Here is a 109,507-nt window from a genome sequence, read left to right as displayed (position 1 = left end):
TGGTCGGGGTGTTCCCCGTACGCGCCGGTCGCGTCCGGCGCGACGGCCGGATGGGAGAAGGCCGAGGCGGCCTCGGCGGCGTCCCGTTCCACGGCGGCGGGGTCCGTCATCGGCTCAACCTCTCGGTAACGCGTGGGACAGCGGGGACAGATGTTCCGGTGTTCCGGCAGAGCGGGACCGTATCAGTCTGGAACGAGAGGTTCCGTGCAGGGTCCGGGATGTGACCGGGCGGACGGAGCCGTAGCCCCGCCCGCCCGGTGATGTGACGTTTCGCTACCGAGTCACCCGAAAATGTGACCCAGTGTGCGTGCGGCGCGCTCGGCGTCGGCGAAACCGACGTAGAGCGGGGTGAAGCCGAAGCGCAGGACGTCGGGCGCGCGGAAGTCGCCGATGACCCCGCGGGAGACGAGTTCCCGCATGACCTCGCGGGCGTTCTCGGTGCGCAGCGAGATCTGGCTGCCGCGGTGCCCGTGCTCGTCCGGGGTGACCGACTCGACCCGGCCCTGCGGGACGTACGCCGCCACGCATTCGAGGAAGAAGTCGGTCAGGGCGAGCGACTTGGCCCGTACGGCCTCGACGCTGACGCCTTCCCAGGCGTCGAGCGCCGATTCCAGCGCCAGCATGGACAGGATGTCCGGGGTGCCGACGCGGCCGCGGGTCGCGCCCTCGGCCGCCTCGAAGGCCGGGGTCATCGCGAAGGGATCCGCGTGCCCGTTCCAGCCCGGGAGCGGGGAGTCGAAGCCGGCCTGGTGGCGCGCGGCGATGTACAGGTACGCCGGGGAACCCGGACCGCCGTTGAGGTACTTGTACGTGCAGCCGACCGCGAGGTCGACGGCGTGCGCGTCGAGGCCGACGGGGAGGGCCCCGGCGGAGTGGCAGAGGTCCCAGACCGTGACCGCCCCGGCGTCGCGGGCCGCCGCGGTGAGGCCGGGCAGGTCGTGGAGGCGCCCGGTGCGGTAGTCGACGTGGTTGAGGAGGACCACGGCGGTGTCCGCGTCCATCGCCCCGGCTGCGTGCGAGGGGTCCACCGGGCTGACGATCAGGCCCGTCAGCCGGGCCGCCGACTGCGCTATGTAGCCGTCGGTCGGGAAGGTGGCCGCGTCGACCAGCATCCGGGTCCGGCCGGGGGCGGCGAGACGGGCCGCGCCGACCAGGGCCTTGAAGAGGTTGACGCTGGTGGAGTCGCCGACGACGACCTGGCCGGGGGCCGCGCCGACGAGCGGGGCGATCTTGTCGCCGATCCGCTCGGGGGCGGTCCACCAGCCGCTCTCGTCCCAGGACCGGATGAGGAGCTCGCCCCACTGCCGGGAGACGACGTCGGCGGTGGTGTCGGCGACACCGGCCGGGAGCGCGCCGAGGGAGTTGCCGTCCAGGTAGACGACTCCGTCGGGGAGGGTGAAGCGCCCGCGGAGCTTGGCCAGCTCGTCGGCGGTGTCCAGGGAAGCCGCGCGGGCCGCCAGGTCGGCGGGGCCGGAGGTCTCAGACATGGCTGCGGGCCGTCCAGAGCTCCGGGAAGACGTTCTTCGTGGCGCGCTTCTCCAGCCAGGTCACGCCGGCCGAGCCGCCCGTGCCCGTCTTCGCGCCCATCGCGCGGCGGGTGGCGACCAGGTGGTCGTTGCGCCAGCGCCAGACGAGCTCGGCGACGTCGGTGAGGACCTCGCCGAGGCGGTGCAGGTCCAGGTGCTCGTCCGGGGTGGCGTAGAGGGCCGTCCAGACGGCCTCGACCTCGGCCGAGGGCTCGTAGCGCAGCGAGAGGTCGCGGTCGAGGACGGCAGCCGGGACCGGCAGGCCGCGGCGGGCGAGCAGGCGCAGGACCTCGTCGTAGAGGCTCGGCTCGTGGAGGGCCTTCTCCAGCTCCGCGTGGACGCGCGGCGCGCCGCGGTGCGGGACCAGCATGGAGGAGGACTTCTCGCCGAGCAGGAACTCCATCCGGCGGTACATCGCCGACTGGAAACCGGAACCTTCGCCGAGCGCGGAGCGGTAGGCGTTGAACTGGCCCGGGGTGAGCTGGGCGAGCGGGCGCCAGGAGGCGTTGAGGGCTTCGAGTTCACGGAGGGAACGTTTCAGCGCATCCATCGCGACCGGGATGCGGTCCTCGCGCAGGGCCTTCGCGGCGGTTTCCCACTCGTGGACGATGACCGTGAACCACAGCTCCATGACCTGGGTCGTGACCAGGAAGACCATCTCGCCCGGGTCGTCCGAGCGCAGGTGCTGGAGGTGGGTGAGAACGTCCGCCTGGACGTAGTCCTCGTACGGGGTGGTGCCGTCGAAGTCGAGGTTCGGGGTGTCCGACCCGCCGACTCCGGAGGCATCAAGGGTGTTCGACATTTCTGTCTCCTCGACACGTGCTTCCGGGTAGCGGTCCGCTCCTTCCGTGAGGTGAGTGGAGCCCCGGTCCCCTGCCCGCAGCATAGGACAACCTCGCGCCGGCGCTCCAGCGGGGAGTGACGCAGACCACACAAATGGTGGGCGCGTCACTCCCCGCCGTACGGGATCAGGCGCTCAGCGTGTCCGCCGCCGTCGGGGACGAGTCGCGCAGGAAGGTCGAGCAGCGCTCGTACTCCTCCTTCTCGCCGATGGCCTCGGCCGCGCGGGCCAGGGCGTGCAGGGCCCGCAGGAAACCGCGGTTCGGCTCGTGCTCCCACGGCACCGGGCCGTGGCCCTTCCAGCCGGCGCGGCGCAGGGCGTCGAGGCCGCGGTGGTAGCCCGTACGGGCGTAGGCGTACGACTCGACCGTGCTGCCGGCGGCGAAGGCCTCGTCGGCGAGGACCGCCCAGGCGAGGGAGGACGTCGGGTGTGCGGCGGCCACCTCGACGGCGGGGGTGCCGGCGGCGATGGCCTCGCGGCCCGGCTCGTCGGGGAGGTGGGTGGGGGCGGGGCCCCCGAGCAGGTTCTGGTGAATGGACATGCCCCCAGTCTGCCGGGCCGCTGCCGCCGGGCCGCGCAGTGGTGGTCGTGCTCCGCTGCGGGAGTTGTGGATCGGCGTCCCCGGGCCGGCGCCTCCCGGCGCGTCCTCGAACCCTCGCCCGGGTCCGCCCCGTTCGAGTCGTGCGGCACACCGGCACGTGCGCGAAGGGCCCGGCCCCCGTCGCGGACGGGGACCGGGCCCTTCGGTGGTGCGGGGTGGCCGCTGGGGCCGCCGACTACTTCAGCTTGGTGCCGGTGGAGCGCAGGTTCGCGCACGCCTCGGTGACACGCGCGGCCATGCCGGCCTCGGCGGCCTTGCCCCAGGTGCGCGGGTCGTACTTCGACTTGACGCCGACCTCGCCGTCGACCTTCAGGACACCGGCGTAGTTGGTGAACATGTGGTCCACGACCGGCCGGGTGAAGGCGTACTGGGTGTCGGTGTCGAGGTTCATCTTCACGACGCCGTTCTCCAGCGCGGTGGCGATCTCCTCGGGCGTGGAGCCCGAACCGCCGTGGAAGACGAAGTCGAACGGCGAGGGCTTCCCGAACTTCTCGCCGACACCGGCCTGGAGGTCCTTGAGGAGCTCGGGGCGCAGGACGACGTTGCCCGGCTTGTAGACGCCGTGGACGTTGCCGAAGGACGCGGCCAGCAGGTAGCGGCCCTTCTCGCCCAGGCCCAGGGCCTCGGCGGTGCGGATGGCGTCGTCGACGGTCGTGTACAGCTCGTCGTTGATCTCGTGGCTGACGCCGTCCTCCTCGCCACCGGTCGGGGTGATCTCGACCTCAAGGATGATCTTCGCGGCGGCGGCCTTGGCGAGCAGCTCCTGGGCGATGGCCAGGTTGTCGGCCAGGGTCTCGGCGGAGCCGTCCCACATGTGCGACTGGAAGAGCGGGTTCAGACCGCGGGCCACGCGCTCGGCGGAGATGTCGAGCAGCGGGCGGACATAGCCGTCCAGCTTGTCCTTGGGGCAGTGGTCCGTGTGCAGCGCGACGGTGATGTCGTACTTGGCGGCCACGACGTGGGCGAACTCGGCCAGGGCTACCGCACCGGTGACCATGTCCTTCTTGTACTGGCCACCCAGGAACTCCGCACCACCGGTGGAGATCTGGATGATGCCGTCGCTCTCGGCCTCCGCGAAGCCGCGCAGCGCAGCGTGCAGGGTCTGGGAGGAGGTCACATTGATGGCCGGGTAGGCGAACTTGCCTGCCTTCGCCCGGTCGAGCATCTCGTTGTAGACCTCGGGGGTTGCGATGGGCATCTGCCGGCTCCTTGGATGTGCGGGGAGTGTGCTTATTGCGGGCCCTGACCTGGGGGCGACGTCATCGTCGCGCCTATCTTTCCAGACTCAGCGCGGGGGTCCAGCCTGCCGGTCTCACGTGCTGGGCGAACGGCCCGGGATGTTTCACGTGAAACATCCCGGGCCGTTACGAAAGCGCAGGTCAGGGCCGCCAGAAGCGTCGGCGCGGTGCTTCGTCGCCGGTTCTCCCGGTGGCCGGTCCGGCGCCCCCGGTCCCCGAAAGGAGACCCGGAAGGGGACCGGAAGGAGGCCCTGCCTAGGACAGGCCGAGGTCCTCGAGGCGGTAGCCGGTGAGGTAGGGGAGACCGGCCTCGGCGATGGCGTCGGCCGCGCCGCGGTCGACGATCGTGGCGACGGCGACGACCTCGCCGCCGGCCTCACGGACCGCCTCGACGGCGGTCAGCGGGGAACCGCCGGTGGTCGAGGTGTCCTCGACGACGAGGCAGCGCTTGCCCTTCACATCGGTGCCCTCGATGCGGCGCTGCATGCCGTGGGCCTTCTGCGCCTTGCGGACGACGAAGGCGTCCAGGCGCTGTCCGCGCGCGGCGGAGGCGTGCAGCATCGAGGTCGCGACCGGGTCGGCGCCCAGGGTCAGACCGCCGACGCAGTCGAAGTCGAGCTCGGCCGTCAGGTCGAGCATGACCTGACCGACCAGCGGGGCCGCCTCGCCGTCGAGGGTGATCCGCCGGAGGTCGATGTAGTAGTCGGCCTCCCGGCCGGAGGAGAGGGTCACCTTGCCGTGCACGACGGCCTTGTCCTTGATCTGCTGCAGAAGCGCATCGCGTACGTCACTCATGGCCCCGAGCTTAGTTGCGCCCTAGCGCAGCCGCCGCCACGTCCACGTCGTGGAGATCTCCAGCGGATCCACGGGGGTGACCAGGCGCGGCAGGGTGTTCAGCCCGTTCGGCGGACCGGACTGCGGCTCCACGCAGACGGCCTCGGACTCCTCGTCGTAGACGACCACCCATTCGGCCCGGCTGGTGAGCCGCAGCTCCAGGGCGCCGGGCCAGGTGAGGGTGACGTCGACACCGTGCGGCATGCCGAAGCAGTCGTCCCAGGGGCCGGGCTTCGGGTCGATGCGGCGGCCGGTGGGGAGGTGGTCGGCGCCGCGCTCCTCCTGCCAGGCGGGCTCGAAGGAGAGCTCCGCCGCCCCGCCGCCGGTCCCGAGGTCGCGCCGGAACCAGGGGTGCCAGCCGGCCTGCGCCGGGAAGGAGTCCCCGTAGGTCTCGACGCCCATGCTGAGGGTGAGCGCGTCCTCGGTGAGTGCGAAGACCTGGGTGACCCGGCCGGGGTAGGGCCACGGCTCGGCGAGGTCGTAGGTGAACGCCGCCTCCGTGGCGGTGGCTCCCGCCGGACGCCAGGGGGCGTCACGGCCGAACCCGTGGAGGGCGTGCGGCGGGTGGTTGACCGGCATCTGGTGGACGCTGCCGCCGTCGCGGAACCGGCCGTTCTCGATCCTGCCGCACCACGGGACCATCGGGAACGCGCCATAGCGCGGGCCCTGGCGCAGCAGCTCCGTCCCGTCGATGCGCAGGCTGCTGACGCGGCAGCCGTTCTCCTGGTCGACCGTCACCTCGGCGCCGCCGGCGCTCAGTTGCGTACTCATGCGGTCGACCCTAATGCGGGCCGCGGCCGCAGGTCAGCGACGGCGGCGCAGGGCCCGGCCGATGACGACCGCCGAGGCCAGCGCGAGGGCGGCGGCCGGGGCGATCCAGCGCAGGCTGTCGCCGGCGGTCGTGGTGGCGGGCGCGGGGACCGGGGCGTACCGGCCGCGCGGCGGCGCGTGGTCCACCTCCTCCGCACTGCGGCCGATCATGGTGCGGCGGGCGTGCGCGGCCTCGGCCGGCGGCCGCGGGGCGCCGTCGAGCTCCTCGAACCCGCCGGCCAGGAACGGGTCCAGCGACGGGGGCGGCACCTCGGTGTCGAAGAGGGAGGCACTGACCTCGGTGACGTCGTCCTCGACGAACCCCGGACCGGTCTCCGCGGCCCCCTCCGCCTCCTCGGCCTCGGCGACGGGGTCACCGAGGGCGGATCCGGCGCCCAGCTGGCCGGCGGCCCGGTCCAGCAGCCGCTGTACGGCGGCGGCCGCGGCCTCGGGGGCGAAGCCGGCGGCCCGCCCGTCGGCGGTGGCCCCGGCGGTGAAGTCCAGCCGGGTCCCGTCCTCGGCGGGGGACAGCCGCAGGTCGACGGAGAACTTCACCGTCCCGCTGCCGCGGACCTCCGTGCCCTCACCCTCGAAGGTGAAGTGCCCCGGGTCCCGCTCGATGACGGCCAGGGCCCCCCGGTAGGTCACGGTGCTCCCGCCGACGCGGACCTTCAGCCGGCCGGAGACCGGCCCGGCGTCGGTGTCGGCGTCCTGCTGGAGTCCGGGGACGCACCGGGCGACCCGCGCGGGGTCGCGCAGCACGGCGCGGAGATCGTCTGCCGGTACCGGGACGAACACCTGATGCTCCATGCGGTCGAGCCTACCGACGACAGCGCACCGGGTCACGAATACCGCGGGTGCGGAAGGGTCGACGGCGGCAGCCCGGGCACCCGGGTGCGTTCGGCGTCGCGCGCGGCGTCCTGCAGCGAGCCCGTCGACAGCGAGCGCAGGGCGGGCGTGTCGCGGTCCACGCGCAGCGGGGGCGCCCCGTCGCGTGCGGCCAGGACGAAGCCCCAGTCCTGCGGCGGTGCGCCGGCCCCGCCGAGGGGGGTGCGGTCGGGACCGGCGGCGAAGCCCGACAGGCGGCCGCCCGCGCTGTACGGGGAGGTATGCAGGCCGGCCGCGCGCAGGGTGGAGTCGACGGTCCAGTACGCACGCGGGCGCGTGGCCAGCGGCCCGGCGTGCACGGCGATCCGGCCCCCGGGGCGCAGCGCCCGCGCGGCCAGCCCGTAGAACTCCTGCGAGTACAGCTTCGTGCTGGGCGTGATGCCCGGGTCCGGGAGGTCGGAGACGATGACGTCGAAGCGGCTGGAGGCGGCCGGCCCGCGCAGCCAGCGGAAGGCGTCCTGCGTGACGACGGCCAGACGGGGGTCCTCGTACGCCCGGGCGTTGAGCGCGGAGAGCATCGGGTCGGTGCGGGCGAGCCCGACCACGCCGGGGTCGAGCTCGACGACGGTGACGGAGGCGACGTCCCGGTAGCGCAGCACCTCACGCGCGGCGAGGCCGTCGCCGCCGCCGAGGACCAGGACCCGGGCGTGCGGGCCGGTCATCGCGGGGTGGACCAGGGCCTCGTGGTAGCGGTACTCGTCGTAGCCGCTGACCCGCAGCCGTCCGTCGAGGTACAGGTCGAGGGAGCGCGGGGAGCCGGTCGGGGGGCCGGTGAGGACCAGTTCCTGCACGCCGGTCTGGACGGCGACGCGCACCTCCCCGCCGTAGACGGCGCGCCGTGCCACCCGCTCGAAGTCGTCGGCGAGGACGGTCGCCGAGGCGAGAACGGCCAGCACCGTCACGTTGGCGGCGATCAGCAGCCAGCGGCAGCGTCGGCTCAGGTCGCGCCGGAACAGCCACAGGACCAGCCCGCCGCCGACGGCCGTGTTGACGGTGCCGGTGAGCATGGCGCCGGTGAGCTGGCCGAGCATCGGGAGCAGCAGGAACGGGAAGGCGAGGCCGCCGACGAGGGCGCCGACGTAGTCGGCGGCGAACAGGTCGGCGACGGCCCCGCCCGCGTCCTGTCTGCGGATGCGCTGGATGAGGACCATCAGCAGCGGGATCTCCGCGCCGATGAGCACCCCGATCGCGAAGGAGAAGGCGACGAGGGCGGGGCGGGACTCCCCCAGCCAGGCGAAGCTCGCGTAGAGCGCTATGGCCGAGAGCCCGCCCAGGAGGGCGAGGCCGGCCTCGATGGCGCCGAAGCCGAAGGCGGGCCGGTGGCGCAGGCGCTTGGCGAGCAGGGAGCCGACGCCCATGGCGAAGACCATGACGGACAGCACGACCGACGCCTGGGTGACGGAGTCGCCGATGAGGTAGGTGCCCAGGGCGAGCAGCTCCAGTTCGTACACGAGCCCGCAGGCGGCGCAGACGAACACGGTGGCCAGGACGAGGAGTCGGCCGGTCCGGGGCCGTACGGGCAGGGCGGCCGGGACGGTCGCGGCGCCCCGCGGCTCCGGAGACGGGAGCACCCGGCGCGGGACGGAACGGTCGATCATGAAGCGAACCGTACGTCACCGCCCACCTCGACCCGGTCACCCACATGGGTGCAAGTGGCGTATAGCTCCAGCCAGTTGGCGTAACCGCCGGGGGCCGTCCGCGCCCGGCGGCGCCCGCCGGCCCCCGGCCCTGCCCGCGCCTCCCCCGGCCGCTACAGCAGCGCCGGCGACTCCAGCGCCGCCTCCGTCGGGACCCCCGTCCGTACGCCCACCCGGGTCCGGGTGGCCACCAGCTGGCCCTCCTGCGGGTACGCGTGCCAGGTCCGCCAGCGCACCTGACCCTCGTGGCGCTGCGCGAGCAGGGCCGTGAAGGCGTGCGGACTTCCGGGGAAGGTCCCCGCTAGTCCGTTCGGGTGGTCAGCCACCAGTGCGAGCAGTTCCTGCGCCCGCCCCGCGAACGACCCGCGGGACAGCGTCTCGACCCGCGCGGCGAACTCGTACTCCCAGTCACCCACCCGCTTGGCCACGCCGAGCGGCAGCGGCGTACTGCTGCCGGGCATGCAGGCGACCGTCTCCGAGCAGAGCACCTCGGCCTCTTCCAGAAGAACCTGGTGGGAGGCCCCGAGGAGGCGCAACTCCACCTTGGCTCCGGACAGTTCGAGGTTCAGTACGGCCAGGGCGGGCAGCCGCTCCCGTCCCAGGGCCCAGGCGAGATCGGCGGCACGCGTGTCGGTGTAGGAGGTCTGGAGGGTCGTGAGCATGAGTCGGCTCCGCAAACGCGCGAGGGAGATGGGCCGGGGCCCGCCAGCGGTAGTCAACGGGTGGGGGGACACCGGCACGGGTCCACAGGAAGTCCAGGGAGGTCCGAGGACTGGTCTACTCAACCGAGGGAATCATGAAAGGCACGGCACTCACAGCGTTTTTACCCAACTTGACGGGGTTTACATCCCCCCGGGGGCTCCACAGTTCACGTGTTCAACGAGTTGCGTCCCGCGCGTCGTCATGCATCGGCGAACGAGTCGTCACGCAGGGGAGAACGACGAGGACGCCCGACGGAAACCGGACCGCCGAACGCCTCGTCCACGCGGTGCCCCGCTGCCCCGTGTCAGCTGGAACCGCACCCTCCGCCGCCGCACGAGGACGAGCCGCAGGACGAGGAGGAGCCGCAGGACGAGGAGGACCCGCAGGACGAGCCGCCGCCCCCGTCCGCCCACGAGCTGCCACTGCGCTTGCGACGGCCGCCCGTGTGCACGCTCGTGGCCGAACGGGCCGCGATCCACACGACGAACGCGATGATCAGGAATGCCCCGACGATGAAGACGAACATGCGGTCCGCCCTTCTCTCATGCCCCGGTCTTCCCGGGGGAGCGGGATCCCCGCGTCCCGCGTGAAGGAAGGATCCCCTCGGGCCGCACGGCCCAAAGCACACTTGAGGAAGTCCAGAGGTTGACCGCAGGATGACGCCCATGAGCGCACCCGTGAGCAGCGACCGCCCCTTCCTGAACCGCCGGCTGGCGGCCTTCGGCACGACGATCTTCGCGGAGATGTCGGCCCTGGCCGCCCGCACCGGTTCGATCAACCTCGGCCAGGGCTTCCCCGACACCGACGGCCCGGCGGAGATCGCCGAGGCGGCCTCCCGCGCGGTCCTCACGGGCCGGGGCAACCAGTACCCGCCCGGCCCCGGCGTCCCCGAGCTGCGCACCGCCATCGCCGCACACCAGCAGCGCTTCTACGGCCTGTCCTACGACCCCGACACCGAGGTCCTGGTCACGGCGGGCGCCACCGAGGCCATCGCCGCCTCCCTCCTCGCCCTGCTGGAGCCGGGTGACGAGGTCATCGCCCTGGAGCCGTACTACGACTCGTACGCGGCCTGCATCGCGATGGCCGGCGCCGTACGCGTCCCGGTCACCCTGCGCCCGCACGCCGGGGCCTTCGCCCTCGACCTGGACGAACTGCGCGCCGCCGTCACCCCGCGCACCCGGCTGCTGCTGTTGAACACCCCGCACAACCCGACGGGCACCGTCCTGACCGCGGCCGAGCTCGCCGCGATCGCCGAGCTGGCGGTCGAGCGCGACCTGCTGGTCGTCACGGACGAGGTGTACGAGCACCTGGTCTTCGAGGGCGCCCACGTCCCCCTGGCGGGCCTCCCCGGCATGCGCGAGCGCACGGTCACCATCTCCTCGGCCGGGAAGACCTTCTCCTTCACGGGCTGGAAGGTCGGCTGGGTCACCGCGCCCCCGGAGCTGGTCACGGCGGTCCGCTCGGCCAAGCAGTTCCTCACCTACGTCTCCTCGGGCCCCTTCCAGTACGCCGTCGCCGAGGCCCTCGCCCTCCCCGACACGTACTACGACGCCTTCCGCGCCGACCTGGCCGTCAAGCGCGACATCCTCGCCGACGGCCTCGTGGCGGCCGGCTTCGAGGTGTTCCGCCCGCAGGGGACGTACTTCATCACCACCGACATCACCCCCCTCGGCGAGAAGGACGGCCTCGCCTTCTGCCGCGCCCTGCCCGAGCGCTGCGGCGTCGTCGCCATCCCGAACCAGGTCTTCTACGACGACAAGTCCGCCGGCGCCACCCAGGTCCGCTGGGCCTTCTGCAAGCGGACGACGGTTTTGCAGGAGGCGGTAGAACGCCTCGGGCGGCTGACTCGCTGAAGGGGCGACAGACGGAAGTGGGGGAACGGGACCTGCCTACAGCCGGGCCCCGTTCCCCACGGGTGAACTACTCGGTGTCCTTGGGATGACGAGTGGACGCGTAGACCAGAATGACGGTCGAAGTCTCCGGACTGACGAGGTAGCGGACCCTGCCACCGCTCGTGATCTCGTACTCCCACTGCTCCAGCTCGGAACCTTTCCACTCCTTGGTGGCGAGCCGTCCGCGAAGCCGGTGCTGACGATTCCAGTTCTCACGCGACGACGGGTCCGTGCGCAGCACCTCCAGGCAACGGTGAGCGCTTGAAAGCGCCACCCGGCACAGCTCCTCCCACCCCGTCACCGCATCGGTCGTCCCGAAGACGACGTTCCATCCACTCAGCGGCGGAACACTGACACGATCGCCCTTTTTCGGGCTCACCCGCCCGCCTCGACCGGCCCCAGGTCCTCCCCGTCGAGCGGACGCAGCGCTTCCTTGAGCTGCTCGGGATCGGCGTTGATCCGAGCCGTCGCCCTCCAGGAGACGAGCGCCCGGTGAACGGAATCTCTGGCACCCAGCTCTGCCGCGTCGGAAAGCGCTTCCAGGAGTTCAACCGTGAACGCGCGCATCTCTTCGTCGTCCAGGTGCCGCACCCACGGGAACACCTCCGGCAGCGCCAGCAGTAGCGATCGGGCTCCGTCGTCATGCTTCATGAGCGCCAGGAAGAGCCGAGAGGCCGTCGTCAGGTTCTCCTCCGTGCGCTCCGCGTGCGTCGCAGTCGTCAGCACCATGTCGGGCGCATCCCGATGCGTGACGCGCAGACAACCGAGGGCGGCCGCGCGCGCGGCTACGGCCTTCGGATTGCGGGACAGATCGGTGAACGAGACCGATTCGGGGTCCGCCCCTAGGTAAGCAAGGCTCATACCTCAGACTGTACTCAGATTACATTCTGAGTGCTAGTGGTGAGATCTATTCTCACAAGAAGTCACGTCACCATCGGACGCAGAAACCACTACTTCCCCTGGTCCGGGCAAGAAGGACGCGATCCAAGCGATCGTCACCGTTTTGGGACTCAGCGGCGTCCTCCTCACAGGGATCCAATACTGGGCCTTGGACCGTTACCTGGCACAGTTCGGCGTCACACCAGAAGAGGTCGGGCTGGATGCAGCAGTCCTTCTGACGCGGGTCGCCACGGCACTGGCATTCCTCGGATTTTTGATCCTCCCGATGCTGCTCTTCGGGCCCGGCGTTTTTGCCATGGGAGCGGCTGCAGGTTCGAACCGGCGGCGGGCTTCACGCTTCGTGTTGAAAGGTCAGGGAGCACCCAGGGCTCCGCACCTTGGCACTGTCGGCACTGGTGGGGTTGGGCTGGACAGCCATGGCCTTGGTCGAAGGCCCCACCGCTGTACTCGCGGAGGGCACTTGGATGGTTATCTGGGTCGGCGGGACGCTCGTCGCAGCGCCGGCACTGCACCTTGCCGGCAAGCATCGGACCCTGGGCCCGCTGCTGCGGCTCTGCCTCGTCGTCTTCTTCATGACAGCGCTCTGCCTGATCTCCTTGGGTGATGCGATGGAGAAACGCGGTAAGCAGACCGTCGTATCGGCTCAGCTGGGCGGCTTGGAGTACGTGCTTGGAGTCCGCCCCCAGTACGTCCGCGCCGATTTTGCCGAAGTGTCAGGGAGCACCGAACCCGCGGACGGCCCGATGCTCTACCTCGGCCAAGCCGGCGGGGTCCACGTCCTCTACGACTGCGCATCCTCGAAGGTGATCCGTAAGGCAGCCGCACAAGTACAGGTGACCAGCCAGGTCGGCCCAGGTCAGGAACGTCTCGCTCTCGAAGTGCAAGGTTCTTGTCGATGATGCCTGGGCGTGTCAAGCCGCCCGAAGGTGCTCCTACCTTGCCCTTCTGCAAGCGCGAGGACGTCCTGCGGGAGGCCGCCTCCCGGCTGCGCGGGCTCTGACGTCCGGCCCGGGGCCCCGCCGTCCGGGGCGGGCCGGCAGGGGTGCTTGCGGCCGGCCGAGGGCGGTGTGAAGCTGTCGCTCGCACGAGTGCCCGAAGCCCTCACCTCCCGGTGAGCGGACCTCACCGAGAGACGGAAGTCGGGATTGATGGCAACGGGCAGAGCGACCGTGTCCGCGTCGCCCCTGGAGATGCGCGCGGTCCGCGCCGTACGGTCGGCCGCGCCGCCCGCGGTGATAGCGCTCGGGGTGTTCGCCGCGATACGCGGGGCCGGGGTGCTGGTGCTCGCCCTCGGGTCCTGGTGGGCCGGGCGGAATCCGCTGCGGGTCCTCGGCCGGTCCTGGGACGGCGACTGGTACCTCCGGATCGCGGCCCACGGCTACGGCCGCACCCTGATGTGGCCCGACGCCGTCACGGGCACCGGGCCCGTCCAGAGCGACCAGGCGTTCTTCCCGCTCTACCCGGCGCTGATACGGGCCGTCTCCGGCGTCCTGCCCGGCGGGCCCGTCCCCGCCGCGCTCCTCGTCACCTGGACGGCCGCGGCCGTCGCCGCCGTCGGGATCTACCGGGTCGGGGAGCGGGTCGTCGGGCCGCGCGCCGGGCTGCTGCTCGTGGGGCTGTGGGCCGCCCTGCCGCACGCGGTGGTGCTCACCCTCGCCTACACCGAGGCGCTGCTGGCCGCCTTCGCCGCCTGGGCCCTGTACGCCCTGCTGCGGGGCCGCTGGTCGTGGGCCGCCGGCCTCGCCGTGCTCGCCGGGCTGACCCGGCCCACGGGGCTGGCCGTCGCGGCCGCCGTGTCGGCCACGGCCCTCCACGCCGTCCTCGTACGAAGATCCCGGGCACCCGGGGTGTGGGTGGCCGGGCTGGTGGCCCCGGCGGGCTGGGCGGCGTACGTCCTGGCCGTGGGGGTGAGGGTGCGCGACCCCTTCGGCGGCTACTTCGCCGTGCAGCGCAGCTGGGGCTCGCGCTTCGACTTCGGCGCCGGGGCGCTGCGCTCGGCGGAGCGGGTGCTGACCGGCGGGCACGTGCCCCTCGCCGGCACCGTGACGGTGGTGCTGCTGGCCGCGGCCGGGCTGCTCGCGGTGCTGCTGTTCCTGGACCGCGCCCCGCTCGCGCTCCTCGTGTACACCGCGGTCCTGCTGGTGATGGCCTTCGGCGGGGCCGGTTTCTTCGAGTCCAAGCCGCGCTTCCTGCTGCCGGCCTTCCCGCTGCTCCTGCCGGTGGCCGCCGTCATGGCGCGAGCCCGGCCCCGCACCGCGGTCGTGGTGACCGCGGTGGTGGCCGGGCTCGGTTACGGCTACGGGCTGTACCTGCTTCTGGTGGCCCGGGTGCCGCTGTAGTCAGTTGGCGCTGTCGGAGTCGCCTTCGCCGTTGTTCTCGCCGTCGGTGGAGTCGATGTCCTTCTCCAGACCGAGCTGCTCGACGAGCCACTTGTCGAACTCGATGGAGGCGCGGACCCAGCTGACCGTGGAGGACACGAAGTGCTCCAGGTTGACGCCGGTGCCGATCAGCATCTGCGCCTCACCGATCAGACGGACCGAGCCGTCGTCGTGCGTGTGGCTGTAGACCTTCGGCCACAGGGTGCGGCGGTTCCAGTCGTCGATCGACTCGAGAAGCTGGGGCTTCTCGTCGATCTTGTGCGGACGGTCGTAGAAGGTCCGCACCGAGAAAACCTGCTGCTCGTCCTCGCCGCGGAACATGAAGTACGTGCGGAACTCCTCCCACGGCGCCGCGAGGTCACCCTCGTCGTCGACGACGTACTTGAGCTCCATCTGCTCCAGCAGCTGCTTGACCAGATCCTGGTCGGGGACGACGGGGCCCGCCGGTCCTGTGGCCTGCGGATCGGGCTGCTGCCCTCCGAAGTTCGGAATCGAGGCCGGGTCGATGCTCACCGTGTTTTTCCCTTCGTGCGGATACATGCATCCTCCCCCATCCCGCCCACCCCGTGTCCAGCCCCGCAGCGCCGATCCGCTGCGGGCGGACACCGGGTCCGCCCGGCCGGCTCAGAGCGCCTTGCCGACCAGCAGGTCCTCGCCCGCCACGTCGACCCGTACGGTGTCGCCGTCGCGGACCTCGCCCGAGAGGATCTCCTTGGCCAGCCGGTCGCCGATGGCCGTCTGGATCAGGCGGCGCAGCGGCCGGGCGCCGTACGCCGGGTCGTTGCCCTTGTCCGCCAGCCAGGCCAGCGCCTCGGGCGTGACGTCCAGGGTGAGGCGCCGGTCGGCCAGGCGCTTGGCCAGGCGGCCGATCTGGAGCTCGGCGATGTGCGCGAGCTCGTCGCCGGACAGGGCGGAGAAGACCACCAGGTCGTCGAGGCGGTTCAGGAACTCCGGCTTGAAGGAGCTCCGGACCACGTCCAGGACCTGCTGCTTCTTCTGTTCCGCGGGGGTGGCCGGGTCCATCAGGAACTGGCTGCCCAGGTTCGAGGTCAGGATCAGGATGGTGTTGCGGAAGTCGACGGTCCGTCCCTGGCCGTCCGTGAGGCGGCCGTCGTCCAGGACCTGGAGCAGGATGTCGAAGACCTCGGGGTGGGCCTTCTCCACCTCGTCCAGGAGCACCACGCTGTACGGGCGGCGGCGGACGGCCTCCGTCAGCTGGCCGCCCTCCTCGTAGCCGACGTAGCCGGGCGGGGCGCCGACGAGGCGGGCCACGCTGTGCTTCTCGCCGTACTCCGACATGTCGATGCGGATCATGGCCCGCTCGTCGTCGAAGAGGAAGTCCGCGAGGGCCTTGGCCAGCTCCGTCTTGCCCACGCCCGTCGGGCCGAGGAAGAGGAAGGAGCCGGTGGGGCGGTCGGGGTCGGCGATGCCCGCGCGGGTGCGGCGCACGGCGTCCGAGACGGCCCGTACGGCCTCGGCCTGGCCGATCAGGCGGCGGCCGAGCTCGTCCTCCATGCGCAGGAGCTTCTGGGTCTCGCCCTCCAGCAGGCGGCCGGCCGGGATGCCCGTCCAGGCGCCCACCACGTCCGCGATGTCGTCCGGGCCGACCTCGTCCTTGACCATCGTCCCCTTGGACGCCTCGGCCTCGGCCTCGGTGGCCTCCGCCAGCTCGCGCTCCAGGGTCGGGATCTCCCCGTAGAGCAGCTTGGAGGCGGTGTCGAAGTCGCCGTCGCGCTGGGCGCGCTCGGCCTGGCCGCGCAGGTCGTCCAGACGCTCCTTGAGCTCGCCGACGCGGTTGAGGGACTGCTTCTCCTTCTCCCAGCGGGCGGTCAGGCCGCGCAGGTCCTCCTCCTTGTCGGCGAGGTCCTTGCGGATCTTCTCCAGGCGCTCCACCGAGGCCGGGTCGGACTCGTTCCTCAGCGCCAACTCCTCCATCCGCAGGCGGTCGACGGAGCGCTGGAGCTCGTCGATCTCCAGCGGCGAGGAGTCGATCTCCATGCGCAGCCGGGACGCGGCCTCGTCGACGAGGTCGATGGCCTTGTCGGGCAGGAAGCGGGAGGTGATGTACCGGTCGGAGAGGGTCGCGGCGGCCACCAGCGCGCTGTCGTTGATGACGACCTTGTGGTGGGCCTCGTAGCGGCCCTTGAGTCCGCGCAGGATGGCGATGGTGTCCTCGACGGACGGCTCGGCGACCAGCACCTGCTGGAAGCGGCGCTCCAGCGCCGGGTCCTTCTCGATGCGCTCGCGGTACTCGTCGAGGGTGGTCGCGCCGACCATGCGCAGTTCGCCGCGGGCCAGCATGGGCTTGAGCATGTTGCCGGCGTCCATGGCGGAGTCGCCGCCGGCGCCCGCGCCGACGACCGTGTGCAGTTCGTCGATGAAGGTGATGATCTGCCCGTCGCTGGACTTGATCTCGGCCAGCACGGTCTTCAGCCGCTCCTCGAACTCGCCGCGGTACTTGGCGCCCGCGACCATCGCGCCGAGGTCCAGGGAGACCAGGCGCTTGTTCTTCAGGGACTCGGGGACGTCGCCCTTGACGATGCGCTGGGCCAGGCCCTCGACGACGGCCGTCTTGCCGACGCCGGGCTCGCCGATGAGCACCGGGTTGTTCTTCGTGCGGCGCGAGAGCACCTGCACGACGCGGCGGATCTCGTGGTCACGGCCGATGACCGGGTCGAGCTTGCCCTCGCGCGCGGCCGCCGTGAAGTCGGTGCCGAACTTCTCCAGGGCCTTGTACTGACCCTCGGGGTCGGGGGTGGTCACCCGCCGTCCTCCTCGTGCGTTCTCGAAGGCGGCCAGCAGCTTCTTCGCGCTCGCGCCCTGGGTGGAAAGGACCTCGCCCGCCGCGCCGCCCTTGGCGGCGATGGCGATGAGCAGGTGTTCGGTGGAGAGGTACTCGTCGCCGAGCCGGCCGGCCTGGGCGTCGGCCTCGGCGAGTACGGCGAGCAGGTCGCGGGTGGGCTGCGGGGGCGCGACGGTGGAGCCGGTGACGCTGGGCAGGGCGGCCAGCAGCCGCTCCGCGCCGGCCCGTACCTCGGCCTGGTCGGCGTCGGCGGCGGCGAGCAGGTCGGTGACGTTCTCGTTGTCCTCGCCGGCGAGCAGGGCCAGCAGCAGGTGCGCGGGGGTCAGATCGGCATGACCGTCCTTGACGGCCCTGCTCGTGGCCGCGTTCAGGGCGTCCCGGCTCTTGTTGGTCAGCTCGGCGTCCACTGCGTCTTCTCCTCTCCGGAGGGATCAGAACTCAGGCATGAACTCTGACAGAGTCAACGTATGCAAAGTTGAGTCTATTGCACTCAAGGCAGCGCGGGACACCCCCGGCCCGTACCCTTCGGCGCATGTCCCATGACGTACTCAACCCGACGCCCGAGTACCTCGCCTTCTGGCGGGAGCGGCACGTCTGCACCCTGACCACCCCGCGTCCCGACGGCACTCCGCACGTGGTGCCGGTGGGCGTGACGTACGACCCGGAGGCCGGGCTGGCGCGGGTGATCAGCAACAAGCACAGCAAGAAGGTGCGCAACGTCCTCGCGGCGCAGGCGCCGGCGGGCGGCGGGGCCCGGGTCGCGGTCTGCCAGATGGAGGGGCGCCGCTGGGCCACCCTCGAAGGGCGCGCGGTGGTCCGTACGGACGAGGCGTCGGTCGCCGACGCCGTGGCGCGCTACGCGGTGCGGTACGGCCGCACGCCGTCGCCCAATCCCGACCGCGTGGTCATCGAGATCACCCTGGACCGGGCCATGGGGCGCGCGTGAGCCGTTGATCCTTCATCTTGTCCGGTTCAGGCACTGGACGCGGGCATCACAACGGCGCCATCGTGGTCAGGTCCACGATGGCGCCGTTGTGTGGGGGTAGCGCCTGAGCGATCTGCAACGACGGGGGAATCGCTTCAGGCACTGCGGGGGGTGGCGGTGGTGATATCGGGTTCGAAGAGCTGGTGGTCGCGCTGATCGAGATTGACGAAGACCATTCCGTAGCGCACCTCGCAGCGGACGGGCTGCGGCGCGCCCCGCGGGCGGCGCAGGCACCGGTAGGCACGTACGTCCTCGTCCTCCTCGCGCACGACGACGATCGGTTGGCCGAACAGGGTGACCATCAACGAGTCGCCGGGGTGGGGGATGGCCGTGGCGAGATCGATGAACTGCCAGCCCGAGCGGTAGGCGGACGCCATCTCGCGGCGGAAGCCGCGGTCGTCGGGGGTCACGCGGACACCGTCACAGGAGCCTCGGTCCAACCCGTATCCCCGCCGTTACCGCCCAGCTGTCCGCTGGTCCAGCCGGTGTCCGCGTACTTGCCCGCGGGCGCCGTGGTCCAGCCGGTGTCGAACTCCGTGCTCGTCAGGCTGGTGCCCTGACCGCCCCTAGCGCTCCCCGCGTCACTTTCGACGGCGCTGACTGCCCCAAAAACCGCAACGGCGGAGAAACCTATGGCAAGCACCGAGCGAAGCATTCTCTTGAACATGGTCGGCTTCGTCCTCACTTGATGGAATCCTCTCCCCCGCGTGTCAGACGATGGCTCATTCAGGCACGTCAATGCCACAGGGACGATGCATCATGTTCTTGCATGTTCAGGACCCTGGGGGGTGGAGATTTGACGCGAAACGAGACAATGGCGACACATCCCCACCCCGTCACGTCCATGTGCGCCGAGGGAACGCGGCTCTACGCGACTGCGCTGAGTACCGGCCGGATCGCCCGGGGCGAGATCCAGAACGCCCCCTGCCTGCTTGAATTCGCCCTTCTGCAGCCCGACCCGGATGACGCCAACCAGCTGCGCCCGGTTCCCCCGTCGGTCGCTTTGGCTCAACGGCTCCATCCGATTGAACGCGAGATCCAGGACCGCCGGCGCAGCGCTGTAGATCTCACCGACACTTTCGAGCCTTTCCTGGCCATCAGCGCGCAGAGCCCGGCCAACACCCACGCCATCACCGTGCTGGAGGGCTTCGAGCGGATCAACGCCGCCCTCAACCTCGCGACGGCCGAATGCCACACCGAAGTGCTGACGGTACAGCCGGGCGGGGCCCGCCCCTCCGAGGCCCTGACCCAGGCCCTGGAGCGCGACCAGCCGCTGATCGACCGCGGGGTCAGCATACGGACCCTCTACCAGCACACCGCCCGGCACAGCCAGGGCACGCTCGCCTACGTGGACCGCATCTCCACGGGCAAGGTGGAGATCCGCACGCTCGAAGAGCTGATAGAGCGGCTCATCATCTTCGACCGCACCGTCGCCTTCATCCCGGTGAGCGACGACCGCCGGGTCGCCCTGGAGCTGCGCCACCCGGGCCTCGTCGACTACCTCATCAAGGTGTTCGAGCAGCTGTGGCACCGTGCCGTGCCCCTGCAGGAGGAGGTGACCTACCGGAGCACCCCCGGCGGGATCACCGGCGTGCAGCGGACCATCGCCCAGCTCCTCATCGAGGGGCACGTCGACGAGGCCATCGCCCGCCGCCTCGGCATGAACGTGCGCACCTGCCGGGCCCACATCGCCAAGCTCGCCACGACCCTCGGCAGCGGCAGCCGCGCCCAGCTCGGCTACCTCATCGCGCAGTCGGGCATCCTGGGCCGGCCGTCGGCCCCTGACCGCGACTGCGACGAGGAGCTGGGCCAGGACCCCGACGAGGTCCGGGAAGGCCTCTAGAAAGCCGTCAGGCCCCGCCCTGGAGGGGCGGAGCCTGAAGGTGCGGAACGGAAGGGGGCCGGGTCAGTCCATCGGGCGCTTGGGGCTCGGCCGCCAGACGACCAGGGCACTGCCCGGCTGCGGGGGCTGGTACTTGACCAGGTCGCGCCGGTACGAGGCGTGCACCTGGGCCTCGCGGGCCTGCAGCGTGGCCGCCGCGCCGTCGACCGCCGCGGAGAGTTCGGCCACGCGCTGCTGGAGCGCGGCGACCTGGTTCTCCAGTTCGATGATCCGCTTGATGCCGGCCAGGTTGATGCCCTCGTCCTGGGACAGCGCCTGCACCGTGCGGAGCAGTTCGATGTCACGGGCCGAGTAGCGCCGGCCGCGGCCGGCCGTACGGTCCGGGGAGACCAGGCCGAGACGGTCGTACTGACGCAGCGTCTGCGGGTGCAGACCCGAGAGCTGGGCGGCCACCGAGATCACGTAGACCGGGGTCTCGTCGGTGAGCTGGTAGCCCCCGCCCAGGCGGGAGGACTGTCGTCGGCGGCCGTCCATGGTCATGCTCCCTTCGCGGACTCGAACAGCGCGGAGCGCGGGTCCTCGGACCCGGTCGCCTCGCGGTACATCTCCAGCGCCTCGCGGGCCTTGTCCGACAGCTCGGTCGGAACCGCGACCTCCACCGTCACCAGCAGGTCGCCCCGGGTGCCGTCCTTGCGGACCGCCCCCTTGCCGCGGGCCCGCATGGTCCGTCCGTTGGGGGTGCCCGGCGGCAGCTTCAGCGTCACCGAGGGGCCGTTCAAGGTCGGGACCTTGACGTCGGCGCCCAGCGCCGCCTCCGTGAACGTCACCGGCACGGTCACCGTCAGGTTGTCGTCCTTGCGGCCGAACACCGGGTGCGCGTCGACGTGCACGACCACGTAGAGGTCACCGGCGGGGCCGCCGCGCTCGCCCGGCGCGCCCTTGCCGCGCAGCCGGATCCGCTGGCCGTTGGAGACGCCCGCCGGGATCCGGACCTGCATGGTGCGCGAGGAACGGGCCCGGCCGCTGCCCTTGCAGACGTCGCAGGGGGTCTCCGCGATCAGGCCGCGGCCCTTGCAGTCCGCGCAGGGGTCGGTCAGCGAGAAACCGCCGCCGCTGCCCCGCGAGACCTGGCCGGTGCCGACGCAGGTCGGGCACACGCGGGGCGTGCCGTTCTTGTCGCCGGTGCCCGAACAGGCCTTGCAAGGCGCCTGCGAGGACATCCGGAGCGGGACCGTGGCCCCGTCCACCGCCTCCGTGAAGGAGAGGGTGACCTCCGACTCGATGTCCTGGCCGCGGCGCGGCTGGGTGCGGGTGCCCGCACCCGGGCCGGCGCCGCGGTTGAAGAGGCCGCCGAAGACGTCGCCCAGGCCACCGCCGAAACCGCCGGCCTGGCCGCCCGGCTGCTGACCGCCGAAGAGGTCGCCGAGGTCGAAGTTGAACGAACCGCCGCCCCCGCCCGGCCCGGGGCGGAAGCCACCGTTGCCGAACAGGGCGCGCGCCTCGTCGTACTCCTTGCGCTTCTTCGCGTCACCGAGGATGTCGTTCGCCTCGGAGATCTCCTTGAAGCGCTCCTCGGCCGAGGCGTCGCCCTTGTTGGCGTCCGGGTGGAACTCGCGGGCGAGCTTCCGGTACGCCTTCTTGATCTCGGCCTCGGTGGCGTCCTTCGGGACACCGAGGACCTTGTAGTAGTCCTTCTCGACGAAGTCCTTCGTGCTCATCCCCGGTGTCCCTCCTCTCGTGCCGCCACGTGTACTGCGTCAGCCCTTGTCGGCTGCATCCGCGTCCTCGCCGGACGGCTTGTCGCCCTCGGCGGACTCGGACTTGGGGGCCGCCCCCGGCTGGGGCTCGGCCACCGCGACCCGTGCGGGACGGATCGTACGCTCGCCGATCCGGTACCCCGGCTGCAGGATCGCCACGCAGGTCGTCTCGGTGACGTCCGGCGCGTACGAGTGCATCAGGGCCTCGTGGATCGTCGGGTCGAAGGGCTCGCCCTCCTTGCCGAACTGCTGCAGCCCCATCTTGGCGGCCACCGTCTCCAGCGACTCCGCCACCGACTTGAAGCCGCCGACCAGCTCGCCGTGCTCCCGCGCCCGGCCGATGTCGTCCAGGGTCGGGAGGAGCTCCGTCAGGAGGGACGCGACCGCGATCTCCTTGACGGTGATCCGGTCCCGCTCCACCCGGCGGCGGTAGTTCTGGTACTCCGCCTGCAGCCGCTGGAGGTCCGCGGTGCGCTCGGAGAGCGCCGTACGGGCCTGGTCCAGCTGCGCGAGCAGCGCGATGTCCTGTGCTGCGTCCCCGGCCGGGGCCGCCACCTCCTCCTTGGCGGAGTCGGCGGCCTGCGGCTCGTCGGGCGTGCCGTCGGCGGGGACTTCGGGCTTCTCGTCAAAACCCGGGGTCTCCTCCGACATCAGGCAGCGCCACCCTTCGGCTTCTCGTCGTCGACGATCTCGGCGTCGACGACGTCGTCGTCGGCCTTGGCCTGCTGGGCGCCCTCGGCGCCGGCGGCGCCCTGAGCGGCCTGGGCGTCGGCGTAGATGGCCTGGCCGAGCTTCTGGCTGACCGCGGCGAGCTTCTCGGTCGCGGTGCGGATCTCGGCCGTGTCCTCGCCCTTGAGGCTCTCCTTCAGCTCGGAGACGGCCGCCTCGACCTCGGTCTTGACGTCGGCCGGGACCTTGTCCTCGTTGTCCTTGACGAACTTCTCCGTCTGGTAGACGAGCTGCTCGCCCTGGTTGCGGGACTCGGCCGCCTCCTTGCGACGGAGGTCCTCGTCCGCGTACTGCTCCGCCTCCTGGCGCATGCGGTCGACCTCGTCCTTGCCGAGCGAAGAGCCGCCGGTGACGGTCATCTTCTGCTCCTTGCCCGTGCCGAGGTCCTTGGCCGTGACGTGCATGATGCCGTTCGCGTCGATGTCGAAGGAGACCTCGATCTGCGGGACGCCACGCGGGGCCGGCGGCAGGCCGGTCAGCTCGAACATGCCGAGCTTCTTGTTGTACGCCGCGATCTCGCGCTCGCCCTGGTAGACCTGGATCTGCACGGACGGCTGGTTGTCCTCGGCCGTCGTGAAGATCTCGGACCGCTTGGTCGGGATCGTGGTGTTGCGCTCGATGAGCTTGGTCATGATGCCGCCCTTGGTCTCGATGCCGAGGGACAGCGGGGTCACGTCGAGGAGCAGGACGTCCTTGACCTCACCCTTGAGCACACCGGCCTGGAGGGTGGCGCCGATGGCGACGACCTCGTCCGGGTTGACGCCCTTGTTGGCGTCCTGACCGCCGGTGAGCTCCTTGACGAGCTCGGCGACGGCCGGCATGCGGGTGGAGCCGCCGACCAGGACCACGTGGTCGATCTCGGACAGCTGGATGCCGGCGTCCTTGATGACGTTGTGGAACGGGGTCTTGCAGCGGTCGAGCAGGTCCGCGGTCAGCTGCTGGAACTGGGCGCGCGTGAGCTTCTCGTCCAGGTGCAGCGGGCCCTCGGCGGAAGCCGTGATGTAGGGCAGGTTGATCGTGGTCTCCGTGGAGGAGGACAGCTCGATCTTCGCCTTCTCGGCGGCCTCGCGCAGGCGCTGGAGCGCCATCTTGTCCTTGGAGAGGTCCACGCCGTGGCCGTTGGCGAACTGCTTCACCAGGTAGTCGACGACGCGCTGGTCCCAGTCGTCACCACCGAGGTGGTTGTCACCGTTGGTGGCCTTCACCTCGACGACGCCGTCGCCGATCTCCAGGAGCGACACGTCGAAGGTGCCGCCACCGAGGTCGAAGACGAGAATGGTCTGGTCGTCCTTGTCGAGGCCGTAGGCCAGGGCGGCGGCGGTCGGCTCGTTGACGATGCGCAGGACGTTCAGACCCGCGATCTCACCGGCCTCCTTCGTCGCCTGACGCTCGGAGTCGTTGAAGTAGGCCGGGACGGTGATGACCGCGTCCGTGACCTTCTCACCCAGGTACGCCTCGGCGTCGCGCTTCAGCTTCTGCAGGATGAAGGCGCTCATCTGCTGCGGGTTGAAGTCCTTGCCATCCAGGTTGATCTTCCAGTCAGTGCCCATGTGGCGCTTGACGGAGCGGATGGTCCGGTCCACGTTCGTGACCGCCTGGCGCTTGGCCACCTCGCCGACGAGGACCTCGCCGTTCTTGGCGAAGGCGACGACGGACGGCGTGGTCCTGGCGCCCTCGGCGTTGGTGATGACGGTGGGCTCGCCGCCTTCCAGAACGCTGACGACGGAGTTAGTGGTGCCCAGGTCGATGCCGACCGCACGTGCCATTTCGATTCCTCCAGCTGACTTGAGTGGAACAGACTCAACCATGCCGCATCGCTGCGCCGGCGTCAACAGACCTGAGTCGAGTCGACTCAACCTTTAGGCCCCGCTTACGCGCAACCACGCCCGGCCCCGCGGGCGTTCGAGGCGCGCGGGTCGGGGCGAAGCCCCGGGGCGGCGGGGAGCGGCCGAACGGGTCACCCGTGGCCGCGCGCCGCCGAACGGGTCACCGTGGCCGCGCGCCACCGCAAGACCGCCGGAGGCATGCGGCACCGTGCTGGCATGCCCCTGCTGTTGTCCCTCCCCGCCCTGCCGGGGCTCCGGCCGGCCCGTCCGCCGGCCAAACGGGTGGTGGACCTGCTGGGGGCGCTGCTCCTGCTCGCGGTGCTCGGCCTGCCGCTCACCGGCGCCACCGCACTGCTGTACGCGACCCACGGCCGCCGCCCCTTCGTGCGGGAGGCCGCGGTCGGCCTGGCCGGGAGGCCGTTCCGTACGTGGCGGCTGCGCACCCACGACACCGGCCGGCTCGGCGCCGCCCTGGACCGCTGCGCCCTCGACGCCCTCCCCCAGCTGCTCAACGTGCTCCGCGGCGAGATGTCGCTGGTCGGGCCGCGCCCGGAGACCCGTACGGACCGCCCCGACCGACTCCTCGTACGGCCCGGAATGACCGGATTGTGGCAGGTGAGCTCGCGCTCGGACCTCCCCTGGGAGGAGATGGCCCTGCTGGACCGGCATTATGTGGAGAACCACTGGCTCGGGATGGACCTCGCGATCCTTGCGCAGACCCCGCGGGCGGCCTGGAGACAAAGGCTCGCCTGAGCGACACAGATCACCGCACGCTCGGCTACATTGCGGCGTCGGGAATGGGTAACCTCAAGCCTTGACTTCATAAGTTACCGCTTAGTAAGTGCCGCCCGAGGAGCCCTCCCATGCAACTCGCCGCGATCATCGTGTCGCTGGTCCTGACCGTGGTCGGCGTCGCGCTGCTCGCCCGAGCCGTGGCGCAGATCTACCGTTTCGTGAAGATCGGTCAGCCCGTGCCGGCCGGCAGCCGCACGGACGACCCGAAGGCCCGATCCCTCACCCTCGTCCGGGAGTTCCTCGGCCACAGCCGGATGAACCGCTGGGGCATCGTCGGCTTCGCGCACTGGTTCGTCGCGATCGGCTTCCTGACGCTGCCGCCCACCCTCGCGCAGGCGTACGGCCAGCTCTTCCAGGCCGACTGGACGCTGCCGATCATCGGCGGCTTCCTGCCGTTCGAGATGTACATCGAGTTCATCGGCCTGATGACGGTCGTCGGCATCGTCATCCTGATGGCGATCCGGCTGCTCAGCCTGCCCTCGCGGGCCGGCCGCAAGTCCCGCTTCACCGGCTCGAAGGCCTGGCAGGCGTACTTCGTCGAGTACGTCATCCTCACCATCGGCCTCGCGATCCTGTGCCTGCGCGGTCTTGAGGGCGCGATCCACCACGTGGACTCGTACGAGCCGGCGTACTTCGTCTCGTACCCGCTGGTCCTGGCCTTCAAGGGGCTCTCGGCGAGCGCGCTGCAGAACGCCATCTACTTCACCGCGATGATCAAGATCGGCACCTCGCTGATCTGGATGATCGTCGTCTCGCTCAACACCAACATGGGTGTGGCCTGGCACCGCTTCCTCGGCTTCCCGAACATCTGGTTCAAGCGGAACGCGGACGGCGCGACCGCGCTCGGCGCCCTCCAGCCGATGACCAGCGGCGGCAAGGAGATCGACTTCGAGGACCCGGGCGAGGACGACGTCTTCGGCGTCTCGCAGGTCGAGCAGTTCTCCTGGAAGGGCATCCTCGACTTCTCCACGTGCACGGAGTGCGGTCGCTGCCAGTCGCAGTGCCCGGCCTGGAACACCGGCAAGCCGCTGTCCCCGAAGCTCCTGATCATGTCGCTGCGCGACCACGCGCACGCCAAGGCCCCGTACCTGCTCGCCGGCGGCGGCAAGGACATGGAGGGCAACGAGAAGGCCACGGCGGAGCAGCTGAAGGACGTCCCGGCCGCGGCCATCGCGGAGGCCGAGCGCCCGCTGATCGGCACCGTCGAGGAGAACGGCGTCATCGACCCGGACGTGCTGTGGTCCTGCACGACCTGCGGTGCGTGCGTGGAGCAGTGCCCGGTCGACATCGAGCACATCGACCACATCGTCGACATGCGCCGCTACCAGGTGATGATCGAGAGCGCGTTCCCGTCGGAGGCGGGCACGATGCTCAAGAACCTGGAGAAGAAGGGCAACCCCTGGGGCCTGGCGAAGAAGCAGCGCGTCGAGTGGACCAAGGAGGTGGACTTCGAGGTCCCGATCATCGGCAAGGACGCGGAGGACCTCTCCGAGTTCGACTACCTCTACTGGGTCGGCTGCGCCGGCGCCCTGGAGGACCGGGCCAAGAAGACCACGAAGGCCTTCGCGGAGCTGCTGAACATCGCGGGCGTCAAGTTCGCGATCATGGGCGGCGACGAGAAGTGCACCGGTGACTCGCCGCGCCGCCTGGGCAACGAGCCGCTGTTCCAGCAGCTGGGCCAGGAGAACGTGGCCATGCTGAACATGGCCTTCGGCGAGGACGACGACGATCCGGAGACGAAGAAGCCGAAGTCGGCGAAGCGGATCGTCTCGACCTGCCCGCACTGCTTCAACACCATCGCGAACGAGTACCCGCAGCTGGGCGGCGAGTACGAGGTCATCCACCACACGCAGCTGCTGCAGCACCTGATCGACGAGGGCCGGCTGACGCCGGTCACGCCGGTGGACGGCCTGATCACGTACCACGACCCGTGCTACCTGGGCCGGCACAACAAGGTCTACACGCCGCCGCGCGAGATCATGTCGGCCGTGCCCGGGCTGCGCCAGCAGGAGATGCACCGTCACAAGGAGCGGGGCTTCTGCTGTGGCGCCGGTGGCGCGCGGATGTGGATGGAGGAGCGGATCGGCAAGCGCATCAACAACGAGCGCGTCGACGAGGCCCTGTCCCTGAACCCCGACATCGTCTCCACCGCCTGCCCGTTCTGCCTGGTCATGCTCACCGACTCGGTGAACGGCAAGAAGAACGACGGCCAGGCGAAGGAACACGTCCAGGTCGTCGACGTGGCGCAGCTGCTCCTGGAGTCGGTCAAGGCACCCGGCCCCACGGAGGCCGAACTCGCGGCCGCGGAGGCGGAGGCGGAGGCGGAAGCCGAGGCGGCTGCGGCGGCTGCCGCGGCGGAAGCCGAGGCGGCTGCCAAGGCCGAGGCGGAGGCGAAGGCCAAGGCGGAGGCGGACGCTGCGGCTGCCGCGAAGGCGGAGGCCGAGGCGGAGGCGGAGCCCGAGGCGGAGGCGGAGCCCGAGGCTGAGGCGGGTGCCAAGGCTGAGGCGGCGCCGGAAGCGAAGGCCGCGCCGGAGGCGGAGCCCGAGGCCGAGGCAGACGCCGAGGCCGCGCCCGCAGCCGAGGACGGCGCGGCGGCCGAGGCCAAGCCCGAGACCGAGGCCAAGCCCGAGGACGCCAAGTAGCACCAGCCCGCACCACGCGGAACGGAACGGCCGGTCCCCCCAGGCGGGGGGACCGGCCGTTCCGGCGTTCCGGGCCCGATATGCACACATTCAGTCGGCGACGCAACGAAGAGCACCACACCATGACACGGTGACGTAAACCGGACACTCGTGAGGGCCCTCGGGGTACCCCTAGGGGTTGTCACAGGTCAGCCGCAAAGGGTGCGCGTTCCCGGCGACCGTCCACAGAGGCTCGCCGGACCAGGTACGTTCGATCACGTGGCTGGATTCAGGATCGGACGCGGCCGGGACAACAACCGCACTCCGCAACAACCCCCGCAGCAGCAGCAGTCGTACGGCCGGCAGCCATCACCGCCGCCGTACGGCCGGCAGCCGTACCCTCCCGCCGGAGGCCCACCTGCGCAGCAGCAGTGGCCGCAGCCGGGCGCCGGGGGCCACGGCGAGCCGGAGTACTTCGACCCGTACGGGCAGCAGCAGGAGCCGCCGTACCCGGCGGGCCAGCAGCCCCCGTACGGCCACGGAGGCCACAGCGGCGGTGGCGGTGGCGGCGGCTATTCGAACGACAACCCGGGGCACACCCAGGTCTTCGCGGTCGGTGAGGACCCGTACAGCCAGGGTGCGCCCTATCATGCGGGTGCGGCCGCGGCCGCTCCGTCCGGGCCGCGACTGCCCTGGAAGGAGCTCCTGCGCGGCATCGTGACGCGGCCGGGCCAGACCTTCCTGCAGATGCGCGACTACGCCGTCTGGGGTCCCGCCCTGACCGTGACCTTCCTCTACGGCCTCCTCGCGGTCTTCGGCCTCGACGACGCCCGCGAGGACGCGATCAACGCGACCCTGTCGAAGGCCGTCCCGATCGTCCTGTCCGCCGGCGTCGCCTTCGTCATCTGCGGTCTGATCCTGGGCGCGGTCACCCACACGCTCGCCCGCCAGATGGGCGGCGACGGCACGTGGCAGCCGACGGTCGGCCTGTCCATGCTGATCATGTCCATCACGGACGCGCCGCGCCTGCTGTTCGCGGTGTTCCTCGGCGGCGACAACATGGTCGTGCAGGTCCTGGGCTGGGCCACCTGGGTGGCGGCCGGAGCGCTCTTCACCTCGCTGATCAGCAAGTCGCACGACCTGCCGTGGCCGAAGGCGCTGGGCGCCTCCGCCATCCAGCTGATCGCCCTCCTGTCGATCATCAAACTGGGCACCATCTAGCCCTCCTGCCCTCCCACCGCACGCGAAAGGGCCCGCCGCGCAGTGTCTGCGCAGCGGGCCCTTCCGTTCACTCGGTGACTCGGTGACTCGGTGACTCGGTGACTCGGTGATCAGGCGTCGAGGACCTGACCCTCACGCTTCACGACGGGCGGTTCGACCGACCAGGGGAAATTGATCCACTCGTCGGTCTTCTTCCACACGTACTCGCACTTCACGAGCGAGTGGGACTTCTCGTAGATGACGGCGGAGCGCACCTCGGCGACGTGGCCCAGGCAGAAGTCGTGGACGAGCTTCAGCGTCTTGCCCGTGTCGGCCACGTCATCGGCGATGAGGACCTTCTTGTTCGTGAAGTCGATCGCCTCGGGGACGGGCGCCAGCATGACCGGCATCTCCAGCGTGGTGCCCACACCGGTGTAGAACTCCACGTTCACGAGGTGGATGTTCTTGCAGTCGAGCGCGTAGGCGAGGCCGCCGGCGACGAACACGCCGCCCCGGGCGATGCTGAGGATGATGTCGGGCTCGTACCCGTCGTCGGCGATGGTCTGCGCGAGCTCCCGAACGGCCCGCCCGAACCCCTCGTAGTCGAGGTTCTCGCGTACTGCGTCACTCATGCGTCGTGCCTCACCTGGGTGCGGTGGAAGTTCTGGAAGGAGCGCGAGGCGGTCGGGCCGCGCTGCCCCTGGTACCTGGACCCGTAGCGCTCGCTGCCGTACGGGAACTCCGCGGGCGAGCTGAGCCGGAACATGCAGAGCTGCCCGATCTTCATGCCCGGCCAGAGCTTGATCGGCAGCGTGGCGAGGTTCGACAGCTCCAGGGTCACGTGGCCCGAGAAGCCGGGGTCGATGAATCCGGCGGTCGAATGCGTCACCAGGCCGAGGCGGCCCAGACTGGACTTCCCCTCCAGTCTGGAGGCGATGTCGTCGGGCAGCGAGACGACCTCGTACGTGGAGGCGAGCACGAACTCACCGGGGTGGAGGATGAAGGCCTCGTCCCCCTCCGGCTCGACCATCCGGGTCAGGTCCGCCTGCTCGATCGCCGGATCGATGTGGGCGTACCGGTGATTCTCGAACACCCGGAAGAACCGGTCGAGACGTACATCGATGCTGGAGGGCTGCACCATCGACTCCTCGAACGGGTCGATGCGAACCCGTCCGCTGTCGATCTCGGCCCGGATGTCTTTGTCAGAGAGAAGCACGTCCCGAGGATACGCAGAGCGCGCGGGCCACCCCCAATCGAGAGCGGCGCCCGCGCGCCCGTCCGCTATCGCTTGACCGCTGCCCCGACGGGCACGGCCTGCCGCAAGCGCGCGCACCGCGGACACCGCAGCAACCGCCCGGGCCCGATCCGGCCGGCACCGAGGTGCTGCAGCGGGAAGGAGGCGGTACTGAAAACGTGCCCTTCGGCACAACGGACGACGGTGTGCTCCATCGAGTCCCTTTCCCCAACGAGCCGTACTGCGACGAATCGCCACATTAGGGGATGATCGGCACCCACTCCAGCCGCCGCTCCGCACCCACACGGTACGCCCCAACTCCCGCACCCACACGCCTCGGTGCACACCACACACGACATCGACCCCACGGCAAATTCACCGGGGGTCGATCATGAGGTAGAGTGGGCGACGATGGAGCTCCAGGCAACTGGCCCACCGCGCGGATGTAGTTTAATGGTAGAACATGAGCTTCCCAAGCTTATAGCGCGGGTTCGATTCCCGTCATCCGCTCTTGAACGAAGGCCCAGGTCAGAGACCTGGGCCTTCGTCGTTGTCTAGACCGGTTCAGGAGTCCCGCACCACTTGCGCACCACTTGACCGCTGCGCGGCCTGCTCGGCGGCCTTCTGCCGCGCGGCGCGCACCATCCCGTCCAGTCCGCCGGCGACCTCCTTCTGCCGCTCGTGATCAGAGTGTTGGTAGATCAACGCGGCCTTCTCCGAGGACTGCCCGGCGCGGACCATCGTGTCCCTGAGCGTGGCCCCGGACCGCGTCGAGAGGGTGTGCCCGGTGTGACGAAGGTCGTAGAACCTGAACGACTTCGGCATGCCGACCTTCACCCGCGCCTTGGCCCACTTCCGCCCGAACGTCGTACGCCGGAACGGCGCCCCCTTCTCCCCCACGAAGAGGAGACCCTCAGGTCCCTTCTCCGCGAACCACGCGACGTGCCGACGCAGGTCTTCCCGCAGGAAGTCGGGCAGAACGATGATCCGTTTACCCGCATCGGACTTGGTCGGCCCCTCCGCCCGCTTGCCGGTGTTCAGCTCCGGAGCGGCCTTCCTGACGCGGATCGTCATGGCGTCAACGTCCACGTCCTTGCGCCGTAGCTCGGCCTGTTCCTCGGGGCGCATCGGCCCGTAGGCACCGAGGTAGACCATCAGCCTCCACCGGATCCCGATCGCCTCGGCCAACGCGTCCACCTGCACCACGGTGGCGATCTCCCGCTCGACCGCCGCCTCCTTACCGGCGCCTCTGATCCGGCAGGGGTTCCGGCGGATCAGCTCGTCGTCAGCCGCAGTTTCCAGGATCGCCTTGAGGAGCCGGTACGACTTGGCGACCGTGGTCGGGGCCTTGGTCGTCGCGAGCCTCTCGGCCCGCCACTCCCGGATGCGGGGCGGGGTGATTTCGTCCAGGTCCCAGCCCTCGAAGGTCGGCAGGATGTGCAGGCGGAGCAGGCGCAAGTACAGCTCGACAGTCAGCGCGCCCAGGTCCCGTTCCGCCACCCACTTCCGCGCGTACTCCTCGAAGTTGACCGCCCCCGCATCGGGGTCCCGCCAGGCCCCGCGGGTCAGGTCGGCTTCCACCTGGGAGAGCCAGACCTCGGCCGCGGCCTCGGTCTCGAAGGTCTCCGGTGACCGCCGCCGCACCCCCGTCGGGTCGAGGTAGGAGGCGGTCCAGAACCCGGAGCGGTACTGGCGGACCGCTCCGAACCTCCGCTTGCCCTTGCTCTTCTTGCTGCGCTTCCCGGCCACTACGCCGCCGTCCGCATCCGTCGGCGGACGGGAACGGCCGGGACTTCACTGGCGCGCATGTACTCCTCCAGCACGCTCACGGCGATGCGCACGTGAGTGCCGAACTTGCTGTAGCTGATCCGGCGTTCGGCCACGAGCCGCCGGACGAACCGCTCGTCCTTCATGCCCAAGTGGATGGATGCCTGCTTCACGCTCAAGAACTGATCGTCGAGGGGGGACGTCTGCGTACTCGGTGCGGACGTCAAGTGCCGCATGCGGGCAGCGCTGCTCACGCTCAGTGCCTCCTGGAGAGGTGGGGGCCTTCCGGCCCTGCTCGTAGAAATCCGCTACTGCCGCTACCTCCGCTACCGCCCTGGTCAGGGGCCTGTTTTTGGTAGCGGATTGGGTAGCGGTAGCGGATAGATGCGCGGCCGGCCCGGCTTTTGGGGGCCGGGCCGGTAGCGGGAGTTGCTGTTGGGGTAGCGGATGTTTTCGGGCTATCCGCTACCTCCGTCAGGCCTGTGACCTGCGAGGTAGCGGAGGTAGCGGAAGTAGCGGATTCTCAGGGGGTGGGGGGAGGGCAGTACCTCGTCCACGCGTCGGCGAGGTCGGCCGCGTAGTAGCCCTTGAGGACCGCTCCGCCGCTTTTGATGTTGCGGGGCTCGATGGGCTTGTTGTCCGCGGTCATGTACTCGCCGAGCATCTTGGCCAGGCCCCGGGAGGTCAGGGGCTTGCCGCCCATGTCGGCCCAGGGCGCCTCTTCCAGGGCGTAGAGGCGGTCCAGGACGGAGATGGTGGGAAGTCGCTCGATCCCGTTCAGGACGTGGTCGCGCAGGTCGGTCAGCAGCCGGATTCCGATGCTGCCCTTGTCGTCCTGCTTGGATGCGGCGACGATCTGCGCGCACGCGGTCCGGGCCCGTGCCGGCCAGTCGCCCCCGGCGGCGTCCGCGACGGCGATGAGGGGCTCCCATACGTCGGCGGGCCGGTCTGTGACCTCGTCGGGCATCTCGGGGAACACCCCGTCGACGAGGTGGCGGACACTGTCCGCCCAGACGGCGAGGCGGTCGCGCAGGGCGTGGCCCTCGGGGGCGTGGAGGCGGCGACGGAACGGCTGGACACGTTCGTTGCGGGCCCGGCGGCGCATCCGGATGATGACCGACCGGGTCAGGATCGTGTCAGGGAGCGAGCCGAGTCCGGCCATGGCGACCACGCAGAAGCTGGGGAACTCCTGGACGGTCTGGTTGGTGCCGTCCCCGACGCACCGCCACATGCCGGCGCCCCGGTGGTGGCCTGCGTTGAGGAACCCGCGCAGGGGCTCGTTGTCCCCGGCCTTGGGGCCGAAGATCGTGTCGACCTCGTCGAAGAGGATCGTCGGCCGGGTCTCCAGTGTCGAGACGGCCCGGAACAGGACCGGCGCGGAGGCGTTCGCCGCGACGAGCGGCTGGGGGACGAGGGTTTCCACGATCTCCAGCGCGCGGGACTTCCCCGATCCCGGTTCGGGGGAGAGGAACGCGAGGCGCGGCGTGGAGTCGAAGCAGTCCAGCAGGTGCGCGTGCGCGTCCCACAGGGCGACGGCCACGTAGGCGGCCTCGGTGGGGAAGACGTTGAAGCGGCGGTGGAAGGCCTCCACCTCGTCCAGCAGCCGGGATCCGTCCGAGGTGGTCTGCGGCTCGGTGTGGGTGCGGGTGACGGTGGTCATGCGGCCTTCCTCCGGGCGTTGGCGACGCGGCCGAGCGGGCAGACGGCGCGGTGGTCTTCGTGGACTTGGATCAGGGCGAGGACGTTGTTGCGGCCCACCGCGCTGCGGTCGTGGCCGCACTCGCACTTCGAGTGCGCCGTGGGCACCGCCCGCGCAGACGGGGCGCAGATGTGCAGAACGGCGACGACGTACCGGCCGTCCCGCACCTGCGGGTCCGGGCGAAGGGCAGAAGGGACGCCTTCGGCGACGACCTTCAGCGCGCCAAGGCCGTCCGGAGTGCGGGTCGGTTCGGCGGACCGGGCCCCGGCGGAGGTGGCAGGAAGGCTCTTCAGGGAGGGGCGGGGGCGGCCGGTCATGCCGTGCGCCGCATCGTGTTGCGGGCGATGGACCAGTTCAGACCTGATCGGATCGTCGTGCGGCACTCGGCAGACGGCATGCCGGCCGACTCCCCCGCCGCCTGAAGAGCCTCCTCCACCACGTCGCGGGGAAGGTCACCGACGGCGATGAATCGCCCCAGAGCGCGGGCGGCCCGCAGCAGCGTCCCGTTCCGCTCGCCCTGCGCGGCGCACTCCACGGAGGCGGTCTCCGCGTTCAGGGCCGCGGCCGCGTACCGGCCCGACTTCACAGCGGAGGGACGGCCGGTGAGTGTCCGCAGAGCCTGCTTGGGGGCGAGCAGCCCGTACAGCCAGGCGGGGAAGGGGGCCGGGGCGACAGGATCGGTCACCTCGTACGCGCCCGCCGCGGTGACGCTGCCAGGGGCGACGACGTACCCACCCCACGCTCGGGTGTCGATCAGCTTGCCGAGCCTGCCCGCGCTGTTGCCCAGCCGGACCCCGTCCGGGGCGGTGAAGTACAGGTGGGACCCGCCGGAGGGAGTCCGCACGCAGAGCGTGGACGGGATGGCCTGCCCGGCGCGCTCGCAGAGCGCTCGAAAGGTGTCCGCGCCGCGAGGCGCGTCCGAACTGCCCTGCCCCTTGGGCATGTCGAGGTCGACAACGACGAGCGCGGACGGGCCGGTGGCGATGCCGACGTTGAAGGGGAGCCGTTCCCACGCGCGGCGGATCCGGTCCGGGTCACTGGTGGCCCGGTCCTCCCACTTGCGGTGGCCTCCCGCGCAGTCCCCCAGGCCGGGGCAGTGGTCATCCCCGTGGAGCGCGGGTCGCTTCTGGCCCGGCCGGAGTGGGAACACGCTCCAGCCGAGAGCGGCGGCATCGAGCGCGGCGGTCAGCAGCGCGGATGCGGATTGATGAGCCATGCTGGATTCCTCCAGTAGGTGCTGGAAGAGGGCGGCCCGGACTTTGGCGAGACGGGGCCGCCCTCGCTGATTTCAGTGGCGGGTGTGGTCGGTGGCCAGGTCCGTCAGTCGCTTCGCCTCGTCAGGGGTGACGTGACGGAAGCGGACCGACACCCGGCAGCCCGGGTACGGGCAACGGACGGTGCGCGTGCCGGTGAGGAGCGCGAGCGCGTCGCCGACGCGCTCGGTCAGGGGCTCGGGCTGGTTCACGCGGTGGCCTTTCAGCGGTTGTTGAGGGTTCCAGCGGCGCGGCCGAACATCCCGGACGCGCTGATGTTCTGGGTGATGTGCTGCACCGGCCCCGCACCCCGGCCGCCACCCCTGCGGGTGCGGAGGGCGAGGGGAACGAGGGCGCCGACGGCGATGAGGGCGACGGTCGCCCAGAGGGCTTCGGTCATGGCGATCAGTCCCGGGGCGGCGTAGGAGATCCCGAACCCGGCCGCGGCGATCCCGCCGCCGAGCGTCGGGGCGAGGAGCGCGGTCGTCTTGGCCCAGCGCGGAATCGATTCCCGGGCCGGTTCCGCTTCGGCGGCGGGGCCGGTGTGGGGGTGGGTGTAGGCGAGGGTGCGGATCCCGTTGGGGAGGGTCACCCAGTCGACACCGGGCGGAACCTCCTGGGGCAGCAGGACGGTGTGCGGCTCGACGGGACGGGGGCGGTGGATGGGGTCGCCGTAGCGGGTGGCGGGGGTGAGCGGCTGGTGGGGTTCGGTGTGCACAACGCGGTCCCTTCAACGGGACGGACCACGTACCGATTTCGGTATGTGGTCCGTGGGCGAGGCTTGTCGCGTACTTGTCGCGTGCTTGTCGTCTGGCTTGTCGTCCCGCTTGTCGCGTGCCTTGTCTTGTCGCTTGTCGCCCCCAAGGTCAAAGCCCCTTTCCGACCCTCCAGAGGCCCGGGGAGAGGTCTTGCCGACGAGGAGGCGACAAGCGACAAGGGGTCACGCGTCGGGGGCGTGCGTGCGGTGGACATAGCGGGTCTTCGTGCCCGCACCGACCCGCACCGCGAGCCCCTCGTCCGCCCACTCCTGAAGCCACCCGCTGATCGTCTGCCGGGTGGTCCCGTAGGCGTCGGCGAGCGCGCGGGCGATCGCGGACGCCCCGGTGCCCTCGGGCCCGGCCGCCTCCAGAGCGGCGAGCGCGGCCGCCTGAGCGGCGTTGTCCTGCTCCCCGCGCAACGCGGACAGGTTCAACCCGCCCGGGGCCGCCTTCGGCGCCGGAGTGGCTTCCGTTTCGGGGTCGGGCGTGGTGGCGAACTGGGCATCGATCTGCGCCCGGAACGCCTCGGCCAGCCGGTCCTCGTCCGACGCGGTTGCCGTGGACTGCCGGTGGGCGCTGAGGTTCAACCCGCCCGCCGGCGCGGCGGGCGCCGCAGTGTCGTGCACGGTGCCGGGGTCGGCGTGTGTGTGGTCGTTGATCCAGGCGGTGCGGGTGGTGTCCCAGCGGCGGGCGTAGTCGGGCCCGGCGGCCTTGGCGGAGATGTCGTCGAGGCGGGGGTGTCGATCGGAGGTGGCCAGGACGATGTCGCGGATCTGGGCGGGCTTGATCCGCCAGGACTTGAACAGGGCGGCCGGGGACTCGGGCGTGCCGAGGAACCCGGACCCCTTGTAGGGGGCCTGCTCAATGCTCAGGCCGCGGCGGCCGGGGAAGAGCTTGGCCAGGTCCATGCCCTCCTTCTCACCCCCGGTCAGCGCGATACGAACCTTCGCCTCGCGGCGGATCATCAGGTTGCCGAGCACGGCCCCGGTGGCGCCGAGAGCGGTGAGGAAGGTCCGCAGGCCCATGGCCCGGGAAATCCGGATGACCTCCAGGATCTTCGCCGCGAGTGCCTTCATGGCCTTGTCGTTACTGGCCAGGATCTCGGCGCCCTCGTCGATAATCAGCTCGATCTGCGGGATGCGCGGGCTGATGGGGAGCAGGTCGGTGTCGGCGTCGGCCATGAGCTGCTGATAGGCGACCTTCCGCCGTTTGGCGATCGCGATTGCCGCATCCAGCATCCGGTGGGCTTCCTCCGGGGTGGAGGCGAGCCAGTCGATGCCGGGCCGGACCACCTGGCCGTTGGTGGGGGTGAGGGCGGGGCGGACCCAGGGCAGGCCGGCGGATCCGGCGTTGAGGTCGATGACCCAGCCGAGCATGTCCTCGGCGCGTGCCACCGCGGCGATGAAGGTGTGGACGAAGTTGGTCTTGCCGGATCCGGTGGGGCCGACCGCAATCGCGCACTGCTCGCGCAGGAACGCGTCCGCCGGACGGCCGTCGGTCCGCACCCCGAGCGGCAGGCCGGTGTGGACCGAGAGGGGGCCGTAGTCGGTGGGGTAGGCGATGTCCTCGGCGAGGACGTTGACGGTGGTGACGTCGATCAGGACCCGGCCCTGGTTGATGCCGGCGGAGGCGGCGGCGGTGCAGCCGTTCGGCAGGCGGGCATCGGCGGAGAGGGCGGCGTTGTACTGGGCGACCTTGTGCCAGGTCGCCCCACCGGGCGGTAGGTCGGCGTCGATCGTGAAGCCGGTGTTCGTCGGCCACACCTCCACCGCGAGGATCCGCAGCGTGAGCCCGCAGACCCTCTGGACGCGGTCGACCCACTCGGCGGCGATCGCCCGGCGTTCGGCGGACAGTTCGCGGGCGACCTGGCGTTCGGCGGCGGCGATGGCCTCCAGCTCGCGGGCCTCCTCGTAGAAGCCGACCGAGCGGGCGGCGGCGCCCATGCCGACGCCGAGGACGGCGAGGGCGCCGAGCTTGGTCCACTCCAGTGGCCCCATGGCGAGCGCCCAGGTGGTCCAGCCGGAGCCGAGGAGCCAGGACGCGGCGCGGGAGGTGATGGTCCGGCCGGCCAGCTTCTGCCGCAGCCCCGACGCGGTGTGCCCGATCGCGCCGACCGTGCCGACGGCGAGGGCCCAGCCGGGCGGCATGTGGGCGAGCGTGCCGACCGTGGCCACCGCGTACGCGCCGGTGGTCGCGGACAGCGCGCCGGTGACAGGCCCGTGGCCGGCGGCCCAGTCCAGGGCGAGCCCCTGGTGCTCGATGGTCTTGTTCTTGGTTTTGGTGGCCATCAGACGTTCCATCCCTTCTCGGCGTCGGGGCCGTTGCGGGGGTCTTCGTGGCGGGCGATGTCGGCCTCGTGGGCCTGCCGGAAGATCGGCCCGAGGTCCTCGGCGACGGCGGTGGCGGAGTTGAGGGCGCCGTAGATGTCGGCGAACCCGTCCGCCACCTCCTTCTCCAGCGGAAACTCCGAGTCGGAGCGCTCGGCGAGAATCCGCATGATGTTCGCGATCGACCCGAGCGCCTCGGGGAGGCCTTCGACCATGGCGAGGATTTCCATGGCGTTCTCGGGCTCGTAGGCCTGCGCGGCCTGCTCCATCTCCGCGGCCAATTCCTCGAACCTGAACCCAGACGTCGTGCTGTCCATCAGCTGTGCTCCTTCACCAGTGGAGGGTGCGGGGATCGGGGTGTCGGGCCGCTCGGCACGCTCGCCAAGCCGGTCACCTTCGATGTCCTGCTCGTGCTCGGCGTCCGCCTGCTCCTCGGCAGCCCGCTCGTCGTCCTCAAGCCCGTCATTGATGTCCGCGTCCCGTTCTTCGCGCTCGGAACGGGCCCGGCCGAGCAAGTAGCGGTACAGGCGCCGGCCGGGGTGCTGCAGCCACGCCCAACGCAGCTTCCGGCCCAGCGGGGTGGTCACCATCCCGAGCAGGCCGAGCACGCCGCCGAAGGCAGCGGCCCACGCACGGCGGGCGTGGAAACGGGCTGCGGACCGCAGCAGCGCCTTCCGCGCCGCCCTCTGCGCCGGGGCCTTCAGCTGCGCGACCCGGGCCCGGTGGGCGGCCGTCTGGACGGCGGTGCGGCCGTTGGCGACGGCCCGGCCGGCGGCCCGGTCCCGCGCGGTGCGGGTTGCGCCAACGGCCTTGTCCCGGGCGGCTGCGGCCTTGGTCATCCCCTTGGCCAGGGTGCGGGCGGCAGGGCCCCGGGGCTTGGCACCTACGACCTTGGCCGTGCGCTCGGCGGCCTTGGCGGCGCGGCGGGTGTCGGCGACCTGGCGGCGCGCCTGCACCGCCGCCGTACGCGCCGCGGCCCGGGTCGGTGTCTGGGTGCGGGCCTGCGAGCGCAGCTCCTGCACCTGACCGGCCCGGCCACCGGCCAGACCACCCGCCGTGTGCGCGGCGCGCTGCCGAACTGACGGCTTACCGGCCTTGTCGTGCTTGCCGACCGAACCGACGGACCGGCCGAGACCGGCCCCGTTGAAACGCTTGCGGGTGCTCTCACCTGCGGACTTACCAGCACCACCACCCGCGCGGGGCGTGGTGCGGGATTGTCCGGGGATCCGGCCCGACGGGCCGCGCCCTCCCCCATCGGCAGTACTCCGGGTGCCGGCCGCAGTCGCCTTGGCCGGGGCCTTCTTCTTGCTGTTGTTCTTGTTGCGGTGGTGGGCGGCGGCGGTGCCGAGGACGGCGGCGCCGGTCATCGCGATCGCCGCCGCGACGGGGCCGCCCGCCAGAGCGGCCGTGGCTAACAGGCTGGCCGCGGCGTTCGTCCCCGACAGGGACAGAGGCACCACGGGGAAACCACCGGGGGTGTGCTCCACCTCCTTCCCCGGAGTAGGGGCCGCCGTTTCGGCCGACGGGGCCTGAGCGGAGGGGGCTTCCTCGGGGGGAGCCTGCGGTTCGGTGATGGTCTCGGTCATGCTGAACGTGCTCCTTCACGGGAGAGAGAGCCCGGCCGACGCTGTAGGAGGTTGGCGGCCGGGCTCTCGTGCTGATCAGGCGACGCGCTGTTCCTCCGGGTACGCGCACGGGGTGCACATGCCGAGCGCGGCCGGGATGACGTACCCGGCGTCGCGGCGGCAGGACGGGCACCAACGGCGGGCAGCGTTGGCTTTCGCGAGGGCCTCGGCCCGGCGGGCGGTCATCGGCCGCACCGGGCGGGCCAGGTCAATCCGGTACAGGTAGGCGACCAACCGCCCACGCCGACGGCGGGGGCGTTCCAGCTGTGCGACGACGTCCTGTCCGCCGGGGCGCAGGCCGAGGGCTCGGAGCTGCCGGCGGGTGGCGAGCCCATCGGGGGCGAGGCGCCAGGAGTAGCTGGGCAAGGCACTCACCGGCGCAGGCGGTGGTAAGCGGCCCTGCACTCGGCGGCGTGGTGGTTGGCCCTGGTGCGAGTCGTGTCCACGTGGTGGTCGATGCTGCTGTAGCCGTAGCCACAGCCGTGACAGGACCAGTAGGAGCTGTGTCGGGTGCCCGTGATGTCCACGGCGGCGCCGACCTGGTTGTGCAACCGGATCAGCAGGTCGTCCGGTTCGGCCGGGGCGGTGTTCGGGGAGAGCTTCACTGTGCGGCTCCTTCCAAGGCCGGACGCGGGCTGGGGGCGGTGAGTTCGCGCAGTTCCTGGTAGCGGGCGGAGGCCCAGCCGACGGACCAGCCCGTCAGTTCCGCGGCGACCCGCACCGGCAGGCCCGCCGCGAACGCGGCCTTCACGACCTCCCGTGCGCGGTCCTCGCCGAGCTTGTCGGCCGGCGGCCCAGCGGCGAGAAGCGCGGCGCGTTCACGCTCGATCCGCTCCTGTTCACGAGCCTGTTCACGACGTTCACGCTCGGCCCGCTGCTGTGCCTCCAGCTCGCGCTGCTGGGCGGCCTGGCGTTCAAGGCGTTCACGCTCGGCCTGCTGCTGTTCACGGATCTGTTCACGGCGTTCAGCTGCTTCCCGCTCCGCCCGGGCCGCAGCCTCCGCCTGCTCGGCTTGCTCGCGCCGGATACGGTCCTGCCGCTCGGCCTCCTCGCGAGCGAGGGCGGCCTCGTGTTCACGCTGTTCACGAGCGATGGCCGCTTCGTGCTCACGGTGTTCACGAGCGGCACGGATCCGGTTCTCCTCCCGCTCCGCCGCCGCCCGGTCCCGGACGTCCTGCTCAGCGCGCTTACGGGCCTCCACCGCCAGGACGGCCGCAGTCAGGGCTCGCCGGTAGGCGAGCCCCGCTTCCGCAGTGACGATGAGGAGGAGCGGTGCGACCGCGTGCACGGCAACCCCGACCAAGTCCCCGGCCAGCGCTGATACGCCGATGTTCAGGGCGAGGGTCATGGCGCCGGTCATCCACCGCAGCGCCACCGGCCACGCTCCGCCGTGCCCGCCGAGACGGGCCAGGACAGAGTCGAGACGGACCACGATCACCACCGCCGCGTCGACTACGAGGGGCAGGATCGGAGCCGTCCACCGCCACTTCTCCGGCGTGTGCGCGGCCATGAGCGGTGTGACGGTGAGGACGGAGTAGAGCATCGCTCCGCCGACGATCAGCCAGGTACCGATGGACAGGGCACGCTCGGATGAACGGATCTGAACACGGTTCACGAGACGTCCTCCGCCGGTGAACGCTCCTCCGACGGGGCAGGAATCGCGGTGAAGCCGATCAGCTTCACGGGGCCGCCGGAGTAGTTCGTCTCGGCCTTCATGACCGCCGTGCGCCCGTCGCGGTGAACGCTGTGCTGCACCGTCCGGCGGCGGATACCGAGGGCCTGGCGCCACATCTCGAACCCCTCGGCGTCGTCGTAGAAAGACAGCTCCAGCAGGTTCGGGTACACGGTGGAGATCGACACGCACGGCGCCGGCAGGTGGCGGTACTGGTCGGCAAAGAGGCGCAGCGCCATCAGCGGCGCGCCCATGGCCGACAGCGGCAGCGTCGGGGCGGTCATGCGGCACCGCCCGGCATGCCCGCAGCGGCCGCGGCCCGGTTGGTCAGCGTCCGCCGGACGGCGAGCACCTTGCGGCGGGCCCGGCGGATCCGCCGCTCGTCCAGCACCGACGGCGTACGGTCCAGCACAGTGATCCTCGCGTCGAGGAGGTCGACCTCCGCCAGGATCAGCGGCAGCTCCCACTCGATCGCGTCCAGCTCCGCGTCCGACGGCTCCAAACCGTCCGACCACGGCGTAACAACGTCCTGAAGTGCAGCGATGGACTTCATTGGGTCTAGCTCCTTCGACAGAGGAACGGGACTCAGCAGCCCTCGGCGCGGGAACGCCGGGGGCTGCACTGCGTTGTGGAACAGGAAGAAATCCGGCTCCCCTCAACCCCGCCCGTACACCGCGAGGGGCGGCGGACGGGCGGAGGAGGCAACCGGTCCGGCTGGGCCGGAAGGTTGAAAATGAAAGTTCACGTCCACTGTTGAGTTCTCAAAGATCCGCCGCTTCCTTCGAGGGGTCCCTCACAGGGCTCTCCAGGCGCCGCGAACCGCGCCAAAGCGGCACGGATCACCACCCCGAGCTTGACCAACTTGGCTAGCCCGGTGACTCTGAGAACAACGTAGCCAGCCTGGCTAGTCACGTCAAGCCATGACTAGCCAGGCTGCTCAAATAGTCAGGTTGGTCGTAGGATCGAGGCATGACCTTTGCGCTTGAGCCTCTGGACCCGGACGACGATCGGCCGCCGTACGAGCAGGTTGCGCGCAGTCTCGGCGCGGCGATCCGAACAAGGAAGCTCGCTCCCGGTGAGCGGCTCCCGTCCCACAAGATGCTGACGGACCACTTCGGCTTCGCCCGCGCCACGATTCAGCGGGCCCTCCGGGACCTTGAAGACGAGGGCCTCGTCGTTTCCCGCAAGGGCAGCGGCGTATTCGTGCGAAACCGCACGGAGCGGCCGGCCGGACTACGGCCCTACGTCGAGCAGGCCTTCGCCAGCCGGAACGTGACGATCGACTTCGCTGGCTTCTCCAGCGAGACCCTGCACGGGGCCCTGCAAGAGCCTCTCGACAAGATCCGCGTGGGTCGCCTCACCCCGTCGAGCATCCGCATCCGCATCCTGGTCCCCGACATGTCGGTACCCCAGGCGGCGCCCGTGCGTCGCGAGGACTGCGCAGACGACCCGCGGCTTCGAGCTCGTATGCACGACATCATGGTCGGCTACACGCGAAGCATCTCCGATGCCATAAGCGAGCTCAGCCACCTCGGACTCGTCCAAGAGAGCACTGTCGACGTGCGCGTCCACAGCGGAACGCAGTTCTTCAAGCTCTATGTGATCAACAACGAGGATGCCTTCTTCGGCTACTACCCGATCCGCCCAAACAAGGTGGTAGCCCAGGGCGAGGCCATCGACATCTACGACCTCGTCGGCAAGGACACGATCCTCTTTCACTACTCGCTCAACGACGGCGACTCATCCAGCGGAGCGCAGCAGGTAGAGCAAGCCCGCATGTGGTTCGACAGCGTTTGGGAAACTATCGGGAGGAACGCCAGTGCCGACGCAAGCTGAAGCACTAGGCACCGCACTTCGCATTTCAAGGGCCGTCCTCTTCGACTTCGATGGACCTATCTGCGACGTGTTCCGCGGCCTCCCCGCGCCCAACATCGCTGACGAGCTGGCCGACCTGCTCGCGGCGCTGGCGCCGGCCCTGGGAGGTCCCGCGCGAGCCACGAGCGACCCTATGGAAGTCCATAGCCTTGCCCAGGAGGGGGGCAGCACTGTCCTCGCGGCAGTGGAAGCGGCTCTGACGGCGGCGGAAATTCGGGCTGTTAAGGTCGCCGGCGCCCCTACCAACGGCTCCGTTCGAGCCCTTCACGCAGCACGCGAAGCAGGACGTCAGGTCGCGATCGTGAGCAATAATTCAGCCGAGTGCATTTTGGAATACCTGACCCACCACGGAATCGCGGGGCTTGTCGACAAGATCATCGGGCGTCCCGTGTTGCGGCCTGACCTGATGAAGCCCTCGCCACACCCCGTACTCGCCGCCGCTTCGGCATTCGGCGTGGCATCCAAGCTCACCGTTCTCATCGGGGATTCACTAACGGACATTGAAGCGGCGCACGCTGCTGAAGCAAGGAGCATTGGGTACGCGAACAAGCCGCACAAGGAGGCATCGTTGGCCGCCGCAGGTGCGGATGCGGTGGTTCTTGACATGCGCCAAATCGCAGACTCTCTGATCCTGCTTGACGGAATCGGGTGCTAGACAGGAAGGGACGGCTCCGAGAATGGCAGAGAATCCGAGGCGTGAGCAACTCACGACGCGACCATTCGCAGCATAGCCAAATCGCGCAGGTTCACTCCGAGGCGGGCGAACCGGGACGCTTTCCAGAATCCCAAGCACCAAGGTGATCTTTATGCAAAATCAGAGCTTTATGCATATTGAATGCAGTCCAACCAAAATAGGACCGCGGCACCCTCAGCGCGTCAGCGCTTGAATTCAGAGCCTCCTCCAGCTGGTCCACCGTGGGCATTTCCTTAAGCGTCCTCCTCGCCCCCTGAAGGACGATTTTCAGGCGGCTGAAGGATGCTTCAGACTCCTCGGCGTCAGCCACTTCGGATGTACAGAATTCCCTGTACAACTCGCGCCACATGACCGTGTGAGGATCAATTTCCGTGACGTCAGATCGGGCGGTCCACGCCTCGTTTGGAATTACCCACATGAGGCGCCGACTCGACTTCTGAGGCTTCTTTCGCCCCGCCACCTTAACCATCCCCTGTAGTCGAATAGGCTCACCAGACGCACCTTCCCGCAGGAAGGGAACCACACGCCAATAGTCCAACAGATACGTAACCCTGGCATACGGCTCAAGCCGGAAAACACTCTTCGTTGAAATGGTGTCGTCACTATTAAACTTGAGGAATGAAGGGCACACGGAATAGTGACTTTTTTTAACTCCAGCCACCACTAGCGCTGGATTATAGATCGTGACACTAGAACGGCCGGGATTTTCTACGACGAGTTGAGCTATCTCGATATGGGCAGAATGGAGGCCCCCCTCAAAGGGATACGGAATCTCCCATTCCCCCGTTTCATTGACGACGATCGAACCCTCACTGAGAATACCCGCATTTAGATAGACTCGGACACGTCCACCATCAAGGACGTGTTTGGTAATCTGCCATCCGAGCGAAAATGCGGCCACGGTGAGGCTGAGCAACCCGACACCTAGCGCTAGGGTCGGGATTTGAATTCCAAGAAATTCGGCGGGGTTTGCGCTCATCACAGCATGCTAGCCATCCACTGCACTGCAGGTCAGGCAGTCCGCAAAATCCGCAAGTAGCGGTCGAGTGCGGACGACAGGGGCGGAGGCTGGCTCCCAGCAAGGCGGGGAACTACCCGCCCAGTCTGGGGTTGCAGGCCCGCCCGACCCTGCGGACGACACCGTCATCCTGCATGCATCGCAAGATGGGCGCACCACTTGCGCACCACATCGTGTGGCCACACGCGGTAAACAGCGGTCACCTGTGCCCACGTGACGGAACCAGGGATACCAGCAAACAGCCTGGTCAGGGCGGCAACTAGCGTCACAGGGGCGGGGATTCCCAAGCTTATAGCGCGGGTTCGATTCCCGTCATCCGCTCTTCCACGAAGCCCCAGGTCAGCGACCTGGGGCTTCGTTGTTGTCTAGACCTCTACAGGCTCGCCGTGCCCTCCGCGTGCCCTAACGCCCTGTGGCGCGCCAAGCACCCCCCGCCGGAGCGCAGCCGTACCGAATCGCGAGACGCATTTCCTGTAGCCCGCACCATATCGCCGCTCGAATGTGCGTGTTCGCAACCCCGAATGCAGGCCCTCAACCACAGTGCCCGCGCGCCCGAGTTGAGGGCAGCGCGGCATGCCCCCACCCACCCGAAGGTCACTGAAGGCACTCCCCCGCCGAAACACGAGCGTGCTCGCCCCGTCCCGCCGGATGATCACGAGTGGTGACAAGTTGGTGACGCGTTGTCAGTCGCGGGTGCTTTCATGGGTCCGGTGCGCATGGAGGCGCATCTCGACTGGTGGGGGGACATAGCAGTGCCCTGGATCAATGAGTACTTCCGGTCAGACGGCACTCGGGTCAAAGGCCACGTCCGGCTCCCTGCCGGTGCCCGGCGGGAGACTGCACTACTCGGCCTGATCGTCGCCGGCGTGATCGTCTTCGGGAACGGCACAACATCGGCGGGGGCGGGAACAGGCGCGGGTCAGGAGTTACCCGGGCCGCAGTCGACGGTGGTCTACCCGATCAAGTGGCCGGCGTGGGAAAACCGCCCCGCTCCCCAGCCCATACCGTCGGTCTCCTATCCAATCGTCTTCCCCAGCTCAGGGCCCAGCAGGTGAGCCCCCGCCCACCCGCGAAGAGGCGCAGGCGCACCGGCCCAGCGTGGCGCCGGAAGGCCACCGGCTCGGAGGAGCTGTGGCTCATCGGCTTGGCCGGCCTCGTGGCCCTCAGCCTCGTTGTGGCGGTGTTGTCGTGGCTGGCTGCCCATCCCTGGGTTCTGGTGCTCGGCCTCCTCGCAGCCGCTGCTGCGGGCGGACTATGGCTGCGCAGGCGCCAGGAGACCGCCCGATGGGAGCAGGTCCGGGCCCAAGGCCTGCGCTACGCCGTCGAACACCTCGACAGCCTCCACCACAACGACTTCGAGTTCGCCGTCCGGGACCTCATGCACCGTGACGGCTGTGCCGACGCCCAGAAGGTCGGCGGACGCGGCGACAACGGCGCGGACGTCAAAGCCACCGATCCCTACGGCCGCCGCTGGGTCATCCAGTGCAAGCACCGCAGAGCCGGCTGGTCCGGATCCGCGGTCGGCACCCCCGACCTCCACGTACTCAACGGCACCGGCCGCCAGATACACGGCGGCGACGTCCTCGTCATGCTCACCAACGGCCGCTTCTCCAAGCCCGCCCTCGACTTCGCCAAGTCCCAGCACCTCCACCTCGTCGACCGCCACCTCCTCGCCCAATGGGCCAGCGGCTCCCGCCCCCTGTGGGAACTCCTCCGCGCCGTCCCGCCACCCCGCAAGCCGTCATCACTGTCCTGACCCTCCGAGAACGGCCCGGCCATCCCCTGGACCGCAGCCACAGGAGACACGCCGGTGAGGTGGGCGCATCGTGCTGCGCCCGTGCGTTCAGTCCAGGCCAAGGGCTTCAAGGTGAGCCAGGAAGGCCGCAACCAACCGAGGGCGTGTGACATCGGGGACCGGCTCGTCCGGAGCATCTTCCTCGATGCCCCACTCGGTGTTGAAGGTAACGGCCTTGTTCTGAGGCACGACCTGGTCCCGGAGCCAGACGACGAAGTTCGCCGCTTCCAGTGCGGTGCAGTTCTTTACCGCCACCCCCTCCGGGGACAGAAGTGCGAAGCCCTCCAGCTCCTCTTCACCGAAGGTGACCCCGAACTGCAGGCTGGTGTTGCGGACTGGGCCTGTGTGGCCTTCATCGACCTGCAGGAAGGCTTCCGGGTCCCCTGCAAGCAGGTGGGCCCTGAAACTTTCGAAGGTGAGACCCCAGGTCTCCCCGTCAATGGGCGTGAAGACGTACATCGTGCGGAGTTCGGCAAGGTCGGACGGGTTCACGCGGGTGCTCCTTGGTGGAGAAGCCGATCAGGGGACGTAGCGGGCGTAGCCCTTGGCCCCGTATGCGGCCATCATGACGCGCCAATAGGAAACGGCGTCGGCCCACCTCTTGGTCGAATCCGAGTGCCTGCCCGATCAAAGAATCAGGCTCGGAACGCCCTTGGCTTTTGGGCGCACCACTTTGCAGCAGCTTGCGTCGGTGCGCCATCGTGGAGGGCGTGCCCCGACCGTGCCCGTAGGGACGGTCAACAGGGGTCACATGCGGGCTCAAGGGCTCCCCAGAGGAGCCAGCAGCGCCTATTCTCGCAGGTCAGGTGCGGTAGTAACCCACTCTGCACAGTAGATTCCCAAACTTGTAGCGCGGGTTCGATTCCCGTCATCCGCTCTTCTACGAAGGCCCTGGTCAGAGAGCAGGGCCTTCGTCGTTGTCGGAACCCGTCGGGGTGGACTCAAGCGCCCGGTGGTGCGGCCTCGTTGGTGGGGTGGGTGGTCGGCGTGCGTATCGTTGCCGCGGGCTGGGCGCGGGAGTTGAGTCTGTGAGGACGGAAGGGGGCGGTATGCGAGACGCGGGGGACGGGCTTGAGGAGTATCGGGGAGAACTGACCGGGTACTGCTACCGGATGCTGGGGTCGTACGCCGAGGCCGAGGACGCCGTGCAGGAGACGATGGTCCGGGCCTGGCGGAACGTCGAGCGGTTCGAGGGACGGTCGTCGCTTCGGTCGTGGGTCTACCGCATCGCCACCAACGTGTGCCTGGACGCCCTCGCCGCGGGCAGGCGGCGGGCTCTGCCGATGGACCTCTCGGAGCCGGCACCCGGAGCATCGCCCCCCGGAGCCCCGGAAGAGGCCGCCCTGTGGATCGAGCCCTGTCCCGGCGGGGACCCCGAGGCGGCGACGGCAGCGGGTGAGTCGGTGCGGCTGGCGTTCGTCGCCGCGCTTCAGCACCTGCCGCCCAGGCAGCGGGCCACGCTGATCCTCCGGGACGTGCTGACCTTCTCGGCCCGCGAAGTCGCCGAGCTGCACGGCTCGACCGTCGCCTCGGTCAACAGCGCCCTGCAGCGGGCCCGAGCCACGCTCGCCGCGCACCGCGGCCCCGCCGACGACCTCGGTACCCGGCCGTCCGACTCCGTCCACGGGATGCTGGCCGAGCGGTACGCCAGGGCCTTCTCCCGCTACGACATGGAGGAGCTGAACATGCTGCTCCACGTCGACGCCACGCTGTGCCTGCCCCCGTACGCCAAGTGGATGCGCGGGGTCCGCGACATCCAGGCGTGGCTGACCGGACCTGCCCTCGGGTGCCGCGGCTCCCGTCTGATCCCGACCACGGCGAACGGCACCCACGCCTTCGGCCAGTACCGGCCCGGCCCCGCCGGGACGGGCTACGAACCGTGGGCACTCCAGGTCATCGAGTTCTCCGGCGACCGCATCACCGGCATCAACGCCTTCCGCGACACCGAGCGTCTGTTCCCGCTCTTCAACCTGCCGGCACGTATCGAGCCGGACGCCTCCGCCGACACCGGTGCCCTTGCCCGGGCCACCCCCTGGGCGAACGGGACGCCGTCGCCCGGGACCTGAGCCCCCGTTGCGGTCCGCTAGCGGTTCGCCGGGGCGCCGGCCAGCCGGGCCGCCACGGCGGTCAGCCACAGCAGGCCGAGTCCCGCGCCGGCGGGGAAGCCCGCCCCCGCGTCGGCCGGGAAGGCCGCGACGACCCAGAAGGAGACGGCGAACACGCCGACCGGGACCGGGCCCCACGTGCCGCCCGCGCCGCCGCGCCGCCGCGCAGCACCTGCCGCAGTCCTGCCGCCCCGACGATCAACAGCGCGACGGCGAGCGTGAAGTTCACCGTCTGGATCCAACCCGCCTCCCCGGGGGCGAGCTGGCTGATCGCGTGACGCGTGAAGTCGAACCCGTCCCGTGCGAAGCCCTGCGCGAGGCCGGCCGCCAAGAACAGCGTGCCCGCCACCACGCGGCCCGGTACGGCTTGGCCCGCGAGAATGGCAGCACCCGCACTCGGGGATTCGGTATCTGTCCCCGCGGTCAGAGAATTTAACGGGCCCCGCAGGGAGAGTTTTTGTGGCGGCGCACACGGTGGAAATATCTACGCACGCAAACCGCTGCCGCATGCTACTGTCGATCTCGGTTGCAGTTTTGGTACCCGAAAACTTCAAGCGCTCCAGTCGGCCTCGCGCCACTTTCAAGCGCTTCATATGCCCGGATCATTTTCCGGCGGGGGCATCATCGCGGCGACACGGTTTCCGTACAGTGCGGATGCCGGCGTACTGCCCCAAAGGAGATTCACATGGCATCTGGCACCGTGAAGTGGTTCAACGCGGCCAAGGGTTTCGGCTTCATCGAGCAGGACGGTGGCGGCGCGGACGTGTTCGCCCACTTCTCGAACATCGCCGCCCAGGGCTTCCGTGAGCTGGCGGAAGGCCAGAAGGTCACCTTCGACATCGCGCAGGGCCAGAAGGGCCCGACGGCCGAGAACATCGTTCCCGCCTGACGCTGACGCGTATTTCGTAGCTGGGGCCCGCATCCCTCGGGGTGCGGGCCCCAGCTGCACGTATTTCCCGCCGTCCCGCAGTGGTGTCACCTGCGGGAGTCGCCTGCGGACCGAAGCACGCAGGCCACCTCCCGGCTTTTCTGCATTTCCTGCAGGCCGGATTCGATTTCGCATTCCATTTGGCCCGTTCTTGCGATTCCCTGCACCAAAAACCAACCGGGGGAATTCCTTGATACGTGCCGTATCAAGGAGGGTTCTGAATGAACCGCACGCGTACGAACACCCGCTCCTCCCGCACCCCCAGCCGTAACGGCGGACCCGCTTTCGGCGCTGCCGGCGGTACGGAGCGGGGCAGCCGCTTCGGTACGAGCCGTTCGGGCGGCTACGGCCGACGGCCCGCAGCGGTACAGGGCGAATTCGCCCTCCCCGAGACGATCACCCCGGCGCTCCCGGCCGTCGAGGCCTTCGCCGACCTCGACATGCCCGAGCAGCTGCTGTCCGCGCTCGGCTCCGAGGGCGTCACCGTGCCGTTCCCGATCCAGGCCGCGACCCTGCCGAACTCCCTCGCGGGCCGTGACGTACTGGGCCGCGGGCGCACCGGCTCCGGCAAGACCCTCGCCTTCGGCCTCGCGCTGCTGGCCCGCACGGCCGGACAGCGCGCCGAGGCCCGGCAGCCGCTCGCGCTGGTCCTCGTACCGACCCGCGAGCTGGCCCAGCAGGTCACGGACGCCCTCACCCCTTACGCCCGCGCCATGAAGCTGCGTACGGCCACCGTCGTGGGCGGCATGCCCATCGGCCGGCAGGCCAGCGCGCTGCGCGGCGGCGCCGAGGTCGTCGTCGCGACGCCCGGGCGGCTCAAGGACCTGATCGACCGCGGCGACTGCCGGCTGAACCAGGTCGCGATCACCGTCCTGGACGAAGCCGACCAGATGGCCGACATGGGCTTCATGCCGCAGGTCACCGCCCTGCTCGACCAGGTGCGCCCCGAGGGCCAGCGGATGCTGTTCTCCGCCACCCTCGACCGCAACGTCGACCGGCTGGTCCGTCGCTACCTGACCGACCCCGTCGTGCACTCGGTCGACCCGTCGGCGGGTGCGGTGACCTCGATGGAACACCACGTCCTGCACGTCCACGGCGCCGACAAGCAGCGGATGACGACGGAGATCGCGGCGCGCGAAGGCCGGGTGATGATGTTCCTCGACACCAAGCACGCCGTGGACCGCCTCACCCAGGACCTCCTCAACAGCGGCGTACGGGCGGCGGCGCTGCACGGAGGCAAGTCCCAGCCGCAGCGCACCCGGACCCTGGCCCAGTTCAAGACCGGGCACGTGACGGTGCTCGTCGCCACCAACGTCGCCGCGCGCGGCATCCACGTCGACCACCTCGATCTCGTCGTGAACGTGGACCCGCCCACCGACCCCAAGGACTACCTGCACCGGGGCGGCCGCACCGCCCGCGCCGGCGAGTCCGGCAGCGTCGTCACCCTCGTCACACCGAACCAACGCCGCGAGATGACCCGCCTGATGGCAGCCGCCGGCATCGTCCCGCAGACCACCCAGGTCCGCTCCGGCGATGAAGCACTGAACCGCATCACCGGCGCCCAGGCACCCTCCGGCATCCCCGTCACCATCACCGCGCCGGTGTCCGCGCGGCCCGGGCGCAGCGCCGCCTCACGCGGTCGGCGTAGCCCCGGATCGGCTGCCCGGCGCGTCAGCGGGCGACCTGCAGCCTTCGATGTGGCGGCCTGACCACCCCTTGATCAGGAAACTGACCCATCTCTGCAGGAGGCACGTTGTGACGCTGGTCCAGATGCAGCCCCGCTCGGCAGGTGCCCCCCTTGTCGCCCAGACCGTGGACAAGGTCATGGAGGCGGCCGGGCCTCAAGTGTGTGATGACATGACGGTCGAGGTGGCCCTGTCCGTCATGGCCAGTGCCCGCGCCGGACATCTCCTCGTCTGTGACGACGACGGCCTGTGCACCGGAGTGGTCACCCGGGCCCGGCTCGACGCCGTCCGCGACAGCGCCGCGTACACGGACCGGGTCCGGCTGCGTGACATCCTCGGCGACCGCGGGCCCTTCGCCTCGCCCATGACCATGATGGTCGAGGCCGACCACGCGATGCGGTACCGGCGGCTCGACGCCCTGCCCGTCGTCGACGAACAGGGCGTCGCCCTGGGCGTGCTCGCCCTTGCCCGCTGAACGACCACCTCTCTCTTCGTGAGGCGTCTTGCGCTGCCTCACCGCCCGCTTCCCGGGCCGTGACCCGAGCTCGGGTCACACAGCAACGAGGGCCCGACCGGCACGTGCCGGTCGGGCCCTCCTGCGTAGGGACGGACTTCCCTGCGCGGCGCGGGGTCAGTGGTCGAAATAGCTGAAGTCGCCCACGGTCCAGGCGCTGACGTCCGCGATCGAGACGCGGTACATCCCACCCGTCTCCGGGATCCCCACCGTGCCCTGCAGGATGCGGGCCACGTGGAAGTGCAGATGGGTGGGAGGCCCGTCCCGGCGGGGCGCGGCGGTGAAGGTGGCGGAGAACTCGGCCAGGCGGGCCGAGTCCGTCAGAACCTCCGACACCCGCTGCCTCCACACGGCTTCGGGAGCCAGCCGGCCGGTGATGACGGCACCGCTGGTGACCACGGTCAGGGACATCTGGTTGCTCTGCCCGGACTCCACCAGGGTGGCGACGTCCACGAGCAGCTGGTCAGGCTTCGACATGGGAGCCGATTCTATTCACGGGCCTTCCGCCCGCTCCAGGGGTCGCGCGACCAGGCGAGCAGGGCGCCGCTCACCGTCTTCCCGCCCGAGGCCCGTCGGGTGCTCGACCACGCTGGTCTAGCTGTCCTCAGCGCACGCGAAAATCTATGACGGTCGGAGTAGACATTGGGCTGTGTCCTGGTTATGGTTTCTCTCGTAGCCCAGAGAGACAGCAGGGCCCGGCAGAGACGAACTGCCGGGCAGCAGTACACGAAGTCGCAGTACGCAGGACGGTCCGGTGGTGGAGTTCCGAAGCCAGGTTTGTGCAGGACGGTGACGGGGCTGACGACCGGACCGGGTGGCCCGCAGTGATCAGGGGCCGCCTTGAGCAGTACGCATTACCGCATCACCGCAGTACCGCAGTACCCAGCAGTGAAGTAGGGAGCAGCACCTCGGTGAAGGCGTCGGCTGCGGGCGCGCGCACCGGGAAGTTCGGCAGTGGGGTTCTAAGCCAGAGCAGACGCAGGATGGGCGACGGGGCTGGCTGCCGAAGAGTGGCGCCGACACGGGCCACCAGCAGTGAAAGCAGTACAGCGGTAAGTGCAGTATCAGCAATGAGGTAGTTGATCACCGAGGGAAGAACGGAGGGGCCCAGCACCATCAGGGATCGCCCGGGCGGCAGTCTGAGCCCGGGTACCGCAGGACATCGATAGTGAGGTGGTCTCCGGTCAAGCAACCGCGATCCCCGTATTCCCGGCAGCATCGTGGCCGGGTCGGCGGAAACAGAAGGCCGGCGCAGGACTAGGGTCGGCAGATGGTGTAGTAGTTCCTTCGGGGCCCGGGTGCCAATGGCGCCCGGGCCCCTCCACGCGTTCCATGAGAGAGGTTCAATGACAGCAGACGACTCGTTCGGCCGTCTCGATGACGACGACTACCCCGCCTACACGATGGGCCGGGCCGCCGAGATGCTCGGCACCACCCAGGGCTTCCTCCGCGCCATCGGCGAAGCCCGCCTCATCACCCCGCTGCGCTCGGCAGGCGGACACCGCCGCTACTCCCGCTACCAGCTGCGCATCGCCGCCCGCGCCCGCGAACTCGTCGACCAGGGCACCCCCATCGAGGCCGCCTGCCGCATCATCATCCTCGAAGACCAGCTCGAGGAAGCCCAGCGCATCAACGCCGAATACCGCCGCGCCGCCGAATCGCCCGGCCCGCCCGCCTCGGCCTGAGGTGAGCGCGCCCGGCCGGCAAGCGCGGGCCGCGCCCGAGGGGCGTTCGCGCCACCAGCCCCGTTTCACGTTCGCGCCACCAGCCCCGTTTCGACCGTCAGCCCGTCTCGACCGTCAGCCCGTCTCGACCGCCGCCGTCCGGTCGTGGTCGCAGGGCGGTTCGGTCGGAGTGCTATTCGGGCGCTGATGCTTCCGTGAGGTCCGCCCCGGCGTCAGCGCTGCGCTTGTCCTGGTGGGTGCCGTGCCAGTCCAGGCACATCACCGTGGCGTCGTCCTGGAGACGGCCCCGGTGGGCGCGCAGCACCTCGGCGACCAGGGCCCGGGAGGCCTCGCGGGGGTGGAGAGCGCTGGTGCGCACGATCAGGGAGGGCAGGTCGACCTCCACGGCGCGGCGCTCGAGCATGCCGTCGGTCAGCATGACGAGCCGGTCACCCGGCCGCAGGTCCAGCCGCTGCACTCGATAGGCGGCACGACGGTGGACACCGAACGGCAGGTCCACTTCGGGCACGATCTCCTCGACCCTCCCGCCTCTCAGACGCAGCGGCCAGGGGTGTCCGGCGTTGACGAACCCAGCGGTCCCCTCGAGCAGGCTGGCGCGCAGCAGCTGCCCCGTGACGAAACCCTGCCGGCCGTGGCCGACGACCGCCTGGTTGGCCTCGTGAGCCTGCGCGTCGAGGTCGGCGCCCCCGCGCCTGGCCCGCCGGAGCGCACCCACGGCGAGGGTGGCGAGGAGTGCGGCTTCCACGTCGTGGCCCATCGCATCGGTGACGGAAAGCTGCATGGTGTCCCGATCGACGACGTAGTCGAAGGTGTCCCCGCCGACGTGCGTCGCCGGTTCCAGTGCTCCGGCGACCGTGAACTGGGCCGCCTCACACGCCAGCGAGGTGGGAAGGAGCCGGTGCTGGATCTCGGCCGCCAGGTTCAGGGGCCGCGTACGGCGGCCCCACTGGTAGACATCGGTGAAGGACCGGTTCGCGATGACGATGTAGGCCAGGGCGTGCGCGGTGGCACTGATCTGCCGTCTCGCATCCTCGTCGGGGAGGTCGGGGAGGAAGAGCTCCAGCAGGCCGATCGCGTCGCCGCGGTTGGTGACGGGTGCGACGACCCTGACCAGCCCGGCGCTCTCCCGCTGCACGGCCGGCCGCTGGGTGCGCACCACGTCCCCGTAGAGGGTGCCGGGGAGGGCGATGCGTTCGGGGGGCTCGTCGGACCTGACGTCGTCGGCCGCGCCGAGCCGTACCACCGAAGATCCGTTGAAGTCCACGATCAGGAACGAGACGGTGCCCGCGTGCAGACGGTCCCGGAGCATGCGCGCGACGACGTCCAGCGACTCGACCGGGGAAGCGGCTTCCGCTGCCGAGAGCGCTCCGGCGAGGTCCACCTCTCCCTCCCGGTCGCCGTCGGCTCCCTCCCGCTCGCGGTCGGCGCGCCACCGCTGTACGCCGGGATCCCTCTCCCCCGTGGGTGGCATGGCCTCTCTCCTTCCCGGCAGGCGGTAGTCGCACTCGCCGCAAGAGCTGCTCCCCGGCCGGACCGACCCGGTGCCCACCTTGCCCGAGGACTCGCAGACCGGGTGCTCGCTACCGGCCGCGAAGGCCGTGCTGCCGGGCCGGATCACCCGAACAGCAGGCACGGGCCGCAAGCCGGGGAACGGCTCCCCGCTGCCGACCGGCCCACGGCGGCGACGACTGGACGCAGGGCTGGGGACCGATCCACTCCGCGTAGGGGCGGTGGGCCCGTTTCACACCGAAGCCCCAGGTCGGAGACCTGGGGCTGGTGGTGGTCCGGAACTCGCCGGGCCCGCGGGCTGGTCAGGCGTGCTTGTCCGACGGCTGCTGGGGGGGCTGGACCGACCAGCTCGGCGGCTCGTCCCGGCCCGAGTCCTCGTCGCGCTCCGCGTCGGCGGCCGTCGCCTGGACCAGGCCCGGCGCGTGGTGGGTCGGCGCGTACACGGCGTACAGCTGCATGGGCTCGTCACCGATGTTGGTGACGTTGTGCCAGGTGCCGGCGGGCACGAAGATGGCCCAGCCGTCCTCGACCTCCCGGTCGAAGTCGAGTCGATCCTTCGCGCTGCCCATCTGGACGCGGCCCCGGCCCGCGTCGAGGCGTAGGAACTGGTCGGTCTCCGGGTGCGCCTCCAGGCCGATGTCCTCACCGACCGGGATCGACATGAGGGTCAGCTGAAGGTACTTCCCGGACCAGGCGACCGCGCGGTAGTTCGGGTTCTCGACGGTCGCCTTCTCGAGGTCGAAGCTCTGCGGTTCCGGCCCGATGTCCTTGATGGTCATGTTTCTCTCCCGGTCAACGAAAAGCGGTGCGCGGTACGCGCTACACGGTCGGTCGCCGTCTTGCGCCGGCCTACGTCGATGATCTCGGAGCCCCCGGCCCTTCCGGCCACCGGCGCGCGAGCTGCTACCGCACGAACGGCCGCCTACCCCATGGCCTTCCGCCCAACCCATCGAAATGCTGCGCGGAGCAGTCCGTGGACAGGTCTGGTGGAGCACTGGGGCGCCTGTCAGGATCAGGCCATGATCGAGTCCGCGAGAGTCACACGATGGAGCAGAGCCCTCGACTGGGCGGGGCTGGTTCCGTCCGGCCTCCTGCTGGTGAGCGGCGTCCGGCAGTACCGCGACGGCGGGTCCGTGGGGTGGCTGATCGGCGGCGTGCTCCTCGTTCTGGTCAGCCTCTGGGTGGTCTACCGCGGGATGGGCCGCCGGAGGGCCCGGACCGCGGCCCCGCAGTAGGCGGGGCCGCCGGGCCGGCCCTTCCGCACCGTCGTCCTCGGGGTGGCAGACGACCTAGGCGGTGCGTTCCGCGGTGGGCGTCGGGGCTCCGGCGCGCTTGGCGGCCACGCGCTGTGCGCGGCCGGGGCCGCCCGATATGCGGTGCAGGCCGTAGCCGCCGGGCTGGTGCGCCTCTTCGGCCATGTGCTTGACGACGCCCTTGCACACCGCCTCCTTGAGCTTCGCGCCCAGCCGGCCGTCGACGTGCAACCACACCGCGACGTCGGACCGGTTGCCGAACTGGAAGATGCCGGCGCGCCGGCCGAGGCTGATGCACTGGGCGCCGAAGAACTGGTTGAGGGTCTCGGGCCGTTCACCGGCGATCCGGCTGAGCACCGTGTCGGCGGCGCGCGCGCCCATCAGCATCGCGGCCTGGCAGCTCATCCGCAGCGGCAGGTCCGACGGCGCGGCCGAGTCGCCGGCCGCGATGACGCGTACGTCGTCCACGCTGGTCAGCGTCTCGTCCGTGAGCAGTCGCCCCTGGGCGTCGGTGCTCAGCCCGCTGCGCGCGGCCAGGTCCGGCACCGCGAAGCCGGCGGTCCAGACGGTCACCTCGCTCGACAGCGTCCGGCCGTCGGCGAGCCGTACGGCGTCGCGCGTCACGGCCGTCACCTTCGTGCCGGGGCCGTCGAGCACGGTCACCCCGAGTGCGGCCAGCCGCCCGGCCACCGAGCGCCGGCCCCGGGCGTGCAGGTACGGCCCGAGGACCCCGCCGCAGACGAGGGTCACCGCCCGCCCCTGCTCGGCCAGTTCGGCGGCCGTCTCGATGCCGGTCGGGCCCGCTCCGACCACCGTCACCGCGGCCGACAGGGGCGCCTGGTCGAGGACGGGCCGCAGCCGCTGCGCCTCCTCCAGCGTGCCGAGCGGGTAGGCGAACTGCGCGGCGCCGGGCACGCCCGGGTCGGCGCTGCCGCTGCCCACCGCGTAGACGAGGTAGTCGTAGCCGACCGTGCCACCCGATGCCAGCGCCACGCTGCGCCCGGCCGCGTCGATCCGCGCCACGGTGTCGACCACCAGCCGCACGCCGTCGGCCAGGACCTCGCGGTAGTCGACGACCGCGCTGTCGGTGCCGCCGACCAGCTGGTGCAAGCGGATCCGGTGGACGAAGGTCGCACGCGGGTTGACCAGCGTCACGCGCACGTCGCCGCGCCGCGTCAGCCGGTTGGCCGCCATCACGCCCGCGTACCCGCCGCCGATCACGACGACATCGAAGTTCTCAGCCATGGTGTCCTCCGCTTCTTGGGGTGTCGGCTTGTGGACAACGGCCGACCGCCCGCCGTGACAGCGTGTGAGGCAGATCACTTCACCGACGGAGCGCCGCGCGGCCCCGCACCCCCCGAGCCCGGTTCACGGGGCTGCCGGGCGTGCTGCCGGCGTGAAGATCCGGTCCAGGTGGTGGTGGAGCACCGCGAGGGCCGACTCGGGGCCGCGCTGGCCCACGAGGATGCTGGTGCCCATGGTCGCCGTCATCGCGAGCAGGCTGATCGCCTCCGTGCGCGCGTCGACGCCGGGGTCGGCCAGGCCGGACGCCTTGGCCCCTTCGAGCAGGCCGGTCAGGGCGTTCTCGGCGGCGTCGGGGTTGTCGATGAAGGGCTGGGCGGCCAGTGCCTCGTCGGTCACCGACAGGATCGAGTAGGAGCTGTAGAGGAGGTGGAAGGTGCGGCTCTCCTCGTCGGTCGGCAGGGAGGCCAGCAGCAGCGCCTCGATCGTCGCGCGCGGGCCCGGGTCCGGCCCGGCGGCGGCCAGACGGGCGCCCACCCGCGCGGTGAAGCGGTGCGTGAGGTGCTGGAGTCCGTAGAAGAGCAGCTTCTCCTTGGTCTCGAAGTAGTACTGCACGAGGCGCAGGGACACGCCCGCCTCCGCGGCCACGTCCCGCATGCCGACCGCGTGCAGCCCGCGCCGCCCCGCGACCTGGATGAGCGCCTCGGCGATCTGGGCGCGCCGTTCCTCGTGGTCCACGCGCTTCGGCATCTGCCGTCGTCTCCGCTCTCGGTCGAGTCCGCGGTCCGGGCTCTCCGGCCGCCTTCATGGTACCGCCGTATCATGATCGTGGTACGGTCGTACCACGAAGAATGACTCCTCCCGGAGGTGCCCCGTGCCCGAGAACACGACCCGTGCGCGCCGTGACATCGGCCGCTACGTCAACGACCAGCTGCGCGACCGCTACTTCGCCGCCTGCGAGGCCGTCTACGCCCTGGGCGCGCCCGCCCGCTCCGAGACGGACGTCGAGACCAGCTTCGGCACCACGCACGTCTACCGGTACGGCCCCACGGACCCGGCGGCCGAGTCACGCACGCCCGTCGTCCTGATCCACGGCTCCGGCGGCTGCTCCGCCCAGTGGTACCCCAACACCCACGCGCTCAGCGCCGAACGCCCCGTCTACGCACTCGACACCCCCGGAGACCCCGGCCGCAGCGTCCAGCGCGAACCCATGTGGCAGCCCGAGCGGGCAGCCCAGTGGATGGACGAGGCCCTCGACGCCCTCGGCCTCGACCGCGTCCACCTCGTCGGCTCCTCCTACGGTGGCTGGCTCGTCATCAACCAGGCCCACCTCAAGCCCGGCCGACTCGCCTCCGTCACCGCCCTCGACCCCGGCGGCCTGGAGAAGGTCGGCCTGCGCTTCTTCGTCTGGATCTTCGCCAGCCTCTTCGCCAGCTACGCGCCCAAGGCACTGCGCCCGCGCCTCGCCGCCTGGCTGGAGCAGCCGGTGATCATCGTTCCCGAACTCCGCGCCATGATCCAGGCCGGCGTGCGGGCCTTCCGGATCCGCCGCCCCGCGCCACTGCCCCTGTCCGATGCCGAACTGGGCTCCATCCGGACGCCGTTCTACCTGATCATGGGCAAGCGGAGCCTGCTCGTGCACCCGAAGCGGCAGCTGGAGCGGGTGCCGCGCCTGATACCCGGCGCCCGCGCAGAGATCGTCGCCGCCACCGGGCACGGCCCGCAGATCGACCACCCCGACCTGGTCAACTCCCGGATGCTGAGCTTCATGGAGGACGTCGACTCCCTCGGCGCGCACGCCGCCCCGACGGTGGAACACGACCTGTAGCTCCGCGCTGCGCCGCCCGGGTGCCCGTACGCCGTGTCGTCCCGGGGGCGCCGGCCGACGGTACGAGGATGTGCCCGACGGAACGGGGCTCCCGGGGGCGCACCAGCGGATGGGGTGGACAGGCGTGTCGACATCGAGTCACGAGACGTTCGGCGCACCCTGCTGGGTCAGCCTGATGGCCCGCGACCCCGGCGCCTCGCAGGCGTTCTACGCCGCGGTCCTCGGCTGGCAGTTCGGCGCGGCCCGGCTCGGGGAGGGCTTCACCGTCGGCTTCAGCGACGGGGTACCGGTGGCCGGGATCGGCGCCCTGCCCCCGGCGGTCACGGCCCCCGTCGCCTGGACCCCGTACTTCGCCGTGGACGACGCCGACGTCACGGCGGGGCGCATCCGCGAACGCAGCGGAACCGTCGCCGTCGGCCCCCTCGCCTTCGGCACCGGCCGGGCGGCGCTCGCCTCCGACCGCGACGGGGCGGTGTTCGGGATCTGGCAGGGGGACGCCATCCCCGACTGGGGCATGGGCGGGGAAGCCGCCCCGGCCTGGCTCGAACTGCGCACCCGGGACGCCTTCGACGCCGCCATCTTCTACGGCGAGGTCCTGGAGTGGGCCTGCGGGCAGACCGGCTGCTGCGAGGTCGCCTACGTGGAGGAGGACAACCGCATCCAGCTGCGCCACGCGGGCCGGACGGTGGCCCGCCTGCACGGCGGCAGCCTCACGGCGGCCCCCGATCCGGCCCTGCGGCCGCGCTGGCACGTCCATTTCGCCGTGCCCGACGTGGAGACCGCGGTGAAGGCGGCCACCGCCCTGGGCGGCAGCGCCGTCTCCGTGCCCCGTCCCGTGACCGGCCCCGCGGCCGACTCCGGACTCTTCCCGCACGAGGTCACCCTGCGCGACCCCGACGGCGCCCTGTTCGGCATCGTGGGCCCCTCCGGCCGCGGCCGCTCCTGACCCGTCGGCAACCGGCCGCATCAGCCGGACCGTTGCGCCGGCCGGCGTGCACCGCTGCGCGTTCACCCCGGCTCCGTGGCGCCCTCTCCCCGGGGGGTGCCGAGCCAACGGGCCGGCAGGGGCTCGCGGGCCACCACGTACCCGACGGCGATGGAGACCGTGAGGACGACGAACAGCACGATCAGCCAGGACATCAGGGCGAAGACCGACCCGAGGCTGCCGAACTGCCGCATGCTGCGCTCCACGGCGTGCGGCATGTAGAGCTTCGACACCGTCGACAGCAACTGCTCCCCCGTCCCGGCCAGCACCGCGCCGGGCAACAGCGGCAGCCACGGCACCCGGGCGCCGAGCAGCAGGTGCTGGGTCCACCACCAGAGCAGCGTGCCGCTGACCACGCCGAGCAGGAAGCCGACGACCGGGCCGGCGCCGAAGGCGCTCTGGACCGGCCCCTGGAAGAGCAGCGCGCTCAGCCAGACGAGGATCCAGGCCAGCCACCGCCAGGCCGCGAGCCTGGCCTTGGCCTTGGGCAGGTGCCAGGAGCGCTCGCAGGTCATCTGCAGGGCGCGGCTGCACGCGGTGGCCGAGATCAGCGTCACCACGACCCCCACCGCGCCGGTGCTCGCGGTGGCGGTGGAGTCGGTGGCCGAGTACACCTGCCGCACCTGGTCCAGGGCGGCGTCCTGGAGCCCGAGCGTGGCCCGGAGGGACGAGACCAGCTCCTGCTGGAGCCAGTCGGGTGCCAGGGCGCCGATGACGAAGAGGGCCGGCACTGCCCCGAGGAAGGCCTGCGCGGCCAGCCTGAACGCGCAGTCCAGGACCTTGACGGCGGCGAGCTGTTCGAGGATCCGGCTCAGCAGCGGCGTGTGCTTGCGCATCCACGGGGGCAGGCGGAGCCGGCGCGCGGTGGCCTGCGGACCGGACACGGTGCACTCCTCACGGGGATGGTTCCCGACGTCGGTGACCAGCCTTCCACGAGAAACAGAGAACAGTGCATATCCGGCATTTCACCGCCCGGTCCCGTCACTCCCGTGATTGCATCCCTCCCGTAACCCGTCACCCGACCCGTGACCGTGAGGGGGCTTGGCCGCATGTTCCAACGGCCGACGCGCGCGATGCGCCGGGACGTGACCCAACTGATCTGCGCGCTCGGCGGGCTGGTGCTGGGGCTGCTGGCCCCCCTGGCCGACGTGGGACCACAGGTGGATGCCGGACGCGTGACGACCATGCTGTTCTCGGTCGGGTTCGGCGTCATCAGCCTGGTGAGCATCATCTACTCGATGCTGTTCCTGGTCGTGCAGTTCTCCGCCAGCACGTTCACCCCGCGCCTCGCTTTCTTCCGCGACGAACCGATCGTCTGGCGCGCCTTCGCCTTCGCCGTCGGCGTCTTCGTCTTCTGCGTCGTCGCGGGGCTCGGCATCGGCACCCGCAAGGAGGTCGCGGCCCTCCTCCCCTGCACCGCCATGATCCTCACGCTGATCGCCCTCGCCCAGATGAGGACGCTGCAGACGAAGGCGTTCGACTCGATCCAGCTCGCCCACGCGCTCACCGCGATCGTCACCCGGGCCCACCGGTCCTACGACACGCTGGACCTGCGGCCGTACGCTCCCGGCCGTGCGGCCCCGGCGCCGCCGCCCCCGGGGAGCGGCGTCACCTCCACCGTGCGCTGGTCCGGGCCGGCAACCGTGGTCCAGCAGCTCGACGTACACGCCCTGGTGGCGCTGGCCCAGCGGCACGACTGCGCGATCGACTTCCGGGTCACCCCCGGCCGGCCCCTCTCGCGGGGCATGCCCCTCGCCGAGGTGACGGGCGCCGAACTGACCGAGGAGGTCCTGCGCGAGGCCGTGGTCACCGGCGTGGAACGCACCTTCGACCAGGATCCCGAACTGCCCTTCAGGCTCCTGGTCGACATCGCGCTGCGCGCGCTCTCCCCCGCCGTCAACGATCCGGCGACGGCGGTGGACACCGTGGACCGGCTGGAGGACCTGCTCACCCGGCTCGCCGACCGGGAGCTGGACTTCGGCCGGTTCACCGACGGGGCCGGGCGGGTGCGGGTGACGGTCCCCGTCCCCGACTGGGAGCAGTACGTCCGGACGGCCTTCGACGACCTCCTCTTCGCCGCCGCGCACTCCCCGATGGCCCTGCGCCGCGTACGCGACCTCCTCGGCCGGCTGGCGGAAGAGAGCCCCGAGAGCCGCCGGGCCGTCGTACGGGAGCGCCTCGCATGGGCCGAACGCACCGGGAGCGCCGCCTATCCGCTCATCTGGACGCCCGTGGCACTGCCCTGACACGGGCGGCTGGGCCGTCCGCACGCGGAGATGCGGGCCGCGGCGGCGGGTGCTGCAATGGCCGGGGGGTTCCGCCCGCCTGCGCGAGGAGTGGTTCCATGGACGGCACCACCGCCGCAACACCCCGGGCGCGCCGGCGCGTCCTGTGGGGCTGTCTGCTCCGCTCGGCGGCCTCGATCGTCCTGATCACGGCGCTGTACTACCTGGCGCCCCTGGACGGCGAGATCGTGCTGCGCACCATGGTCTCGCTCGTGCTGGGCCTGGGTCTCTTCGGCTGGCTGGTGGTCAGGCAGGTGAGCGCCGTCGCCCGGGCGGCCTTCCCCCGGCTGCGCGCCATGGAGGCGCTGGCCACCGCCGTGCCGCTGTTCCTGGTGATCTTCTCCGTGACGTACTTCCTGCTCGCCAAGGAGGTACCGGGGACGTTCTCGGAGCCGCTGAACCGCACCGACGCCCTGTACTTCACGCTCACGGTGTTCGCGACCGTGGGCTTCGGCGACATCGTGCCCGTCACGGAGACCGGCCGCGTGCTGACCACCCTGCAGATGGCCGCCGACCTGCTCCTGGTGGGCGTGATCGCGAAGGCGCTCTTCGGCGCGGTCGAGCTCGGGATCCGCCGGCGCGGGGCCGGGCGCGCCGATCCGGACGAGAACGACGCGTGAGCGTACGCGGCGGGACCCCGGCCGGAGAACCGGCCGGGGTCCCGCCCGGTCAGCCCGTCAGCACTTGAGACGGGTGGAAGCCGCCGTCGTGGTCTCGTCCAGCTGCTGGATCTGCGGCTGGAGCTGGGTGAGGGCGTCCTTGCCGGTGGTGTCGCCCGGCAGGTCCTCGTAGCCCTTCTTGAGGTTCTCGGCGGCCGACTTCACCGCCTCCCGCTCCGCGTCCTTCAGCTTGCTCAGGTTCTCCTTGACCCCGTTCCAGTCGTCCTGGACGGCGTCGTAGGCCTCCTTGACCTGGTCCTTGGTCGCGGAGGCGGGGTTCAGGGCCTTCAGCTTGGCGTTGTCGGCCTTCAGCGCGGTCAGGTCGGTGCAGAGGTCCTTCGCCGCCTGGGTGGCCTCCTCCTCGGGCGAACTGTCGTCGGAGCAGGCGGAGAGACCGAAAGCCACGCTGACGCAGAGCAGACCGATCACCGGGAAACGCTTCATGGGGGCCTTCCTCAGTCAGACAAACCGGATGTACGGGATCTTCCGGTACACCTGCCAAAATATGCAGATCCCATGACATTCCGCATCCGCATGACTCCGGACGGCAGCGCCCGCCCGCCCCGCTACGGCTTGATGTTCTGGTTCAGGTGGAACAGGTTCCCCGGGTCGTACGTCCGCTTGACCTCGACCAGCCGGTCGTAGTTCCCCTTGTAGTTGGCCCGGATGCGGTCCTGGTCGTCATCGGCCATGAAGTTGACGTAACCGCCCTCCTCGGAGTGCGGGGCCGTCGCCTCGTAGTAGTCGCGGACCCAGGCGATGTTGGCCTCGTTGTCGGCGGGGTCCGGCCACATGCCGGCGATGACGGTGGCGAACGAGGCGTCGCGGTAGGCGTAGGCCGTCGCGTCCGGGGCGACCCGGTGGCAGGCGCCGTTGACCGGGTAGATGTGGACCGTGGAGTTCACGGCGGGCAGCCGCGGGGCGTGCTCCAGGTGCGCCGCGATCGCCTCGTCGGTGAGCTCGGTGACGAAGTTGGCCTTCCAGTAGTGCTGGAGTCCGGGCGGCACCAGGGCGTCGAAGGCGCTGTTGAGCGCGGGGTACGGCATGGGGCCCACGTGCTCGGCGACCACCGGCGCGAAGTCGTGGAAGGCCTCCAGGGCCCGCGGCCCCTCGTCGAGCGGCCCGGCCCAGCAGGCCACGATCAGCGCGAACGGCTCACCGTGCCGGTCCTCCGGGATGAAGGGCAGCGGCGGGGCGATCTGGAAGGCCGGGAACCCGCCCAGCTCCTCCGGGGCGTCGGCGATGTGGTCCGCGAAGGAGCGCAGGACCGTGGCGGCGTCCTCCAGCTCGAACAGCATCGGACCGCCGTAGATGTCCTTGACCGGCCCGAGCCGGTACTCCAGGGAGGTCACCGCGCCGAAGTTGCCGCCGCCGCCGCGCAGCGCCCAGAAGAGGTCGGCGTGCTCCTCCTCGCTCGCCACGAGCAACCGGCCGTCCGCGGTCACCACATCGGCCGAAATCAGGTTGTCGCAGCTCAGACCCATTCCGCGGCACAGGTAGCCGATGCCGCCGCCGAGGGTGAGCCCGCCGATCCCGGTGGTCGAGATGATCCCGCCGGTCGTGGCCAGCCCGAAGGCGTGCGTCGCCGCGTTGAAGTCCCCCCAGGTCGCGCCGCCCTCGGCGCGCGCCGTGCGGCGCGCCGCGTCCACGCGGACCCCGCGCATCCCCGACAGGTCGGCGACGACGCCGTCGTCGCAGGTGCCGAAGCCGGGCACGCTGTGCCCGCCGCCGCGCACCGCCAGATCGAGCTCGTTCTCACGGGCGAACTCGACGGTGGCCATGACGTCGCCGGCGTTGGCGCAGCGCACGACGGCGGCCGGCCTCCGGTCGATCATGGCGTTGTTGACCTTGCGGGCCTCGTCGTAGGACGGGTCGTCGGGCGTGACGACGGGCCCGCGGACCCGTTCGCGCAACTGGTCGATCGAGAGCTTGCCCATGGCCATCGCTCCTCGTACCTGGTGCTCTGGAAGCTGGTACCGCAGCCGGCCCGCGTACCGGTCCCGCGCTACGGCTGGAGGTGGCTGAAGCCCACCTCGAAGTGTTCGACGGAGACGATGCGCTGGCCCTCCCGCTGCGCCGTCTCCTCACGGATGCGGGCGGCCTCCTCCTCGCTGTCCCGCATGGTGCGCTCGTCCTCCCACAACGTCAGCGTCTTGGCCTCCCCCGTGGCCCGGTCGACGAGGTAGTAGACGCCCCGGAAGCCTGGAACGTCCTGGACCTGGCGGACGACCGCCTGCGAGCTCGCGGTCAGGTCTCCCCCCGCGGGGACCGGTGATCCCTGGTAGGTGCTCAGCCTCGCGAACATCTCCAGTCCTTCCTGGCCGGGCCGCCGGTCGGCGCACAGGCGGCTCCACGACCAGCGTGCTCCGGCAGGCCGCGCCCCGCATGCCGGGACGGCGCGACAATGGGTGAGGTACACGTCTGCCGTTGCCGTTGCGGAAAGGCGGGTCATCGACGTGCCCTACATAGCCGTGACCGCCCTGAGTCATGTCGGGCTGGTGCGAGAACGCAACGAGGACAGCCTCGTCGTCGGCCCGTGGACGCTGTGCGGGACCGTGACGCAGAACCCCCAGACCCTGCTCTTCCCCTTCGGCAGACCGCTCGTCGTCGCCGTCGCCGACGGGCTCGGCGGGCAGCCGGCCGGCGAGGTGGCCAGCGAGCTGGTCGTACGCCACCTCGCCTCGCTCGGCGCCGAACTGGACGGCGAGGACGCCCTCGCCGACGCCCTGCGCCGCTGCAACCAAGCCGTGCACTCGGCCACCGACGGCCGGCCGGACCTGGCCGCCATGGGCACCACGATCGCCGGGACACTCGTCCTGCCGGAGTCGCTGGTGGTGTTCAACATCGGCGACAGCAAGGTGTTCCGCGCGGCGCCGGACGGCCTGCACCAGGTCAGCGTCGACGACAGCCCGCCGCCGGCCCCCGGACACCGCACCACGTCGGCCGTCACCCAGACCCTCGGCGGCAGCCGCGGCTACCACACGATCGCACCCCACATCGCGGCCTTCGCGCTGACCGAGGGCGACCGCTACCTGGTGTGCAGCGACGGGCTGACCGACCCGGTGCCGGACGAGGAGATCGAGGACCTGCTGCGCGTGCACGACGACGGCAGGGCCGCCTTCGAGCTGTGGCGGGCCGCCATCGACGCCGGCGGGCCCGACAACATCACGCTCGCGCTGGTCCGCATCAGCGCCTAGGGCTGCCCCTCGCCGTACGCGTCACCCGCCCTGCGCCGTGGAAGAGTGCGCCGAAAGCCCGACCATCCGCGTGACCTGCGTCACAGCGCGGGCGTCCCCGGCCAAGGGGCACACGCGTTTATATGATTTTCACGCGTCGATTTCCGTTCCCGCAGGTGCGTCATTACGCCAGACCTGCTACAGGGAAAAATCTACGCCCCGCGAGCCGACTCCCGTGCTACTGTGAAGTCAGTTGCAGTTGTGGTTCCCAAAAACTTACAAGTGCTCTCACCTGATTTTCGGTGGGCGCACTTTTTATTTCCGGCGCATGCAGTGAGATTTGCACATTCCGGTCGGGGCAATCATCGCGGCGACGCCGGGCTCGCACAGTGCGGTCCCGGGCACTGCCCCAAAGGAGAATTCATATGGCATCTGGCACCGTGAAGTGGTTCAACGCGGAAAAGGGCTTCGGCTTCATCGAGCAGGAGGGCGGCGGCGCTGACGTCTTCGCCCACTACTCGAACATCGCCTCCTCCGGCTTCCGTGAGCTTCAGGAAGGCCAGAAGGTTACCTTCGACGTCACGCAGGGCCAGAAGGGCCCGCAGGCCGAGAACATCGTTCCCGCCTGACGCTGACGCGTACACGCAGCTGAGGCCCGCACCTTGGGGTGCGGGCCTCGGCGCGTTGCTTTTTCCCCGCTCACGCCCTGTCGGTCGCCGACGGCCCGCGTGAGCGGCGGGTGACGGCGCTCCGCGCCGGCCCGCCTCGACGTCCGGCCGGGCGGCAGTGTCTCCACCGACGCACCGCCCCGCCCCCGCCCGCTTGCACCGTCCGCCGCACCCCGGCTCTCCGACGCGCAGCGCGGCACCCTCTCCACGACGGACCGGCCCGCCCCTTACGGCACGGCACGGCCCCGTCCCGGCTTTATCTCGGCTCGTTCTCGCGAATCTCCCCTGCCCGGGAATTCCTCGATACGCGCCGCATCGAGGAAGGTTCTGCATGAACCGCACCACCCGTTCGAACGACCGCACTTCCCGCACCCCCCGCAAGGGCGGCTCCGCGAGCTTCGGCGGCTCCGGCCGCGGCAGCCGCGCCGGCGGCTCCGGCGGTTCGGGTTACGGCGGCTCCGGCCGTTCCGGCGGCTACGGCGGCAGCCGCCGCCCCGCCGCCCTCCAGGGCGAATTCGCCCTCCCCGAGACGATCACCCCGGCGCTCCCGGCCGTCGAGGCCTTCGCCGACCTCGACATGCCCGAGCAGCTGCTGTCCGCGCTCGGCTCCGAGGGCGTCACCGTGCCGTTCCCGATCCAGGCCGCGACCCTGCCGAACTCCCTCGCGGGCCGCGACGTACTGGGCCGCGGGCGCACCGGCTCCGGCAAGACCCTCGCCTTCGGCCTCGCGCTGCTGGCCCGCACGGCCGGACAGCGCGCCGAGCCCCGGCAGCCGCTCGCGCTGGTCCTCGTACCGACCCGCGAGCTGGCCCAGCAGGTCACGGACGCCCTCACCCCTTACGCCCGCGCCATGAAGCTGCGTACGGCCACCGTCGTGGGCGGCATGCCCATCGGCCGGCAGGCCAGCGCGCTGCGCGGCGGCGCCGAGGTCGTCGTCGCGACGCCCGGACGGCTCAAGGACCTGATCGACCGCGGCGACTGCCGGCTGAACCAGGTCGCGATCACCGTCCTCGACGAAGCCGACCAGATGGCCGACATGGGCTTCATGCCGCAGGTCACCGCCCTGCTCGACCAGGTGCGCCCCGAGGGCCAGCGGATGCTGTTCTCCGCCACCCTCGACCGCAACGTCGACCGGCTGGTGCGCCGCTACCTGACCGACCCCGTCGTGCACTCCGTCGACCCCTCGGCCGGCGCCGTCACCACGATGGAGCACCACGTGCTGCACGTGCACGGCACCGACAAGCACGCGACCACCACCGAGATCGCGGCGCGCGACGGCCGGGTGATCATGTTCCTGGACACCAAGCACGCCGTCGACCAGCTCACCAGCCACCTGCTGAGCAGCGGGGTACGGGCGGCGGCGCTGCACGGCGGGAAGTCCCAGCCGCAGCGCACCCGGACCCTGGCCCAGTTCAAGACCGGGCACGTGACGGTGCTGGTGGCCACCAACGTCGCGGCGCGCGGCATCCACGTGGACAACCTCGACCTGGTCGTGAACGTGGACCCGCCCACCGACCCCAAGGACTACCTGCACCGTGGTGGGCGTACCGCCCGTGCGGGCGAGTCCGGCAGCGTCGTCACCCTGGTCACGCCGAACCAGCGCCGCGAGATGACGCGTCTGATGGCAGCGGCGGGCATCGTCCCGCAGACCACCCAGGTCCGCTCCGGGGAGGAGGCGCTGAACCGCATCACCGGCGCCCAGGCGCCCTCCGGCATCCCCGTCACCATCACCGCGCCGCAGCCGGAGCGGTCCGGGCGCAGCGCGCGTTCCTCCCGCGGTCGGCGCAGCCGCCCCGCCCAGGAGCGCCGCCGCTCCCTGGGCATGGCCGCCTGACCCGCGTCCCGCGACGCCCCCGCCCCGCTCGACCCCGTCCCGCCCGCTCCGTCACGTCTGTGAGGCATCATGCGCTTCGTCATCGCCCGGTACCCCTTCGACCTCGAGAAGAGCGAGGTGGAGGAGAAGATGAAGGGCGTCAAGGCCGAGCCCGTCACGGGAGCGTCGGTGATCATCAGCCGCCGCACCTACCCCGTCAAGCAGGTCGGTGAGGTCGTCACCCGGCAGGACCGGCGCGACTTCACGGCGGCCGAGGTCACCCGGGCGCTGACCCGGCTCGGCTTCACCTGCCGCGACCTTTCGGTCCCGGCTCCGGCGCCCGTACTGACCCCGCTCCAGGAGGCCTCGGCGCTGCTCGGAAGCCCGGCCGATGCCTGACCGCGGTTGCTAGAGTCGCTGTCCATGTCGATCCCTGACGACCTGCTCCTCGATCTCGCCGCCATGGTCGAGTCGGAGCAGACCAATCAGATGTCCCTGACCGTCGTGGTCCACGGTGCCGTCATCACGGGCCGGCTCGCCCCCGAGAGCGTCTGGCGTCAGCGGGTGGCCGAGGTCCTGCGGGACTCCGACCAGCTGGGCCCGTTCGCCGAGATCTTCAGTTCCGCCGACCGCGGTGACAGACAGGCCGCCGAGGCGCCCTCGCACCTGCACTTCCACGTGGCGCGCATCCTCCAGGGCACCCTGGGCATCCCCGAGACGGGCGGCATGTACCGGATCGCGGTGAAGGACGTCAGCGCGTGGACCGTCGGGGATTTCAGCTACTCCGACAAGTGACGGGCAGGTTCCCGCCGCAGCACGCGGAAGAAGGCCCCCGCATTTCCTCTGCGGGGGCCTTTTCCGGTGGACCGGTTACTTGCAGGGCGGCACGAGGCGCACGCGGTCGATGATCGCGATGTTGTTGCTCTTCATGACCGCGGTGACCTCTCCGCAGACGTCGTTCACGCGCACCGGACCGGCGTACTGGCTGAAGTTCCCCTCGTCCGTCTGACACGGACGCGGCGTGCCCGCGGGGCGCGGCTTGGAGGTCTCGCAGATCTTCAGCTTCATGTACTTCGCCGTGCCGAGGTTGTTGTCGAAGACGGCACAGGACCCCACACCCTCCTTGCGGTAGGTGAAGAGGGTTCCGAAACGGCGGGAGTCCGGAAGCTGCTCGGCGAAGGTCAGCTCGTAACCGGCGCCGCACAGGTTGGCCGTCGCGGCGGCCGCCACCGGCTGGGCCTTGACGACGGCGCGCGTGGTGGCGTCCGCCGCGGCGGAGATCTGCACGCCGCCGGCGGCCGGTACGGCCTCCACCGCGGAGGCCTGCGGGGCGGTCAGGGCGAAGGACGCCATGGCGACCGCGGCGACGGTCACGCGCAGGGCGGATTTCTTGGAAACGAAAGACATGTTCTCCCCCAGATACTGATTCCGCGATCCCCGATTGCACTGCCGGAGTCGCGCGGACTAAAGTGTCGCTAAAGCGCCTGCACTTCACCCTGATTGGTCGCGCCAGGCCGAAGCGACATCCAGTAGATCATCACCAACTGCCGTCATTTCGGGCCTATCCGGCAATCACGGATAACGAAATGGCAATATCGTCGGGGCCATTCACGGAGAGGTCCCGGTCGGCCCGCCACGGTCGGGCCCGGCCTGTGCCGAGCGCCACGCGGCGGACACGGTGGGCCACCGCCGCCGTGTCCACATCCTGGACAACTACGCTCGTTTCATGAACGCAGAAGCCGACGCCCTCGCCACCGTGAAAGACGCTGACCGGAAGCACGTCTTCCACTCCTGGTCGGCGCAGGAGCTCATCGACCCGCTCGCCGTCGCCGGCGCCGAGGGGTCGTACTTCTGGGACTACCAGGGCAACCGCTACCTCGACTTCTCCAGCGCCCTGGTCTACACCAACATCGGCTACCAGCACCCCAAGGTCACCGCGGCCATCCAGGAGCAGGCGGCCAAGCTGTGCACCGTCGCGCCCGGCTTCGCCGTCGACGTGCGCTCCGAGGCGGCCCGGCTGATCGCCGAGCGCACCCCGGGCGACCTCGACAAGATCTTCTTCACCAACGCCGGCGCCGAGGCCGTGGAGAACGCCGTCCGCATGGCCCGGCTGCACACCGGTCGGCCCAAGGTGCTGTCCGCGTACCGCTCGTACCACGGCGCCACCTCCACCGCGATCAACCTGACCGGGGACGCCCGCCGCTTCGGCAACGACTCCGCGACCGCCGGCGTCGTGCACTTCTGGGGGCCCTTCGCCTACCGCTCGCCGTTCTACGCGGCCACGGAGGCCGAGGAGTGCGAGCGGGCGCTGCGGCACCTGGAGGACACCATCGTCTTCGAGGGCCCGCAGTCCATCGCCGCGATCATCCTGGAGACCGTCGGCGGCGCCCCGGGCGTCCTCGTGCACCCCGACGGCTACCTGGCCGGCGTGCGCGAGCTCTGCGACCGCTTCGGCATCGTCTTCGTCCTCGACGAGATCATGGTCGGCTTCGGGCGCACCGGCCGCTGGTTCGCCTCCGAGCACTGGGACGTCACCCCCGACCTGATCTGCTTCGCCAAGGGCGTGACCAGCGGTTACGTACCGCTCGGCGGCGTCGCGATCTCGGCCGCCATCGCCGAGACCTTCGCCCGCCGGCCCTACCCGGGCGGGCTGACCTACTCCGGGCACGTGCTGGCCTGCGCCGCCGCCGTCGCGACGATCAACGTCATGGAGGAGGAGGGCACCGTCGAGCAGTCCGCCCGCACCGGCGCCGAGCTGCTCGGCCCCGGCCTGCGGGCGCTGGCCGAACGGCACCCGTCGGTCGGCGAGGTCCGCGGCCTCGGCACCTTCTGGGCGCTGGAGCTCGTACGGGACAAGGAGACGCGCGAGCCGCTCGTCCCGTACAACGCCGCCGGTGCGGACAACGCGCCGATGGCCGAGTTCGCCGCCGCCTGCAAGAAGGGCGGGCTCTGGCCGCTCGTCGCCGGCAACCGCATCCACGTGGCGCCGGCCTGCAACATCGCGCCGCAGGACGTGGCCAAGGGCCTGGAGATCCTCGACCAGGCCCTCTCGGTGGCCGACGCGCACACGGTCTGACCTGCCGAACCATACGGTCGCCCAATCCGTGGGTGCCTGTCTTGGACGTTCCGCGCCATTACGAACACCACGTGAACGTGCTGAAATCCGAACAGAGCACCTACGAACCGGGATGCACGTCAGTCCCGGGGCGGTCCTCCGTGACCGAACGGCGGGGAGCGGGCCTTCCGCTGGACGCCGGGCGTACGGGATCCAGTCAGCCGGACTCCGTGTACCCGAAGGAAGACAGCCATGAGCAAGCACGTCCTGGCGCAGAACCAGTACGGCAAGGCCGAGAACCGCATCGTCAAGGTCACCCGCAAGGGCAATGGGGGTACCTCCCAGACGGAGTCTGGGGGAGGTTCCTGGCACGAGATCCGCGACCTCAACGTCTCGGTCGCGCTCCGCGGTGAGTTCCGCGACGTCCACCTCACCGGCAACAACGCCAACTGCCTGCCGACCGACACCACGAAGAACACCGTGTACGCCTTCGGCAAGGAGCACGGCATCGACTCCCCCGAGGCCTTCGGCATCCTGCTCGCCAAGCACTTCGTCTCCTCGCAGCAGCCGATCCGCGAGGCGCAGATCCGCATCGAGGAGTACGTGTGGGACCGCATCCCGGTCCCGACGCGCAAGGAGCAGCACTCCTTCGTCCGCAAGGGCCAGGAGGTGCGCACCGCGCAGATCACCTACAGCGAGACGACGGGCCTGCAGGTCATCTCGGGTCTGAAGGACCTGACGGTGATGAACTCGACCAACTCCGAGTTCCACGGCTACATCAAGGACAAGTACACGACCCTCCAGGAGGCGTACGACCGCATCCTGGCGACCAAGGTCACCGCGCGCTGGGCGCACTCGGCGCTCGCCGCCGGCGACGCCTCGTACGACTGGGACCAGTCGTACAAGAAGGTCCGCAAGAACATGCTGGAAGCCTTCGCGGAGACGTACTCGTACTCGCTGCAGCAGACCCTGAACCAGATGGCCGAGCGCGTGCTCGACAACTGCCCCAAGGTCAACGAGGTGCGCCTCAACCTCCCCAACAAGCACCACTTCCTCGTCGACCTGGAGCCCTTCGGCCTCAAGAACGACAACGAGGTGTACTTCGCGGCGGACCGGATGTACGGCCTGATCGAGGGCACCGTGCACCGCGACGGCGTACAGCCGGTGATCGCCACCTCCGACTGGATCGTCGCGTAGCGCTCGACGAGAAGGCCCGACCGTCGGCCCGGACCGCGTCGCGGGGTCCGGGCCGAAGCGCTGCGTCAGTCCTCGTCCGCGTCCTTCGGGCCGCCCACGAGCAGGTTCCAGCGCCCCGACCGCCCGGTGAGGGTGGTCACCGACTCCGGCCGTACGTCCAGCCGCCAGAAGACCGGCGCCGGCAGCTCCAGGGCGTACACCACGGCCGCCCGTACGACGGCCCGCTCGACCGTCATCCGGTGGGTACCGGCGGGCAGCGCGGCCAGCTCCGCCCCGACGCGCGCGATCAGCGCGTCCACCGACTCCCCGCCCGGGGGCGCGTACCCGGGGTCCGTCATCCACGCCTGCAGGGCCGCCGGGTCCTCGGCCGCCACCTCGTCCAGGGTGCGTCCCGCCCATTCCCCCGCGTCCAGGCCGCGCAGCCCCTCGTACCCGGGGCACGGCCGCGCGTGACCGAAGCGGCCCAGGCGGGCGTCCGTGTCCAGTGGGAGCCCGGAAAGACGGACGCGTGTCAACGGGGTCTTCATAAGGGGAGCCTAAGCGCGGTACGGTCCGGACGAGACAACTGCATGACGACGGCTGACGGAAGCACCGGTGAGAATCCGGCACGGTCGCGCCACTGTGAAACCTCCCGGAGGGGGAGGCGAGTCAGACCCGTCACCGTCGTCGAGAGCACCACTGACCGGGACGCGTGTTCCCTCTGGAGGTTCTGCCATGGCCCACTCCGCCGTGCCCACGACGAACGCCCCCGCCATCGCCCCCATCTCGCTCTCCGCCCTGGCCCCCTGGGCCGTCTTCGTCGGCATCCTGATGCTGGTCCTGCTCTACTTCGTCGGCGCCGAGCAGGGCGCCACCGCCGTCTTCCAGGGAGAGACGGTCCACGAGTGGTTCCACGACGGACGCCACCTCCTCGGGTTCCCCTGCCACTGATTCCCCTGCCACTGACCTCCGTCTCCGCAAGGGAACCGAACCATGAACGTTTCCCCCCGCACGCTGCTCGTCAGGGGCATGCTCGCCGGTCTGCTGGCCGGCGCCGCCGCCTTCCTCGTCGCGTACCTCCTCGGTGAATCCAAGGTGGACGCGGCGATCGCCATCGAGGAGGCCGCCGCGGCCGGACACGACCACGGCGAGGGGGCCCCGGTCAGCCGGGCCCTCCAGGCCACCGCCGGCCTCGGCACCGGCGTCCTGCTGTACGCGGTCGCGCTCGGCGGCATCGCCGCGCTCGTCTACTGCTACGCGCTGGGCCGCATCGGCCGCTTCGGCCCGCGGGCCACGGCCGCGCTGGTCACCGCGGCCCTGTTCGTCACCGTCACCCTGGTGCCGTTCCTCAAGTACCCCGCCAATCCCCCCGCCGTCGGCGACCCGGAGACCGCCGGGCGGCGGACCGCCCTCTACCTCCTGATGATCGCCCTGAGCGCGCTGCTGGCGGCGGGCGCACTGATCCTCGGCCGGCGGCTCGCGCCGAGGCTCGGCAACTGGGACGCGTCGGTCACCGCCGGTGCGGCCTTCGTCCTCGCTGTCGGCGTCTCGTACGCCCTCCTGCCCGGCGTCAACGAGGTCCCCGAGGCCTTCCCGGCCGCGCTGATCTGGGACTTCCGCGTCACGTCCCTGGCCATCCAGACCACGCTGTGGACGACTTTCGGCCTGGTCTTCGGCTATCTAGCCGAACGGGCCCTTGCGCCCGCCTCCGGCCCCAAGGAGGCTGTGCAGCCGACGAGTTGACGAAGAGGGGGCCGGTAGCACATGCCGACGGCGATCAGGGAATGGCGAGGCTGGACGGGCGCCGCCCCGTTCTGGCTGAACTCGTTCCTGCTGCTCCTGGCCCCCTGCTGCGCCGTCACGCTGTTCGGCCAGATCGGCGTCATCGCCGCCCTGGCCGCCCTCGGCGGCCTGGTCCGTCACCTCTGGTACGGCGACTACGGCCACCCGGCCGTGCACCTCGCCGCCGTAGCGATGGGCGCGGGCACGGCCGCCGTCGTCATGTGAAACACCGACGCCACCTTTCCCTCACCCTTTCGGGCGCATCGCCCACGGACTCGGGAAGGGGCCCGGGCATACGGTACGAGCTGGGGAAACACGGGGATCCCGGGACGACACGCCCGTGACGGACTGTCAGCCCCCCGTGTTTCACCGGGTGCCGGTGGGCACAGGAGGTGTCCACTGCTCACATGACCCGGCCGCACGCGCCGGACTGGAGGGATTCCCATGCCACGCGCCCAGTGGGTCGTCGCCTCGCTGACGGTGGCTCTGCTGTCCACCGGCATCGTGGTGTTGCAACGGACCGAGGGCGCCAAGCCCGCCGCCGTGACCACCGACGACGCACTGCCCTCGCGGGCGCTGGGGCTGTCCGGTCACCGCCGGCTCGTACGGGAGCTGGAACAGTCCGGGCTGTCCGGGCAGTCCGGGCAGTCCGGGCAGCACACCCCCGGCCGCGGGCAGCGGTCGCCGAGGACCGCCGCCGGGCCGCTGCGTACGGTCACGGGACCCCTGCGGGCCGCGCGGCCGCTGCGGCTGCGCATCCCCAGTCTGGGCGTCGACGTGCCGCTCACCGGCGACCGCGACGCGGTTGCCTGGGACGACGACGGTCCGGCGCCCGGGGCGGCCGGGACGGCCGTGGTCACCGCGGACGGGCTGCGCCTCGGCGAGCTGCGGCGGGGCCGCACCATCGAGATCCCGCGCGCGGACAGCCGTACGGCCGTGTTCACCGTCGTACGGGTCTCCTCCGGCGGGGCCGCCACCCGGGAGGATCCGGCCGGCCGGCCCCAACTGCGGCTGCTCGGCGGCGAGACCACCGTGCTGGCCCGGCTGACCGGGCAGCGCCGCACCCGCTGACCCGCCCCTGTGGTCCCGCGGTCCGGCGCGACCGCGGCCCCGGCCCGCCCCCACGGCCGCCGGCCGTCGGCCGTGGGGGGTGTCTTCGTCCCCCGGTCGGGGGCTTCTCCGGACCGGTCGGGGAGTCGCCCGGCGTGGCGGGGCACACCCCTCGCATGAGCGGGAGGCGACGCGCGCGTACGGCACTGACCCGGGCCCTGACCGCGGCCTGTGTGGTGCTGCTGTGCGTGTTCGGCGCCGGCCCGGCCGGCGCCGCGGCCGCGGAATCCCGTCCCGCTTCCATGGCGCCCGCCGAGCCCGGCGAACCGGGCGAGGGCCAGTCCGATCCGGCCGCCGACCCCGAGGCACGAGCGGCCGTACGGACCGGCGCGCACGGGCTGCCCGGCGTACGGCGCGTCACCCTCGCGGTGTTTCACGTGAAACACCCGGACGTGCCGCCGTGCGGGCCGGTCGCGGAGACGGCCGAACCGGCCCTGTCCCTGCGGACGGTGCGGAGTGTGGTCCTGCGCTGCTGAGCGGGCCGAGGAGGTGTCCGCCCCCTCCGGCAGGACATCCCCCGGGGTATCCCCGGTCGCAGCAGCCCCCACACCCCCCTGAGCACCGCGAGGTTCCGCCATGCCCATCGACCCGTACGCCGCACTGAACGCCATGCTCCGCGCCGAGGTCACGCGCTTCACCCCACCGGTCCGCACGGCCGAGCCGGCCGAGTCACCCAAGGCCCAGGCCGTGACCGTGGCCGTCGAGTCCGAGAGTGAACCGCAGCAGACGGCCACCGCCGACTCGGCCGCGTAGGGCGAACCGAGGCGCCCGCAGGACCGTGCGGTCCTGCGGGCGCCTCGTTCCGGGCGCGGCTCCGCGCCCGGGGTCCGGAGGTCAGTCCTCGCGCTGGTAGTAGCGGTAGAAGGCAGCCAGGCCGACGCCCAGGCCGACGAAGAGGCCGATGACGGTGGAGCGGAGCACGGAGGCGTTGGTGAGGCTGTGCAGGTAGCCCGCGGCGACGCCGAGGAAGACGCCGTACGAGGCGGCGTGGACCTCGCGCCTGAGGCGGGGTCCGATCCGGGCCAGGGCGAACATGATCCCGGCGAACAGCACGCCGCACAGGATCCCGTAGAAGACGTTGCCCGCGTCGACCGGACCCGTCTGGCGCTGGATGAAGGCGGCCCATACGCCGTACACGAGTCCGGCGAGCACGGGTCGCAGGTAGGCGCTTTTGCTCAGGTGGGCCATGTCCGCCGACTGCCAGGGCTGCCGCCGGGGGGCGGTGGGTGCCGCATGTGCCATGACGGGCTCCTCTCTCCCATCATCCAGGGCACACCCGCCACCCCGGACCGGCAAGTGGATCAACGGTCAGGGCGTGCGCACCGGCGTCGCTACTGCACGGCGAGCCGGGCTCGGAGCCGGGCCGGGGCCCCGGGGGCCTGCCGCTCGGCCTGCCGGCGGATCTCGTCGAGGTTCTGGGCGGCGAGGCCTTGCGCCAGGCCGGTTCGGCCCGGGTCATGGCGTGCGCGATGGCGCAGTCGGCGGCATCGGCCGCCGGGGCGCCGGCGCCGGGACCCTGCTGCCGGATCGGGTGACGATGCCCGCCCGGGCCGGCGCCTGCAGCTGCTTGTTGAGGTAGGCGGCGGGCAGGTCGTGCCACGCGGCCAGCCGCGCTGCCGAAACGGCCCGGCCCGGGCCGCTCCAGGCCAGGTTGACGCAGCTGTGCAGCGCCCACTCGACGCCTTCGCCCGGAGGCAAGGGTGTCCCACCGCCGGACGGCCGACCCCCCAACCGCAGCAACACCGCTCGCGCCCGGGCCCGCGCCCGCTTTCCCTGGTGACGTGCGCAGCATCCTGTCGGCGGTACTGATCGCGCTCGTGGCCCTCCTGGTGCCCGCGAGCGCCGTCGCGTACTGGGCGGACCACGAGCTCGGCAACGCCGACCGCTACACCGCCGCCATGTCCCCGCTGGCCGCGAACCGCGCCGTCCAGGAAGTCGTCGTCACCCAGGTCACCCGCGCCCTCGCCGGGCAGATCGACGCGGGTCCCTTCCAGATGGGCGTCGACGCGCTGCTGGGCGAGGCCCTGCACTCCTTCGCCGGCACCCCCGCCTACCAGACGGCCTGGAACGCGGCCAACCGCGCCGCCCACGCCGCCTTCCTCGACGCGCTCACCACCGGCCACGGCGACGCCGTCACCATCGACCTCGCGCCCGTCATAGCCCAGGTCAAGGGCGAACTCGTCGAGGGCGGCGTACCCTTCGCCGACCGCATCCCGGTGACGCACCTGGCCGTGAAGGTCATGGAGTACGACAACCTCGGCGCCCTCCGGGAGGGTTTCCACATGCTGCAGATCGCCGGCGTCTGGCTGCCCGCGCTGACCCTCGTGCTGGCCGCGGCCGCCATCGCGGTCGCCGTCCACCGCAGGCGCGCCGTGATGGCCACCGGACTCGGGCTCGCCGTCGGGGCGGGGCTGCTGTGGCTCACGGTGGAGGTGTGCCGCCGGCTCACCCTGGACGACCTGCCCGCCGACATCGACCGGCCCGCCGCCGGAGCCGTGTACGACGCCCTCACCGCGTTCCTGCGCACCACCGCCTGGGTGGTGCTGGTGATCGGGCTCACCGCCGCACTGGCCGCATGGGTGACGGGTCGACTGCGTCGCACCCCATAAGCTCGGAAGGTACCAACACGCACAGAACGACGTAGAAGAGCCCAGAAGAACCGATTCGCGAGCGGCGGCACGGAAGCGGGATGAGCACCGAACGCACGGAACACATATCGTCGCGGCGAGCCCGGCAGCATCCACTCGCTCCCCCGGACTGGCTGCTCAACGGGCTGAAGCCCAGTTCCGCCCCGATCCCCTGGGCGGCCGTGGCGCGCGCCTCGGTCGCCCTGGCCGCCCCGCTCGCCGTCGGCTTCGCCCTGGACGAGCCCGAATACGGGGCGCTCGCCTCCATGGGCGCCCTCGCCGGAGTCATCGGCGACACCGCCGACGCCTACCGGATGCGGGTCCTGAACATCGCCGTCCCGCAGCTCTTCGGCGCCGTCGGCGTGACCCTGGGCACCCTGGTCTACGGGCACGGCTGGCTGGCCGTCGGCGCCCTCACGCTGATCGCCCTCGTCTCCGGGATGATCTCCTCCATCGGCACGGTCGCCTCCGTGTCCGGGCTGCTGCTCCTCCTCAACGCCGTCGTCGGCGCCGGACTCCCGCTCCCCGAGCCCTGGTGGACGGCCCCGGTGCTGCTGGTCGCGGGCGGACTGTTCGTGCTCGCGCTGACCCTGCTGGGCTGGCCGCTGCGCGGCCGACAGCCGGAGCGCACCGCCGTGGCCGACACCTACCGGGCCCTGGCCACCGCTCTGGAGGCCGCCGGCGGGCCCGGCGCCCGCTACGACGAACGCCGCCAACAGGTCACCCACGCGATCAACCACGCCTACGACCTCGTGCTCGGCCGCCGGGCCCGGGTGCACGGCCGCAGCCCCTCGCTCGTGCGGATGCTGGCCCAGCTCAACGTCGTGATCCCGCTGGTGGAGGCCGCGCCCGCCGCGCACCTGCGCGGCAGGCCGCTGCCGCCCGAGATCCCGGCGGCCGTACGGGACCTGGCCGAGGCCATCGAGGAGGGCCGCACCGGCACCCCGGTCCTGGACCTGCCCGCCGCGCACACCCCGGCCGAACGGGCCGTCGACGCGGCCCTGCGCCATGCCGCGAAGATCGTGTACCTCGCCGAGCCGGACCTGCACAACGTGGACGACCGTCTCGGCCGGCCCGCCGCCCTGCGCGTACGGGCCCGACGGGGCGTGCGCGACATGATGTTCTCCGAGGCCTCCTGGCGGTACGGGCTACGGCTCGCGCTGTGCATCGGGCTCGCCCAGGCGCTCGTCTCGGTGATCGAGGTCGAGCGCTCCTACTGGGTCGCGCTGACCGTCACCTTCGTCCTCAAGCCCGACTTCGGCTCGGTGTTCTCCCGGGCCGTGCTGCGCGCGGTCGGCACCGCGGGCGGGCTCGTCATCGCGGCCGCCGTGCTCGCCGAGGTGCCGCGCGGCTGGTGGGACGTACCGGTGATCATGGTGCTCGCCGCGCTGATCCCCGCCTTCTCCGTCAAGGGGTTCGCCTTCCAGACCGCCGCGATCACTCCGGTCATCCTGCTGCTCTCCGACCTCCTCAACCACCAGGGCTTCGACCTGATCCGCCCCCGGCTGCTGGACAGCCTGATCGGCTGCGCCATCACCCTCGTCGCGGGATACCTGCTCTGGCCCGAGAGCTGGCACACCCGGATCGGGGACCGGCTCGCCGACACCGTGGACGACGCCGCCTGCTACGTGGAACGGGCCTTCGCCGCCCTCCCGGACCAGGCCGCGCACGCGGCGGCGCGCACCGCCCGCCTCCAGGCCCGGCGGCGCATCTACCGCGACCTGTCGGGCGTGCGCAGCGAGTTCCAGCGGGCGCTGACCGAGCCGCCGCCGACGGGAGCGCGGGCCGCCGCCTGGTGGCCGCTGGTCGTCGCGGTCGAGCGGATCGTGGACGCGACCACCGCCGCGCGCGTCCGGGTCAACCACGGCGCGGCCCCGCCCGAGCCGGACGAAGTGGCGGAGATCGCCTCCCGGCTGCGCGAACTGGCCGAGCGGGTCCGCAGCCGCACCGTCCCGGAACGCGTCGAGGCCGAGCCCCCGGGCGGGACGTCGAGCGTCCTGGCCCCCGTCCGCCAGGAGGTCGCGGCGGCCCGCGCCATCACCCGGCCGGAGTCCTGACCCGCCGGTCCCCCGGATGGGCCTGAGTCCGGGCCGGGAACCGCCCGGCGGGAGAGCATCGGAACATGCACCGCGCCCCGGCCGTGATCGTCCTCGCCCTCCTCCTGGCTGGGTGCGCCGATGTGGAGGGGCTGAAGGACGAGGGCGACCTCGGAACGGTGCACGCGCCGCTGAGCCTGTGGAAGGACATCCGCCCCGCCCCGCCGGCGCCGGACCAGGAACCGGGCACGGCCGCCGTGGTGCCCGGACTCCCCAAGGTGGCGGGCCTGAGCATGCGCGGGGTGAACGCGCTGGGCGTCGTACGCGCCGACCTCACCTCCGCCGCCGCGCAGGACGGCGGCACCGGCCGGCTCGTCGACCCCCGGGCCGTCCGGCGACTCGCGCGCTGCACACAGGCTGTGGACGGCGGGCCCGACTGCCCGGTGCGCCCCGCGGTGCTGCACGACCTGACGGGCAACGGCCGGGAGGAGCTGATCACCGCGGTGGACGTCGACGGCCGGCTCAGCGAGCTGCGCGTCTACACGGTCCGGGACGACGGGAGGATCGCCCGGATCCTGTCCCGGCGGGCGGTGCTGGAGGGCGTGGAGGTGGCCGCCGAACACCTCGCGGTCCGCGAACCGACGTCGAACCCCAGGTACGTCGCCGTCTCCGACTACGCGTGGGACCCGAAGGCCGGGATCATGAACCTCTCCCAGCTCACGCTCGACGACTGCCCCTCCCTCACCGGCGTCCCGCTCAGCCCGGACAGGCAGCGATGCACGCGCTGAGCAGCCTCCGCTGGAAGATCGCCCTGACCACCACGATGGTGTGCTGCATGGTCGCCGCCGTGCTGGGGATCCTGGTGCACAACGTGGTCGCCGAGCAGATCGTCGGCGCGGTCCGCAAGGACGCGGACACGGCCCTGGAGCACGCCCTCAGCCACTACGAGTACGGCACCACGCACGGCGACGTGAACATCGTCCTCGACCCGCCCCAGCTCCCCGCGCCACTGCGGGAACTCGTCGCCCGCGGCGACACCGGCAGCATGGTCGGCGCGTACGACGGCAAACCCGTCATGTGGGCCGCCGCCCCCGCCGACCAACAGGCACTCGCCGTCTGGATTCCGTTCCAGGGCACCCGCAGCCGACTGCGGGACATCGACACCGCGATCCTCGCCTCCGCCGCACTCGCCGCCGGTGTGGTGGCGCTGGCCGGCCTCTTCCTCGCCGACCGGATCAGCCGGCGGCTCGCGACCACCGCCGCCGTGGCCCGCCGGATCAGCGCCGGGGACCTGGACGCCCGGGTGGGCTTTCCCTCCCGCGCGGACGACCGACGGCAGGGCCGCCGCTCCCGGGACCGGGACGAGGTACGGGACGTGGCGCAGGCGCTGGACTCGATGGCCGGCTCGCTCCAGGACCGGCTGGAGGCGGAGAAGCGCTTCACAGCGGACGTCGCGCACGAGCTGCGGACCCCGCTCACCGGCTCGCTGGCCGCGGCGGCGCTGCTGCCGGAGGGCCGCCCCAAGGAGATGATCAACGACCGGCTGAAGGCCCTGCACCTGCTGACCGAGGACCTGCTGGAGATCTCCCGGCTGGACTCGGGCGTGGAACGGGCCGATCTGGCCCGCGTGGAACTCGGCCGGGCCGTGGAGCGGGCCGTCGCCGGGGTCGCGCCCACCGCCTCCGTGCGGGTCGTCCGGGACGCCGTCGTGCTCACCGACCGGCGGCGACTGGACCGGATCATGGCCAACCTGCTGGCCAACGCCCACAAGCACGGGCGGCCGCCGGTCGAGGTGACCGTGGAGGGCCCGGTGGTGACAGTTCACGACCACGGGCCCGGCTACCCGCCCGAGCTGATCGAGCAGGGCCCCCAGCGCTTCCGGACCGGAGACCCGGGCCGCGGCCGCGGCCACGGCCTGGGGCTCACGATCGTGGCCGGACAGGCGGCGGTCCTGGAGATCACGCTGAGCTTCGCCAACGCGCCCGACGGGGGCGCGCTGACGACACTCGCGCTCCCGGTCGGGCGGCTGACGGACGGCAGTTGACCGGGCCGGGCGGATGTTTCACGTGAAACACCGCTCACGTGGAACATCGGCCCAACCACCGGATCAGACGCCGATGTTCTTGCCGTCCTTGCGCCAGACCGAGACGACCGCCGGGCGGACGATCTTGCCCGGACCGTCGGGCCACACCGACTGCGGCTTCTCGACGGACGCCCCGTCGATCTCACCGGGGTGCTGTACGGACACCAGGACGCGCTTGTCCTGGATGAGCGGACCGCAGGTCTCGGCGCCGCGCGGGACGGTCAGGAACTGCTTCAGCTCACCGCGGCGGTCACCGGCCGTGGCGACGCCGAACAGGCCGTCGTGGGAGCCGAGCTGGTTGCCGTCCGTGGAGATCCACAGGTTGCCGTGCGGGTCGAAGGCCACGTTGTCCGGGCAGGAGATCGGGCTGACCTTGTCCTTCGGGAAGCCCGCGAAGTACGTCGCCGGGTCGTTGGGGTCACCCGCGACCAGGAAGAGCCGCCACGCGAAGCCGTCGCCGGCCGGGTCGTCGAAGTTCTCGGCGAGCTCCAGGATCTGGCCGTGCTTGTTCAGGTTGCGCGGGTTGGGCTCGGTCGCGCCTTCCTTGCCCGGCTTGCCGCGGTCGGTGTTGTTGGTCAGCGCGATGTAGACGCGGCCGGTGCGCGGGGAGGGCTCGACGTCCTCGGGGCGGTCCATCTTGGTGGCGCCCACCTTGTCGGCGGCCTGGCGCGTGAAGACGTACACCTCCTCGGCGGTCATGCCCTCGACGTGCGAGACGTTGCCGGTGGCCAGCTTGATCCAGACGCCGGAGCCGTCGAACTCGCCGTCGGAGGGGAGCTTGCCGGTGCCGTCGAACCCGGCGGCCGGGGAGTCGCCGGTGAGCTTGGCGACGTAGAGGGTGCCCTCGTCGAGCAGCGTGAGGTTGTGCTCCTTCGCCGCGCGCGAGTTGCCCTTCTTCATCTGCTTCGACGAGACGAACTTGTAGAAGTAGTCGAAGCGCTCGTCGTCGCCCATGTAGACGACCGGGCGGCCGTCCTCGGTCAGGCGGGGCTGCGCGGCCTCGTGTTTGAAGCGGCCCAGCGCGGTGCGCTTGCGCGGGACGGAGTTCGGGTCGTACGGGTCCAGCTCGACGACCCAGCCGAAGCGGTGCGGCTCGTTGGGCTCCTGCGCCACGTCGAAGCGCTTGTCGAAGAGCTCCCACTTGCGCTCGGTGGCGCCGGCGGTCACGCCGTAGCGCTTCAGACGGGCGGCGGCGGTCGGGTCGGTGACCTGGCCGGCGTTGCCGAAGTACTGGTTGAAGTTCTCCTCGCCGTGGAGGGTGGTGCCCCACGGGGTGGTGCCGCCGGCGCAGTTGTTGAGGGTGCCGAGCACCTTGGTGCCGGTGGCGTCGACGGAGGTCTTCAGCAGGGCGCTGCCCGCGGCCGGACCGGTCAGCTTGAACTCGCTGGTGGCCGTCAGGCGGCGGTTGAGCTGGTGGCGGGTGACCGCGGTCAGCTTGCCGCTGCGGTGGTCCTCCTGGACGACGACCACGGAGAGGCCGTGCGCGGCCCAGGCGATCTCGACCTGCTCGCGGGTCGGCTTGGCCGGGTCGTAGCCCTTGAACATGAGGTTCTCGTCCGTGTACTCGTGGTTGGCCACGAGCAGCTGCTGGCGCTCGTAGTCGCCGCCGAGCGGGAGGAGGCTCAGGAAGTCGTTGTTGTAGCCGAACTGACCGGCCTGCGCGGCGGCGGTCTGCTTGTCGGGGTTGAAGCCCGGAGCGCCCTTGAGGATCGGCTCGCCCCAGCGGATGACCACGTTCTGCTCGTGGCCCTCGGGGACGGTGACCTTGTCGTCGGTGTTGGGCGCGACGGGCGTGAAGCGCAGGCCGCGGGCGGCCTCGCCGCCCTTGCCGGCGCCGGCGGCCGCGGCCTCACCGGACGGGGTGGCGTTGGCGGTCTGCCCCGGGCCGCCGAGGACCACGGCGGAGCCGGCGGCGGTGGCGACCGTCACGACGGCGGCGGAACGCAGCATCGAGCGGCGGGAGTACGCACGGGCTATGACATCGCCCGCGTACTCGTTGTCGCTTGTGTTCGGCACCTCGTGGAAGCAGGCGTCGCCACAGCGGTAGCGACAGGTGAGAGCGGACCGGCCGCTCCCATGCGGGTTGCCGATGAGCGGCAGAAGCTTGCGCACGAGTGTCCTCCGAGTAGCTGCGTGGGCGCCGACAACGTGTCGGAACAATCCAGCCGTGACGCTAGGCCCGGGTTGCGCCGAAGCGGCGGCGCGGGGATGAACGGTCGGTGAACCCGGCACGTCGGAGCGGCAGTTCGAGCCCGGTGTGGGCGTGGGTGGAAGCCGGACGCCACGAAAGGCGACCCTGCCGAAGATCCAGCCGGGCGGCCGATAACCTTACGTGTCCACTCTGGGCAGGGATCAACCGCGCAGCACGGACAAATGACGCACGCACTCATGCGAAAGGCCTGGCCCATGGGTATTCGGAGCTTGTTGCGCAAGGTGTTCGGACGGACTGAAGAACCCGTTCCGGAGACTACGGACGCCCCCTCGGCCGCTGTCCCCAACCAGGCGGAACGTACCCCCCTGGACGTGGCCGCCGAACTGGTGGCGGCGTCCTTCGACAACCCCACTGTTCCTCCTCAGTCCGCTCCGCGGGACCGCGAGCCCGGGACCGTCCTCACGGCTCCCGCCCCGGCCGCGGACCCCACGGTCCCGGAAGCCCGCCGCGCGCCCTCGCCCGCGGCGACGCCCGGCCCGGAATCCACCCCGCCCGCGGCGGAACAGCCCGAGGCCACCGCCCCGGAGCCCCCGGCCGCCGCGCAGCCCGAGCCGACCCCCGCCGCGGTCGAGCCGGCTGCCGCCGAAGCCGAAGCCGAGCCCGAAGCCGAGGCCAAGGTCGAAGCCGAGCCCGAAGCCGAGGCCAAGGTCGAAGCCGAGGCCGAAGCCGAGGCCAAGGTCGAAGCCGAAGCCAAGGTCGAGGCCGAGGCCACCGCGCCGGAGGCGGACACCACCGCCGCCGAGCCGGAAGCGGAGGCCGCACCGGCGTCCGAGCCGGAGCCGCAGATCGCCGAAGCCGCCCCCGAGGCGGACACCACCGCCGCGGCCGAGCCGGCTGCCGCCGAAGCCGAGGCCACAGTGCCGCAGGCGGAGGAGCAGCCCGAGGCCGACACCGCGCCGCAGGCGGCAGAGGCCGACGTGGCCGCGCCGCAGGCGCAGGCCGAGGCCGAGGCCGAGGCCGAGGCCGAGGCCGAGGTCGAGGTCGCCGCGGAGCCCGAAGCCGCGCCGCAGGTGCAGGCGCAGGACGAGCCGGCGGCAGCCGAGGCCACCGCGCCGGAGGCGGACACCGCTCCCGAGGCGGAGCCGGTGGCCGCCGAGGCCGACGTACCCGCGCCGGAGGCGACCGAGGTCGAGGGGGACGCGCCGGACGCCACCCGGACGTCCGCGCACGCGCCCGCCGCCGTACGGCGCCGGGCGCCCGGGATCGCCGGCCCCTACAAGGCCGCCGGCCAGGTGCTCCGCAGCAAGGGGAAGGCCGGGGCGCGGGCCAAGGTGTACCTCGTCCTGGACCGGTCCGGGTCGATGCGCGGCTTCTACAAGGACGGCAGCGCGCAGCACCTCGCCGACCACGCGCTCGCCCTCGCCGCGCACCTCGACGACGAGGCGACCGTGCACACCGTGTTCTTCTCCACGGAAGTGGACGGCACCGCCGACCTGGCCCTCGACTCCCACGACGCGGGCTGGGTCGAGGCCCGCCACGCCGAGCTCGGCCGGATGGGCCGCACCAGCTACCACGTGGCCGTCGAGGCCGTCGTCGAGCGCTACCTGAAGGACGGCGGCGAGGGCCCGGCCCTGGTCGTCTTCCAGACCGACGGCGCCCCCGACAACCGCCAGCCCGCCCGTCAGGCGATCGCGGACGCCGCCGCCACCGCGCCCGGCATCCACTGGCAGTTCGTCGCGTTCGGCGAGCACGACAACAAGGCCTTCGACTTCCTGCGCAAGCTGGACGCCGAGAACGCCGGCTTCTTCCACGCCGGCCCGGCCCCGGCGGAGCTGACCTCCGCCGCCCTGCTCAAGGGCGTCCTCGACCGGTTCTAGGACCGGCCGTACGCGGGCACGACCGTAGGCAAAAGGCGGCGCCCCCTCCCGCGAGGAGAGGGGGCGCCGCCTTCGGCGTATCAGCGGGTTCAGCCCCGCGGGGACCCGGCGTCCGGGGCGACCGCGTCCGAGACCGGCCGCTCCGCCGCCTTCGTCTCGACCGGCTTGCGCAGCGCGATGTTCAGCTCGCGCAGACGGGCCTCCTCCAGGACGGTGGGCGCGCCCATCATCAGGTCCTGCGCGTTGCCGTTCAGCGGGAAGGCGATCGTCTCGCGGATGTTCGGCTCGTCGGCCAGCAGCATCACGATGCGGTCCACGCCCGGGGCGATGCCACCGTGCGGCGGGGCGCCGAGGCGGAACGCGCGGAGCATGCCGGCGAACTCGCGCTCGACGGTCTCCGCCTCGTAGCCGGCGATCTCGAAGGCCTTCAGCATGACCTCGGGCTCGTGGTTGCGGATGGCGCCGGAGGACAGCTCGATGCCGTTGCAGACGATGTCGTACTGCCACGCCAGGATGTCGAGCGGGTCCTTCTCCTCCAGGTCCTTCATGCCGCCCTGGGGCATGGAGAACGGGTTGTGCGAGAAGTCGATCTTGCCGGTCTCCTCGTCCTTCTCGTACATCGGGAAGTCGACGATCCAGGCGAAGCGGAAGACGTTCTCCTCGAACTGGCCCGCGCGCTTGGCCGCCTCGACGCGAACGCCGGACATGATCTTGGAGACCTCGTCGAACTCGCCCGCGCCGAAGAACACCGCGTGGCCGGGGGCGAGGCCCAGGCGCTCGGTGAGGACCTTGACGTTCTCCTCGGTGAGGAACTTGGCGATCGGGCCGGTCAGGGCGCCGTCCTCGCCGACGCGGACCCAGGCGAGGCCCTTGGCGCCCAGCGAGATGGCGTACTCGCCGAGGCCGTCGAAGAACTTGCGCGGCTGCGCGGCGGTGTCCGGGACGGCCAGCGCGCGCACGTGCTTGCCGGCGAACGCCTTGAACTCCGAGCCCTCGAAGACGTCGGTGATGTCGACGAGCTCCAGCTTGGCGCGCAGGTCGGGCTTGTCGTTGCCGTACTTCAGCATCGACTCGCGGAAGGGGATCCGCGGGAACGGCGAGGTGACCTCGCGGCCGTTGCCGAACTCGGTGAAGAGCTCGGTCATCAGGCGCTCGATCGGCTGGAAGACGTCCTCCTGCTCGACGAAGGACATCTCCACGTCGAGCTGGTAGAACTCGCCCGGCGAGCGGTCGGCGCGGGCGTCCTCGTCGCGGAAGCAGGGCGCGATCTGGAAGTAGCGGTCGAAGCCGGAGATCATCAGCAGCTGCTTGAACTGCTGCGGGGCCTGCGGCAGGGCGTAGAACTTGCCCGGGTTCAGGCGGGACGGCACGACGAAGTCACGGGCGCCCTCGGGGGAGGTCGCGGTGAGGATCGGCGTCGCCATCTCGTTGAAGCCGAGGGCCACCATCTTGGAGCGGATGGAGGCGATGACCGCCGAGCGCAGCATGATGTTGCGGTGCATGCGCTCGCGGCGCAGGTCGAGGAAGCGGTACTCCAGGCGCCGCTCCTCGTTCACACCGTCGTCGGTGTTGATCGTGAACGGCAGCGGGGCGGCCGCGCCGAGCACCTCGACCTCGGCGACCTCGATCTCGATCTCGCCGGTCGGCAGCTCGGGGTTGACGTTGTCCGCGCCGCGGGAGACGACCTTGCCGTCGATGCGGACGACGGTCTCCTTGGTAACGCTGCTGAGCGCCTCGTTCGCTGCGGTGCCGGGCCGGGCGACGAGCTGCGTGATGCCGTAGTGGTCCCGCAGATCGATGAAGAGGATGCCGCCCAGGTCTCGACGGTTGTGCAGCCAGCCGCTCAGCCGGACGTCGGCGGCGACGTCAGAAGCGCGGAGCTCGCCGCAGGTGTGGGACCTGTACCGATGCATCAGTCATCCAGTTCTACGCGATACCAGGGTGGATTCAACCGTCCCAAGGTTACCGTCCGGGAGGGTGACGGGTCGGGCACTCCCTCCAGCCTGCGCAAATGCGTCCGGCGGTCCCTCCTGACAGGCACGTGACGGATATGACCTGTAAAGATGGCCGGGTGCGCACCGAGGACGTCCTGGCCGCCATCGCGACGGGCCTGTGGCGGTGGGACAACGCCTCCGGGACGGTCACCCTCGACGGTGAGGCCGCCCGGCTCCTCGGGCTGCCCGCCGAGCCCGTGGTGCTGCCGGAGGTCTCCGTACGGTCCCGTTTCCACCCGGTGGACTGGAACGAGATCAACGGGATCGTGAACCTGGCGGTCGCCGAGGGGACGCTCGCCGAGGCCCGGCTGCGGATCATGGACGTGGACGGGCGGGTCCTGCGGACCGTGCGCAGCCGCTCCAAACCGCTGGAGAGCCGCTCCGCCGACGGGCGCGTGGACTACGAGCTGATCGGCACCATCCAGGAGATCGCCGAGCCGCAGCCGGGCACCACGGCCGCCCACACCCCCATCACGGGCGACTGGCGGCGCTCCCGCGAGGCCTTCCTGCTGGACGCGGGGCGCGCGCTGGCGGAGGCCCGGTCCACGGCCGAGGTGCTGCGGGTCGCGGCCTCGCTGTCCATGCCGGGGTTCAGCCCGGACGGGCTGGCCGTCTTCGGCGTGGCCGGGGACCGGCTGTCGATCATCGGGCACCACGGGCACGACGCGGGGGACGAGGAACCCTTCACGGACATGCTGCTGGAGACGGACTACCCGGCCGCGGAGGTCGTCCGTACCGGCCGGGCGATCTACCTGGCCACACCGGAGGACTACAAACGGCGGTTCCCGGCCACCTGGCCGCTCGTCCAGCGCTTCGACCGGGTGTCCTGGGCGTTCCTGCCGCTGACCGTGGCCGGGCGGACCATGGGGGCCTGGATGGCCGCCTTCAAGCACCCGGCGTCGTTCTCGCCCGACGAGCGGTCCGTCCTGACGACCGTGGCCCGGATGCTGGCCCAGGCCCTCCAGCGCGCCGGAGTGGCCGAATCCGAGCGGGAACTCACCACCGGACTGCAGCGGTCGATGATGCCGCAGCTCGGCCCCGAGATCCCCGGCATGCAGATCGCCGCGCGGTACGTCCCGACCGGCGGCGGGCTCCAGGTGGGCGGCGACTGGTACGACATGATCCCGCTGCCCTCGGGCCGGTTCGCGCTGGTCATCGGCGACGTGCAGGGCCACGACGTGCGGGCGGCCGGGCTGATGGGCCAGCTGCGGATCGCCGTCCGGGCGTACGCGTCCGAGGGCCACCGGCCGGACGCGGTGCTCTCCCGCGCCTCCCGTTTCCTCGCCGGGCTGTGCGCCTCGCCGGAGTCCGATCCGTACGAGGCCGCGGGCGGCGGCGGCATGGGCGGCGGATCGGCCGCGGAGGTGGACGCGGACTTCCAGAGCCCGCGGTTCGCGACCTGCCTGTACGTGGAGTGCGACCCGAAGACCGGGCTGCTGGAGGTGGCCCGCGCCGGGCACCCCGACCCCGTGATCCGGATGACGGACGGCACCGTGCTGATGCGCCCGACCGCGGGCGGGCTCCCGCTCGGGATCGTCCCCGACACCGACTACCCGACCACCCGGTTCACCCTGGAACCCGGCGAGACGATGATGCTGTGCACCGACGGGCTCATCGAGACCGGCGGCCACGACCTGGACACGGGCTGGGCGCGGCTGCGCGCCGTCCTGGAGTCCGACACCCACGGTCCCGCCGGCGCGCACGAGCCGGAGGGCCCGGCCGCGGGACGCTTCGAGCCCCCGCACCTCGAACGGCTGGCCGACCTGCTGGTCCAGGCCGTGCACGGGCCGTCCTCGCACCACACCACGGGCCCGCTGGCCGACCGCCGCGAGGACGACATAGCCGTGGTGCTGCTGTGCCGCGAGGGCGAGGGCGACGGCTGTGCCTGCGGCACCCCGCCGGCGCACCCGGCCCGCCCGGCGCGCCGCACGGTGCTGACGGTGGCCCAGGACGAACCCGAACGGATCGCGGGCGCCCGCCGCCAGATCCGCGAGCTGCTGCACGACTGGGCCGACGCCGACCAGGTGGACTCGGCGGTGCTGATGGTCTCCGAGATCGTGACGAACGTACTGCTGCACACGGACGGCGACGCGCTGCTGGTGGCGGAGGCGGTGGGGGAACTGGGCGCCCGCCGGCTGCGCGTGGAGGTCGCGGACGGGAGCGACGAGCTCCCGCACAAGCGGCACCCGGGCGAGATGTCGTCCAGCGGCCGCGGGGTGCTGCTGATGGAGATGCTCGCCGACACGTGGGGCGTGGATCCGCAGGGCGAGGGCAAGTCGATCTGGTTCGAGCTGCACGAGCAGTCGAAGACGGGCCCCGACCAGACGTCGTGAGCCCCCGGGCGGGGGCACGACCGGCGTCGACCTCGCCGTCGTTCCCCCGGGACGCCGGGGGAACGACGCGGGCGTGACCGGCGCCCCCTCGGCGTCGGGGGCCGTCGGGCCTCCGGGTCAGTCCTGGTCCGCCTCGCCCGTGCCGCGGTGACCGAGCCCGGTGCGCGCGGTGGTGGGGATGCGGCCCAGCCGGCCGGCCTGGAAGTCGTCGAAGGCCTGCTGGAGTTCGTGCTGGCTGTTCATGACGAACGGACCGTAGTGCGCCATCGGCTCCCGGATCGGACGGCCGCCGAGGAGCACGATCTCCAGGTCCGGGGCGTTGGAGTCCTGGGACTCGTCCGCCCGCACCGTGAGCGAGCCGCCTTCGCCGAAGACGGCCGTCTGCCCGGTGCGGACCGGCCGGCGGTCCTCGCCGACGGACCCGCGACCGGCCATGACGTACGCGAGGGCGTTGAAGTCCTCGCGCCACGGCAGGGTGATCTGCGCGCCCGGCGAGACGGTCGCGTGGATCATCGTGATCGGGGTGTGGGTGATGCCCGGGCCCTGGTGGCCGTCGAGCTCACCGGCGATCACGCGCAGCAGGGAGCCGCCGTCGGGGGTGGTCAGCAGCTGGACCTGGCCGCCGCCGATGTCCTGGTAGCGCGGGGGCATCATCTTGTCGGAGGCCGGGAGGTTCACCCACAGCTGGAGGCCGTGGAAGAGCCCGCCGGACACGACGAGGGACTCCGGCGGGGCCTCGATGTGCAGGAGGCCCGATCCGGCGGTCATCCACTGGGTGTCGCCGCCGTTGATGACTCCGCCGCCGCCGTTGCTGTCCTGGTGGACGAAGGTTCCGTCGATCAGGTACGTGACGGTCTCGAAGCCGCGGTGCGGGTGCCAGGGGGTGCCCTTGGGCTCTCCCGGCGCGTACTCCACCTCGCCCATCTGGTCCATCATGATGAACGGGTCGAGGTACTGGTAGTTGATCCCCGCGAAGGCGCGGCGCACCGGGAATCCCTCACCCTCGAACCCACCGGGGGCGGAGACGACGGCCACCACCTTGCGCGGGACGGCGGCCTGCGGCTCGGCCACTCGCGGAAGGGTCAACGGGTTCTCAACAGTCACTGCGGGCATGGTCAGGACCTCCTTCTGCTTCGAGTTTAGTTGAAACTCGAACTTTCTGCCACACCCCTGGGAACAGAGGACACCGCGCGCCCATTCCCGGGGCGGCTCGAACCCCCCGCGTGAGCGTCTTCCCGGCCGGGTCGTACGGATCCACACGACGGAGCGGGCCGGGGGAGACTCCCCCGGCCCGCTCCGCGGCGCGCTGCGGCCCTTACGGCGTCACGATGACCGAGTGGGCGCCGCTTCGGCCGGTGGTGCCGCCAGGACCCCCGTGCCCGGCGGCATCACCCCGGTGGCGGCCGGCGCCGCGGGGTCGGTGCGTGACGACGTGCGTGACATCGCAGCCTCCCCTGTGGGCGGGAACGGCTTCCCCGCTGCACCGATGGTCGGCAGCCGCCGGTCCGGGCGCGATGCTTTCGGGCTCGGCCGAAACGTTCAGCCGCCGCTGCGCAGCAGGTCCACGCCCAGGCCCGTCGCCGCGTGCAGGACCGCCTTGCCGTCCCGGCGCGTGGTGATCAGTCCGGCCGCGCGCAGGGTCCGGGTGTGCTCGGAGACCGAGGGCAGGCTGATGTCGAGGTCCCGGGCCAGCTCGCTCGTCGTGCGCTGCCGGACCAGCAGCGCGAGCACGGCCGCCCTGGTCCGACCCAGCAGCGCGTCCAGCGCCCCGTCCGCCGCGCCGCCCGGCGCGACCAGCGGGAGCGGGGTCAGCGCCGGATACATCAGCAGCCGCGCGCCGTCCGGCCCGCCGGGACCCTCGGCGAGCAGCGGCCGCCCCGTCCAGAACGGCGAGGGCATCAGGATCAGGCCGCGCCCTCCCAGCCGGGTCTCGTAATCCGGCGGCCGCCCCACCTCGAAGACCGCGCCCGACCACTGGGCCGCGGGGTGGGTGCTCGCGAGGCACGCCTTGATGCCGTGCGCGGCCAGCAGCCGGGCGCGCCAGGCCACGTCCGCCTGGAAGGACTGCCGGATGCCCGGCCAGTGCGGGGCGATGACCAGGTCGTACACGGAGCGCAGCGCGCCTTCGAGCTGCGCCCACGCCTCGCGGTCCAGGTCCCACAGCGCGCGCAGCCAGGAGGCGGATCCGGGGGCCCGCGCGGCGGCACGGGCCAGCTCCTGGCCGGTGAGCGCGCCGGCGGCGTCCCGTACGGCGGCCAGCCCCTCCTCCAGCGTGTGCGAGAAGGGCTCGACGAACTGCGGGTTGTCGCCGTCGGGCCGCAGCAGGTCCAGCAGCGGCCGCACCCGGCCCGGCAACTCCCGCGTGACGCGGTCGCGCCAGCGGCCGAAAACCGCCTGCTCGTCCCGGCGCTGCCAGGCGACGACCGCCATGCCGAGCTCCACGAGCGGGAGCGGCTCGCGCGCGAAGGTGACGTTGAGCAGGTCCTCGGTCGTGAAGTGCACCCTCAGCACCGCGCCCCCCGCCGGCGTTCAGCCGTACATGCGGCGCATCGCGAAGTCGACCATCTGCTCGACCGCCTTCGCGTCGAAGACCATCCGGTGGTCGCCCTCCATGTCGAGGACGAAGCCGTAGCCGGTGGGCAGCAGGTCGATCACCTCGGCGCCGGTGATCACGAAGTACTTGGACTCCTTGCCGGCGTACCGACGCAGCTCCTTGAGCGTGGTGAACATCGGGATGACCGGCTGCTGCGTGTTGTGCAGCGCGAGGAATCCCGGGGTGTCCCCGCGCGGGCAGTAGACCTTCGAGGAGGCGAAGATCTGCTGGAAGTCCTCGGCGGACAGCGACCCGGTCGTGAAGGCCCGCACCGCGTCCGCGAGGGAGGGCGGCGAGGGCTCGGGGTACAGCGGTGCCTGCTGCCCGTAGCCTTGCGGCGGCTGCTGCGGGGCGTACTGCTGCTGGGCGCCCGGGTTCTGGTCATAGCCGTACATGGCCGCCAGCCTACCGAGGCCGGGGGCGGCGGGGCCGCCGAGTTCCGGTCAGCGGGACCCGAGAGCGTCGTCACAGTCCCGGCGGTAGGGGTTGCGTCTTATTACCGGTGGGTAGCATCATTACGTTACCGATTGGTATGTACGAGGAACCTGTCTCCCCGAGCCTTAACGGAGCCGTCGCCATGGGGCACTACAAGTCGAATCTCCGCGACATCGAGTTCAACCTCTTCGAGGTGCTCGGCCGCGACAAGCAGTACGGCACCGGTCCGTTCGAGGAGATGGACACCGAGACCGCCAAGAGCGTCCTGTCCGAGCTCGCCCGCCTCGCCGAGAACGAGCTGGCCGAGTCCTTCGCGGACGCCGACCGCAACCCGCCGGTCTTCGACCCGGCCACCAACACCGCGCCGGTCCCGGCGTCCTTCAAGAAGAGCTACGAAGCCTTCATGGACTCGGAGTACTGGCGCCTGGGCCTGCCCGAGGAGATCGGCGGCACCACCTCGCCCCGCTCCCTCATCTGGGCCTACGCGGAGCTGCTGCTCGGCTCGAACCCGGCCATCTGGATGTACTCCTCCGGCCCGGCGTTCGCCGGCATCCTCTTCGAAGAGGGCAACGAGGCGCAGAAGAAGGTCGCCCAGATCGCCGTCGAGAAGCGCTGGGGCTCCACCATGGTCCTCACCGAGCCGGACGCCGGCTCGGACGTGGGCGCCGGCCGCACCAAGGCCGTGCAGCAGGAGGACGGCTCCTGGCACATCGAGGGCGTGAAGCGCTTCATCACGTCCGGTGAGCACGACATGGAGGAGAACATCCTCCACTACGTCCTCGCGCGCCCCGAGGGCCACGGCCCGGGCACCAAGGGCCTGTCGCTCTTCCTCGTCCCGAAGTTCCACTTCGACTGGGAGACCGGCGAGCTGGGCGAGCGCAACGGCGTCTACGCGACGAACGTCGAGCACAAGATGGGTCTCAAGGCCTCCAACACGTGCGAGATGACCTTCGGCGACCAGCACCCCGCCAAGGGCTGGCTGATCGGTGACAAGCACGACGGCATCCGCCAGATGTTCATGATCATCGAGTTCGCCCGCATGATGGTCGGCACGAAGGCCATCGCGACGCTCTCCACCGGCTACCTGAACGCGCTGGAGTACGCCAAGGAGCGCGTGCAGGGCCCGGACCTCGCGAACTTCATGGACAAGACCGCGCCCAAGGTCACCATCACGCACCACCCCGACGTGCGCCGCTCGCTCATGACGCAGAAGGCCTACGCCGAGGGCATGCGCGCCCTCGTCCTGCACACCGCGACCGTCCAGGACGAGATCCAGGTCAAGCAGGCCGCGGGCGAGGACGCCTCCGCCCTCATAGGCCTGAACGACCTGCTCCTGCCGATCGTCAAGGGCTACGGCTCCGAGAAGTCGTACGAGCAGCTCGCGCAGTCCCTGCAGACCTTCGGCGGCTCCGGGTACCTCCAGGAGTACCCGATCGAGCAGTACATCCGCGACGCCAAGATCGACACCCTCTACGAGGGCACCACGGCCATCCAGGGCCAGGACTTCTTCTTCCGGAAGATCGTCCGCGACCAGGGCGCCTCGCTGAACCTCCTCTCCGAGACGATCAAGAAGTTCCTGGCCGAGGCCGTCGGCGGCGAGGAGCTGGCCGGCGCCCGCGACGCGCTCGCCAAGGCCGCCGTGGACCTGGAGGCCATCGTCGGCCAGATGATCGTCGACCTCACCGCCACCGGCGAGGACGTCAAGAACATCTACAAGGTCGGCCAGAACACCACCCGCCTGCTGATGGCCTCCGGCGACGTGGTCGTCGGATACCTGCTGCTCCGGGGCGCCGCCGTGGCCGCCGAGAAGCTCGCGACGGCCTCCGCGAAGGACGTCCCCTTCTACACCGGCAAGATCGCCGCCGCGAAGTTCTTCGCGGCCGAGGTCCTCCCGGGCGTCTCCGTCCAGCGCGCGCTGGCCGAGGCCGTCGACAACTCCCTCATGGAGCTCGACGAAGCCGCCTTCTAGGCAGCTCGCGGGCCGCACCGGCCCGCCACACCAGTAACGCCGTGCACGCACAGCGGCCGGGACCACCGCACGGGGTCCCGGCCGCCGGCGCATGCGCCGCCTGGTCCGCCCCGGGGCCCCTGTCCTGCGGCTTTCCCCTATGTCAGTCGTTCATGGGACGCTCGTACGCATGAGTCCACAGGATCAGCACGGCAGCAGGGGGTACTCCGTCCCCACCGGGCGCCCGTACGCCCTCAAGGAGCTGCAGGCGAGCCTGGGCAGTCTCGGCGACCACCTGCGCGAGCTGTACGACGGCGCCCACCCCGCCGAGTACGACACCATCGCCGACGCGCTGTACGTGGCCTTCCAGACCGCCGCCGGACTGGCCCCCGCCAAGAGCTACACCGGCTGCTCCGAGCACCCCAACGGCGCCCTCGACCCCGAGGCGCCCGACGGCTGGGGCCGCTGCCTCATCTGCAACGACCGGCGGCGCCTCGGCCGGCGCCGGCACGGCGGCCCGCCCGCCGCCCCCGCCGGCGAACAGCGCCGCCTCGGGTACCCCGTACCGGAGGGCCCGTACACCCTCCAGGCCCTGCGCGCGTGCGTGCGCACCGTCGAGGACCAGCGCTTCCACCTGGGCCTGTCCTCGCCCGCCGAGGACTTCGTCCGCATCGCCGACGACCTCCACCGCGCCTTCATCGTCGCCCGCGAACTGTCCCGCCCGCGCAACGCCTCGGGCTGCTCCGAACACCCCGGCGCACCCATCGACCCCGACGCACCCCCCGGTGAGGCCTGTATCTTCTGCGCCGGACGCAAGAGACGCGCGCAGCGCTCCCCGCAGACCCCGGAGATGCTCCCGCGCATCCGAAGGGGCGAGCGCAGACAACTGCAGCGCCGCTTCGAGCGACCGCCGGGCTGAGAACCGACAAGGACCGCAGATCACCCACCCTGCGCACCCTGACCTCCGGCTATCCGTCGCAGTCCGGCCATGGCGAACACGACCGTCGTTAAGGTGAACCACATGAGCTCTCCCGCCCGCTTCGACCGCGGCCACACCGACGATCTGATGACCTTCCTGACGGCCAGTCCGTCGCCGTACCACGCCGTGGCCAACGCGGCCGAGCGGCTGGAGAAGGCAGGCTTCAGGCAGTTGTCGGAAACGGACGCCTGGGATGCGGGCACCGGGGGCAAGTTCGTGCTCCGCGGCGGTGCGCTCATCGCCTGGTACGTCCCCGAAGGCGCGGCCGCGCACACCCCGTTCAGGATCGTCGGCGCGCACACCGACTCCCCGAACCTGCGGGTCAAGCCGCAGCCGGACACGGGCTCCCAGGGCTGGCGGCAGATCGCCGTCGAGATCTACGGCGGCACCCTGCTCAACACCTGGCTGGACCGCGACCTCGGCCTCGCCGGCCGGCTGACCCTGCGCGACGGCAGCGAGCGCCTGGTGAACGTCGACCGCGCACTGCTGCGCGTGCCCCAACTCGCCGTGCACCTGGACCGGTCGGTCAACAGCGACGGCCTCAAGCTCGACAAGCAGCGGCACATGCAGCCGATCTGGGGCCTCGGCGACGTGCACGAGGGCGACCTGATCGCCTTCCTCGAAGAGGAAGAGGACCTGGAACAGGGCTCGGTGGCCGGCTGGGACCTGATGGTCCACTCCATCGAACCGCCCGCGTACCTCGGCCGCGACCGCGAGCTCGTGGCCGGCCCGCGCATGGACAACCTGCTGTCCGTCCACGCGGGCGTCGCGGCGCTCGCCGCGGTGTCGGCCTCCGAGAAGCTCGACCACATCCCGGTGCTCGCCGCCTTCGACCACGAGGAGAACGGCTCGCAGTCGGACACCGGCGCGGACGGCCCGCTGCTGGGCAACGTGCTGGAACGTTCAGTCTTCGCACGCGGAGGCTCGTACGAGGACCGCGCGCGGGCCTTCGCCGGCACCATCTGCCTGTCCTCGGACACCGGCCACGCCGTGCACCCCAACTACGGGGAACGGCACGACCCGACGCACCACCCGCGCGCCAACGGCGGCCCGATCCTGAAGGTCAACGTCAACCAGCGGTACGCGACGGACGGCAGCGGGCGCGCGGTGTTCGCGAGCGCCTGCGAGCGGGCCGGCGTGCCGTGGCAGACCTTCGTCTCCAACAACTCCATGCCGTGCGGCACGACCATCGGCCCGATCACGGCCGCCCGCCACGGCATCCAGACCGTCGACATCGGCGTCGCGATCCTGTCGATGCACAGCGCGCGCGAACTGTGCGGCGCCGACGACCCGTACCTCCTCGCCAACGCCCTGGTCGCCTTCCTGGAGGGCTGACCCCCCAGGAAGGCGGTACGTCACTCCGCTGCGGCCTCGTCCATCCCGGCGAGGACGAGGGGCAGCCGGGAGGCGCCGTCGGCGGTGACCCGGACGGGCACGCCCCAGTCCTGCTGGTGGACGTGGCAGGCCGGGTACTCGTTGGCCGGGTCGTCGTCGCAGGACGCCGCCATCGCGGACACGTGCAGCACGCCCTGCGTGACCTCCGGGCTCAGCACCAGCTCCCGGAACAGGTCGGTCCCGGCGCCCTCGCCCCCGGCCAGCAGCTCCGGCGGGGTCGAGGAGACGAGCAGCCGGGTGGACGGCCCGTAGCGGGTGTCGAGCTTCTGCCCGCCCGGCGCCTGGAACACCACGTCGAGCCGGAGCGTGCCGGGCGCCACCTCGGTCGCGGCACGCTGCGTACGGTGCGCCACCGACTCGACCCGTACGGCCTCCTCCGGGAGCCGCAGCCGGGTCAGCCGGTGCCGGGCCGACTCGACGACCACGATGTCGTCGCCGACCAGCACGGCGTCGCTGGGCTCGCGCAGGTCGGTGGCGAGCGTGGACACCTGCCCGGTGGCGGGGTCGTAGCGCCGCAGCGCGTGGTTGTACGTGTCGGACACCGCGACCGAGCCGTCGGGCAGCGCGGTCACCCCGAGCGGGTGCTGGAGCAGGGCCTGGGCCGCGTCCCCGTCCCGGTGCCCGAAGTCGAACAGGCCCGTGCCGACGGCCGAGGTGACGGCGTAGCCGGTGTCGGTGGGGTGGACGTACCGCAGGGCACTGGTCTCGGAGTCGGCGATCCACAGCCGGTCCCCGGCGGCCGCGAGCCCCGACGGCTGGGCGAACCAGGCCTCGGCGGCGGGCCCGTCCAGCAGTCCCTCGTTGGTGGTTCCGGCGGCGACGGCGACGGTGCCGCTCTCCGGATCCCAGGTCCACAGCTGGTGCACCCCGGCCATCGCGATCCACACCTTGCCCTGCCACCAGGCCACGTCCCACGGCGAGGACAGGTCCACCTCCAGGGCCGGGCCGGAGGTGGGCGAGCCCTGCCACCACTGGCGCCCGGTGCCGGCGACGGTCTCCACGCGGCCGGTGGCCGGGTCGTAGGTCCGCAGCGCGTGGTTGACGGTGTCGGCGACCACGACCCTGCCGTCGGGCAGCAGCGCGAGGCCCTGCGGCTCGCTGAAGGAGTCACCGCCGAAGCCGCGCTCGCCGGTGCCGACGCGGCGCACGACGCTCTCGCCGTCCGCGGCCAGCTCGACGAGCTGGTGCCGCGTGGTGTCCGACACCAGCAGGTTCCCGCTCGGCAACAGCACCGCCTTCCCGGGGAACCGCAGGTCGCTCGCGACCGGCTCCGGCGCCACGTACGGCCCGTCCCCGCGCCGCAGCGTCCCCTTGGCCTCGTGCTCGGCCTCCAGCTCCTCGACCAGCTTCGCGATGGCGTGCGCGTGCCCCTCACCGGCGTGCTGGGCGACGATGTACCCCTCGGGGTCGATCACGACGAGCGTGGGCCAGGCCCGTACGGCGTACTGCTTCCAGGTCGCGAGCTCGGGATCGTCCAGCACGGGGTGGTGCACCTCGTACCGTTCGACGGCGTCGACGACGGCGGCGTGCTCGGCCTCGTGCACGAACTTCGGCGAATGCACACCGATGATCACGACGGTGTCGCGGTGCTTCTCCTCCAGCTCGCGCAGCTCGTCGAGGACGTGCAGGCAGTTGATGCAGCAGAAGGTCCAGAAATCGACGACAACGCACTTGCCCCGCAGGTCGGCGAGGGAGAGCTCTTTGCCCCCGGTGTTCAGCCAGCCACCCTTGCCGATCAGCTCGGGGGCACGGACACGGGCACGCTTGCGGGGTGCGGGCGCAGGGGTGGGCGCCGGAGCAGCATCGTTCATCCTTCAAGCTTGCCATCCGGGTGTGAACACCGGGTCACAGGTCCGGGTGCACCCGCTACGCGTAGTCGAAGAGGGTGCTCAGGCGGGGCAGGCGGGGCGCCAGTGCGGACGTGTCGTCGAAGTCGAAGTCCCAGGCCGGGTCCAGGGGCGGGTAGCTGATCGTGAAGGAGTCCGCGGGGAGTTCGCGGCCGGTGGCGGACTCGTAGGCGCTCCAGACGATCGAGAGCGCCTCCTCGTCCCACAGTTCGTGGCCCTCGGCGGCGGCCTCGCGGACCGCCGGGTGGGCCGCCAGGGAGTCCGGGTCGGCCAGGGCCGCCTCGAAGGCCGCCCGGCCCTGGGTGAGGAGCCAGCCGCGGAAGTAGTCGAAGCCGTCGTCCGAGCAGCCGCCGTTGATCACGTAGGCCGCGGCCCAGAGCGGGCTGCGGTAGGACTCCGCCAGCAGGTCCCACAGCACCTGCTGGGCCGCGGCTATCTCGGCCGCCGGACGGGCCGCCAGCAGCTCCGCCGCCCGCCCCGCCACCTCGTCCGCCGCCGTGCCCGCGCGGGCCGTCTCGATCAACTCCCAGAACGTCTGCTTGTCCATGGCGAAAGCCTGGCACCCGGCACTGACATCAGCCGAGGAAGGAGTGGAGAGATCTTGTGAGCGATGTGACGAAGGTGTCCCGGACGTCCGCCGGGAGGAGGTCCAGGGAGAGGTACGGGTTGAGGTCCTCCAGCTCGACGAGGAGCAGCTCGCCCGACGGGGCCCGGCAGGCGTCGACGCGCTGGATGCCGTGGTCGAGGGTGTTCCAGTCGATGAAGGCGCGGGCGAAGGCCAGGTCCGCCTCGGTCGGGGCATAGCGCTCCAGCTCCCAGCGGCGGGCCGGGTCCGGGGCGTGGAGCGCGTACTGGAAGGCGTCGTCGACGAAGTAGAAGGACACCTCGTACGCGAAGTCGATGCGCGGCTGGATCAGCACGGCGCCGGCCGGGCCGTCCGGTGTCGCGGTGAAGGTGAGGCCGATGGAGTCGGCGCCCTGCTTCGGCTTGACCGCGTAGGCGGGGACCTGCGGCAGCTCCGAGAGCCTCGCCGGGTCGTCGATCGTCGGGATGACCGGGTAGCCGGCGGCCGTCAGGTCGAGGAGGTACTGCTTGCCCGCCATGTCCGCGCGCCCGGTGAGCGGGTTGTAGACCGGCGTGCCGGCGGCGAGGGCGGCGGCGCGGAAGGCGTCGTAGGCCTCCTGGTAGTGCAGGACCGGGCCGCTGTTGCGGACGACCACCGCGTCGAAGCCGAGCGGGAGGAGCGCCTCCGCGTCCGCGGGGTGGCACAGGGCCAGGTCGAAGTCGGCCCGCAGCCGGGAGGTGAGGAATATGTCCTCGTCGCAGTAGCGGCGGCCGCGCGCCGGATAGGCCAGGTCGGTCACGTAGAGGAGTGGCATGGCGGAAACCTATCGCGGGCACTGATCAGCGCATGAAATACCTCGTACGGGACAAAGTGCTGGCCATCGGGGACGACTACTGGATCGAGGACGAGGACGGGCGCCACGCCTTCCTCGTCGACGGGAAGGCGCTGCGGGTCCGGGACACGCTGGAGCTGAAGGATCCGGACGGGCGGATCCTGATCACCCTGCGGGAGAAGATGCTCAGCTTCCGCGACGCGATGACCCTGGAGCGGGACGGGCAACGGCTCGCGGTGATCCGCCGGAAGCGGTTCTCGCTGCTGCGCAACCACTTCCGCGTGACCATGGCCGAGGGCACCGAGCTCGATGTCAGCGGGCGGATCCTGGACCGGGAGTTCAAGGTCGAGTACGACGGGGAGCTGCTCGCGCTCGTCTCCCGGCAGTGGTACCGGCTCCGCGAGACGTACGCGGTGGACGTGGTCCGCGAGGACGCGGACGCGGCGCTGCTGGTCGCGGTCGCGGTGTGCGTGATCCGGATGGCGGAGAAGGAGGGGGAGGACGGGCTCGCCCAGGTGCCGGGGTGAGTACGGGCCCGCGGGGAAGTGAGCATGCGCGCTCATGCCGGCGCCGTGGGGGGAGGGTGAGGATCGGGTACGTCCCCACGGATCGGGTACGTCCCCACGGAAGGAACCCACGGTGAACCCCAGCACGTACGCGGCCCTGTACGGCCCGTGGCAGCGCGCGAAGCCCGCGCCGAAGGAGCGGCCCGCCGTCGCCGTGCTGGCGGCCCTGCTGTGGGCCGTCACCACCCTCTCGTTCGTCTGGCTGGGCGGCCTCTTCTCCATCGCGCTCCTCTGGGGCGCTGCGGCCGGGCAGCCGGTGGGCGGCCTGCTGCTGCGCCTCCTCCTGGTGCCGGTGGGCGCCGCCGCGGTACTCACCGCCGTGGGCTTCGTCCCCGCCGTCCGCCGGCTTGCCGTGTCGAGCCGGCTGCTCCTCCTGGGCGCCCTGGCCTGCCCGGCCCCCACCACCCTCGCGATCATGGTCTGGCTCCGCACCGCCTGAGCCGGGCGGCGCGGGCGAGGCGGGATCCGGAAGAGACGGCCTAGGGCCCTGTCGGCGGGTGGCCGGGCAGCGGCAGCACCAGCACGTCGTAGGCCGGGTGCGCGTCCCCGTACCGGGCCGGGCCGACCTTCCGGTAGCCCCAGGCGGCGTAGGCCGTCCGCGCGGGCGCGGCCTCGGGGGCGGGGTGCGCGGTCAGCGTGACCCGCTCGGCGTCCTGATCCGCGATCAGGAGGCGGTGCAGGGCGGCGGCGATGCCCTGCCGTCGCCAGGCGTCGCGCACGGCGAGTTCGGCCACGTTGAAGGTCCGCCGCCCGTTCTCCTCGACGAAGGCGTCGCCCGGGGGCTCCTCCAGGGCCTTCCACCACCCGGTGTCCGCGGGCAGCCGGTAGCCGTACGTGAAGCCGACGAGCTCGTCGCCGGCCCGCGCCAGGATCATCCGGAAGCCGTCCCGCGTCGACTGCCGTCCGGCGCGCACGCGGAAGTCGGCGGCGTCCCGGGGGCCCTCGCGGTACGGGGGCTCCGCGTAGACCTCCTGGTAGACGCGTACGAGCGCGTCCAGCAGCCGTGCTCCCTCCTCGGTCCGCCCGATCCGATCGATCCGCTCGTACGTCACACCCGCGGTCACGCCCGGGGTCACACGTGGCCCTCGCGGCCCAGGCGGCGGTCCTTCAGGGCCGGGAACTGGGCGCGGGTTTCGGGGACCTTGGCCGGGTCCAGGTCCACCGTGAGGACGGCCTCGCCCGGGCCGGCCTCCGCCAGGACCTCGCCCCACGGGTCCACCACCAGGCTGTGCCCGGCCTGTTCGACGCCCGCGTGGGTGCCGGCCAGCCCGCACGCCAGGACGTACGACTGGTCCTCCACGGCGCGTGCCCGGCTCAGCAGGGTCCAGTGCGCGCGGCGGCGCGCCGGCCAGCCCGCCGAGACGACCATCGTGGTGGCGCCGGCGTCGACCAGGCCGCGGAACAGCTCCGGGAAGCGCAGGTCGTAGCAGGTGGCGATGCCGAGGGTCTGTTCCGGCAGCTCCACGGTGGTCAGGGAGTCGCCCGCCGACATGAGCACCGCCTCGCCCTGGTCGAAGCCGAAGCGGTGGATCTTCCGGTAGGTGGCGGCCAGCTCGCCCGCCGGGGAGAGGACGAGAGCGGTGTTGTAGAGGGAGCCGTCGCCGGCGCGCTCCACGACCGATCCCGCGTGCAGCCAGACCCCGGCGTCGCGTGCGGCCTTGGACATGGCCTCGTAGGTCGGGCCGTCCAGGGGTTCGGCCTCGGTCTCGAACTGCTCGTAGGCGAAGGCGCCGACGGGCCACAGTTCGGGCAGCACGACGAGGTCGGAGCCTTCCTGCTCCCGTACGAGCTCGGCCACGCGGGCACGTCGGGAAGTCACCGACTCGCCCTCGTTCACTGCGATTTGGATCAGCGAGGCGCGCACACTACCACCGTCCTGGCGTTCAAGCCGTCAACTCGGGCCTACGATCGTCACACGAAAGCACTGCCGGGGTGCTCACCGGCAGCGTAGTTTTGGAAACTGAGTCCACTGCTTCCGAAAACGCGCCACTGAACAGCACCGCGAGGGGTCCCGTTGACCGTCCATCCCAGCCTTCAGCCCTATGCCGACGCGTGGACCCACTCCATCGAGGCGATATCCGAGCTGGTCCTCCCCCTGACGGAGGGCGAGTGGAACCGGGCGACGCCGTGCCCCGGCTGGTCGGTCCGTGACGTCGTGTCACACATCATCGGCATCGAGTGCGAGCAGCTCGGGGACCCGCGGCCGATCCACACGGTGGCGCGGGACCTGCGGCACGTGGTGGACGAGTTCAGCCGGTACATGGAGGTGCAGGTCGACGTGCGGCGTCACCACACCGCGCCGGAGATGACCTCGGAGCTGGAGTACACCGTCATCCGGCGCTCGCGGCAGCTGCGCAACGAGAAGCGGGATCCGGACACGATGGTGCGCGGCCCGCTGGGTGACCAGGTGACGCTGGAGCACGCGCTGCGGCTGCGCGCCTTCGACGTGTGGATCCACGAGCAGGACCTGCGGGCGGCCCTGGGCGTGCCGGGGAACTGGGACGCGCCGGGTGCCCACGTGGCGCGGGACATGCTGCTGGCCGGGCTGCCGAAGGTGGTGGCGAAGCGGGCCGGCGCGCCGGCGCACTCGGCGGTGGTCATCGACGTGCACGGCCCGCTGGAGTTCATGCGGACGGTACGGGTGGACGCCGAGGGCCGCGGCACGATCGACAAGACGCCGTCGCTGGGCCCGGCCGTGACGCTGACGCTGGACTGGGAGACGTACGTACGGCTGGCGGCGGGGCGGGTGCGGGCGCATTCCGTCGCGGACCGGGTGAAGGTGGAGGGCGACGCCGAGCTGGCGGAGGCCATCCTGACGCAGTTCGCCGTCACTCCGTAGGGAAAGACGCCTCGGCTCGGGTCGCCGAACGCTCGCCGTACGGGTCGGCCTGCGCCGCGGCGCGGCGGAACGCGGTGGGGCTGATCCCGTACGCCTCGCGGAAGGCACGGCTGAAGGCCGCGGCGTTGCCGAAGCACCAGCGGGCGGCGATGTCGTGGACGGGCCGCCCGGCCAGTTCCGGGCGGGCCAGGTCGGCCCGGCAGCGCTCCAGGCGGCGCCGCCGGACGGTGGCCGAGACGCTCTCCGACCCGTCGCGGAAGAGCAGGTACAGGCGGCGTACGGAGATGCCGTGCGCGGCGGCGATCAGGCCCGGGGTGAGCCCGGGGTCCCCCAGGTGGTCCTCGATGAAGGCGTCGATCCGCTCGCGCAGGGCGCGGGCGCGCGCCTCGGCGGGCAGTTCCCCGTAGGCGTCGACGCGCTGGGCGAGGACGGCGGCGGACAGTTCGACGGCGACCGTGCCGAGCCGCTGGAGCTCCTGCGGCGAGCAGGCGGAGCCGTGCGTGCCGAGCGAGGACAGGAACTGGGCCAGGATGGCCGCCATCCCGCTCTCCGCGCCGATGCGGTGGCCGAGCAGCGGGTCGATCCGCCCGGCGCGCAGGGGCAGCGCGTCCCTCGGGAGCTGGACGACCAAGGCGCCGAGCGTGCCCTGCCCGGCACGGCAGTCGGCCTCGAAGGGGTGGGAGGTGTCCCAGAGGATCATGTCGCCGGGGGCGAGTTCCGCTTCGACGCCGCACTGGGACATCCACATCCGGCCCCGGGTCAGCAGCGACAGCTGGTACTGCTCGGGGTCCCCGCGCCGGATGAGCGCGGGCGTGCGCCGCGACCGTACGTGCGAGTACTCGAAGGACGACACCTGTACGGCGCCCAGGTCCAGCGCGGCCGCCTCCGCCTGGAAGTCGGCGGAGCGTTCACTGGCGAGGACGAGCGGCATCAGCGAGTGGGAGACGACGTCGTTGAACCAGTCGAACCGCTCCCCCTCCGACACGGTGGTGGCGGACAGCTTCGTCCACATTCCTGCGGTTCCTCCTCCTGCTGCCGCTCCCTCCCGGGACCGCGGCCCTACGCTCCCTCGCGCCCTGCGGCGTCCGGAAGGGGACACGCGCGGGACACCCGCTCCGGTTCCGCTTCCCGCGCCAGTGCGCGGCGGCGCAGCCGGAGGATCTGGGAGACGCCCAGCGCTTCGAGGACGAACACCGTGGAGAAGGCGATGCGGTAGTTGTCGCCGGTGGCGTCGAGCAGCACGCCCACGGTGAGCAGGGTGGTCATCGACGCGATGAAACCCCCCATGTTCGTGATCCCGGAGGCGGTGCCCTGGCGCTGCGCCGGATTGGCCGGGCGGGCGAAGTCGAAGCCGATCATCGATGCCGGGCCGCAGCTGCCGAGGACCAGGCACAGGGTGATCAGCAGCCACATCGGCGCCCTGTCCCCCGGGTAGGCGAGGACGGCCGCCCAGAGGAGGGCCGTGAGGCCGACGGTGCCCAGCGCGAGCGGGATCCGCGCGGACTGGCGGCGGCCGACGACCTGGCCGTAGACCAGCCCGAGCGCCATGTTGGAGGCGACCACCAGCGTCAGCAGTCCGCCCGCGGTGGTCCGCGACAGCCCCTGCGCCTCGACGAGGAAGGGCATGCCCCACAGCAGCAGGAACACCATCGCCGGGAACTGCGTCGTGAAGTGCACCCACAGGCCGAGGCGGGTGCCGGGTTCGGCCCAGGACTCGCGGATCTGGCGGCGCACGAACCCACCGGATCCGCCGGATCCGCCGGATCCGCCGGACGTGCCGGACGTGCCGGACGTGCCGGACGTGCCGGAACCGCCGGACGTGCCGGCCGCGCGCTGCACCGGCGCCGGACCGTGCCCCTCCGGGTGGTCCCGCAGGAACAGCACCAACGGCACCAGGACGACCACCCCGGCCACCGCGCTCCCCGCGAAGGCCGCGGTCCAGCCGACGCCGTGCAGGACGGGGGCGAGGACGAGCGTGGAGACGAGGTTGCCGGCCATGCCGACCAGCCCGGCGAGCTGCGCCATCAGCGGCGCGCGCCGGGCCGGGAACCACCGGGTGCCGAGCCGCAGTACCGAGATGAAGGTCATCGCGTCGCCGCAGCCGAGCAGGGCCCGCGCGGCGAGCGCCATCCCGTAGGAGGGGGAGAGGGCGAAGCCGAGCTGGCCGACGGTGAAGAGCACCGCGCCCAGGGTCAGCACCTTCTTGGTGCCGAGCCGGTCGACCATCAGGCCCACGGGTATCTGCATGCCCGCGTAGACGAGCAGTTGGAGGAGGGAGAAGGTGGCCAGCGCCGAGGCGTTGACGTGGAAGCGGTCGGCGGCGTCGAGACCGGCCACGCCCAGGCTGGTACGGAAGATCACCGCCACGAAGTAGACGGCGACGCCGATCGACCAGACGGCGACGGCCCGGCTGCCGCCGGGAGGGTCCTGGACCGGCTGCGGTGCGAGCGCCGGCGCGCTCCCGGGCCCGCTCCCGGGCCCGGCCCCCTGCACGGTCACCCCGGCGGTCACCGGCCCGGCCCCCGGACCAGTGCCCCGACCCGACCGATGTGCCCGCGGACCACCGCGGCGGCCGTCTCGGCGTCCCCGGCCCGCAACGCGTCCAGGATCTCGGCGTGCTCGGCCAGAGTGCGCTCCAGCCGGTCGGGGTGGGCGTGCAGCAGGGCCACGCCCATCCGCAGCTGCCGGTCGCGGAGCTGGTCGTAGAGCCGGCACAGGATCTGGTTCCCGGCGCTGCGCACGATCTCGGCGTGGAAGCCGCGGTCGGCGGCCGTCAGGGCGGCGAGGTCGCCCCCGGCGGCGTGCCGGCGCTGTTCCTCCAGCAGGGCCGCGAGCCGGTCCAGCAGACCGGGCGGCGCCGGTACGGCCCTGCGTACGGTGAACTCCTCGACCAGCAGCCGGGTTTCGAGCACATCCGTGATCTCCTGCGCGGAGACCGGCAGCACCAGCGCGCCCTTCTTCGGGTACAGCTTCAGCAGCCCCTCGGTCTCCAGACGCAGCAGCGCCTCGCGGACCGGGGTGCGGGACACCCCGACGGTCTCGGCGAGTTCGCCCTCGGTGAGGAGGGTGCCGCCTTCGTAGCGGCGGTCGAGGACCCCCTGCTTGACGTGCCGGTAGACGCGTTCGGCGGCTGTGGGCGCGGCGGTCGGGGCGGGCGGGGCGGCGGACGGCATGCGCACAGGATAGATACATGAAGGGTGCACCGGACTCCCCGTCCGGGATGTGGACCCGCGCCCCGCGCCGGTGCATCGAAGGATGTAGCCGGGCTTCGTCCACCCGCAGGACGTACCGGGACCCGCGCGCCGGGACGCTGAAGTCATGGCCCCCACGACCCTCGTCGCCCCCCGGGTGACCGCGACCCGGCTCCCCCTCCTCGACGTCCTGCGCGGCGCCGCCATCCTCGGCACCCTCATGACCAACGTCTGGATCTTCGCCTCCCCCGGCTCGGAGTGGAGCGTGCTCCAGGGCACGCTCGGAGCGCCCGACCCGATCGCGGACCCCTCCGCGGCGAACGTCGCCGAGACCGTGTTCCGGTTCCTGGCCGACGGGAAGTTCCTGTCCCTGCTGACCGTCCTGTTCGGGGTCGGCCTGGCCATCCAGTACGACTCCGCCGCGCGCCGCGGCGAGCCGTGGCCCGGCCGCTACCCGCGGCGGGCCGCGTTCCTCTTCCTGGAGGGCACGGTCCACTTCGTCCTCGTCTTCGCCTGGGACGTGCTGATGGGGTACGCCGTGACCGCCCTGCTGGTGGCCTGGCTGCTGGCCCGCTCCGAGAAGGTGCGGCGGGTGGCGATGTGGACCGCGGGCGGGCTGCACCTGGCCCTCGTCGGCCTCGTGACGCTGGGGGAACTCGCCGGTCCGCACCCCGGGCCCGAGGCCCCCGACCCCGAGGCGGTCCGGCTCTACGCCCACGGCGGCTGGTCCGACCAGATCGCCTTCCGGCTCGACCACGCCCTCGTCCTGCGCATCGAGCCCGTCTTCTCCTTCGGTCTGCTGCTCTTCCTCTTCCTCCTCGGCGTCCGGCTGTACCGCGCCGGCGCCTTCGCGCCGACCGCCGGCGGGCACCGGATCCGCGTCCGGATGGCCGCCTGGGGCCTCGGCGCCGGCCTGCCGCTGGGCGCCGCGGCCCTGCTCGGCGGATCCGACTTCTTCTTCCTGGGCCGCTACGGCACCCCCCCCCCGTTATCTTTTTCGCGGTCCTGCAATGGGGCCGCTGGCCTCCGGGCCCGGTATGACTGTGTCCCCTCTGTCGAACGGATGACCTGGGGGGTGGTGCCGCCGGGCCCGGAAGGTGTCGTCACAGACGCTGATGAGAGACCCGACCACCGCCCGATCCGGCGCAATGCCGGACAGCCTGCGGGCGGCAGGTCTGCATAACGTGGATGCGCGAGCACGACACCGTTACCGCGGCCAGCACGGTCAACGTGC

112 protein-coding genes, 1 tRNA gene and 1 pseudogene (1 of these 114 cut by a window edge) are annotated in these 109,507 nt (G+C 71.3%); 48 read left to right on the top strand and 66 right to left on the bottom strand.

Annotated elements, in window-relative coordinates:
- The 11 genes from ACFYP3_RS04130 to ACFYP3_RS04080 form a co-directional block, all read right to left on the bottom strand.
- Window positions 1-110 carry the beginning of an alpha/beta hydrolase gene (locus ACFYP3_RS04130; protein WP_388826408.1) on the bottom strand. The gene continues 772 nt to the left of window position 1, outside the view, so 110 of the gene's 882 nt are visible here — the first part of the coding sequence; the start codon lies at window positions 108-110; the stop codon falls past the left edge of the window.
- A gap of 171 nt (window positions 111-281) precedes the next feature.
- A complete protein-coding gene (gene kynU / locus ACFYP3_RS04125) occupies window positions 282-1,487 on the bottom strand; it encodes a kynureninase (protein WP_388826405.1) in 1,206 nt (401 codons plus the stop codon).
- Window positions 1,480-2,328: a tryptophan 2,3-dioxygenase family protein gene (locus ACFYP3_RS04120; protein ID WP_388826402.1), complete on the bottom strand. Its 849-nt coding sequence runs from the start codon at window positions 2,326-2,328 to the stop codon at window positions 1,480-1,482. Before ACFYP3_RS04120 ends, kynU begins: the two co-directional genes overlap by 8 nt.
- A gap of 166 nt (window positions 2,329-2,494) precedes the next feature.
- Window positions 2,495-2,908, bottom strand: a complete 414-nt coding sequence (locus ACFYP3_RS04115; RefSeq protein WP_150258495.1) for a DUF3151 domain-containing protein — start codon at window positions 2,906-2,908, stop codon at window positions 2,495-2,497.
- Between the two features lie 235 nt (window positions 2,909-3,143).
- Window positions 3,144-4,166 carry a class II fructose-bisphosphate aldolase gene (fbaA, locus tag ACFYP3_RS04110; protein WP_388826397.1) on the bottom strand — a complete coding sequence of 341 codons (1,023 nt, stop codon included), beginning with the start codon at window positions 4,164-4,166 and terminating at the stop codon, window positions 3,144-3,146.
- Between the two features lie 295 nt (window positions 4,167-4,461).
- Window positions 4,462-5,001 (bottom strand): orotate phosphoribosyltransferase, encoded by a 540-nt coding sequence (pyrE, locus tag ACFYP3_RS04105; RefSeq protein ID WP_388826394.1) that lies wholly within the window; start codon window positions 4,999-5,001, stop codon window positions 4,462-4,464.
- Window positions 5,002-5,022: 21 nt separating this feature from the next.
- The gene (locus ACFYP3_RS04100; RefSeq protein WP_388826391.1) at window positions 5,023-5,811 is read right to left on the bottom strand and encodes an aldose 1-epimerase; all 789 of its coding nucleotides are present in this window, start codon (window positions 5,809-5,811) and stop codon (window positions 5,023-5,025) included.
- Between the two features lie 33 nt (window positions 5,812-5,844).
- Window positions 5,845-6,660 carry an SRPBCC family protein gene (locus tag ACFYP3_RS04095; protein WP_388826388.1) on the bottom strand — a complete coding sequence of 272 codons (816 nt, stop codon included), beginning with the start codon at window positions 6,658-6,660 and terminating at the stop codon, window positions 5,845-5,847.
- A 32-nt stretch (window positions 6,661-6,692) separates the two neighbouring features.
- Window positions 6,693-8,336, bottom strand: coding sequence for a polyamine aminopropyltransferase (locus tag ACFYP3_RS04090; RefSeq protein ID WP_388826385.1), 1,644 nt, complete (start codon window positions 8,334-8,336; stop codon window positions 6,693-6,695).
- A 152-nt stretch (window positions 8,337-8,488) separates the two neighbouring features.
- Complete coding sequence (locus ACFYP3_RS04085) at window positions 8,489-9,037, bottom strand: DUF2617 family protein (protein ID WP_388826382.1); 549 nt, start codon at window positions 9,035-9,037, stop codon at window positions 8,489-8,491.
- Between the two features lie 344 nt (window positions 9,038-9,381).
- A complete protein-coding gene (locus ACFYP3_RS04080) occupies window positions 9,382-9,603 on the bottom strand; it encodes a hypothetical protein (RefSeq protein ID WP_388826379.1) in 222 nt (73 codons plus the stop codon).
- A 130-nt stretch (window positions 9,604-9,733) separates the two neighbouring features.
- Between ACFYP3_RS04080 and ACFYP3_RS04075 the strand changes: the two genes are divergently transcribed.
- On the top strand, window positions 9,734-10,930 hold the full coding sequence (locus tag ACFYP3_RS04075) for a pyridoxal phosphate-dependent aminotransferase (protein WP_388826376.1): 1,197 nt from the start codon (window positions 9,734-9,736) through the stop codon (window positions 10,928-10,930).
- 67 nt (window positions 10,931-10,997) lie between these two features.
- On the opposite strand, the gene ACFYP3_RS04070 is transcribed toward ACFYP3_RS04075, so the two are convergent.
- Both ACFYP3_RS04070 and ACFYP3_RS04065 read right to left on the bottom strand, forming a co-directional pair.
- Window positions 10,998-11,348 (bottom strand): hypothetical protein, encoded by a 351-nt coding sequence (locus ACFYP3_RS04070; RefSeq protein ID WP_388826372.1) that lies wholly within the window; start codon window positions 11,346-11,348, stop codon window positions 10,998-11,000.
- Window positions 11,345-11,830, bottom strand: coding sequence for a prevent-host-death family protein (locus tag ACFYP3_RS04065; protein WP_388826369.1), 486 nt, complete (start codon window positions 11,828-11,830; stop codon window positions 11,345-11,347). The genes ACFYP3_RS04070 and ACFYP3_RS04065 overlap by 4 nt, the downstream gene beginning before the upstream one ends.
- Before the next feature lie 503 nt (window positions 11,831-12,333).
- Between ACFYP3_RS04065 and ACFYP3_RS04060 the strand changes: the two genes are divergently transcribed.
- Both ACFYP3_RS04060 and ACFYP3_RS04055 read left to right on the top strand, forming a co-directional pair.
- Complete coding sequence (locus tag ACFYP3_RS04060; RefSeq protein WP_388826366.1) at window positions 12,334-12,768, top strand: hypothetical protein; 435 nt, start codon at window positions 12,334-12,336, stop codon at window positions 12,766-12,768.
- A 249-nt stretch (window positions 12,769-13,017) separates the two neighbouring features.
- Window positions 13,018-14,208 carry a hypothetical protein gene (locus ACFYP3_RS04055; protein ID WP_388826363.1) on the top strand — a complete coding sequence of 397 codons (1,191 nt, stop codon included), beginning with the start codon at window positions 13,018-13,020 and terminating at the stop codon, window positions 14,206-14,208.
- Here ACFYP3_RS04055 and ACFYP3_RS04050 read toward each other — a convergent pair whose 3' ends face one another.
- Together ACFYP3_RS04050 and clpB are read right to left on the bottom strand one after the other, a co-directional pair.
- Complete coding sequence (locus tag ACFYP3_RS04050) at window positions 14,209-14,760, bottom strand: YbjN domain-containing protein (protein WP_388826360.1); 552 nt, start codon at window positions 14,758-14,760, stop codon at window positions 14,209-14,211. It abuts the gene before it with no gap.
- A gap of 111 nt (window positions 14,761-14,871) precedes the next feature.
- Window positions 14,872-17,457: an ATP-dependent chaperone ClpB gene (gene clpB / locus ACFYP3_RS04045; protein WP_388826357.1), complete on the bottom strand. Its 2,586-nt coding sequence runs from the start codon at window positions 17,455-17,457 to the stop codon at window positions 14,872-14,874.
- 125 nt (window positions 17,458-17,582) lie between these two features.
- Between clpB and ACFYP3_RS04040 the strand changes: the two genes are divergently transcribed.
- Window positions 17,583-17,996: a pyridoxamine 5'-phosphate oxidase family protein gene (locus ACFYP3_RS04040; protein ID WP_388826354.1), complete on the top strand. Its 414-nt coding sequence runs from the start codon at window positions 17,583-17,585 to the stop codon at window positions 17,994-17,996.
- A gap of 134 nt (window positions 17,997-18,130) precedes the next feature.
- Here ACFYP3_RS04040 and ACFYP3_RS04035 read toward each other — a convergent pair whose 3' ends face one another.
- Entirely contained in the window at window positions 18,131-18,412 is a 282-nt protein-coding gene (locus ACFYP3_RS04035) for a (2Fe-2S)-binding protein (protein ID WP_051762453.1), read from the bottom strand.
- 392 nt (window positions 18,413-18,804) lie between these two features.
- Between ACFYP3_RS04035 and ACFYP3_RS04030 the strand changes: the two genes are divergently transcribed.
- Window positions 18,805-19,878 (top strand): helix-turn-helix transcriptional regulator, encoded by a 1,074-nt coding sequence (locus ACFYP3_RS04030; protein ID WP_388826351.1) that lies wholly within the window; start codon window positions 18,805-18,807, stop codon window positions 19,876-19,878.
- Window positions 19,879-19,941: 63 nt separating this feature from the next.
- Here the strand turns inward: ACFYP3_RS04030 and ACFYP3_RS04025 are convergent, their stop codons facing one another.
- The 4 genes from ACFYP3_RS04025 to dnaK are packed head-to-tail and all read right to left on the bottom strand — an operon-like array spanning window position 19,942 to window position 24,130.
- Window positions 19,942-20,412, bottom strand: a complete 471-nt coding sequence (locus tag ACFYP3_RS04025; RefSeq protein WP_319725175.1) for a heat shock protein transcriptional repressor HspR — start codon at window positions 20,410-20,412, stop codon at window positions 19,942-19,944.
- Window positions 20,413-20,414: 2 nt separating this feature from the next.
- Window positions 20,415-21,596: a molecular chaperone DnaJ gene (gene dnaJ / locus ACFYP3_RS04020; RefSeq protein WP_388826348.1), complete on the bottom strand. Its 1,182-nt coding sequence runs from the start codon at window positions 21,594-21,596 to the stop codon at window positions 20,415-20,417.
- A gap of 39 nt (window positions 21,597-21,635) precedes the next feature.
- Window positions 21,636-22,286, bottom strand: a complete 651-nt coding sequence (gene grpE, locus ACFYP3_RS04015) for a nucleotide exchange factor GrpE (RefSeq protein WP_388826345.1) — start codon at window positions 22,284-22,286, stop codon at window positions 21,636-21,638.
- Window positions 22,286-24,130: a molecular chaperone DnaK gene (gene dnaK, locus ACFYP3_RS04010; protein WP_030709201.1), complete on the bottom strand. Its 1,845-nt coding sequence runs from the start codon at window positions 24,128-24,130 to the stop codon at window positions 22,286-22,288. Before dnaK ends, grpE begins: the two co-directional genes overlap by 1 nt.
- 276 nt (window positions 24,131-24,406) lie before the next feature.
- On the opposite strand from dnaK, the gene ACFYP3_RS04005 reads away from it, so the two are divergent.
- From ACFYP3_RS04005 to ACFYP3_RS03995, 3 genes are all read left to right on the top strand, one after another.
- Window positions 24,407-24,943: a sugar transferase gene (locus tag ACFYP3_RS04005; protein ID WP_388826342.1), complete on the top strand. Its 537-nt coding sequence runs from the start codon at window positions 24,407-24,409 to the stop codon at window positions 24,941-24,943.
- A 110-nt stretch (window positions 24,944-25,053) separates the two neighbouring features.
- Window positions 25,054-27,627, top strand: a complete 2,574-nt coding sequence (locus ACFYP3_RS04000) for a (Fe-S)-binding protein (protein ID WP_388826339.1) — start codon at window positions 25,054-25,056, stop codon at window positions 27,625-27,627.
- A 258-nt stretch (window positions 27,628-27,885) separates the two neighbouring features.
- On the top strand, window positions 27,886-28,827 hold the full coding sequence (locus tag ACFYP3_RS03995; protein WP_388826336.1) for a Yip1 family protein: 942 nt from the start codon (window positions 27,886-27,888) through the stop codon (window positions 28,825-28,827).
- Between the two features lie 110 nt (window positions 28,828-28,937).
- Here ACFYP3_RS03995 and ACFYP3_RS03990 read toward each other — a convergent pair whose 3' ends face one another.
- Together ACFYP3_RS03990 and dcd are read right to left on the bottom strand one after the other, a co-directional pair.
- The gene (locus ACFYP3_RS03990; protein WP_388826333.1) at window positions 28,938-29,438 is read right to left on the bottom strand and encodes a phosphoribosyltransferase; all 501 of its coding nucleotides are present in this window, start codon (window positions 29,436-29,438) and stop codon (window positions 28,938-28,940) included.
- Window positions 29,435-30,022, bottom strand: coding sequence for a dCTP deaminase (gene dcd, locus ACFYP3_RS03985; RefSeq protein ID WP_388826330.1), 588 nt, complete (start codon window positions 30,020-30,022; stop codon window positions 29,435-29,437). Before dcd ends, ACFYP3_RS03990 begins: the two co-directional genes overlap by 4 nt.
- 457 nt (window positions 30,023-30,479) lie before the next feature.
- On the opposite strand from dcd, the gene ACFYP3_RS03980 reads away from it, so the two are divergent.
- A tRNA-Gly gene (locus ACFYP3_RS03980) sits at window positions 30,480-30,550 on the top strand.
- A gap of 54 nt (window positions 30,551-30,604) precedes the next feature.
- On the opposite strand, the gene ACFYP3_RS03975 is transcribed toward ACFYP3_RS03980, so the two are convergent.
- From ACFYP3_RS03975 to ACFYP3_RS03910, 14 genes are all read right to left on the bottom strand, one after another.
- On the bottom strand, window positions 30,605-31,789 hold the full coding sequence (locus tag ACFYP3_RS03975; RefSeq protein ID WP_388826327.1) for a tyrosine-type recombinase/integrase: 1,185 nt from the start codon (window positions 31,787-31,789) through the stop codon (window positions 30,605-30,607).
- On the bottom strand, window positions 31,789-31,980 hold the full coding sequence (locus ACFYP3_RS03970; RefSeq protein WP_388826879.1) for a DNA-binding protein: 192 nt from the start codon (window positions 31,978-31,980) through the stop codon (window positions 31,789-31,791). Before ACFYP3_RS03970 ends, ACFYP3_RS03975 begins: the two co-directional genes overlap by 1 nt.
- A gap of 350 nt (window positions 31,981-32,330) precedes the next feature.
- The gene (locus ACFYP3_RS03965) at window positions 32,331-32,912 is read right to left on the bottom strand and encodes a DUF3631 domain-containing protein (protein WP_388826876.1); all 582 of its coding nucleotides are present in this window, start codon (window positions 32,910-32,912) and stop codon (window positions 32,331-32,333) included.
- 551 nt (window positions 32,913-33,463) lie between these two features.
- Window positions 33,464-33,823, bottom strand: a complete 360-nt coding sequence (locus ACFYP3_RS03960) for a hypothetical protein (RefSeq protein WP_388826324.1) — start codon at window positions 33,821-33,823, stop codon at window positions 33,464-33,466.
- A complete protein-coding gene (locus ACFYP3_RS03955) occupies window positions 33,820-34,722 on the bottom strand; it encodes a bifunctional DNA primase/polymerase (RefSeq protein WP_388826321.1) in 903 nt (300 codons plus the stop codon). Before ACFYP3_RS03955 ends, ACFYP3_RS03960 begins: the two co-directional genes overlap by 4 nt.
- Window positions 34,723-34,794: 72 nt before the next feature.
- Window positions 34,795-34,971 (bottom strand): hypothetical protein, encoded by a 177-nt coding sequence (locus ACFYP3_RS03950; RefSeq protein WP_388826318.1) that lies wholly within the window; start codon window positions 34,969-34,971, stop codon window positions 34,795-34,797.
- Window positions 34,972-34,982: 11 nt separating this feature from the next.
- On the bottom strand, window positions 34,983-35,477 hold the full coding sequence (locus ACFYP3_RS03945; RefSeq protein ID WP_388826315.1) for a hypothetical protein: 495 nt from the start codon (window positions 35,475-35,477) through the stop codon (window positions 34,983-34,985).
- 222 nt (window positions 35,478-35,699) lie between these two features.
- Window positions 35,700-37,805, bottom strand: a complete 2,106-nt coding sequence (locus ACFYP3_RS03940) for a hypothetical protein (RefSeq protein WP_388826312.1) — start codon at window positions 37,803-37,805, stop codon at window positions 35,700-35,702.
- Window positions 37,805-39,430 carry a hypothetical protein gene (locus tag ACFYP3_RS03935; RefSeq protein ID WP_388826308.1) on the bottom strand — a complete coding sequence of 542 codons (1,626 nt, stop codon included), beginning with the start codon at window positions 39,428-39,430 and terminating at the stop codon, window positions 37,805-37,807. Before ACFYP3_RS03935 ends, ACFYP3_RS03940 begins: the two co-directional genes overlap by 1 nt.
- A gap of 75 nt (window positions 39,431-39,505) precedes the next feature.
- Window positions 39,506-39,844 (bottom strand): RRQRL motif-containing zinc-binding protein, encoded by a 339-nt coding sequence (locus ACFYP3_RS03930; RefSeq protein ID WP_388826305.1) that lies wholly within the window; start codon window positions 39,842-39,844, stop codon window positions 39,506-39,508.
- The gene (locus ACFYP3_RS03925; RefSeq protein ID WP_388826302.1) at window positions 39,841-40,074 is read right to left on the bottom strand and encodes a hypothetical protein; all 234 of its coding nucleotides are present in this window, start codon (window positions 40,072-40,074) and stop codon (window positions 39,841-39,843) included. The genes ACFYP3_RS03930 and ACFYP3_RS03925 overlap by 4 nt, the downstream gene beginning before the upstream one ends.
- On the bottom strand, window positions 40,071-41,084 hold the full coding sequence (locus tag ACFYP3_RS03920) for a DUF2637 domain-containing protein (RefSeq protein ID WP_388826299.1): 1,014 nt from the start codon (window positions 41,082-41,084) through the stop codon (window positions 40,071-40,073). The genes ACFYP3_RS03925 and ACFYP3_RS03920 overlap by 4 nt, the downstream gene beginning before the upstream one ends.
- On the bottom strand, window positions 41,081-41,425 hold the full coding sequence (locus ACFYP3_RS03915) for a hypothetical protein (protein ID WP_388826296.1): 345 nt from the start codon (window positions 41,423-41,425) through the stop codon (window positions 41,081-41,083). The genes ACFYP3_RS03920 and ACFYP3_RS03915 overlap by 4 nt, the downstream gene beginning before the upstream one ends.
- The gene (locus ACFYP3_RS03910) at window positions 41,422-41,694 is read right to left on the bottom strand and encodes a DUF6284 family protein (protein ID WP_388826293.1); all 273 of its coding nucleotides are present in this window, start codon (window positions 41,692-41,694) and stop codon (window positions 41,422-41,424) included. Before ACFYP3_RS03910 ends, ACFYP3_RS03915 begins: the two co-directional genes overlap by 4 nt.
- A 416-nt stretch (window positions 41,695-42,110) precedes the next feature.
- On the opposite strand from ACFYP3_RS03910, the gene ACFYP3_RS03905 reads away from it, so the two are divergent.
- Together ACFYP3_RS03905 and ACFYP3_RS03900 are read left to right on the top strand one after the other, a co-directional pair.
- Window positions 42,111-42,977 carry a GntR family transcriptional regulator gene (locus ACFYP3_RS03905; RefSeq protein WP_388826290.1) on the top strand — a complete coding sequence of 289 codons (867 nt, stop codon included), beginning with the start codon at window positions 42,111-42,113 and terminating at the stop codon, window positions 42,975-42,977.
- Window positions 42,961-43,671 (top strand): HAD family hydrolase, encoded by a 711-nt coding sequence (locus ACFYP3_RS03900; RefSeq protein WP_388826287.1) that lies wholly within the window; start codon window positions 42,961-42,963, stop codon window positions 43,669-43,671. Before ACFYP3_RS03905 ends, ACFYP3_RS03900 begins: the two co-directional genes overlap by 17 nt.
- Window positions 43,672-43,762: 91 nt before the next feature.
- Here the strand turns inward: ACFYP3_RS03900 and ACFYP3_RS03895 are convergent, their stop codons facing one another.
- Entirely contained in the window at window positions 43,763-44,689 is a 927-nt protein-coding gene (locus ACFYP3_RS03895) for a hypothetical protein (protein WP_388826284.1), read from the bottom strand.
- Between the two features lie 1,090 nt (window positions 44,690-45,779).
- On the opposite strand from ACFYP3_RS03895, the gene ACFYP3_RS03890 reads away from it, so the two are divergent.
- Window positions 45,780-46,484 carry a restriction endonuclease gene (locus ACFYP3_RS03890; RefSeq protein WP_388826281.1) on the top strand — a complete coding sequence of 235 codons (705 nt, stop codon included), beginning with the start codon at window positions 45,780-45,782 and terminating at the stop codon, window positions 46,482-46,484.
- An 87-nt stretch (window positions 46,485-46,571) separates the two neighbouring features.
- On the opposite strand, the gene ACFYP3_RS03885 is transcribed toward ACFYP3_RS03890, so the two are convergent.
- Window positions 46,572-47,015 (bottom strand): hypothetical protein, encoded by a 444-nt coding sequence (locus ACFYP3_RS03885; protein WP_388826278.1) that lies wholly within the window; start codon window positions 47,013-47,015, stop codon window positions 46,572-46,574.
- Window positions 47,016-47,572: 557 nt separating this feature from the next.
- On the opposite strand from ACFYP3_RS03885, the gene ACFYP3_RS03880 reads away from it, so the two are divergent.
- On the top strand, window positions 47,573-48,589 hold the full coding sequence (locus ACFYP3_RS03880; protein WP_388826275.1) for a sigma-70 family RNA polymerase sigma factor: 1,017 nt from the start codon (window positions 47,573-47,575) through the stop codon (window positions 48,587-48,589).
- 17 nt (window positions 48,590-48,606) lie between these two features.
- Here ACFYP3_RS03880 and ACFYP3_RS03875 read toward each other — a convergent pair whose 3' ends face one another.
- Together ACFYP3_RS03875 and ACFYP3_RS03870 are read right to left on the bottom strand one after the other, a co-directional pair.
- Window positions 48,607-48,744, bottom strand: coding sequence for a hypothetical protein (locus ACFYP3_RS03875; RefSeq protein ID WP_388826908.1), 138 nt, complete (start codon window positions 48,742-48,744; stop codon window positions 48,607-48,609).
- Between the two features lie 77 nt (window positions 48,745-48,821).
- Window positions 48,822-48,977, bottom strand: a pseudogene (locus ACFYP3_RS03870) (DUF998 domain-containing protein); the annotation flags it as partial.
- A gap of 336 nt (window positions 48,978-49,313) precedes the next feature.
- Between ACFYP3_RS03870 and ACFYP3_RS03865 the strand changes: the two are divergent.
- The 3 genes from ACFYP3_RS03865 (at window position 49,314) to ACFYP3_RS03855 (ending at window position 51,716) form a co-directional block, all read left to right on the top strand.
- Complete coding sequence (locus ACFYP3_RS03865; protein ID WP_030722003.1) at window positions 49,314-49,517, top strand: cold-shock protein; 204 nt, start codon at window positions 49,314-49,316, stop codon at window positions 49,515-49,517.
- Between the two features lie 260 nt (window positions 49,518-49,777).
- Window positions 49,778-51,265 carry a DEAD/DEAH box helicase gene (locus ACFYP3_RS03860; protein WP_388826272.1) on the top strand — a complete coding sequence of 496 codons (1,488 nt, stop codon included), beginning with the start codon at window positions 49,778-49,780 and terminating at the stop codon, window positions 51,263-51,265.
- 46 nt (window positions 51,266-51,311) lie between these two features.
- Entirely contained in the window at window positions 51,312-51,716 is a 405-nt protein-coding gene (locus ACFYP3_RS03855) for a CBS domain-containing protein (protein WP_388826270.1), read from the top strand.
- A 156-nt stretch (window positions 51,717-51,872) separates the two neighbouring features.
- Here the strand turns inward: ACFYP3_RS03855 and ACFYP3_RS03850 are convergent, their stop codons facing one another.
- Both ACFYP3_RS03850 and ACFYP3_RS03845 read right to left on the bottom strand, forming a co-directional pair.
- A complete protein-coding gene (locus ACFYP3_RS03850) occupies window positions 51,873-52,232 on the bottom strand; it encodes a hypothetical protein (protein WP_388826267.1) in 360 nt (119 codons plus the stop codon).
- A 385-nt stretch (window positions 52,233-52,617) separates the two neighbouring features.
- Window positions 52,618-52,842 (bottom strand): hypothetical protein, encoded by a 225-nt coding sequence (locus tag ACFYP3_RS03845; protein ID WP_388826264.1) that lies wholly within the window; start codon window positions 52,840-52,842, stop codon window positions 52,618-52,620.
- Between the two features lie 259 nt (window positions 52,843-53,101).
- Here ACFYP3_RS03845 and ACFYP3_RS03840 point away from each other — a divergent pair, with 259 nt between their 5' ends.
- On the top strand, window positions 53,102-53,440 hold the full coding sequence (locus tag ACFYP3_RS03840) for a MerR family transcriptional regulator (protein ID WP_388826261.1): 339 nt from the start codon (window positions 53,102-53,104) through the stop codon (window positions 53,438-53,440).
- A gap of 172 nt (window positions 53,441-53,612) precedes the next feature.
- Here ACFYP3_RS03840 and ACFYP3_RS03835 read toward each other — a convergent pair whose 3' ends face one another.
- Together ACFYP3_RS03835 and ACFYP3_RS03830 are read right to left on the bottom strand one after the other, a co-directional pair.
- A complete protein-coding gene (locus ACFYP3_RS03835) occupies window positions 53,613-54,821 on the bottom strand; it encodes a PP2C family protein-serine/threonine phosphatase (RefSeq protein WP_388826873.1) in 1,209 nt (402 codons plus the stop codon).
- A gap of 430 nt (window positions 54,822-55,251) precedes the next feature.
- Window positions 55,252-55,728, bottom strand: coding sequence for a cupin domain-containing protein (locus ACFYP3_RS03830; RefSeq protein WP_388826258.1), 477 nt, complete (start codon window positions 55,726-55,728; stop codon window positions 55,252-55,254).
- Window positions 55,729-55,968: 240 nt separating this feature from the next.
- Here ACFYP3_RS03830 and ACFYP3_RS03825 point away from each other — a divergent pair, with 240 nt between their 5' ends.
- A complete protein-coding gene (locus tag ACFYP3_RS03825) occupies window positions 55,969-56,184 on the top strand; it encodes a hypothetical protein (RefSeq protein ID WP_388826255.1) in 216 nt (71 codons plus the stop codon).
- 54 nt (window positions 56,185-56,238) lie between these two features.
- On the opposite strand, the gene ACFYP3_RS03820 is transcribed toward ACFYP3_RS03825, so the two are convergent.
- Together ACFYP3_RS03820 and ACFYP3_RS03815 are read right to left on the bottom strand one after the other, a co-directional pair.
- The gene (locus ACFYP3_RS03820) at window positions 56,239-57,447 is read right to left on the bottom strand and encodes an NAD(P)/FAD-dependent oxidoreductase (protein ID WP_388826252.1); all 1,209 of its coding nucleotides are present in this window, start codon (window positions 57,445-57,447) and stop codon (window positions 56,239-56,241) included.
- A 123-nt stretch (window positions 57,448-57,570) separates the two neighbouring features.
- On the bottom strand, window positions 57,571-58,194 hold the full coding sequence (locus ACFYP3_RS03815; protein WP_388826249.1) for a TetR/AcrR family transcriptional regulator: 624 nt from the start codon (window positions 58,192-58,194) through the stop codon (window positions 57,571-57,573).
- Between the two features lie 124 nt (window positions 58,195-58,318).
- Here ACFYP3_RS03815 and ACFYP3_RS03810 point away from each other — a divergent pair, with 124 nt between their 5' ends.
- Complete coding sequence (locus ACFYP3_RS03810) at window positions 58,319-59,272, top strand: alpha/beta fold hydrolase (RefSeq protein WP_388826246.1); 954 nt, start codon at window positions 58,319-58,321, stop codon at window positions 59,270-59,272.
- A gap of 175 nt (window positions 59,273-59,447) precedes the next feature.
- A complete protein-coding gene (locus ACFYP3_RS03805) occupies window positions 59,448-60,218 on the top strand; it encodes a VOC family protein (protein WP_388826870.1) in 771 nt (256 codons plus the stop codon).
- Window positions 60,219-60,280: 62 nt separating this feature from the next.
- Here ACFYP3_RS03805 and ACFYP3_RS03800 read toward each other — a convergent pair whose 3' ends face one another.
- Entirely contained in the window at window positions 60,281-61,141 is an 861-nt protein-coding gene (locus ACFYP3_RS03800) for a YhjD/YihY/BrkB family envelope integrity protein (protein ID WP_388826243.1), read from the bottom strand.
- Between the two features lie 165 nt (window positions 61,142-61,306).
- On the opposite strand from ACFYP3_RS03800, the gene ACFYP3_RS03795 reads away from it, so the two are divergent.
- Together ACFYP3_RS03795 and ACFYP3_RS03790 are read left to right on the top strand one after the other, a co-directional pair.
- A complete protein-coding gene (locus tag ACFYP3_RS03795; protein WP_388826240.1) occupies window positions 61,307-62,503 on the top strand; it encodes a DUF2254 family protein in 1,197 nt (398 codons plus the stop codon).
- 98 nt (window positions 62,504-62,601) lie between these two features.
- Window positions 62,602-63,162, top strand: a complete 561-nt coding sequence (locus tag ACFYP3_RS03790; protein WP_388826237.1) for a potassium channel family protein — start codon at window positions 62,602-62,604, stop codon at window positions 63,160-63,162.
- Between the two features lie 57 nt (window positions 63,163-63,219).
- Here ACFYP3_RS03790 and ACFYP3_RS03785 read toward each other — a convergent pair whose 3' ends face one another.
- The 3 genes from ACFYP3_RS03785 to ACFYP3_RS03775 form a co-directional block, all read right to left on the bottom strand.
- On the bottom strand, window positions 63,220-63,645 hold the full coding sequence (locus ACFYP3_RS03785) for a hypothetical protein (RefSeq protein ID WP_388826234.1): 426 nt from the start codon (window positions 63,643-63,645) through the stop codon (window positions 63,220-63,222).
- 122 nt (window positions 63,646-63,767) lie between these two features.
- Window positions 63,768-65,138: an FAD-binding oxidoreductase gene (locus ACFYP3_RS03780; RefSeq protein ID WP_388826231.1), complete on the bottom strand. Its 1,371-nt coding sequence runs from the start codon at window positions 65,136-65,138 to the stop codon at window positions 63,768-63,770.
- Between the two features lie 68 nt (window positions 65,139-65,206).
- On the bottom strand, window positions 65,207-65,506 hold the full coding sequence (locus ACFYP3_RS03775; RefSeq protein ID WP_388826228.1) for a hypothetical protein: 300 nt from the start codon (window positions 65,504-65,506) through the stop codon (window positions 65,207-65,209).
- Window positions 65,507-65,657: 151 nt separating this feature from the next.
- Here ACFYP3_RS03775 and ACFYP3_RS03770 point away from each other — a divergent pair, with 151 nt between their 5' ends.
- From ACFYP3_RS03770 to ACFYP3_RS03750, 5 genes are all read left to right on the top strand, one after another.
- Window positions 65,658-66,398 (top strand): PP2C family protein-serine/threonine phosphatase, encoded by a 741-nt coding sequence (locus ACFYP3_RS03770; RefSeq protein ID WP_388826225.1) that lies wholly within the window; start codon window positions 65,658-65,660, stop codon window positions 66,396-66,398.
- A gap of 404 nt (window positions 66,399-66,802) precedes the next feature.
- The gene (locus tag ACFYP3_RS03765) at window positions 66,803-67,006 is read left to right on the top strand and encodes a cold-shock protein (protein ID WP_030011983.1); all 204 of its coding nucleotides are present in this window, start codon (window positions 66,803-66,805) and stop codon (window positions 67,004-67,006) included.
- Between the two features lie 370 nt (window positions 67,007-67,376).
- A complete protein-coding gene (locus ACFYP3_RS03760; protein WP_388826222.1) occupies window positions 67,377-68,879 on the top strand; it encodes a DEAD/DEAH box helicase in 1,503 nt (500 codons plus the stop codon).
- 69 nt (window positions 68,880-68,948) lie between these two features.
- The gene (locus ACFYP3_RS03755; protein ID WP_388826219.1) at window positions 68,949-69,257 is read left to right on the top strand and encodes an SCO5918 family protein; all 309 of its coding nucleotides are present in this window, start codon (window positions 68,949-68,951) and stop codon (window positions 69,255-69,257) included.
- Window positions 69,258-69,281: 24 nt separating this feature from the next.
- Window positions 69,282-69,653 carry a hypothetical protein gene (locus ACFYP3_RS03750; protein ID WP_388826216.1) on the top strand — a complete coding sequence of 124 codons (372 nt, stop codon included), beginning with the start codon at window positions 69,282-69,284 and terminating at the stop codon, window positions 69,651-69,653.
- Window positions 69,654-69,728: 75 nt separating this feature from the next.
- Here ACFYP3_RS03750 and ACFYP3_RS03745 read toward each other — a convergent pair whose 3' ends face one another.
- Entirely contained in the window at window positions 69,729-70,265 is a 537-nt protein-coding gene (locus ACFYP3_RS03745) for a hypothetical protein (protein ID WP_388826213.1), read from the bottom strand.
- Window positions 70,266-70,584: 319 nt separating this feature from the next.
- Between ACFYP3_RS03745 and ACFYP3_RS03740 the strand changes: the two genes are divergently transcribed.
- Together ACFYP3_RS03740 and pucL are read left to right on the top strand one after the other, a co-directional pair.
- Window positions 70,585-71,934, top strand: coding sequence for an aspartate aminotransferase family protein (locus ACFYP3_RS03740; protein WP_388826210.1), 1,350 nt, complete (start codon window positions 70,585-70,587; stop codon window positions 71,932-71,934).
- A gap of 231 nt (window positions 71,935-72,165) precedes the next feature.
- On the top strand, window positions 72,166-73,110 hold the full coding sequence (gene pucL, locus ACFYP3_RS03735) for a factor-independent urate hydroxylase (RefSeq protein WP_388826207.1): 945 nt from the start codon (window positions 72,166-72,168) through the stop codon (window positions 73,108-73,110).
- Window positions 73,111-73,175: 65 nt separating this feature from the next.
- Here the strand turns inward: pucL and ACFYP3_RS03730 are convergent, their stop codons facing one another.
- On the bottom strand, window positions 73,176-73,637 hold the full coding sequence (locus tag ACFYP3_RS03730; protein ID WP_388826204.1) for a histidine phosphatase family protein: 462 nt from the start codon (window positions 73,635-73,637) through the stop codon (window positions 73,176-73,178).
- Between the two features lie 187 nt (window positions 73,638-73,824).
- Here ACFYP3_RS03730 and ACFYP3_RS03725 point away from each other — a divergent pair, with 187 nt between their 5' ends.
- The 6 genes from ACFYP3_RS03725 (at window position 73,825) to ACFYP3_RS03700 (ending at window position 76,734) form a co-directional block, all read left to right on the top strand.
- Window positions 73,825-74,040 (top strand): CbtB-domain containing protein, encoded by a 216-nt coding sequence (locus ACFYP3_RS03725; RefSeq protein ID WP_388826201.1) that lies wholly within the window; start codon window positions 73,825-73,827, stop codon window positions 74,038-74,040.
- Window positions 74,041-74,082: 42 nt separating this feature from the next.
- The gene (locus ACFYP3_RS03720; protein WP_388826198.1) at window positions 74,083-74,832 is read left to right on the top strand and encodes a CbtA family protein; all 750 of its coding nucleotides are present in this window, start codon (window positions 74,083-74,085) and stop codon (window positions 74,830-74,832) included.
- A 21-nt stretch (window positions 74,833-74,853) separates the two neighbouring features.
- The gene (locus ACFYP3_RS03715; RefSeq protein WP_388826196.1) at window positions 74,854-75,096 is read left to right on the top strand and encodes a hypothetical protein; all 243 of its coding nucleotides are present in this window, start codon (window positions 74,854-74,856) and stop codon (window positions 75,094-75,096) included.
- 219 nt (window positions 75,097-75,315) lie between these two features.
- On the top strand, window positions 75,316-75,942 hold the full coding sequence (locus ACFYP3_RS03710) for a hypothetical protein (protein ID WP_388826193.1): 627 nt from the start codon (window positions 75,316-75,318) through the stop codon (window positions 75,940-75,942).
- A gap of 155 nt (window positions 75,943-76,097) precedes the next feature.
- On the top strand, window positions 76,098-76,457 hold the full coding sequence (locus ACFYP3_RS03705) for a hypothetical protein (RefSeq protein ID WP_388826190.1): 360 nt from the start codon (window positions 76,098-76,100) through the stop codon (window positions 76,455-76,457).
- A 100-nt stretch (window positions 76,458-76,557) separates the two neighbouring features.
- Window positions 76,558-76,734, top strand: a complete 177-nt coding sequence (locus ACFYP3_RS03700) for a hypothetical protein (protein ID WP_388826187.1) — start codon at window positions 76,558-76,560, stop codon at window positions 76,732-76,734.
- Window positions 76,735-76,815: 81 nt separating this feature from the next.
- Here ACFYP3_RS03700 and ACFYP3_RS03695 read toward each other — a convergent pair whose 3' ends face one another.
- Window positions 76,816-77,223, bottom strand: coding sequence for a hypothetical protein (locus ACFYP3_RS03695; RefSeq protein WP_388826184.1), 408 nt, complete (start codon window positions 77,221-77,223; stop codon window positions 76,816-76,818).
- A gap of 539 nt (window positions 77,224-77,762) precedes the next feature.
- Between ACFYP3_RS03695 and ACFYP3_RS03690 the strand changes: the two genes are divergently transcribed.
- The 4 genes from ACFYP3_RS03690 to ACFYP3_RS03675 all read left to right on the top strand — a co-directional run bounded on the left by ACFYP3_RS03690 (window position 77,763) and on the right by ACFYP3_RS03675 (window position 82,688).
- Window positions 77,763-78,590 (top strand): hypothetical protein, encoded by an 828-nt coding sequence (locus ACFYP3_RS03690; protein WP_388826181.1) that lies wholly within the window; start codon window positions 77,763-77,765, stop codon window positions 78,588-78,590.
- Window positions 78,591-78,670: 80 nt separating this feature from the next.
- The gene (locus tag ACFYP3_RS03685) at window positions 78,671-80,665 is read left to right on the top strand and encodes an FUSC family protein (protein ID WP_388826178.1); all 1,995 of its coding nucleotides are present in this window, start codon (window positions 78,671-78,673) and stop codon (window positions 80,663-80,665) included.
- 65 nt (window positions 80,666-80,730) lie between these two features.
- A complete protein-coding gene (locus ACFYP3_RS03680; RefSeq protein WP_388826175.1) occupies window positions 80,731-81,432 on the top strand; it encodes a hypothetical protein in 702 nt (233 codons plus the stop codon).
- Window positions 81,420-82,688 carry a sensor histidine kinase gene (locus ACFYP3_RS03675; RefSeq protein WP_388826172.1) on the top strand — a complete coding sequence of 423 codons (1,269 nt, stop codon included), beginning with the start codon at window positions 81,420-81,422 and terminating at the stop codon, window positions 82,686-82,688. The genes ACFYP3_RS03680 and ACFYP3_RS03675 overlap by 13 nt, the downstream gene beginning before the upstream one ends.
- A 63-nt stretch (window positions 82,689-82,751) precedes the next feature.
- On the opposite strand, the gene ACFYP3_RS03670 is transcribed toward ACFYP3_RS03675, so the two are convergent.
- Window positions 82,752-84,839: a PhoX family protein gene (locus ACFYP3_RS03670; protein WP_388826169.1), complete on the bottom strand. Its 2,088-nt coding sequence runs from the start codon at window positions 84,837-84,839 to the stop codon at window positions 82,752-82,754.
- A 411-nt stretch (window positions 84,840-85,250) separates the two neighbouring features.
- Here ACFYP3_RS03670 and ACFYP3_RS03665 point away from each other — a divergent pair, with 411 nt between their 5' ends.
- On the top strand, window positions 85,251-86,756 hold the full coding sequence (locus ACFYP3_RS03665; RefSeq protein WP_388826166.1) for a VWA domain-containing protein: 1,506 nt from the start codon (window positions 85,251-85,253) through the stop codon (window positions 86,754-86,756).
- Window positions 86,757-86,845: 89 nt separating this feature from the next.
- Here the strand turns inward: ACFYP3_RS03665 and aspS are convergent, their stop codons facing one another.
- Entirely contained in the window at window positions 86,846-88,669 is a 1,824-nt protein-coding gene (gene aspS / locus ACFYP3_RS03660) for an aspartate--tRNA ligase (protein ID WP_388826163.1), read from the bottom strand.
- 158 nt (window positions 88,670-88,827) lie between these two features.
- Between aspS and ACFYP3_RS03655 the strand changes: the two genes are divergently transcribed.
- A complete protein-coding gene (locus ACFYP3_RS03655) occupies window positions 88,828-91,083 on the top strand; it encodes a SpoIIE family protein phosphatase (RefSeq protein WP_388826160.1) in 2,256 nt (751 codons plus the stop codon).
- A 117-nt stretch (window positions 91,084-91,200) separates the two neighbouring features.
- Here the strand turns inward: ACFYP3_RS03655 and ACFYP3_RS03650 are convergent, their stop codons facing one another.
- The 3 genes from ACFYP3_RS03650 to ACFYP3_RS03640 all read right to left on the bottom strand — a co-directional run bounded on the left by ACFYP3_RS03650 (window position 91,201) and on the right by ACFYP3_RS03640 (window position 94,071).
- Window positions 91,201-92,196: a pirin family protein gene (locus ACFYP3_RS03650; RefSeq protein WP_388826157.1), complete on the bottom strand. Its 996-nt coding sequence runs from the start codon at window positions 92,194-92,196 to the stop codon at window positions 91,201-91,203.
- A gap of 426 nt (window positions 92,197-92,622) precedes the next feature.
- Window positions 92,623-93,585 carry an ArsR/SmtB family transcription factor gene (locus ACFYP3_RS03645; RefSeq protein ID WP_388826154.1) on the bottom strand — a complete coding sequence of 321 codons (963 nt, stop codon included), beginning with the start codon at window positions 93,583-93,585 and terminating at the stop codon, window positions 92,623-92,625.
- Between the two features lie 27 nt (window positions 93,586-93,612).
- Entirely contained in the window at window positions 93,613-94,071 is a 459-nt protein-coding gene (locus ACFYP3_RS03640) for an SseB family protein (RefSeq protein ID WP_388826151.1), read from the bottom strand.
- A 182-nt stretch (window positions 94,072-94,253) separates the two neighbouring features.
- On the opposite strand from ACFYP3_RS03640, the gene ACFYP3_RS03635 reads away from it, so the two are divergent.
- The 3 genes from ACFYP3_RS03635 (at window position 94,254) to ACFYP3_RS03625 (ending at window position 98,373) form a co-directional block, all read left to right on the top strand.
- Window positions 94,254-96,080, top strand: coding sequence for an acyl-CoA dehydrogenase (locus tag ACFYP3_RS03635; RefSeq protein ID WP_376612198.1), 1,827 nt, complete (start codon window positions 94,254-94,256; stop codon window positions 96,078-96,080).
- Between the two features lie 169 nt (window positions 96,081-96,249).
- A complete protein-coding gene (locus tag ACFYP3_RS03630; RefSeq protein ID WP_030718667.1) occupies window positions 96,250-96,978 on the top strand; it encodes a hypothetical protein in 729 nt (242 codons plus the stop codon).
- Window positions 96,979-97,080: 102 nt separating this feature from the next.
- Entirely contained in the window at window positions 97,081-98,373 is a 1,293-nt protein-coding gene (locus ACFYP3_RS03625; RefSeq protein WP_388826147.1) for a M18 family aminopeptidase, read from the top strand.
- A 20-nt stretch (window positions 98,374-98,393) separates the two neighbouring features.
- On the opposite strand, the gene ACFYP3_RS03620 is transcribed toward ACFYP3_RS03625, so the two are convergent.
- From ACFYP3_RS03620 to ACFYP3_RS03610, 3 genes are read right to left on the bottom strand one after another with little or no spacing between them, the layout of a single operon-like run.
- The gene (locus ACFYP3_RS03620) at window positions 98,394-100,244 is read right to left on the bottom strand and encodes an NHL domain-containing thioredoxin family protein (RefSeq protein ID WP_388826144.1); all 1,851 of its coding nucleotides are present in this window, start codon (window positions 100,242-100,244) and stop codon (window positions 98,394-98,396) included.
- 55 nt (window positions 100,245-100,299) lie between these two features.
- Entirely contained in the window at window positions 100,300-100,827 is a 528-nt protein-coding gene (locus ACFYP3_RS03615) for a DUF4240 domain-containing protein (protein ID WP_388826141.1), read from the bottom strand.
- Between the two features lie 28 nt (window positions 100,828-100,855).
- A complete protein-coding gene (locus tag ACFYP3_RS03610) occupies window positions 100,856-101,659 on the bottom strand; it encodes a hypothetical protein (RefSeq protein WP_388826138.1) in 804 nt (267 codons plus the stop codon).
- Window positions 101,660-101,691: 32 nt separating this feature from the next.
- Here ACFYP3_RS03610 and ACFYP3_RS03605 point away from each other — a divergent pair, with 32 nt between their 5' ends.
- Together ACFYP3_RS03605 and ACFYP3_RS03600 are read left to right on the top strand one after the other, a co-directional pair.
- Entirely contained in the window at window positions 101,692-102,204 is a 513-nt protein-coding gene (locus ACFYP3_RS03605; protein ID WP_388826135.1) for an LURP-one-related/scramblase family protein, read from the top strand.
- A gap of 112 nt (window positions 102,205-102,316) precedes the next feature.
- A complete protein-coding gene (locus ACFYP3_RS03600; RefSeq protein WP_388826132.1) occupies window positions 102,317-102,682 on the top strand; it encodes a hypothetical protein in 366 nt (121 codons plus the stop codon).
- Between the two features lie 40 nt (window positions 102,683-102,722).
- On the opposite strand, the gene ACFYP3_RS03595 is transcribed toward ACFYP3_RS03600, so the two are convergent.
- Both ACFYP3_RS03595 and ACFYP3_RS03590 read right to left on the bottom strand, forming a co-directional pair.
- Entirely contained in the window at window positions 102,723-103,307 is a 585-nt protein-coding gene (locus ACFYP3_RS03595; protein WP_388826129.1) for a GNAT family N-acetyltransferase, read from the bottom strand.
- A gap of 8 nt (window positions 103,308-103,315) precedes the next feature.
- A complete protein-coding gene (locus ACFYP3_RS03590) occupies window positions 103,316-104,107 on the bottom strand; it encodes a carbon-nitrogen family hydrolase (RefSeq protein WP_388826126.1) in 792 nt (263 codons plus the stop codon).
- Window positions 104,108-104,257: 150 nt separating this feature from the next.
- Here ACFYP3_RS03590 and ACFYP3_RS03585 point away from each other — a divergent pair, with 150 nt between their 5' ends.
- The gene (locus ACFYP3_RS03585) at window positions 104,258-105,082 is read left to right on the top strand and encodes a maleylpyruvate isomerase family mycothiol-dependent enzyme (RefSeq protein ID WP_388826123.1); all 825 of its coding nucleotides are present in this window, start codon (window positions 104,258-104,260) and stop codon (window positions 105,080-105,082) included.
- On the opposite strand, the gene ACFYP3_RS03580 is transcribed toward ACFYP3_RS03585, so the two are convergent.
- From ACFYP3_RS03580 to ACFYP3_RS03570, 3 genes are all read right to left on the bottom strand, one after another.
- Window positions 105,072-106,094 carry a helix-turn-helix domain-containing protein gene (locus tag ACFYP3_RS03580; protein WP_388826120.1) on the bottom strand — a complete coding sequence of 341 codons (1,023 nt, stop codon included), beginning with the start codon at window positions 106,092-106,094 and terminating at the stop codon, window positions 105,072-105,074. The genes ACFYP3_RS03585 and ACFYP3_RS03580 overlap by 11 nt on opposite strands.
- Before the next feature lie 47 nt (window positions 106,095-106,141).
- Window positions 106,142-107,470 (bottom strand): nitrate/nitrite transporter, encoded by a 1,329-nt coding sequence (locus ACFYP3_RS03575; protein WP_388826866.1) that lies wholly within the window; start codon window positions 107,468-107,470, stop codon window positions 106,142-106,144.
- 119 nt (window positions 107,471-107,589) lie between these two features.
- Complete coding sequence (locus ACFYP3_RS03570; RefSeq protein WP_388826117.1) at window positions 107,590-108,255, bottom strand: GntR family transcriptional regulator; 666 nt, start codon at window positions 108,253-108,255, stop codon at window positions 107,590-107,592.
- A 145-nt stretch (window positions 108,256-108,400) separates the two neighbouring features.
- Here ACFYP3_RS03570 and ACFYP3_RS03565 point away from each other — a divergent pair, with 145 nt between their 5' ends.
- Entirely contained in the window at window positions 108,401-109,456 is a 1,056-nt protein-coding gene (locus ACFYP3_RS03565) for a DUF418 domain-containing protein (RefSeq protein WP_388826114.1), read from the top strand.
- The last annotated feature ends 51 nt before the right edge of the window (window positions 109,457-109,507 follow it).

It is taken from the genome of Streptomyces sp. NPDC005533 (assembly GCF_042871845.1).
GTDB lineage: Bacteria > Actinomycetota > Actinomycetes > Streptomycetales > Streptomycetaceae > Streptomyces.
The sequence above is the reverse complement of the archived record's forward strand: the minus strand, read 5'-3'. Positions and strand labels throughout refer to the sequence as shown.

Coding starts and splice junctions, on each gene's coding strand:
- ACFYP3_RS03565 (WP_388826114.1), top strand. CDS start 108,401: ATGGCCCCCACGACCCTCGTCGCCCCCCGGGTGACCGCGACCCGGCTC.
- ACFYP3_RS03935 (WP_388826308.1), bottom strand. CDS start 39,430: ATGACCGAGACCATCACCGAACCGCAGGCTCCCCCCGAGGAAGCCCCC.
- ACFYP3_RS03680 (WP_388826175.1), top strand. CDS start 80,731: ATGCACCGCGCCCCGGCCGTGATCGTCCTCGCCCTCCTCCTGGCTGGG.
- ACFYP3_RS03635 (WP_376612198.1), top strand. CDS start 94,254: ATGGGGCACTACAAGTCGAATCTCCGCGACATCGAGTTCAACCTCTTC.
- ACFYP3_RS03625 (WP_388826147.1), top strand. CDS start 97,081: ATGAGCTCTCCCGCCCGCTTCGACCGCGGCCACACCGACGATCTGATG.
- ACFYP3_RS03860 (WP_388826272.1), top strand. CDS start 49,778: ATGAACCGCACGCGTACGAACACCCGCTCCTCCCGCACCCCCAGCCGT.
- ACFYP3_RS03895 (WP_388826284.1), bottom strand. CDS start 44,689: ATGAGCGCAAACCCCGCCGAATTTCTTGGAATTCAAATCCCGACCCTA.
- ACFYP3_RS04080 (WP_388826379.1), bottom strand. CDS start 9,603: ATGTTCGTCTTCATCGTCGGGGCATTCCTGATCATCGCGTTCGTCGTG.
- ACFYP3_RS03715 (WP_388826196.1), top strand. CDS start 74,854: ATGCCGACGGCGATCAGGGAATGGCGAGGCTGGACGGGCGCCGCCCCG.
- ACFYP3_RS03755 (WP_388826219.1), top strand. CDS start 68,949: ATGCGCTTCGTCATCGCCCGGTACCCCTTCGACCTCGAGAAGAGCGAG.
- ACFYP3_RS03675 (WP_388826172.1), top strand. CDS start 81,420: ATGCACGCGCTGAGCAGCCTCCGCTGGAAGATCGCCCTGACCACCACG.
- ACFYP3_RS03815 (WP_388826249.1), bottom strand. CDS start 58,194: ATGCCGAAGCGCGTGGACCACGAGGAACGGCGCGCCCAGATCGCCGAG.
- ACFYP3_RS03580 (WP_388826120.1), bottom strand. CDS start 106,094: ATGTGGACGAAGCTGTCCGCCACCACCGTGTCGGAGGGGGAGCGGTTC.
- ACFYP3_RS03940 (WP_388826312.1), bottom strand. CDS start 37,805: ATGGCCACCAAAACCAAGAACAAGACCATCGAGCACCAGGGGCTCGCC.
- ACFYP3_RS03990 (WP_388826333.1), bottom strand. CDS start 29,438: ATGAGTGACGCAGTACGCGAGAACCTCGACTACGAGGGGTTCGGGCGG.
- ACFYP3_RS03830 (WP_388826258.1), bottom strand. CDS start 55,728: ATGACCATCAAGGACATCGGGCCGGAACCGCAGAGCTTCGACCTCGAG.
- ACFYP3_RS03640 (WP_388826151.1), bottom strand. CDS start 94,071: ATGTACGGCTATGACCAGAACCCGGGCGCCCAGCAGCAGTACGCCCCG.
- ACFYP3_RS04040 (WP_388826354.1), top strand. CDS start 17,583: ATGTCCCATGACGTACTCAACCCGACGCCCGAGTACCTCGCCTTCTGG.
- ACFYP3_RS03705 (WP_388826190.1), top strand. CDS start 76,098: ATGAGCGGGAGGCGACGCGCGCGTACGGCACTGACCCGGGCCCTGACC.
- pyrE (WP_388826394.1), bottom strand. CDS start 5,001: ATGAGTGACGTACGCGATGCGCTTCTGCAGCAGATCAAGGACAAGGCC.
- dnaJ (WP_388826348.1), bottom strand. CDS start 21,596: ATGAGCACGAAGGACTTCGTCGAGAAGGACTACTACAAGGTCCTCGGT.
- ACFYP3_RS03730 (WP_388826204.1), bottom strand. CDS start 73,637: ATGAAGACCCCGTTGACACGCGTCCGTCTTTCCGGGCTCCCACTGGAC.
- ACFYP3_RS04100 (WP_388826391.1), bottom strand. CDS start 5,811: ATGAGTACGCAACTGAGCGCCGGCGGCGCCGAGGTGACGGTCGACCAG.
- ACFYP3_RS03765 (WP_030011983.1), top strand. CDS start 66,803: ATGGCATCTGGCACCGTGAAGTGGTTCAACGCGGAAAAGGGCTTCGGC.
- ACFYP3_RS04000 (WP_388826339.1), top strand. CDS start 25,054: ATGCAACTCGCCGCGATCATCGTGTCGCTGGTCCTGACCGTGGTCGGC.
- ACFYP3_RS03825 (WP_388826255.1), top strand. CDS start 55,969: ATGATCGAGTCCGCGAGAGTCACACGATGGAGCAGAGCCCTCGACTGG.
- fbaA (WP_388826397.1), bottom strand. CDS start 4,166: ATGCCCATCGCAACCCCCGAGGTCTACAACGAGATGCTCGACCGGGCG.
- ACFYP3_RS04055 (WP_388826363.1), top strand. CDS start 13,018: ATGGCAACGGGCAGAGCGACCGTGTCCGCGTCGCCCCTGGAGATGCGC.
- pucL (WP_388826207.1), top strand. CDS start 72,166: ATGAGCAAGCACGTCCTGGCGCAGAACCAGTACGGCAAGGCCGAGAAC.
- ACFYP3_RS03620 (WP_388826144.1), bottom strand. CDS start 100,244: ATGAACGATGCTGCTCCGGCGCCCACCCCTGCGCCCGCACCCCGCAAG.
- ACFYP3_RS03695 (WP_388826184.1), bottom strand. CDS start 77,223: ATGGCACATGCGGCACCCACCGCCCCCCGGCGGCAGCCCTGGCAGTCG.
- ACFYP3_RS03865 (WP_030722003.1), top strand. CDS start 49,314: ATGGCATCTGGCACCGTGAAGTGGTTCAACGCGGCCAAGGGTTTCGGC.
- ACFYP3_RS04065 (WP_388826369.1), bottom strand. CDS start 11,830: ATGAGCCTTGCTTACCTAGGGGCGGACCCCGAATCGGTCTCGTTCACC.
- ACFYP3_RS04060 (WP_388826366.1), top strand. CDS start 12,334: ATGGTTATCTGGGTCGGCGGGACGCTCGTCGCAGCGCCGGCACTGCAC.
- ACFYP3_RS03570 (WP_388826117.1), bottom strand. CDS start 108,255: ATGCCGTCCGCCGCCCCGCCCGCCCCGACCGCCGCGCCCACAGCCGCC.
- ACFYP3_RS03650 (WP_388826157.1), bottom strand. CDS start 92,196: ATGCCCGCAGTGACTGTTGAGAACCCGTTGACCCTTCCGCGAGTGGCC.
- ACFYP3_RS03820 (WP_388826252.1), bottom strand. CDS start 57,447: ATGGCTGAGAACTTCGATGTCGTCGTGATCGGCGGCGGGTACGCGGGC.
- dnaK (WP_030709201.1), bottom strand. CDS start 24,130: ATGGCACGTGCGGTCGGCATCGACCTGGGCACCACTAACTCCGTCGTC.
- ACFYP3_RS03790 (WP_388826237.1), top strand. CDS start 62,602: ATGGACGGCACCACCGCCGCAACACCCCGGGCGCGCCGGCGCGTCCTG.
- ACFYP3_RS04035 (WP_051762453.1), bottom strand. CDS start 18,412: ATGGCGTCCGCCTACCGCTCGGGCTGGCAGTTCATCGATCTCGCCACG.
- ACFYP3_RS03725 (WP_388826201.1), top strand. CDS start 73,825: ATGGCCCACTCCGCCGTGCCCACGACGAACGCCCCCGCCATCGCCCCC.
- ACFYP3_RS03785 (WP_388826234.1), bottom strand. CDS start 63,645: ATGAAGCGTTTCCCGGTGATCGGTCTGCTCTGCGTCAGCGTGGCTTTC.
- ACFYP3_RS03960 (WP_388826324.1), bottom strand. CDS start 33,823: ATGACCGGCCGCCCCCGCCCCTCCCTGAAGAGCCTTCCTGCCACCTCC.
- ACFYP3_RS04115 (WP_150258495.1), bottom strand. CDS start 2,908: ATGTCCATTCACCAGAACCTGCTCGGGGGCCCCGCCCCCACCCACCTC.
- ACFYP3_RS03795 (WP_388826240.1), top strand. CDS start 61,307: ATGTTCCAACGGCCGACGCGCGCGATGCGCCGGGACGTGACCCAACTG.
- ACFYP3_RS03605 (WP_388826135.1), top strand. CDS start 101,692: ATGAAATACCTCGTACGGGACAAAGTGCTGGCCATCGGGGACGACTAC.
- ACFYP3_RS03615 (WP_388826141.1), bottom strand. CDS start 100,827: ATGGACAAGCAGACGTTCTGGGAGTTGATCGAGACGGCCCGCGCGGGC.
- ACFYP3_RS03955 (WP_388826321.1), bottom strand. CDS start 34,722: ATGGCTCATCAATCCGCATCCGCGCTGCTGACCGCCGCGCTCGATGCC.
- ACFYP3_RS04090 (WP_388826385.1), bottom strand. CDS start 8,336: ATGATCGACCGTTCCGTCCCGCGCCGGGTGCTCCCGTCTCCGGAGCCG.
- ACFYP3_RS03720 (WP_388826198.1), top strand. CDS start 74,083: ATGAACGTTTCCCCCCGCACGCTGCTCGTCAGGGGCATGCTCGCCGGT.
- ACFYP3_RS03775 (WP_388826228.1), bottom strand. CDS start 65,506: ATGTTCGCGAGGCTGAGCACCTACCAGGGATCACCGGTCCCCGCGGGG.
- ACFYP3_RS03750 (WP_388826216.1), top strand. CDS start 69,282: ATGTCGATCCCTGACGACCTGCTCCTCGATCTCGCCGCCATGGTCGAG.
- ACFYP3_RS03915 (WP_388826296.1), bottom strand. CDS start 41,425: ATGACCGCCCCGACGCTGCCGCTGTCGGCCATGGGCGCGCCGCTGATG.
- ACFYP3_RS04005 (WP_388826342.1), top strand. CDS start 24,407: ATGCCCCTGCTGTTGTCCCTCCCCGCCCTGCCGGGGCTCCGGCCGGCC.
- ACFYP3_RS03760 (WP_388826222.1), top strand. CDS start 67,377: ATGAACCGCACCACCCGTTCGAACGACCGCACTTCCCGCACCCCCCGC.
- ACFYP3_RS04030 (WP_388826351.1), top strand. CDS start 18,805: ATGTTCAGGACCCTGGGGGGTGGAGATTTGACGCGAAACGAGACAATG.
- ACFYP3_RS04085 (WP_388826382.1), bottom strand. CDS start 9,037: ATGCTCACGACCCTCCAGACCTCCTACACCGACACGCGTGCCGCCGAT.
- ACFYP3_RS03805 (WP_388826870.1), top strand. CDS start 59,448: ATGGCCCGCGACCCCGGCGCCTCGCAGGCGTTCTACGCCGCGGTCCTC.
- ACFYP3_RS03685 (WP_388826178.1), top strand. CDS start 78,671: ATGAGCACCGAACGCACGGAACACATATCGTCGCGGCGAGCCCGGCAG.
- ACFYP3_RS04075 (WP_388826376.1), top strand. CDS start 9,734: ATGACGCCCATGAGCGCACCCGTGAGCAGCGACCGCCCCTTCCTGAAC.
- grpE (WP_388826345.1), bottom strand. CDS start 22,286: ATGTCGGAGGAGACCCCGGGTTTTGACGAGAAGCCCGAAGTCCCCGCC.
- ACFYP3_RS03610 (WP_388826138.1), bottom strand. CDS start 101,659: ATGCCACTCCTCTACGTGACCGACCTGGCCTATCCGGCGCGCGGCCGC.
- ACFYP3_RS03910 (WP_388826293.1), bottom strand. CDS start 41,694: ATGAAGTCCATCGCTGCACTTCAGGACGTTGTTACGCCGTGGTCGGAC.
- ACFYP3_RS03740 (WP_388826210.1), top strand. CDS start 70,585: ATGAACGCAGAAGCCGACGCCCTCGCCACCGTGAAAGACGCTGACCGG.
- ACFYP3_RS03905 (WP_388826290.1), top strand. CDS start 42,111: ATGACCTTTGCGCTTGAGCCTCTGGACCCGGACGACGATCGGCCGCCG.
- ACFYP3_RS03880 (WP_388826275.1), top strand. CDS start 47,573: ATGCGAGACGCGGGGGACGGGCTTGAGGAGTATCGGGGAGAACTGACC.
- ACFYP3_RS03965 (WP_388826876.1), bottom strand. CDS start 32,912: ATGCGCCGCCGGGCCCGCAACGAACGTGTCCAGCCGTTCCGTCGCCGC.
- ACFYP3_RS03745 (WP_388826213.1), bottom strand. CDS start 70,265: ATGTCTTTCGTTTCCAAGAAATCCGCCCTGCGCGTGACCGTCGCCGCG.
- aspS (WP_388826163.1), bottom strand. CDS start 88,669: ATGCATCGGTACAGGTCCCACACCTGCGGCGAGCTCCGCGCTTCTGAC.
- ACFYP3_RS04095 (WP_388826388.1), bottom strand. CDS start 6,660: ATGGAGCATCAGGTGTTCGTCCCGGTACCGGCAGACGATCTCCGCGCC.
- ACFYP3_RS03700 (WP_388826187.1), top strand. CDS start 76,558: ATGCCCATCGACCCGTACGCCGCACTGAACGCCATGCTCCGCGCCGAG.
- ACFYP3_RS03780 (WP_388826231.1), bottom strand. CDS start 65,138: ATGGGCAAGCTCTCGATCGACCAGTTGCGCGAACGGGTCCGCGGGCCC.
- ACFYP3_RS03850 (WP_388826267.1), bottom strand. CDS start 52,232: ATGTCGAAGCCTGACCAGCTGCTCGTGGACGTCGCCACCCTGGTGGAG.
- ACFYP3_RS03840 (WP_388826261.1), top strand. CDS start 53,102: ATGACAGCAGACGACTCGTTCGGCCGTCTCGATGACGACGACTACCCC.
- ACFYP3_RS03710 (WP_388826193.1), top strand. CDS start 75,316: ATGCCACGCGCCCAGTGGGTCGTCGCCTCGCTGACGGTGGCTCTGCTG.
- ACFYP3_RS03630 (WP_030718667.1), top strand. CDS start 96,250: ATGAGTCCACAGGATCAGCACGGCAGCAGGGGGTACTCCGTCCCCACC.
- ACFYP3_RS04025 (WP_319725175.1), bottom strand. CDS start 20,412: ATGGACGGCCGCCGACGACAGTCCTCCCGCCTGGGCGGGGGCTACCAG.
- ACFYP3_RS04120 (WP_388826402.1), bottom strand. CDS start 2,328: ATGTCGAACACCCTTGATGCCTCCGGAGTCGGCGGGTCGGACACCCCG.
- kynU (WP_388826405.1), bottom strand. CDS start 1,487: ATGTCTGAGACCTCCGGCCCCGCCGACCTGGCGGCCCGCGCGGCTTCC.